The organism is Mesorhizobium sp. GW821-FHT07A06, from assembly GCF_059419085.1.
The window spans coordinates 643,301-754,769 of sequence record NZ_JBWKRC010000001.1; the positions used below are offsets into that span (position 1 = coordinate 643,301).

Sequence of the window (111,469 nt, forward strand, 5' to 3'; positions counted from 1 at the left end):
GAGGCGCGGCTGACCAGCCTGTTCGCAATCGCAAAGGGCGACCTGCCTACCGAGCATTGGTTCCGGCTCGGCCGCCCAATCGTCGAGATCGGCTTCCAGGGCGCGCTGATGTCCTGGTCGGGCTCGATGTTCGAGTATCTGATGCCGCCACTGGTAATGAAGGAGCCGCAAGGCTCGATCCTCAACCAGACCAGCAAGCTGATCATCAAGCGCCAGATGCAGTACGGCCGCCAGAAGAACGTGCCGTGGGGCATTTCGGAAGCGGCCTACAACGCTCGCGACCGGGAACTGACCTATCAGTATACCAATTTCGGTGTGCCCGGGCTTGGGCTGAAGCGCGGCCTTGGCCAGAACACGGTGATCGCGCCCTACGCCACCATCCTGGCGGCGCAGTTCAACCCGCGCGAAGCCGTGCAGAACCTGTCTCGGCTGCGCGAGATCGGTGCGCTTGGTCCTCATGGCTATTACGATGCGGTCGATTTCACGCCGCAACGCGTGCCTGAAGGTACCAACCACGCGGTCGTGCTGAATTACTATGCGCACCATTCGGGCATGTCGATCGCGGCGGTCGCCGACGCGATCTTCGAGGGTCGCCTGCGCGACCGTTTCCACAGCGATCCGGTTATTGAATCGGCTGAACTCCTGCTGCAGGAAAGGGCGCCGCGCGACATCCCGACCGCCACCGTCAGGACCGAAGCGGACGAGCGAGCCAAGGACGAGACCGAGACCGAGAGTCCCGACACCCGCATCGTGCTCGATCCCTTGCGGGCGTTGCGATCGACTAATGTGATGTCGAATGGCCGTTATTCGGTGATGGTGACCGCGACCGGTTCCGGCTACAGCCGCTGGGGCGATCTGTCCGTGACCCGCTGGCAGCCGGATCCGGTCGAGGACCGTCTGGGCTCGTACATCTTCCTGCGTGACGTCAGCACTGGCGACTGGTGGTCGGCAACGGCGGAGCCCAAGCGCGCGGCCGAGGAGAAGGTGCAGACCCTGTTCTCCGACGACAAGGCGAGCTTCGTCAAATCGGTCGGCACGTTGCGCTCCGAGGTCGAATGCATCGTCGTTTCCGAAGGCAATGGCGAAGGCCGTCGCATAACGCTCTACAATGAAAGCACATCCGATCGTCACATCGAGGTGACGTCCTTCGCCGAACTGGTGCTGGGTTCGGAGGCTTCCGACAACGCGCATCCGGCCTTCTCGAAGATGTTCGTGGAGACCGAAATCGCCGCCAACAACGGCGCGATCTTCGCCACGCGCCGCAAGCGCGAAACCAGCGAGCCTGATATCACCCTGGCGCATTTCGTCACCGATCCGTCCGGGCCGGCGCGCGATGCGGAGGCCGAGACCGACAGGCGTGCCTTCATCGGCCGTGGCCGCTCCATCGTCGATGCCGCCGCTTTCGATCCAGGCGCGAGACTTGGCGGCCATTCCGGCTTCACGCTCGATCCCATCGCCTCGCTCCGCCGCCAGGTGCGCGTACCCGCCAACAAGAAGATATCGTTGACCTTCTGGACCGTGGTCGGGGCCAATCGCGCCGAGCTGGACGATGCCATCAATCGGCTCGACCATCAGGAGAGCTTTGCCCGCCAGGCGATGCTTGCCTGGACCCGCAGCCAGGTGCAGACCCGCCACATGGGCCTTAGCCTGACCGATGCCGCCAATGTGCAGAAACTGGCACGCTATCTGATCTATCCCGATGCGTTCCTGCGGCTGCCTGCCGAATCCATCGCTTCGGGCCTGGGCAAGCAGTCGAGCCTGTGGCCGACCAGCATTTCGGGCGATTTTCCGATCTTCCTGGTCAGGATCGGCGACGTCGCCGACCTGGAAATCGTCGCCCAGGCGCTGCGCTTCCAGGAGTATATGCGCACCCGCGGCATGATGATCGACTTCGTCGTCGTCAACGAGCAGGCCTCGTCCTATGTCCAGGACCTGCAGCGGGCGGTCGAGACGCTGTGCGAAAACAGCCGTCTGCGCGGCAAGGAACTCGGACCACGGCAGCATATTTTCGCGGTGCGCCGCGACCTGATGGAAGAGACCACATACAAGACATTGCTCGCCGTCGCCCGGGTGGTGCTGCATACGCGCAACGGCACCATCTTCGATCAGATCGAGCGGGCCGAGGCGGCGGCCCTGCAGGCGCGCGACGCGCTTGTGCCGACCGGGTTGACGACGCCGCGCGAGATTCCGGCGCCGGTGGCGCATGCATTCGCCTCGCAAGCCGTGGCGGATGTCAGCGCCGATGGCACCGGCCTCAACCAATGGAACGGCTTTGGCGGCTTCGACGGCGACGGACGGCACTATGTGGTGCGCCTGGCTGGCCGGCGCAGCACGCCGCAGCCCTGGATCAACGTCGTCTCCAACGCCTCGTTCGGCTTCCACACCTCGGCCGAGGGCGCCGCCTTCACCTGGAGCCGCAACAGCCGCGACTACCAGTTGACGCCGTGGTCGAATGATCCGGTCTCGAACCGGCCGGGCGAGGGCATTTATATCTACGATCAGGCCAGCGGCAGGGCATTCTCGCCGCTCGCGGCCATGGTGCGCGATCCCTCAATGACGTACGAGGCCTGGCACGGGCAGGGCTTCTCGACGTTCCGGTCGAAGCGCGGGCCGTTGTCGATGGACCTGACCCATGTCGTGGACCCCATTGATCCGGTGAAGATCACGCGGCTGCGCATCCAGAATTCCGGCTCGGTACCGGCGCGGCTGCGCGTCTATGCTTATGCCGAATGGGTGCTTGGCGGGCACCGGTCACGCACCGCGGCGACCATCGTTCCGTCCCGCGACAGCGCGACCGGCGCCTTGCTGGCGCAAAACCCCTACGGGCTCGATTTCAGCGAGCGCGTGGCCTTCCTCGCCGCCGACGCGGCTGTTCATTCGGTGACGGCGGACCGTTCCGAGTTCCTCGGCCGGCACGGGTCCAGCGAACTGCCGCAGGCGGTGCTGAGCGGCGCGGCGCTGTCGGGTCGCGTCGAGGCCGGAGACGATCCATGCGCGGCGATCGCCCGCGACATCGAGATCCCGGCCGGCGGCGACGTCACGCTGCTCTGGCTGCTCGGCGACGCCGATTCCGCGGCGCAGGCGAGCGCGCTGGTGCAAAAGCACCGGGGCAAGGATTTCGACCAGCGCCTGGCCGACAACGAGCGCGAGTGGCGCGGCTTCCTCGACACCATCCAGGTCGAGACGCCGGACAAGGGGCTCGATGCCATGGTCAATCACTGGCTGCCCTATCAGAGCCTTGCCTGCCGCATCCGCGCCCGCTCGGCCTTCTATCAGGCGAGCGGCGCCTTCGGCTTCCGCGACCAGTTGCAGGACACGCTGGCACTGCTGGCGCATGATCCGACGCTGGCGCGCGACCAGATACTCAACGCCGCGCGGCGTCAGTTCCCGGAGGGCGACGTGCAGCATTGGTGGCTGCCGCGCACCGGGGCCGGCGTGCGCACGATGATCTCCGACGACGTGGTCTGGCTGGCCCACGCCACGGCGCGCTACCTTTCGGTGACCGGCGACGCCACGATCCTGAAGGAGCAACTGCCCTTCATCGATGGGCAGGCGCTGGGCGAGGGCGAGCACGATGCCTTCTTCACCCCGGAAATCTCTAAGAAGACGGTGTCGCTCTACGATCACTGCGCGCGCGCGCTCGACCTCGCCATCAAGCGCAGCAGTCCTGCCGGCCTGCCGCTGATCCTTGGCGGCGACTGGAACGACGGCATGAACCGTGTCGGCGAACACGGCAAGGGCGAGAGCGTGTGGCTGGGCTGGTTCCTGCTGAAGACGCTGGGCGACTTCGCCACCGTCGCCAAGGCCGAGGGCGACAGCAAGCGCGCGCAGGCCTGGGCAAAGCATGCCGATGCGCTGAAGCGGGCACTTGAGAGCACGGCATGGGACGGCGAATGGTACCGGCGCGGCAGCTTCGATGACGGCACGCCTTTGGGCTCACGCACGTCCGAAGAGTGCAGGATCGACTCCATCGCCCAGTCCTGGAGCGTGCTTTCGGGTGAGGGCGACCCGGCGCGGTCGACGACTGCGATGCGGCAGGCTACCAGCCTGCTGGTGGACGACAAGCTCAAGATCGTCAAACTGTTCACGCCACCCTTCTCGAAGACGCAGAAAGATCCTGGCTACATCAAGAGCTATCCGCCTGGAGTGCGCGAGAATGGCGGCCAGTACACCCACGCCGCGACCTGGTTCGTCATCGCGCTCGCCGAGATGGGACAGACCGACGAAGCCTATCGCTGCTTCTCGATGCTGAACCCGGTCAACCACGCAATCGACGAGGCCTCGACCGAACACTATCGCGTCGAACCCTATGTGGTGGCGGCCGATATCTATGCCGGAGAGGACAAGGGCGGGCGCGGCGGCTGGACCTGGTACACCGGCTCGGCGGGCTGGCTCTACCGGGCGGCGGTCGAGGGCATCCTCGGCATCGAACGGCGCGGGAAGCAGATCACGTTCCGGCCGAAGCTGCCCAGCCATTGGGATGGCTACCACGCCACGCTCAAGATGCTTGGCGCCGAGATCAAGGTTCATGTCATTCGCGACAAAAAGACCAAGACGATCTCGCTGGAAGTTGATGGTTCGAAAACAAAATCCGCTTCTTTCGAACCCAAAGCTGGTACGAAGACCGAGATCGTGGTCAAGATACCGGCGTGAAATCAGTGGCTTAGATCAATGGATCGCGCGTCCTTCGGGACGCGCGGCATGGCCCCTTGTTACTTGCGCGATCCGCGATGACGTTCGCCAGGCGCACCCAGTGCCAATTCCTGCAAACCTGTTGTGATTAAAATTGTGGCAGCGCTCGGCCGTTGCCATGATTTTGCCGCAAGGCTGGCATTTCACCTTTTATCTCAAACCGTTAGGTGATCACGTCAGATTTCGTATCGTCGTCATCTTTTGTTCGCTAAATGGGAACGGAAGCGATAGACGGGCATTGTTTTGCGACGCATCAACCGTTACGTGTCATGGAATGGTGCAGTGCACAATACTGGTATTGGGCACAATACAGAGTTGGCGGAGTAGCTGAAGTGTCACTTCTGCAGATCTATTGGAGAGCGCTGGGCTATCTGGCCGCCGACAAGAAGCGCGTGGCGCTGATCTGTTCGGCCAACGTCGCCCTTGCCGCCATAGCCATTCTTGAGCCGATCATGTTTGGCCGGGTCATCGATGCGATTTCCGCGCGCGGCTCGGTGTTCTCCACGCTTGCCGTATGGGCCAGCCTGGGCGCCTTCAATGTGATCGCTTTCGTCCTGGTGGCACGCGGCGCGGACCGCTTTGCCCACGCAAGGCGTAGCGAAGTGCTGTGCCAGTCCTTCGAACGCGTCATCACCATGCCGCTCGCCTGGCATCATCAGCGCGGCACTTCCAACGCGCTGCACACCTTGTTGCGCGCCGTCGAGACGTTGTTCAGCCTGTGGCTTGAATTCATGCGCCAGCATCTGTCCACCGCCGTTGCACTCGTGCTGCTGGTGCCGACGGCGCTCAGCATGGACGTGCGCATGTCGATGGTGCTGCTCGGGCTCGGTGTGCTCTATGTCTGCATCGGCCGGCTGGTCATGAAGCGCACCAAGGCAGGCCAGGCCGCCGTCGAGCGTCACTACCACAAGGTGTTCGCGCATGTGACGGACTCGGTGAGCAACGTCGCTGTTCTGCAGAGCTACAACCGTCTGGGCCACGAGGCCGAGACGCTGCGCCGCTATGTCAAGAACCTGCTCGACGCGCAAAACCCCGTGCTCGACTGGTGGGCCATCGCCAATGCGCTCAATCGCCTGTCGTCGACGATCTCGATGATGGTGGTGCTTCTGATCGGCGCCTACCTAGTCACGCATGGCCAGTTGCGCGTCGGCGACGTGATCGCCTTCACAGGCTTCGCCACGCTGCTGATCTCGCGGCTCGACCAGATGTCGGCTTTCGCCAATCAGATCTCGGAAGCCCGCGCCAAGCTCGAGGACTTCTACAAGCTCGAGGACTCGGCCGCCGACGCCGCGGAGCCCGATGGCCTGCGCGACCTCACCAATGTCACCGGCCATGTCCGTTTCGAGGATGTCAGCTTCGAATTCGCCAATTCGGGGCAAGGCGTCAGCGACGTCTCCTTCGAGGTCCAGGCCGGCCAGACGGTTGCCATCGTCGGACCGACGGGTGCCGGCAAGACCACGCTGATCAATCTACTGCAGCGCGTCTTCTCGCCGTCCAGCGGCCGCATCCTGATCGATGGCATCGATACCCGCACCGTGACCCGCAAGTCGCTGCGCCATTCGATCGCCACCGTGTTCCAGGACGCCGGGCTTCTCAACCGCTCGATCGAGGACAATATCCGCGTCGGCCGCGCCGATGCGAGCAATGACGAGATCCATGCCGCCGCCGTCGCGGCTGCCGCGCAGGACTTCATCCTGGCCAAGAGCAATGGCTACGACACCGTGGTCGGCGAGCGTGGCGGCCAGCTGTCGGGTGGCGAGCGCCAGCGCATAGCCATTGCCCGAGCCGTGCTGAAGGATGCTCCGATCCTGGTGCTCGACGAGGCCACCAGCGCGCTCGACGTCGAGACCGAGGACCGCGTCAAGGAAGCGATCGACGAGCTGCGGCGCGACCGCACCACCTTCATCATCGCGCACCGCCTGACCACCGTTCGCGACGCCGATCTGGTCGTGTTCATGGACAAGGGCAGGGTTGTCGAAATGGGCGGCTTCGCCGAACTGTCGCTGCGCAACGGCCGCTTTGCCAGCCTGCTGCGCGCCGGCGGCTTGCTCAACGACGAAGAAGTCCGCCGTCTCAGCCGCTCCGTGCAGGGCGAGGCCGCGTAAGAATCGTCCTTTTTACCTCTTCCTTGTGGGGAGGTCGGACCAGATGTGCCGGGGGGCAGCGCCGCCCTTTGGCTCGCAGCGATCGTCCCCGCGAGGGGCAGGGCTGATCCAGCCTGCGACACCGCCGCTCGATTGCCCCGATCGCGCCGGCGGTCTATGTAAAGTCGCATGAGCGACACGACTTCACGCCCGAGCGGCTGGATGGACCTTGCCAACCCGACGCGCTTCGTCGCGCTGGTGGACAGGATCGTGCCGTGGCTGGCGGCGATCGCCGCACTCATCCTTGCGGTGGGCCTCTATATGAGCTTCACCGCGCCCGAGGATTTCCAGCAAGGCATCACCGTCCGCATCATGTACATCCACGTGCCTTTCGCCTGGCTCGCCATGATGTGCTACACGCTGATGGCGGTTTCCGCCCTCGGCACGCTGGTCTGGCGCCATCCGCTGGCCGATGTCGCGCTGAAATCGGCGGCACCCATCGGCGCGGTCTTCACGGCACTTGCGCTGATCACCGGTTCGATCTGGGGCAAGCCGATGTGGGGCACCTGGTGGGTGTGGGATGCCCGCCTGACCTCGGTCTTCGTGCTGTTCCTGATGTATCTCGGCATCATCGCGCTGACCCGCGCACTCGATGATGCCAGCCGCGCAGCCTGGGCCGCCGCCATCATCACGCTGGTCGGCTTCATCAACATCCCGATCATCAAATTCTCGGTCGACTGGTGGAACACGCTGCACCAGCCGGCCTCGGTGTTCCGGATGGACGGCCCGACCATCGATCCCAGCCTGCTCTGGCCACTGCTGGTCATGGCTATCGGCTTTACCGCGCTGTTCTTCGCGCTGCACTTGATGGCAATGCGCACGGAGATACGACACCGCAGGGTCATCGCCATGCGCAGGGTTGCGGCTCGACAGGCGGAACGGCAACCGGGCTAGTTCACCCGTTACCCGCCGAAAGAGCTCACGCCATCAGCCCGCGTGCAGCGACCGGCAGCGTTTCCAGAACTTTCTCGCCGTCGATCAGGTTGACCTGGTTGAAGAGATTGGTGACGACACAGCAATGATCGGGCACCACGCGCACGCGATCGCCGATGCGCAGTTTCGCGTCGCCGGAAAGCGTGACGGTGCCATGCTCTTCGCTAAGCCCGGTCACCCTGGCGTCGGCAGCGCCGAGCAATTCGCCAAAATCCTTTAGCCCGAGCGTGTCGCTGGACAGCGCCTTGCTGCCCGCATCGAGTATGGCACGCGCCGGCGTCGGGTGGCTGACCACGGTCGACAGCACCGTCAGCGCGCAATCGTCCAAGGTACCGACGCCTTTGGCGACCTGATAGCGGTCGAGATAGATGTAGGTTCCTGGCCGATACTCGGTGACGACAGATGTATCGCTGGAGCGCCACATGTCGGGCGTGCCGCCGCTGGAGATGCGTTCGCAGGCGAGACCCGAACCGGTCAGCGCCTGCCTGGCGTCGGCGAGCCACGCTTCGGCCTCCGCCGCGCGGCCGGCCGCCGGATAGGTCATCAGCCCGCCAAAGGCGAGGCCACCGGCCTTGTCGATCGCCCTTGCCAGCGCAACCGCCTCATCGGCCGTCTGGACGCCGCAGCGGCCCATGCCGGTGTCGCATTCGACCAGCACGGGGAGGCGATGGCCGGCATCGGTGAATGTGGCGGCCAGTCCTTCCAGCGTATCCATGCTGTCCGCCGTGACTGACAGGGTCACGCGACCGTGCAGCGCCTTCAGCCGCTCCAGCTTGGCGCGGCCGAGGATGTTGTAGGGAAGAAAAATGTCGGTCAGCCCGGCATCGGCCATCACCTCGGCCTCGCCGATCTTCTGGCAGGTGATGCCGACGGCACCCGCCGCCACCTGCTTCTTCGCCCAGTAAGGCAGCTTGTGCGTCTTGATGTGCGGCCTGAGCTTCAGCCCGTTTCGGTCGGCATGGGCCTGTGCGCGTGCAATGTTGGCTTCGGCGCGCGCGGCGTCGATCAGGATCGACGGCGTGTCGAGGTCGTGGATGGTCGGCATGGGCTATCACTCTGTGAGAATTCGCGGGGGTTATGAGCCTGAAAGCGGTTGATGTCACGCGGCCAGCGGACCGGATCGGTGGGCCATCCGCGCGTGGCGCAGCACCGGGCAGGCGCGAGATGGATCGACACCGCATCGGCGTTCGGCTATGCGATTTGCAATGCATGTCGCCCAAAAGTGCCCAGCGGTTTTGGGATGACGACAAGCAACAACCTAAAGCGTGTCGACACGAGGGGTTACGATCATGAAACGCTCCGCCATCAATGACATCATCCGCGAAGCCGACGCTTTCATCCGCTCGTTCGGCTACATCATGCCGCCTTTCGCCTACTGGTCGCCCGAGGAGATGAAGGCGCGCCAGGTCGACTCCTCCGCAATATTCACCTCGCGGCTCGGCTGGGACATCACCGATTACGGCCAGGAGAAATTCAACGAACTCGGCCTGTTCCTGTTCACCGTGCGCAATGGCCGCTACGAGGACATGAAGAAGGGCATGGGCATGCTCTATGCCGAGAAGATCATGATCTCGCGCAAGGACCAGCTGTCGCCCATGCACCGCCACAACATCAAGGCCGAGGACATCATCAACCGTGGCGGCGGCAAGCTGGTGCTGGAACTGTTCATGCACGATCGAGACGGCGGCATCGACCCCAAGGCGGAGGTTTCCGTGCCGGTCGACGGGACCATCCACAGGCTGCCGGCGGGCGGCCTCCTGAAGCTCGACCCGGGTCAGAGCGTCACACTGCTGCCCGGCGTCTGGCACGCCTTCTGGGCCGAGGGCAAGGACGTGCTGATCGGTGAGGTGTCGACCGTCAACGACGACCTGACCGACAACGTGTTCCGCGAGCCGATCGGCCGCTTTTCCAACATCGACGAGGATGTTGCTCCAGTGCACCTGCTGGTGGCTGACTACGAGAAATGGCTGGGCTGAGGGCAGGGCGGCGGTCGCCTGCCGTCAGCTTTTAATGGTAGCCTGGCGCCGGCTGCGCGCTCGTCCGGCACAGGTATGACATGTCTGATCGTCAGTTGAGCCACGGCGTTCGACAAGCCGAGGCTTGAGGTTTGAAGGATAGCTTTGCCGAGGCCCAGCTTAATTGCGGCAGCCTCATCAAAATGGATGGCGACTCTCGTCCACGCCTGTGGTGGCATCCAGCTCAGGTGGAGAGCGGGGACCGGAGCGACAGGTGGTCCTCCGGCAGGGGGGCCAACTCCCTCATTGAGTGCGCCTCTTTATGCGCTCCGACCGAGGAGAACGGAGAATGCAATATCCTGGCGAGTGGAACAAAAGGCTGCCTCGTACTCAGCCAGAAGATGAGCGTCAGGCGCGGCTCGAGAAAACGGCCAGGCTTAAGCGGCTTCGGTCTTACGCTTCCTGGCTGGCGCCTGACCCACACGCCCAACTTCATGATGAGATAGACTGCTCTGCGCTAATTGAGGAAGGCAGATCAGTGGGGCTGGCCTGATCGGCAGGGTGAAGCTGGGGGCCGCCTGCCGAGCCTCAATGACAGCAGCTGGCCGCCGGTGGCACGCTCGTTCGGCACAGGCATGACGAACTGATCGCAACATCGGCCTTGGCCATCGCCGTGGCGAGTCTTGCCTGCAGGGCCGGCAGCTCTTCGCGTTCGCCGCGGCGCCTCAAGCATTCCACCAGTCCGTGCAGCGCCCAGACATTGTCCGGGTGCTGGGCGCAGCGTTGCACCTTGGCGCTCAGGCCGAGATCGTCGCGATAGACCTGCTCGGCCTCTTGCGCATGGCCCTGGTCGAGAAGCAGCGCCGCCAGCGCATGGCGCGGCGGGTGCATCCACGCCCATGGCTCGGTGTAGGAAAGGTCGTCGTCCAGCTCGACCGCCTGCCGCAAATGGGCGTAGGCCTCCTCGTGCCGGCCCTGATGGTAGGCGAGCTCGCCATCCAGCAAGGCGGCACCGACGGCCAGCGAAGCGCGGGTCGGGTTGCTGAGGAAACGCCGTTCGGCCGGGATGTTCTCCATATGCCTCTGGAACCGCTTGCGCTCGCGCTCGGCCTCCGTGAATTGCCTGAGCGTCGCATGCGCGACACCCTTGGCGTAGTGCTGCATGGCCGCCGTCAGTACATACAGGCCGGGCTCTTCAACCACCGGTTCGTCGATGATCTCCTGCCAGCGGCCGAAGCGCACCTGCACATGCGATTTCATCGCATGATAGCCTTCCACCGTTTGCGTCAGCTTGGGCCGGGCCTGGATGGCGACCACGTCTCGCGTCACCAGGCTGCGCACCTTGTCGGCGGCCCAAAGGGCCGGCCGGTACTGGCCGAGGAACATGCAGGTGAACATCATCAGATGCAGGTCGTGGCAGCAGCCGAGCAGATAATAGGTCGGCTCGTCGGCATAGGCGAGATAGAGGTCGTTGGCGCGGACAGCCTTTTCGCTGGCGATCTTCGCCTTCTCATAATCGCCGCACAGCACATAGATATGCCCCGGCATGTGGTTCATGTGCCCGGCATCGGGGCACATCGCGCCCAGCCGGTCGGCCGAGCGAATGCCGCGTTCCGGCATGGTGGACATTTCCAGCAGATGGATATGCAGGTGCAGGATCGCCGGGTGCTGTGCCGCGCCGGCCTCATCGGCGAGCCGGATCGACCGCTCGCAAACCTCCAGGGCCTCGACGACATCGGAATTCGGCGCCGGTTCACCGGTCTTGAGGTTCCAAAGCCGCCGCACCGTGCGCATCATCAGCGCCTCGACCAGCAGCGCCATCACATCATGGTCGTGGGGAAAGTCCTGGTACACCCGCCGCATCGCGGCGGCGTAGGCATCATCCCATTGTTCGAATTCCTGCGGGCTTACCTTGTGCGGCTTTTGAAAACGGCTGGCCAGCGCCTCGATCAGTCGCCGTTCGACATCGCTGGCGCCAGCGGCATTGGCGCGCGCCAGATGGACATGCTCGAAACAGCGTTTCGTCGCCCTGTTGACCTCGTCTTCGCCATGTTCCTTCCAGGTCAGGTTGTAGAAAGGCCCGGCCGCATAGGCGATGCCCCAATGCACGAAGCCGCAGTCGGGATCCGTCTCCAGCGCCTTCTCAAAGCACTTGATGCCTTCCTCATGATTGAAGCCGTAGCACCAGTTGAGCCCGATATCGAACCAGCGCTGGGTTTCGGTTGAGCGAGTGGAGATGGGGCGGCGATAGGTGCCGAGGTCGAAGCGGTCCATGGGGTCCATGCAATAAGACGGCCAGGCGCGAAGCCAGCGAAGTTTTGTCCGCGGGCAATTTGTAACGAATGTCGTCGCTTGGCAAACGCCGTGGATGGATATCCATGGCGACGCGGGCGGGATCGGATTCAGCGTGTCAAATGCGCTTGTTGGTGCTTATCCGAAATTCACGATCGTTTCACGCCCACCCTGCAAGAAGAGGGTGCCATCCAGGCAAATAATTTTATTGGATATATCTGGAAAGGCGGGAAAAATGACTGCGTTAAAAGCATTGACGAGTGTCACTATCCTTGCATCGGCTTGCATGGGCATTTCCTCTGCCGAAATCGTATACGCGGACGAGCCTGCCCATATTCCTGTGATCTCCGATCATTGGGCTTGCGGAAGCCGGATTGAAGTCAGTCCGGAAATCGTTGCGTCCTTTCACCCGACCTACGTCCATCCCGCGAAGGACAAGCTTCCAGCGTTCGTCGGGGGCTTTGTCAAAGACATGGAAAACGGCGGAGTTTATTCCACGATATTCGTAAAAGAGGCGGACGCGTGGAAGGCCTTTGCCGTGCAGGAGCAGGCCAGTTTTTCGAATATCTATGTGCATGCGGAAACTGGGCGGGCCATATTTTTCTCGATGATCAGTGTCGAGGGGCCAGGCCAATCTTATCAGGTTTTGTCAACGCGAGATGGCTTTGCGACGGTCAAGTGTGGCGAGGTGCCTGCGCCAAAAACCAAACTTGATACGTTGGATTATATGCAGATCAGATCGGTTCTTCTGGATGCCGCAGGCGATGGCAGTCTGGACGGCATCGTCCATTTTTCCGAAGAGCGAAAGCCCGAGTGTTTCACAGCCAGCAGCAAGGATGGTGGGCTGAATTGGTCGGCACCCGCTAAAACGGATCAATGCATCGACAGTGTTGTCGAGGTGTTGGCCCCGTTCGATGAAGGATCCGGCCCGGTACAGGATTTGAGGTCGTTGGCGCGGTAATAGCTGGCCCGCCGAAATAAAGCGAGAAGGCCCTGTGATGGGCGAAATGGGAGAGAAATTATGAGTTTCGATCGTCCCTTCTTCTTTAATAGCATTCGGTCCCTGTTTGGCAGTCTCAGCCAGGCTCAAGTCAGCGGAATGTCGGCGGTGCTGGATCAGTGGGAGATCCGGATGCCCAATGCCGACCAGCGCTGGCTGGGTTACATGTTTGCGACGACTTTTCATGAGACCGCCAGACAGATGGTGCCTGTTCGCGAGGCCTACTGGCTGTCGGAACAGTGGCGAAAGACGCATCTGAGCTACTACCCATATTATGGGCGTGGCTACGTTCAACTGACCCATCAGACCAACTACAAGAAGGCCGGAGACTTTGTCGGGGCGAACCTTGTTCAGTCTCCGGACCTCGCCTTGAGACCTGACTATGCCGCGGCGGCGATGTTTGTCGGCATGGTGCAGGGTTGGTTCCGAGGCGACGCGCACGGCCCGCACACGCTGACGCGCTACTTCAACCCCCATACGAATGACCCGATCGGGGCGCGCAAGATCATCAACGGCTATGAGCCCGGCGTTGCCGAGGCAATAGCAGGATACCACAGCCGCTTCCTCTCGGCGCTGCGGCCGGCGGGTGCGGTTCCACTGGCGGTGACGATGGGGGCAATGTCATTTGATGGTCCTGTTGGCGACGGATTGGCGATGACCGAATCCGTGATGGCGCCGAGCGTCGGGCAGGACATTGGCTTCGACACGATCGCGCAGACGCGGCACGCAGGGATGAGCGAGGCGATTCAGTCTCCCGGGACTGTCTCTCCAGAAAACCCGGCGATGCCCATTCTTTCGATGACCACGGACATCATCACGGCCTATGTGGAATCGAACTCGATCGACGCCGCGCTACTTCCGGAACTGATCGCGGATGTTTACGCCGCGCTTGCAAATGCCGACAGGATCGTGGAGCGCGGCCGTGGGATGCAGGAAGCGGAGCCTGTCGTTGCCGAAAGGGAGCTCTCCGCCGGCCCGAAAAAAAGACCTGGGAAGCCGTCGCCCAAGGTTGTGGAAGCGTCACCGCAATAGGCTGCAAGGCCGGGGGGCTGGTTTCCCAAAAAGGGAAGCCGCGCGGTCTAAGTCAGCCCGATGGCAACGCCGCCAGCACTCGTCAACCCGAGGTAGGTGGTCTTCGGCCGCGCCGTTGTGGCGCCGCTTCGCTCTGCCAGCCAGCCAGCTCGGGCAGGTGGTCAAGCCAACTTTTCTCGGTCATTGAAGCAGCGCCGGTCTGAAGGTCTGCCTCGGTGGCGTTTTGAATGAGCCAATCCATCCACTTGCGATAGGCAGCAGGATCCAGTTGGGGCGGCAGAACCTTGGCCTTGGCCAGCATGCGTTTGCGGAAACTGGTTTGTCTGCGGAGCTTGGTCGTCGTGAATTTGATGACCTTGCCCTGGTGTTCAACCGTCCAGCGGTCATTCCCATGGCTGGTGAGCCTGTCGATGGTAAAACCGGCATCGACCGGCCTATCCCGCCAGGGAAGCTCGATGGCATTCTTTCTCAGATCAAGAGCCCATCGCCTGTAGTCGGCCCCGGCACGCTGCGGCGGCAGCACACCGGCCTGTTCGAGCATCCTTCTGCGGAAGGTAGGCTGCTTCTTCAACTGGCCGGTTGTGAACTCGACGCGATGCCCACGAAACTCGACATGCCAACGGATCCTTCCGTTGCCGACATACTTTACCAGCCTGTCGATGACGAATTCGCGATCGGCAGGCATCACGCAGCCTTGGCGGATGCTCTCGCGAATGAATTCGGTATCAGTGACCACTACGCCGCCTCGTGCAGGAAACTTCTACGCAACCTTAGCCATTGGACCGCGCCAGCAGCCACCGATCTTTTTGCCTTGCAAATCTCGCTGCCTCAAGCCGCTCAAAGTGAAGCGCCGTGCCCGTTCTCGGGGGCGGGAAGCTTGATTCAGGTGCCGCGCATCACCCTGCCGCGCTTGCCGTCGGCTGCCTCGGGGCCTTCCATCCTGACACGAATGTGCGAACCGTCGTGTTAACGTCTGATGGTGTCATGCCATCGATCGGATGGCCATCGGAGCAATGGGAGAGTTCGCCACGTCCAGGATCAACCGCCGCGCCCTGCTTTTCCATTCCGGCAGCGCAGTCGTCGCCTCGACGGTTGCGGCAACCGCACGCGACACGGAGTCGCCGGGCCGAGACCAGGAACCGTCCGATAGACTGGGAGAACTGATTGAGGCGCACAGGACGGCATATGCGGCGTTCGGCAAGGCGCTGCACGACATAGGCGGCGGCGACTCCGGCAGGGCAGGCCGGGAGGAGGAGAGGGCGCTGCTCGCCATCTGCGGCCATGCCGCGGTCGAGGAAGGCGATCGCCTGGCCAAGGCCCGGTATCTTTTGGAGATCGAGGCGCGCGGCGAACTCGACCTCCCGGAGCATATGCAGGCCGTTCTTCGATCGACGATGTGGAAGGGATGAGGCGACCGGCGTGCGACCGCGACAATGGCGTGGCGCTGATATGCGCGGTGGTTGTGGACTGCATGTTCATGTTGCGGCGGCAGCCTCGCCGCGCGACGCGAACCTTTTTGCAGCCTGCCCTACGCCGGCTTGGCGTATTGCTCGGCGCTCATGACCTCGATGCAGACAAAGCGTTCGTTGCCTTCCACCCAGGCGTCGTGACCGGGCGGGATCGTGTAGGACGTACCCTTCGTGAAGGTTTTCTGAGTTCCGTCATTCATCCTGACGGTGATGGTTCCGGAAACGACGTAGCCGACATGCGATACCTGACAGCTATCCGTCTTGACGACCGGCTTCACGCATTCGGACCATTTCCATCCCGGCTCCATATTGAGCCGTCCAAGCGTAAAGCCCGGAAGCCGTACCACCTCGACGCGTGTCTTGGCGGGCGAGCGAACCTCATCCGGGTTGTCGTGAGATTTGGATTCAAGTTTGGTGACATTCATTCCACCATCGGCCATGGCATCCTCCCATACGCGACGCGGACCCAAAAGCGGGCACCTTCAATTATATTAGAAAATGCTTTTATAAGCAAAGGCTCGGCCACAGCCCGCGCTCATCACCTGAATGGGTGACTGCGGACATTAGATTCTGGCGCGTGCCGTCATTGGTCGTGAACATCAGTTAGCGCAAGTCCCTTGGAATTGATCCAGAAGTTCGCCGGAGATTCTCCAACAAACTATGCTCGCGCCCTGCGATAGCTGTAACCCACTGAAGGTTGCGCAGCGAGATTGCCATTAGCGTGCTCCTAGCCGTCTTCGAATCGCTGACCGTTCACAACGCCTCGTCGGGCAAAGTGGACCCGGCCCATCAATGTGAAATAGAGGGCAGACCTCGGTATTGAGCCCGCAATTTCTTGGAAAAGCGAATTGCCTCCGGGATCGACGCCAGGACGACAACGTGCCCGCCAGTATTGGTCTCCGCCAGATCGAGGTCGCGATCGCTTTTTTGCGGACTCGCGTAACCTAAACGGTCCTCCGAGCGAACTTGGATAGAGCGAGCCATCACTGGCCTCGTCTGGCGAAGGCCAGTTTCACTCAGTGGAGAAACAGATGTCCAACCGCATGATCTCAGCCGTCGTTTCCGCAGCGTTCGCAACCGCGGTCGTCTCGCTCGCGCCTGCTTATGCCGCCATGAGCACGAGCAAGGCCGACATGGAAAAGATGATGAAGGAAACCCAGGCCAAGAACCAGGCCAAGATGAAAACCGGCAAGTTCGAGAAATGCTACGGCGTGGCGGTGAAGGGCCACAACGACTGCTACGCCGGCGCCGGCACGACCTGCGCGGGCACCAGCATGATCGACTACCAGGGCAATGCCTGGAAGCTCGTCGCCAAGGGTAGCTGCACCACAATCTCGACCCCGAGCGGCCACGGCAGCCTCAAGCCCCTCAAGGCCTAAACGTCGGTGGTGATGGGCGGTATTCCCGGCTGCCCATCACAAACCTACCGACCTCTCTGGACAGGCGCCACCATGAACATGCACTCTCTTCAAAACTTTCGCGCGGCGACTATCCCCGCCAGAGCGGGCGTCGGGCTCAAGCCTGAGCATTACCGGATCATCCTGGAGTCAGCTCCCGATCTCGGTTTCTTTGAGGTCCATGCGGAGAACTATATGGGTGCGGGTGGCCCGCCGCACCGCTATCTCACTGCCATTCGGGAGCGCTACCCGCTGTCGCTCCATGGCGTCGGCCTGTCGATCGGCGGCGATCGTCCTCTTGATCGTGATCATCTGGTCCGGCTCAAGGCGCTGATCACCCGATATGAACCCGGTCTCTTTTCCGAGCATCTGGCCTGGTCGACTCATGACGCGGGGTTCATGGATGACCTTCTGCCAGTGCCTTATACGAGGGAGACCCTTGCGCGGGTCTGCCAGCATATCGACGAGGTCCAAGAGTTTCTCGGGCGGCAGATGCTGCTTGAGAATCCTTCGACCTACCTGGCCTTTGTCGAAAGCACCTACGACGAGGTCGACTTCATGGCCGAAATTGCGAAACGCACGGACTGCGGACTGCTGCTCGATGTCAACAACGTGCATATCGCCTGCACCAATCAGCAGTGGGATCCTATCGACTACATCGACCGCTTCCCACTTACCCGCGTGCAGGAGATTCACCTGGCGGGTTACACCCAGGAAACCGACGATAGGGATCGCCCACTCCTTATCGATACCCATGACCGCCCCGTCAGTCAGAGAGTTTGGGCGCTGTATTCCAAGTCAGTGACCCGGACAGGGGCTCTCCCGACCCTGATCGAATGGGACGCCAATGTCCCGTCGTGGAGCGAGTTGAAGTCGGAAGCCGATCGTGCCGAGACTATTCTTCGCGACAAGGGCAGCAAGGGACCGCGCCATGCTGTCGCTTGACGAACGGTTGAGGAGCTTTGGCGCTGCTTTGCTCGATCCGGGCCAGTTGGTCCCTCCGGGACTCGTCGGGCCTGACGGCGAGCCCAGCCCTAAGCGCTTTGCGGTCTACCGCAACAATGTGGTCGTCGGACTGACGGAGGCGCTTCGCGCCGCCTACCCTGCGGTCGTTCGGATTGTCGGCGATGAGTTCTTCGATGCCATAGCGGGCATTTTCCTTCGCCGCTCGCCGCCCGCGACCCCGGTCCTCTTGGAATACGGCGCGGGCTTTCCGGAGTTCCTGCGCGGCTTTCCCCCAGCCGCGACTGTGCCTTATCTCAGCGACGTGGCGTGCATCGAACGGTCCTTCACGGAGGCCTTCCACGGGACGGACGCGACCTCGCTCGAGCCGGCGGCTTTCAACGCGATTCCACAGCATGTCGCACCTTTGATGAGCTTTTCGCTCCATCCGACGCTGAGACTGGTGCGCTCGACCTTCCCGGCCTTGACGATCTGGCAGATGAACCAGCCTGGCTGCAGTCCGGCACCGGTGAACCTCGACGTGGCCGAGGATGTCATGCTGGTGAGACCAGACGCCGACGTGGAAATCCGCGCAATGCCGCCCGGTGCATTTGAGTTCGTAAGCGCCCTTGCCGAAGGCCGCTGCCTGGCGGAGGCCGCCAAGACGGGGTTTCGTGCCGATGAGCGGTTCGACCTGGCGGGCAATATTCAAGATTTGATTGCCATCGGTGCGCTCACCGGTTGGCACCTTCCTGAGGGGACAAGCGATGTTGCCAGCTAGAAACGCGAACCCCGGCCTGCTCGACGGCCTGATCGCGGCTGTGCGGGCGGGGCTGAGCGGCTTGGCCGGCATTGCCGCCTTGGTGGCACCGATCGCTCTGCGAATTGCCCTCGCGATGCCGTTCCTGATGTCGGGCATGACCAAGTGGGACGGCTTCCTGCAACTGGCGCCGACCGCTTCGTACCTCTTCGAGGATGAATTCAAGCTGCACATTTTCGGCCAGCTCTACGACATGCCGGCGCCCGACCTGATGGCGCTCCTGGATGGCATCGCAGAGATCGTACTGCCGATTTTGCTCATCGTCGGCCTGGCGACGCGCCTCAGCGCTTTGGCTCTCCTAGTGATGACCGGCGTCATCCAGCTCGTCGTGCCCGAGGGATGGGCCAACTTCCATTTGCCTTGGGCAGCCTTGGCGATCGCAATTGTTGCGGTCGGACCCGGGCCGGCCTCGCTGGACCGCCTGCTCGACGGCCTTGCTGGCCTAGCATCGGATGGAAAGGCGTGAGGAAAGCACCATTCCGATGACACATGCGACGCGCAAAACGCAACCAAAGCTCCGGCTCGTGTCGGACGAAGAGGGCGGTCCAGCCGCCGTTCGTCCGAAGGCGGCGCACATGCGACGGACAATTCCCGACGTCGAATGGTCCATCCTGATGACGCGGGCCCAGGAGGGCGATTCACAGTCCTACGAACGGCTGCTGCGTGAGATCACTCCCTACCTCCGATCCTATGTGGCCCGATGGTACACTCCGCCGTCCGATCGCGAGGACGTCGTGCAGGACATCCTGCTGACGCTCCACTCCATCCGTCACACTTTCGACCCGACGCGCCCGTTCGGGCCGTGGCTTCATGCGATCGCCAATCGACGTGTTGTCGATCGGTCGCGCCGAGGGACGCGCATCCGGACGCGTGAAACGCAGCTTCCGGACGGCTACGAAGAATGGTGGGCAAGCCCCGACACCGCAACGGACAGCGATTCGATAGGCCTGGACCGCGCCGTCACGAACCTTCCGCCCATCCAGCAGACGGCGATCCGGCTTCTGAAGTTGGAAGGCCTATCGCTGAAGGAGGCGGCAGCGGCTACAGGCATTTCAATTGGTTCGCTCAAAGTGGCCACGCACCGCGCCATTGCAAGCCTGCGCAGGGCAATCCTCAAGGGAGACGACAGTCGTGAGAACCGATGATCTCATTGCCGGTTTGGCAAGCGACGTAAAGCCCGTCAAACGGCTTCGGCCGCCGGTAAACCGTGCGGCAATCTGGCTTCTGCTCGCCGCGATGGTCCTGTTTCTGCTGGTCATCAGCCAAGGCATCCGTTTCGACCTGGCACAGTGTCTGCGCGAGCCTTCCTTCGTGATCGGAATGACGGCTTCGCTCGCAACCGGAATCCTCTCGGCGATCGCCGCCTTCGCGCTGAGCTTGCCGGATCGCTCGCGGCTGTGGCTGTTGTTGCCGATTCCGGCCCTCAGCCTTTGGCTGTCGAACATCGGCTATCAATGCCTCACGCAATGGGTGAGCATCGGTCCGCAAGGCGTGACCTTCGGCGAAACCGCCCGGTGTTTCGCCACGATCGTTCTGACGAGCCTGCCGCTGTCTCTCGCTATGCTGGTCATGCTGCGCCATTCGGCGTTGCTGCGACCGCGCATCGTGACGGTCATGGGCAGCCTGTCCATCGCGGCCATCACGGCCACGGCACTGTCCTTGATCCACCCGATCGATGCGACCGTCATGATCCTGATCATGAACGTCGGCATGGCCGCGATGCTCGTCTTTTTGGGCGGTGTCTTTGCGCGCACGATGTTTGGCTGGGTGGCGCCGCGATCCCCGACCCTCAACTGATCCGACTCTTGGAGAATAGCCATGAACTGACGCCAATTTGCCACCTTTGCTGTCGCGACGTCTCTGATAGCCGCAATCTCGGCGCTCCCGGCCGTAGCTGCGAACAGGCAACACTTCTCCGGGGAGGCCTTTTCCGCAGCCCAGAAACGGAACGCGCGCATCCTGGTCGATATCTCGGCGAATTGGTGCCCGACCTGCCGGGCACAAGAAAGAGCCGATCGTCAATGCCTTGATGGATGAAGCCGGAAACCAAAATGTGGTCATCTTCGATGTCGACTTCGATACGCAAAAAGAGGTCGTCCGCTATTTCAACGCGCGCACGCAAAGCACTCTGATCGCCTTCCGCGGGCCGAACGAAACGGGCCGCTCGGTTGGAGATACCGCCCCCCAGTCGATCGCGAGCCTTGTCCAGTCGACTCATTGAGCGCCGTCGTCCCATGTCGTTAACGAGCGTGTTCGTTGGCTTTGTCGCTGGAGTGCTTTCGATCTTGTCGCCATGCGTTCTCCCTCTCTTGCCACTGGTGCTGGGCGCTGCGGTATCGGAACACAGATGGGGTCCAGCGGCGTTGGCTGCGGGCCTGGCTCTTTCCTTCGTCGCGATTGGCCTGTTCGTCGCAACGACTGGATTTGCCCTCGGTCTCGACACCAACGTCTTCCGCGGCGTCGCGGCGGTGCTTCTGGTGGCTACCGGCGTTGTGCTCGTCGTCCCGGCCCTTCAGACCCGGTTCGCCTCTGCCGGCGGGCCGGTGAGCAATTGGGCTGATCGCCGCCTATCCGGCTTCAGCGCCAGCGGGCTCGGGGGCCAGTTCGGCTTGGGCCTATCGCTCGGTGCCATATGGAGCCCGTGCGTAGGGCCGACTTTGGGCGCAGCCTCGGTGCTCGCCTCCCAAGGAAGGGACTTGTTCCAGGTCTCGGCCGACATGGTGGCGTTCGGGCTCGGCGCTGCGCTACCGCTGCTCATGCTCGGGCGGTTCTCGCGCGAATTGCTGGCAAGAAGGCGAGATCAAATGCTGAAGGCTGGAAGAAGCGGCAAGATGGCCCCCGGTGGCCTGGTGCTCATCACCGGACTGTTCGTTCTGACCGGCGCGGACAAGCGGATCGAGACATATTTGGTTGACCGCTCTCCGCAATGGTTGCTTGAGTTGTCCTCGCGAATTTGATGACATGGCCAGCCTGCCAAGCAGCCAAGCCCCCGGCGTCGGCCTGCCATCAAGTCACCACGTCGGCCCTTGGAGGTTAAAGGTCCGCCATCATTTCCCCCCACCGCAAGCGAAGCTACTGCTCGGTCCGCAAAGGGGCCCTAAACGGTTCTACAATTGGGAATTGGCTGGGGAACCTGGATTCGAACCAGGACTAACGGAGTCAGAGTCCGTGGGTCTACCGTTAACCTATTCCCCAGCAGGCGCGGTCACGAACCGCGCGGGCCGAACGGCTGAGCCGCTTGAGCGCTGCCTTGTAGCCGCCGGCGGAAAATAGTCAAGCCTGCTTTGTGGTTCAATCGCCACGTTTTGTCTGCCGGGTGCAGACTCGTTGCCTCGCGGCGCTCCACGCGCGAACATGAAATCCAATCCGCGCCTCAGCTCTCCGTCCGGCTGAACTGCGAACGCTCGAAGAACAGCACGATACCCAAGCCCAGAAACAGCGGGATGATGAGATAAAACAGCCGGAACACCAGCAGCGCCGCCAGCACGCCGACCGGCTCCATGTCCGAAAGCCCGGCCAGGAACACCACCTCGAACACGCCCAGCCCACCCGGCGCGTGCGAGATCTGGGCGACCGAGAAGGAGACCAGGAAGACGCCGAGCACGACGAAATAGCCGGGATTGTGGGCCTCGGGCAGGGCGAAGAAGATGATGGCGGCCGCTGCAAGCAATTCAATCGGGCCGATCAGCAATTGCCTGGCGACGATCGGCAGCGCCGGGTAGTGCAACTGGAAGCTGGCGATCTTAAGCGGGCGCAGATGCAGCCAACTGCCGAAGACGTAGGCGGCGACGACCAGCAGCATGGCGATACCAGCCGCTTCCGACAGGCCGTGATGGGCGATGCCCGAAAAGCGGTCGATGATCTGGGGCTCGAACACCAGCACGAGGCCGGAGGCGAGTATCGTCGACAGCACGAAGGTGATCCAGCAGATCGCCACCAGCACGCCGACATCCTGGCCGGTCAGGCCCCTCGTGCCATAGGCGCGGTAGCGGATGACGGCGCCGGAGAACACCGAGCCGCCGATATTGTGCGACAGCGCGTAGGTGGTGAAGGAGCACAGCGTCACGAACAGCCACGACACCCGCTTGCCGATATGCAGCAGCGCGATGTGGTCATAGCCGGCGAGAGCGGCATAGGCGATGACCGAACTCAACGCTGCCAGGATCCAGCCGCGGGTTGGAATGGCGGCGAGCCCGTCCCAGACATCGTCGAGCGAAATGCCGCGCAGTTCGTGCCAGAGCAGCAGCAGCGAGAAGATCACCGCGGCGATGCCGACGACCGGCCAGAAATAACGTCTCCAGTTCATTGCCTGACTGCCATGCGCTGCGTGTCCGCTTCCTTTTCGCCTGATTGTGGGAAGCCGGTTGCCCGGCGACCTCCGTACATTTCAGAAATGCCTCATTGAAGCCGGCTATTCAACCGCGAACACTTGTCGCGCCGCAGCCGGCAAAGATCCGTCCGCAGGAAAGATGGCGCGAAGGCGCCGGCGTATGGTGATAGCTTTGACAGGAGATTGTCTTCGCCGGCATCGCGTGCCAACCCAGCCTTGCTGGAACATTTCGCGGCGGGGCGAAAGGCGGTTGGCGTCCAGCCGGCAAAATTCGGCGTACGGCTCTTGGTGATCGGGCACGGCGCTGTTAGTCTGGCGGCAACTTGAAACATGCCAAAGCGCCAGCTGCGTCCGTCACCGGTTCGCGCGGCGCCGGAAGGAACGACAGTGGAAGACCGCGACACCGGCGCAGGCGCGTCGGAGGTGGGCGCGTCCAGCGCTTCCCCAGGGCCATCGGGCTCGGGGACAGCCGGTTGGCAGCAACGCCGCCCGACGGAGCCGCGCTCCGCCGACGGGCAGGCGGGCGACGCGACCCATCACCAGAAGGGCAAACCCAAGAAGCGGCGCAAGCGAAGGCGCGGGCGCAAGGTTTTTGCGCGCGACGAAGCGCAGGACAATCGATCGCCGGTGCCAGGCAAGGCGGCTGCTTCGGCCGTTGAGCCGAAGCAGCCGCCGGCCGGCCCGGTGATCTCGCCCGTTCTCCAGATGCCGCGCCACGAGCAGGGCACCCGCCGGCAGCCGGCGCACGAGCTTCCCGTATTCGCCGCCCTCGACCTCGGCACCAACAATTGCCGGCTGCTGGTCGCCGTTCCCACGCGGCATGGCCAGTTTCGCGTCATCGACGCCTTTTCGCGCATCGTCAGGCTGGGTGAGGGGCTCACCGCCAATGGCCGGCTCGGCAAGCCGGCGATGGACCGCGCTGTCGAGGCGCTGAAGGTCTGCGGCGACAAATTGCGCGGCCGCAAGATCAGGAAGGCCAGACTGATCGCCACGGAAGCTTGCCGCTCGGCCGAGAACGGCGTCGAGTTTCTTGAACGCGTCGAGCGCGAGGCCGGGTTGAAGCTCGAGATCATCGACCGCCAGACCGAAGCACGGTTGGCGGTTTCCGGCTGCGGCTCGCTGGTCGAGCGTGACACGCAGGGCGTCGTCCTGTTCGATATCGGCGGCGGCTCCTCCGAAATCGCGCTGATCGACCTCACCGGCCGCCGTTCCCCACGACTCGCCAACCACATCGTCTCGTGGACGTCGCTGCCGGTCGGCGTCGTCTCCTTGGCGGAGCGCTTTGGCGGCCGCACCGTGACGCGTGAAATCTTCACCGCCATGGTCGACGACGTTGCCGGCCGGCTGGCCTCCTTCGATGGCCGCGACCGGCTGAGCCACCTCAAGGCCAGCCCGAACTTCCATTTGCTCGGCACCTCCGGCACGGTCACGACGCTGGCCGGCGTTCACCTCGATCTGGAACGTTACGACCGGCGTCGGGTCGACGGATTGTGGATGGACCGCGACAGCGTCGACCGCATGGTGGAGAGGCTGGTGGGCTGGGATTTCCAGCAACGCTGCGCCAACCCTTGCATCGGTGCGGATCGCGCCGACCTGGTGCTGGCCGGGTGTGCCATCCTGGAAGCGATACGCGCCGTCTGGCCTTCGGAGCGGCTGCGCGTCGCCGACCGTGGCCTGCGCGAAGGTATATTGAGCGAGCTGATGGCCGATGACGGCGTCTGGCGCAACGATGGGCGTGGTGGCCGGCAATGACCAAGAAACCGGAAAACCCAGGGTCCGCCGGCATTCGTGTGCTGAAGACGCGGATCAAGAAAAAGAGCGGCCTGAAGGAATCGTCGCGCCGCTGGCTGCAGCGCCACATCAACGATCCCTATGTCCAGCGGTCGAAGGCCGACGGCTACCGCTCGCGTGCCGCCTACAAGCTGATCGAAATCGACGACAAGCATCATCTCCTGAAGCCCGGCATGAAGGTGATTGATCTCGGCGCTGCCCCCGGCGGCTGGTGCCAGGTGGCGGCCGCGCGCACGAAATCGACGGCGGAAAATCCGCATGTCGTCGGCATCGACTATCTGGAGATGGATGCCGTGCCCGGCGCGCCGGTGCTGTTGATGGATTTTCTCGATCCGGATGCACCGCGCAAGCTGTCCGAGGCACTGGGCGGCGATCCCGATGTCGTGCTGTCCGACATGGCCGCGCCCACCACCGGCCACAAGCGGACCGACCACATCCGCACCATGCATCTGTGCGAGGTGGCAGCCGATTTCGCGCTGTCCGTGCTGAAGCCGGGCGGGCATTTCCTGGCCAAGACCTTCCAGGGCGGCGCCGAAAACGAGCTGCTTTCGATGCTGAAGAAGAACTTCCGCTCCGTCCATCACGTCAAGCCCCCGGCCTCTCGCGATGAATCGGTCGAACTTTATCTGCTGGCCAAGGATTTCAAGGGGCGAGAGTCCGGTCCGCCATCAGGCGGATCGGAACGTCCAGCGGACGTTCCGAAGGGAATGGGCGCCCGGAGCCACAGCGAAGGGCCGGGAGACGCTGAAGCCTAGGCGGCTCACTCCCCCGGCGATCTCGCAGGTTCCAGCGTCTTGGGCGTTGTCAGCCGGCCATGGCCGGAGACGGCGTTGCCCGCATCGGGCGCCAGCCGCATGAACGACAGCGACGCCGCCGCGGATACGGCCGCCACGATGAAGAAGGCGATATGGAAATCGCCCAGCGTCAGCGGGCCGCCATGGATCGAGGTCGAGACCTCCAGGATGCCGCCGGCTAGCGCCACGCCGAGCGCGATCGACAACTGCTGGAACACCGCCGTGATGGGCGTTGCCTTGCTGGTGTCCTCGGCCGACACCTCGGCATAGGAAAGCGCGTTGACGCCGGTGAAGAACATCGAGCGGATGAAGCCGCCGACCAGCAATATGGCCAGCATCAGCACGTAAGGTGTTTCGGGGGTGAAGAGGCCGTAGATGGCGATCGATGCGGCGGCGACCAGCGAGCCGACGATCAGCACGCGCCGGAAGCCGGCAACGCGAAAAATCAGCGCGGTGACGAATTTCATGCCGATGGCGCCGATCGCCGAGACGAAGGTGATCATGCCGGATTGGAACGGCGTCAGCCCGAAGCCGATCTGGAACATCAGCGGCAGCAGGAATGGCACCGCCCCGATGCCGATGCGGAACAGCGAGCCGCCAAGCACCGACGAGCGGAACACCTGGTTGCGGAACAGTTCGAGTGCCAGCAGCGGATTCCTGGCGTGGCGCGCGTGCATCAGGTAAAGCGCGCCCGACAGCAGCCCGACGGCCACGGTGATGAAGCCGGTCGCCGGCGGCAGATAGGGCAGGCTGACCACCGACAGGCCGAACACCACACCGGATGCCGCCACCCCGCTCAGCACGAAGCCGACGAAATCGAGCGGCGGTGTTTCCATCGATTCGGTTTCCGGCAGGAAGCGTGTGGCCAGCCAGATGCCGATCAGGCCGATCGGCACGTTGATCAGGAATATCCAGTGCCAGGTGAAATAGGTGGTGATGAAGCCGCCGATCGGCGGGCCGACCAGCGGTCCGACCAGGGCGGGAACGGTCAGCCAGGACATGGCGGCGACCAGGTCGCTCTTGGGTGTGGCCCGCACCAGCACCAGGCGCCCGACCGGCGTCATCATGGCGCCGCCGATGCCTTGCAGGAACCGCGATACCACGAAGGCCGGTAGAGAACCTGACAGGGCGCAGGCGACCGAACCGACGATAAACACCGCGATCGCGGCGCGAAAAATATTCTTGGCACCGAAACGGTCGGCCATCCAGCCGCTGATCGGAATGAAGATGGCCAGCGACACCAGATAGGCAGTCAATGCCAGCTTGAGCGCGATAGGGCTGGTATGGATGTCTATGGCGATCGCCGGCAGCGATGTCGCGATGACGGTCGAATCCATGTTCTCCATGAAAAGTGCGACCGCCAGGATGAGCGGGATGGTGCGATTCACGAGCGTGACCGTTTCGAACTTTGTTTCCGGCCGGGAGGGAGCCGGTGCAGGGGCGCGGTTATCACGGCTGGACACCAATGTCGTGTTAATTTGCTGTCACTTTTGTGCGACTGCAACCAGCGGTGGCGCCAAATCAAGCGATAACGCCGTTGTGCGATGCAACGATCGGCTTTTCATCCGCGCCGCGACGTGTTACCAGCCAGCGCCAATCCTGAAAGGGAAGAACGAGTCGGCGCTGTCCATCCCGGTCCAGCGCTTTTTCCGCATTCTAAAGGGCTGGCCATGGCAAAAATCATCGAAACGTCCACCGGCGCACTGGCGCTGACCTTTGACGACGTGCTTTTGCAGCCGGGTCATTCCGAGGTCATGCCGGGCGAAACCGATGTCCGGACCCGCATTGCCGGCGACATCGACCTCAACGTGCCGATCCTCTCCGCCGCGATGGATACCGTCACCGAGGCGCGTCTTGCCATCGCCATGGCCCAGGCCGGCGGCATCGGCGTTATCCATCGCAATTTCTCGCCGGCCGAACAGGCCGAACAGGTGCGGCAGGTGAAGAAATTCGAATCCGGCATGGTGGTCAACCCGGTCACCATCGGCCCCGACGCGACGCTGGCCGACGCGCTGTCCCTGATGCGCACCTATTCGATCTCGGGCATTCCGGTGGTCGAGAATGGCGGCACGGGCGGCCACAAGACCGGCCGGCTGGTCGGCATCCTGACCAATCGCGACGTGCGCTTCGCCTCCGATCCAGCGCAGAAGGTCTACGAATTGATGACCCGTGAAAACCTGATCACGGTCAAGGAGAATGTCGACCAGGACGAGGCCAAGCGGCTCCTGCATCAGCACCGGATCGAAAAACTCGTCGTCGTCGACAAGAAGGGCAACTGCGTTGGCCTGATCACCGTCAAGGACATCGAGAAGTCGCAGCTCAACCCGCACGCCACCAAGGATGCGCAGGGGCGCCTGCGTGCGGCCGCCGCCACCAGCGTCGGCGACGACGGCTTCGAGCGTGCCGAGCGCCTGATCGAGGCCGGCGTCGACCTTTTGGTCATCGACACCGCGCATGGCCACTCGCAGCGCGTGCTGGATGCGGTGACGCGTGCCAAGAAGCTTTCCAATTCGGTTCGCATCCTGGCCGGCAACGTCGCGACCGCTGAAGGCACGCAGGCGCTGATCGACGCCGGCGCCGACGCCGTCAAGGTCGGCATCGGCCCGGGCTCCATCTGCACCACCCGCATCGTTGCCGGCGTCGGCGTGCCGCAGCTTTCAGCCATCATGTCAGCCGTCGAGACGGCGCACAAATCAGGTGTGTCGGTGATTGCCGATGGCGGCATCAAATATTCCGGCGACCTTGCCAAGGCGCTCGCCGCGGGCGCCAGCGCCGCCATGATCGGTTCGCTGCTGGCCGGTACGGACGAAAGCCCGGGCGAGGTCTATCTGCACCAGGGCCGCTCCTTCAAGGCCTATCGCGGCATGGGTTCGGTCGGCGCCATGGCGCGCGGCTCGGCAGATCGCTACTTCCAGGCCGAGGTCCGCGACACGCTGAAACTGGTGCCGGAAGGCATTGAAGGTCAGGTCCCTTACAAAGGACCTGTGTCTGGCGTGCTGCACCAGCTTGCAGGCGGGCTAAAAGCCGCTATGGGTTATGTTGGTGGCCGCGACCTTGCCGATTTCCGCGAGCGCGCCACCTTTGTGCGCATATCCAACGCCGGACTTCGTGAAAGCCACGCCCATGACGTCACGATTACCCGCGAAAGCCCGAACTATCCCGGCGGAGCCTGAGCAATACGGGCTCGGGCGAAGCCTGACCGCGACGATCCTGCGGCTGTCTCGCCACGCGGCAGCGCTTTGTTTCCTGTCGGCGTCGGTTTTCATGGCCATGACGCTGCTGGAATTCTTCTATTTCCGTCAATTGAGCGGCGGCCTGCCGTCGCTCGACATGCGCTATTTCGGCTTCACGCCCGACGAAGGCATGGCCTGGCTGACGGCGCTTGGCCGCCGCGGCGGCGAGATCATCCTCGTCTGGCACTACCTCACCTTTGATCTCTTGTTCCCGGCGCTGTTGTCGCTGACCCTGGTGAGCCTGATCCTGGCCTCCGGCCGGCGCCTGAAGAATTTCCGCGTGCTGCCCCCGCAGGCGCAGTCGATCTTCGCGCTGGTGCTGGTGCTGCCCTATACGCTTGCCGACTATGCGCAGAATATCGCCGTGGCGCGCCTTCTGTCCGATTTCCTGTCGGCCAACCCGGATTCGCTGTCTTTCGCCTCGTCGCTGATCGTCGCCAAATTCGCCCTTCTTGCCATCCCGGTGGTCGTCATCGCCGCTTTCTGGCTGATTGGCCAGAGACCCCTGCCTTGATGCTGGACAGGGCAGGGGAAACATCATGAACCAGACCGCGATTTTCTGGCCGGTACTGGCGCAGGTGTTGCTGATCTATATCGTCTACGCCGTGTTGGGTCGTCGCAGATATGGTGCAATCAGGTCAGGCGAGGCCAAGGTTGGTCAATACAAGGTCCGCTCGACCGAGCCGGCCTCCAGCGTCACCGTTGCCGCCAATCTCAGCAACCAGTTCGAACTGCCGGTGCTTTTCTATGTGTTGTGCCTGACGCTGCATGTGACCAATGGCGTCAACTATCTGACCTTGGCACTGATGTGGATTTTTGTCGCCTCGCGCTGCTTCCACGCCTGGGTTCACCTGACCAGCAACAATCTGCTGCTGCGCAGCCGCTCTTTCTCTTTTGGAGCCGTGATCATCCTGTTGGGCTGGATCTGGCTCGCCCTGCATCTGCTGGGCGTGGTTTAGGCCGCGCACCGGCCCTCGGGGTCGAAAAGTCAGGCAGGTGGCTTTCGTGGCCCGCGGCCCGTTCCCACCTTGCGAAGAAGGTCGCACCGCAAAGCGGAGCGGGGCGAGGGCAGGCGCTATAAATCGAACACCGCGATCTTGCGTTTGTCGAACTTGATGCCGATCTCGCCACGCACCAGCTTCAGCGCCTGTTCGCCGAACACGGCACGCCGCCATCCCTGCAGCGCCGGCACATCGGCGTCCTCGCCCTCGGCCGCGATGCGGTCGATGTCGTCGCTGGATGCCAATACTTTCGAGGCCACGCCCTGCTTCTCGGCAACGATCCTGAGCAGTACTTTCAACAGTTCCGCCGCGGCATTTGAGCCTTCCGGCGGCTGAAAATTCTTCGGCAGTTTCGGCATCTGCTCCTTGGGCAAGGCCAGCGCTGCGTTGACCGCCCCAAGCAGGGCCGTCGCCGTCGAGGAGCGCTCCCAGCCCTTGGGTGTTGTGCGCAGCTTGGCAAGCGCCGCCGCGTCACGCGGCGCCTGCTGCGCCACCTCGTAGATCGCGTCGTCCTTGAGCACGCGGCCGCGCGGCACGTCGCGTTCCCTGGCCTCGCGCTCGCGCCATGCCGCCACGGCCTGCACGATCGCCAGTTCCTGCGGCTTGCGCAGCCGCATCTTCAGCCGCTTCCAGGCGTCTTCGGGATGCGGATCGTAGGTCTCGCGCGAGGTCAGCACACCCATTTCTTCGTTCAACCAGTGGGCACGGTTTTCCCGTGCCAATTCGGCGCTCAGGTGCTGGTAGACCTCGATCAGATGGGTGACGTCGGCCAGCGCGTAATCGAGCTGCTTGTCGGACAGCGGCCGGTGGCGCCAGTCGGTGAAGCGCGAAGATTTGTCGAGCCGCGCACCGGTGATGCGCTGCACGAGCTGGTCGTAGGAAACGCTGTCGCCAAAGCCGCAGACCATCGCCGCGATCTGTGTATCGAACACAGGATGCGGCACCAGATCCCCGAGATGGACGATGATTTCGATGTCCTGCCGGGCGGCATGGAAGACCTTGACCACCGCCTCGTTGGCCATCAGCCTGAAGAAGGGTGCCAGGTCGATGTCTGGCGACAGCGGATCGATCAGCGCCGTCACGCCCGGGGCCGCCATCTGGATCAGGCACAGGATTGGCCAGAAGGTCGTTTCGCGGATGAATTCGGTGTCGACGGTGACGAAATCCGACTTTTCGAAAGCGGCGAGAACGGTCTCGAGTTCTTTCTGGGTGGTGATGACGTGCATCAAATCGCTTTTGGCAGGAGTAAGGTCTTCCTAGATTTCAGCCGGAAAGGCTTTCGTCAAGCTTTGGCGCCTCCATCATGAGCCTCCCGGGTCGTCTGAATCACCATTCCGTCTGGCCAGACGCGCGAAAATGGTGGAGGTGCGCAACAGAGCGGTGAATCGGCTGCGTTTGCCCAAAGGCACGCCGGACCGGGCCTGCATGCGGTAGAGGATGACGGCGATGAAGATCGCATAGACGATGGCGCTGAACACGAACAGCGCGCTCGGCCCGAAATACTGCATCGCCGTGGAGGCTGCGTAAGGGCCGCCGATGGCGCCGAAGGAGTAGAACAGCATCAGCGCCGCATTGATCAGCACGAACTCGCCCGTGTCGGCGCGGTCATTGGAATGCGCCGCCGACAGCGAATAGAGCGGCATGGCGAAACAGCCGAAGATGAAGACGATGACGAAGTTGAGCAGCGGATTGCTGCCGGCGATGAACACCAGCGCCAATGCTGAGAGCATCGCGCAGCAGGTCGTTATCAACAGCACCCGGCGCCGGTCCCAGCGGTCGGACAGGTAGCCCAGCGGGTACTGGATGATGGCGCCGCCGAAGATGCCGACGCTGACGAAGGTGACGACATCGGCGACCGACATGCCGATCTGCTCGGCATAGACCGGCGACAAGGTGCGAAAGGCGCTGTTGGTGACGCCGACGGCAATGCAGCCGAAACAGCCCAGCGGCGAAATGCGCCAGACGCGCCCCAGGTCGAGCTTGACCTCCTCCGGCGGCGTCGGGTTGGAGCGGTCGCCGAGCGACACCGGCACCAGCGACAGCGTGATCATGATCGACATGATGGCGAAGATGGTGAAGCCGCCGGCGCCGAAGATCGGAATCAGGAACTGGGCGCCGGTTACGGAACCGGTGTCGACCATCCGGTAGATCGCCAGCACGCGTGCGCGGTCGTGATTGCTGACGCCGGAATTCAGCCAGCTTTCAACGATGGTGAACAAACCGGCGAAACAGAAGCCGCCGGCAAAGCGCACCGCGCACCACATCACCGGATCGAGGACCAGCACCAGCAGCAGTGTGCCGACCGATGCGATCGCGGCCAACGCCGAAAACGCCCTGATATGGCCGACCGCCTTCATGATGCGGGTGATGGCCAGGCAGCCGAGCAGGAAGCCGGCGAAATAGAATGTGCCCATCAGGCCGATGTCGGAAGCGGAAAACCCCTCCTGCGCGCCGCGCAGCGCGATCAGCGTGCTCTGCAGCCCATTGCCGCCAAGCAGGATGCCTGCGGCGAGAAGAAGCGGGATCAGCGGGCGGATGGAGGACATGAAAGGCGATCACGTATCGGTGATCCCTTCTTGAACCATTGCCTCCATCAATGCCAGCGGCAATTCCAGGCCAGCATCGGTAGCCGCCCGCTGCATTCGATGGCGAACCATGGCGAAATCGGCCCAGACTGGGCCTTCATTCAATCCGCTTCAAACCCCGCGTCGCCACTATCTTCCATCTTCGGCGTCCATGCCCGGTTCGACCGAGAACGAGGCCATTGGCTTGTCACCCTGAAGCATCAGTTCCAGCTCACGGCCATTATGTGGCCCTGTGCATCGTGGGAGAGTGTGTTTTGGCACGAGGCGTCTCCGGATCGCTTGATAAGGGCGTCGTCTCAGGAAGGACGTCTGGCGGCAATGCGTGGAGGCCGGCAAAGACTTGAAACCCTGACGGTCGAACCTGGATTCGGCTCAACGTCTCCTCGCCTTGACAAATCCGGCCTCCCATGCGCTTTTCGCGCAAATTTTGGGCCGGGCTTTGATGCTTTGGCCTGCCACCCAGCACCCCGGACTTTACCAATGACCATGCACCGTTACCGCAGCCATACCTGTGCCCAGTTGAGAAAGAGCGATGTCGGCTCATCCGTTCGCCTGTCGGGCTGGGTGCATCGCGTGCGCGATCATGGCGGCCTGCTCTTCATCGACCTGCGTGACCACTACGGCCTGACCCAGATCGTCGCCGATCCCGATTCGCCTGCCTTCAAGGTCGCCGAGACCGTGCGCGGCGAATGGGTCATCCGCGTCGACGGCGAGGTCAAGGCGCGCCTGCCGGAGACGGTCAACGCCAACCTGCCGACCGGCGAGATCGAGATTTTCGCCCGCGAGATCGAGGTGCTGTCGGCGGCCAAGGAATTGCCGCTGCCGGTGTTCGGCGAGCCGGACTATCCCGAGGACATCAGGCTGAAGTACCGCTTCCTCGACCTGCGCCGCGACACGCTGCACAGGAACATCGTGGCGCGCACGAAAATCATCGCCGAGATGCGCAAGCGCATGAACGATGTCGGCTTCACCGAATTCTCGACGCCGATCCTCACCGCCTCCTCGCCTGAAGGCGCCCGCGACTTCCTCGTCCCGTCGCGCATCCATCCCGGCACCTTCTACGCGCTGCCGCAGGCGCCGCAGCAATACAAGCAGCTGATCATGGTGTCGGGCTTCGACCGCTATTTCCAGATCGCGCCTTGCTTCCGCGACGAGGACCCGCGCGCCGACCGTCTGCCTGGCGAATTCTATCAGCTCGACCTTGAAATGAGCTTCGTCGAGCAGGACGACGTGCTGTCGACCATGGAACCGGTGATGCGCGGCGTCTTCGAGGCCTTCGCCAACGGCAAGCCGGTGACGCAGAAATTCCAGCGCATTCCCTATGATGTCGCCATGCGCAAATACGGCTCCGACAAGCCGGACCTGCGCAACCCGATCGAGATGCAGGCCGTCTCCGATCATTTCCGCGATTCCGGCTTCAAGGTGTTCGCCAACATCCTGGCCAACGATGCGAAGGCCGAGGTGTGGGGCATTCCGGCCAAGACAGGCGGCAGCCGCGCCTTCTGCGACCGCATGAACTCCTGGGCGCAAGGCGAGGGCCAGCCGGGGTTGGGTTACATCTTCTGGCGCAAGGAGGGTGACAAGCTCGAAGGCGCCGGCCCGCTCGCCAAGAACATCGGCGAGGAGCGCACCGAGGCGATCCGGCAGCAGCTCGGCCTTGCCGACGGCGACGCCGCCTTCTTCGTCGCCGGCGACCCGAAGAAGTTCGTCTCCTTCGCGGGAGCGGCACGCACCCGCGCCGGCGAGGAACTGAACCTCGTCGACCGCGAGCGCTTCGAATTGTGCTGGATCGTCGACTTTCCGTTCTTCGAATGGAACGAGGAGGAAAAGAAGATCGACTTCGCCCACAACCCGTTCTCGATGCCGCAGGGCGGCATCGACGCGCTGAATGGCGAGGATCTGCTCGGCATCAAGGCGTTCCAGTACGACATGGTCTGCAATGGCTTCGAGATCGCCAGCGGTGGCATCCGCAATCATCTGCCCGAAACCATGGTCAAGGCGTTCGAGACGGTCGGGCTGGACCGCGCCACGGTGGAGGAGCGTTTCGGCGGCCTCTACCGCGCCTTCCAGTACGGCGCGCCGCCGCATGGCGGCATGGCGGCGGGCGTCGACCGCGTCGTCATGTTGCTGGTTGGCGCCAAGAACCTGCGCGAGATCACCATGTTCCCGATGAACCAGCAGGCGTATGATCTGTTGATGAACGCACCGTCGGAAGCCTCGCCGCAGCAGCTTCGCGAACTGGCCCTGCGTGTCGCGCCGACCAAGAAGGACGCCTGATCGCGAGCTTCGGGCAATGCTTTAAGAAGCGGGCGGAACTACCTCTTCGGATTCCATAGTTCACAAAAAAGCCCGGCATCGCTGCCGGGCTTTTTTGTGATCCTGATGGTCGGTCAGTCTTCGTTGGCCTTGACGGCCACGCCGAGCGTCTTCGGCAGATCGAGCGGGTTGGACATGGCGCCCGCCATGATCAGCGCGAACGGCACCGATGCCGGCGGCTCGGCCGAGATTTCGAGGCTCTTCGGGTCGTCTAGATATTTGCTGACCGCTGCCGTCACCTGCGCCGTCAGTTCGGGATTGTTGAGCTGCGCCATGCCGAACGGCACGATCGCCTTGGCTTGGTTGGCGATGTCCTTGGCCGACATGCCTTGCTGCTTGCCGACATATTCCAGCACCTTGCCGGTCAGCGAATCGTCGTCGAAGCGGATCGAGGCGCTGTTGAAGGAAAGCTGCTGCAACAGGCCGAGCATGGCCATGCCTTGCGCCGAATTGTCGGCGCCTTCGGGCTGCGCCGCCATCTTCTTCTGCATCTCCTGCAGCGACTTGATGAAGTCCATCGTGTAGCCGCCGAGATTGAAGGTCATGCCGAGCGTGCCGGCATTTTCGACGGAGATGTCATATTTCGACAGTTCCATCTTGCCGTCCGAGGGCTGCCAGGTGCCGGCCATTGCGAGATTGCCGGAGATGTTCTGGTAGCCGAGCGCGTCGATGACTTCCTTGGACTTGGGATCCTCGACCAGCGACAGATCGGCCGTGAACTTTTCCGTATTGCCGGTGAATTCCATCGCCTTGCCGTCCGCGGGCGGCGTGATCTGGATGGCAAGCCCGTCCATCGAGAAGGCGGTCTTGTCGGCGACCTTGACCGTCATGTTGGAGAGTTCGGCCGACTTGTACATCAGCAGCGAGCCCAACGGGCCGGTGGCGCCTTCGGCCGGAACCGTCATGTCGTGGATGACGAAGGGGCTCAGGTTGAGGGTGACCCCATCCTTGCTGTGTTCGAAGGGGGAGGTCGAGACGGTGCCGATGTCGTAGCCGCCATTGGCCTCGGTCACGCCCTCGAGCTTGACGTCACCGATCGGCAGGGCTTCCTTTTCCGCCGCCGGTTTGATGGACACGCCCTGCAGCACCATGCTGGTGTTGTCACCGGTCACGCCGGTCCAGGAGATGTTTACGCCCTGGGCCGCCAGCGCCGCCTTCAGCCGGTCGGCAACGGCCGCGTCCTGGGCAAGGGCCGCGTTCAGCGGCAGTGTGAACAGGAAGGTCGAAAGAGCGAATTTCCGGAGAGTTGAGCGTTTGATTGTCATCGCAAGGTCCCTGAGAGTGTCCTGAAATTGTTTTTCAATTCTTCGCGCCATCACCATTCCGTGACGAACTGGACGGGAAAAAGGCATGTCCCGGCACAATGGTCAAAAATCGCGGTGAAAGGCAAACCCGATCCGAACGCCATTGGAGAACGCGGTGAATTTGGCATGAAGGTCGGGCCGTCGAGCGTTATCGTGCTTCGCAATAGATGCGGCGTGTAACAGATTGATGTTGGCCGGCAAGCGCGACCTTGCGGTTTCCTGTTGCAGAAAAGCACGCAAGTCGACCGGCCGGGCGCGCGCCTCTTGCCGCGAATCACCCGCTCGGCTAGTCCCAGCCCATGGGAAAAAGGCTTTTGCCGCCTCAAGATGGCGGTGGCGATCACATCGAACCGGTCGATCTGAAGAAGGCGCTGGAAGAGCGCTATCTTGCCTATGCGCTGTCGACCATCATGCACCGGGCGCTGCCCGACGTACGCGACGGACTGAAGCCGGTCCATCGCCGCATCATGCACGCCATGCGCCTGCTGCGTCTCAACCCCGACCAGGGCTTCGCCAAATGCGCGCGTATAGTCGGCGAGGTGATGGGCAAGTTCCACCCGCATGGCGATCAGTCGATCTATGACGCGCTGGTGCGGTTGGCGCAGGATTTTTCGATGCGCTATCCCCTGGTCGACGGCCAGGGTAATTTCGGCAACATCGACGGCGATAACGCCGCCGCCATGCGCTACACCGAAGCGCGCATGACCGACGTGGCGACCGAATTGCTCGCCGGCATCACCGAGGACGCCGTCGATTACCGGCCGACCTACAATGAAGAGGACGAGGAGCCGGTGGTGCTCCCCGGCGCCTTCCCGAACCTTCTGGCCAACGGCTCGTCCGGCATCGCGGTCGGCATGGCGACATCGATCCCTCCGCACAACGCGGCCGAGCTCTGCGACGCGGCATTGCATCTGATCGAGCACCGGGATGCGCCGGTGGCGAAGTTGATGGATTTCGTCCAGGGCCCGGATTTCCCGACGGGCGGCATCATCGTCGACAGCCGCGCCTCCATCCTCGAAGCCTACGAGACCGGCCGTGGCGGTTTTCGCGTGCGTTCGAAATGGAGCCAGGAAGACCAGGGCAGGGGCACCTGGAGCATCGTTGTCACCGAAATCCCTTATGGCGTGCAGAAAGCGCGGCTGATCGAAAAGATCGCCGAGCTTCTGATGGCGCGCAAACTGCCGCTGCTCGAGGACGTCAGGGACGAAAGCGCCGAGGATATCCGCGTCGTGCTGGTGCCCAAGAGCCGTTCTGTCGATCCGGGCATCCTGATGGAATCGCTGTTCAAGCTCACCGAGCTCGAAAGCCGCTTCCCGCTCAACATGAATGTGCTGTCGCGCGGCAAGGTGCCCAATGTCCTGTCTCTGAAGGGCGTGCTGCAGGAATGGCTCGACCACCGCCGCGACGTGCTGATCCGCCGCTCGAAACATCGCCTCGGCGAGATCGAACGGCGGCTGGAAATCCTTGCCGGCTACCTGATCGCCTATCTCAACATCGACGAGGTGATAAAGATCATCCGCGAGGAGGACGAGCCCAAGCAGGTGATGATGGCCCGCTGGTCACTCACCGACACCCAGGCTGAAGCCATCCTCAACATGCGGTTGCGCGCCTTGCGCAAGCTGGAAGAATTCGAGATCCGCAAGGAATTCGATGGCCTGAGCGCGGAGAAGACGCAGATCGAGGCGCTGCTGGCGTCCGATGCCAGGCAATGGTCGACGATCAAGTGGGAAGTCGCCAATCTGCGTGAAAAATTCGGCCCGGAGACGGAAATCGGCAAGCGCCGCACCCAGTTCGCCGATGCGCCCGAGCACGACCTGACCGATATCGCCCACGCCATGATCGAGCGCGAGCCGGTCACCGTGGTGGTTTCGGAGAAGGGTTGGCTCAGGGCCATGAAGGGTCATCTGGCCGACCTTTCGACACTCACCTTCAAGGAAGGTGACAGCCTGAAGCTCGCCTTCCATGCCCAGACCACCGACAAGGTGCTAGTGTTCACCACTGGCGGCAAGTTCTACACCATCGGCGCCGACCGGTTGCCAGGCGGACGCGGCCATGGCGAGCCGATCCGCATCATCGTCGACATGGACAATGACCAGGACATCGTCACCGCCTTCGTCCACGACCCCAAGCGCAAGCTCTTGCTGGCCTCGCATGACGCCAACGGCTTCATCGTGCCGGAGGAGGACGTGGTCGCCAACACTCGCAAGGGCAAGCAGGTGATGAACGTCAAGGCGCCGGACGAAGCCAAGCGCTGCGTGCCGGTCACCGGCGATCATCTCGCCATCGTTGGCGAGAACCGCAAGATGCTGGTGTTCGCGCTCTCCGAAATTCCGGAAATGGGCCGCGGCAAGGGCGTGCGGCTGCAGAAATATAAGGATGGCGGACTGCTCGATCTCAAGCCGTTCACATTGGAGACGGGTCTGTCCTGGCAGGATTCGGCCGACCGCACCTTCACGAGGTCGCGCGAGGAACTGGCCGAATGGATCGGCGCCCGGGCATCGGCGGGACGTATGGTGCCAAAGGGTTTCCCGAGGACCGGCAAATTCGGCTGACGTCGCGGTCTCCCCCCTCGAGGGGGAGATGTCGCCAAAGGCGACAGAGGGGATCGGCACGACCGGACGCAACCCGCTATCGCGACAGACGAGGCTAGCGCTCCGCGCGGCCCCCTCTGGCCTGCGGAAATCGCCTCAACGAGGGGGAGATTGGCGGCGTCACCATCATCATTTGGAGTATCGTCACGATTGCTGCACTATATCAGTGCATAACGGAGAAGGGTGTTTGGGAGACACGGGCGTTTGAAGGAATCCAGGATCCAGAAACCGGAACGGCAGCAGCGCCTGTTCGGCCTGTCGACGCCGTTGCGGTCGGCTGTCATTCCGCCGCTGTCGGCGGCGCGCTGGCTGCTGGTGCTGATCGTCGCCGCGGGCGTCTACTTCTTCCACGGCTTCCTGTTTCCGGTGCTGGCCGCGCTTGTCATCGCTTTCGCCAGCTGGCCGCTCTACCAGCGGCTGCTTGCCGGCGTCGGCGGCAACCGCACCGTCGCCGCCACCTTGGCTATCCTGTTCATCCTTGCCTTCCTGGTGATACCGATCGCGCTTGCCGGCACCTATGCCATCAACGAGGTGCGTGAATGGGTCGCCTGGGCGATCGAGACCAACCGGCATGGTGCTACCACGCCGCACTGGATCGCGACCATGCCTGTCATCGGCGACTGGCTGAACGAGCAGTGGACGACCAATTTCGGACATCCCGGCGGCATTGGCGAGCTGATCCAGTTGGTCAGCGGCGCCAATATCGGCAGCATCTATCGTGGCGCGCTCGCCGCCGGCGGCAGTGCCTTTGGGCTGCTCCTGACGTTGCTGTTCATGATGATCGCCCTGTTCTTCGCTTATCGCGATGGCGAGCATTTTGCCGGCCAGGTCGACCGCCTTGGCGAGCGCATCCTGCCGGCCAGATGGGAGCGGATTTCGCGCGTCGTGCCGGCGACGATCTCCTCGACCGTGACCGGCATGACCGTCATCGCCATCGGCGAGGGGCTGGTGCTGGGCATTGCCTATTGGCTGGCGGGCGTGCCGTCGCCGGTGACGCTCGGTGCCCTGACAGGCGTCATGGCGCTCATCCCCGGCGGCGCACCCTTGTCCTTCACCCTTGTCTCGATCTACCTCGCGGCCAGCGGCTCGCCCATGGCCGGTCTGGCGCTGTTCCTGTGGGGTGCGGTCGAATTGTTCATCGTCGACAAGACGCTGCGCCCGAAGCTTGTCGGCGGACCGATAAAACTGCCTTTCCTGCCAACCTTTTTCGGCCTGATCGGCGGCGTCAAGACCATGGGCTTCCTCGGCCTGTTCATCGGTCCGGTGCTGATGGCGCTGCTGGTCGCTATCTGGCGCGAGTGGCTGCGCGAGGTGGAACTGGTCGACGAGTTGGCCGCCGGCTCGGCGGCCGAGATCGAGGCCAGCCCACAGATCGAGGTCTTGCCGGAGCCTGGCGCGGCAAAGAAGGCCAGCGCCTGATCCCGAAACGCGACTTGCGCCAGGCCCATCAACTACAACTCAGGCTGGGTGGTGCACCGCAAGGTCACCCCGTTGCCTGCGCCCCTCATGCAGTTGCCAGAGCGAATGGGCGACCAGCGTGACGATCAGGATCGCGCCGCCGATCAGGCCGTTGCGGGTCGGTGCCTCGGCGAAGATCATCCACACCCAGACCGGCGCCAGCACCGTTTCGAGCACGTAGAACATCGCCACTTCCGGCCCGGAAATGTATTTCGGCCCGGCGGCAAGACAGAAGAACGAGATCGGCATGATAACGGCGCCGTTGAAGATGATCCACCATGGCGCGTTCACGTGAAAGCCTTCGCCCGACACCATGAAGGCTGCCAGGGCCATAGGCAGAAGGACGCCGACAAGTGAGGTGAAGCCCATGTCCTTGCCGCTGGCGCGCGAGATGGTGATGGCCACCGCGATGAAGAAAGCCGAGCACAGCGCCATGAAATCGCCGAACAGCTTGCCGGTGCCGACCGACCCGCCGACGATGACCAGCACGCCCAGGATCATGATCAGCATCGCCACGATGGTCACCAGCCGTGGCCTCTCCCGCAGGAATATCCAGGACAATAGCCCTGCGAACACGGTGTTGAAGGCCAGGATGAAGACGAGATCGGCCGTCGAGGTGTGATAGACGGCGGTGACGAAAGTGATCCCTGTCAGCCCGTAGCATATCGCGACGATCAGGCCGGACCAGCCGGGAATGAGCGGCGGGGCGTTACGGCTCAAAGCCCGCCAGACCGACCAGATGACCATGGCGGCGACGAATGTGGTGCCGGTGCGAAGCAGCATGATCGTCCATGCGCCGCCGTCGGCGAGGCGGATCAACGGTATGTCGACAGTCAGCATCAGTCCGCCGATGGCGGTGATCAGAAGACCCTTTTGGTGGTTATGGTGGGAAGTCATGCAGGAACTTTCGCAATGAAATGCAGGCCGACGGCTGACCGGTGCAATCGTGCACTCTCTCCAGCCAACCGGCTGAAAGACCAGCATCCCGTGCCTTGAAACAGTTTAAGCTTAAGCGCGGATCGTGGAAAAACTCAGCGTGAAACCGCTTCGTTGGTATAGCGCTCCCAGCCCTTCGGGCCGAGATGCTCCTGCGGCATGAAGCGCATCTTATAATTCATCTTGCGCGAGCCGTTGACCCAGTAACCGAGGTAGACATGGGGCAGGCCCATCGCCCTGGCGCGGGCGATGTGGTCGAGGATCATGAACGTGCCGAGCGAACGCTCCTCGAATTCGGGATTGAAGTAGGAATAGACCATCGACAGGCCGTCGGCCATCTTGTCGGTGAGTGCCACCGCGATAAGCTCACCCTGGCCCTTGCCGGTGATGAAGGTGTCGGGTCCGCGCCGCCGGTATTCGATCACCTTGGTGTCGACATGGGTGTCCTCGACCATCATGGCGTAGTCGAGCACCGTCATGTCGGACATGCCGCCGCGCCGGTGGCGGGCATCGAGATAGCTGCGGAACAGCGAATATTGTTCGGTCGAGGGCTCGGCATTGTGCATGGCGCCGACAAGGTCGGAATTATGCTGCAGAACGCGCTTCATATTGCGGCTGGCGGTGAATTCCTGGGCGAGGATGCGCACGGAAACACAGGCGCGGCACGTCTCGCAGGCCGGCCTGTAGGCAATGTTCTGCGAACGCCTGAAGCCGCCTTGCGTGAGGAGGTCGTTCATCTCCGACGCCTTGTCGCCGACCAGATGCGTGAACACCTTGCGCTCGAACTGGCCGTCGAGATAGGGGCACGGCGACGGCGCGGTCAGGAAGAACTGTGGCGACTGGGTCGGATGCTGCGTCATCTAAGTCTTGGAAACGCTCCTTCGAGTCGCTCTACCTTTGGCGCGGAAAGCGAAAAATTCAACAGGATTGTGAATGCACCTGCAAGCGGATGCCTTCACATTTGCGCCGACAGGGCGTGTAACGCTTTCGGAAAGCGCCTCAGCGGCCGGTGCGGCTGACCACCGTGCCGAGCAGAAGGTCGTGCAGCGTGCGCTTGCGGTCCGAGAACAGGGTCACCAGCAGGACCAGGGGCGACAGAATGACATTGCCCGCCCAGAACAGCACCGAATGGACGACCGCGGTCAGGCCGTCGATCGGCCTGCCGTCGAGGCGGTCGAGGCGGATGCCCATCATCTTCATGCCCGTGGTCGCCTGGTCCGCGCTGCCCAGCGTGTTCCAGATGTAGAGGATGGCGACGGCCGGCACCAGGACGCCGAACAGCATCCAGCCAACGCCGAGCGTCAGAAGCCCGAGGAAAAACACCAGTATGGCGAAGGGAATGGTGAGCAGGGCGACGATGATGTAGTCGAGCACGAAGGCCAGGATGCGCCTTGTGCGCACGCCCTCATAGGCCCTGACGTCGTCAAGCCGGGTGTTGATGATTTCGCCGTCGAGAACGCGCGCGTTCATGTCATTTCCTCGTAACAAGGCCCGACATAGGGTGCGGGCCGCCCGATGATGAAATGGTGAAGGCTTGCGGCGGAATCAAGGTCGAGCGCTTCGAGGGACGCGAAGCCTGAAAGCCGTGCTCCGCGATCTGAATCGGTTGAATTCGCCGCGTGGATGGCTTTAGCTTGTTGCGGCGCAACAAAGCGTTCTGGGGCGGAAGTGAGGGGACGGCACTATGGACTACGATATGCTGGTCATCGGCAGCGGCCCTTCCGGACGCCGCGCCGCGGTGCAGTCGGCCAAACTCGGCAAATCGGTGCTGGTGGTCGATCGCGGCCGGCGTCTCGGCGGCGTCTCGGTGCACACCGGCACCATCCCCTCGAAAACGCTGCGCGAAACGGTGCTCAATCTCTCGGGCTGGCGCGAGCGCGGCTTTTATGGACGCGGCTACAGGGTCAAGCAGGACATTTCGGTCGGCGACCTGATCGAGCGCCTGCACAAGACGCTCGATCACGAGGTCGAGGTGCTGCAACACCAGTTCATGCGCAACACCGTCAAGAGCGCCCGCGCGGCGGTGAAATTTCTCGGCCCCGACAAGGTCAGCCTGACATCGGACAATGGCGATTACAGCGAGGTCGGCTTCGCCAACGCGCTGATCGCGGTCGGCACCAGGCCGCACAGGCCGCGCGACGTGCCTTTCGACAAGACCCGTGTCTTCGACAGCGACGAGATGCTCGAGCTTGACCGCCTGCCGCGCACGCTGACGGTCATCGGTGGTGGCGTTATCGGGGTCGAATACGCCACGATCTTTTCGGCGCTCGATGTGCCGGTGACGCTGGTCGAGCCGCGCAATTCCATCCTCGATTTCGTCGACCGCGAGATCGTCGATGATTTCATCCACCAGATGCGCGATCGCGGCATGACGATAAGGCTGGGCAGCGCGGTGAAGGAAATCCGCTCCAAGCCCGAGGCAGCCGAGGTGGAACTGGCCGATGGCCGCACCATCCGCTCCGAGGTCGTGCTCTACGCCGCCGGTCGCACCGGTAATATCGCCAGCCTGGGCCTCGACATGGTCGGCATCGAGGCCGACTCCCGAGGCCGCATCAAGGTCGATCCACAGACGTTCCAGACCAGCGTGCCCAACATCTACGCCGCCGGCGATGTCATCGGCTTTCCAAGTCTCGCCTCGACCTCGATGGAGCAGGGCAGGGTGGCCGCCTGCCACGCTTTCGGCGTGACGCTGCCGCCGCCACCGGAGACCTTCCCCTATGGCATCTATGCGGTGCCGGAGATCTCGACCGTCGGCCAGTCCGAGGAACAGGTGCGCCAGAGCGGCGGCGCCTATGAGGTCGGTGTCGCGCGTTTCCGCGAAACCTCGCGCGGCCACATCATGGGTGTCGACACCGGCTTCCTGAAACTGTTGTTCTCGATCGAGACGCGGCGACTGCTCGGCGCCCATATTGTCGGCGAGGGCGCCACCGAGCTCATCCATATCGGCCAGGCGGTCATCAACCTCGGCGGTACGGTCGACTTCTTCGTCAACAACACTTTCAACTACCCGACGCTGGCGGAAGCCTACAAGATCGCCGGGCTCGACGCCTGGAACAGGATGGGGCGCTAGGCTTCAGCATCTTCGCTCCTCGCCGGTGCGGAGGCGCGGATCGCGGCCGCGCCCGATCGAGACAGCGGTCGATTCGAAGGGCCGGTCCGCCTACGCCACGTCAGCCGACCCCGCCAGCCATTGCCTGACAATGGCGGCGTCCGGATCGCCGATTTCATGGCCCGAGGGAATGATCCGAGCGTCGATCGCGGCGCCGCGCCGGCTGAGCAGCGTCACCAGTGCCGGCGCAAAGGGCCCGTAGGTCTCGTCGGCGGCGCCAGCGATAATCAGCGTCGGTATTCCAGCGAGGTCCGTCGCGGGCACATGGTCGAGTACAGGCATTGGCCTTAGCAGCACCGCCCTGCGGACGATGCCCGGATGGAGCAGCATCAGGCTGGAAGCCAGATTGGCTCCGTTCGAATAGCCGAGGAACGTCGCGTGATCGAGATCAAGCCCATGGCGCTTGGCGGCCTCGCTTGCGAATGCCGCGAAGGCGGCCGTTTCGGCCACGATGCTCTTCTGTTCGAAGCGCGTCGGGGTTATCCGCTCGAACCAGCGAAAACCGTCCTCCTGGGGGATACGGCCACGCGCCGCGATCAGCATTGCGTCGGGTGCGATGCGTCTTGCCAGCGGCACCAGGGTGGTCTCGTCGACACCCGATCCATGCAGCAGGAAAAGGCATTCGCGGCTGTTCCCGCCGGCGCCCAGGAGGCGATAGGGAAAGGCCAGATCCTTGAGCAGCGGACTGTTTTCGGTGCTGTCGCCGGTCATCCCGCATCCTCTTGATTATATGAGGCTTCGCTCAATTTGCCGGCTTCAAAACGCAATATTTTCATGCTCCGCGAAAGTTGATTGAACCAGGCTCATTCCAGCCCGTTTGTGCGCCGATATACTCCGCTTGGGAGGAATCGAAGCGGTGCGCCGGGGGTCGCATTGCTGGACATGAACAACCAGCTTTGAGGCCTTTTGTCGATGATTACCCCTGTCTCGCCCGAACGCGATACGCGTATCGATGTGCTGCGCGCATTGGCGCTGCTCACCATTTTCATCGACCATGTGCCGGGCACGGCTTTCGAGGTCATGACCTACAAGAATTTCGGTTTCTCGGACGCGGCAGAGGCGTTCGTGCTGATTTCCGGCATCTCGGTGGCGCTGGCCTACGGCACGAAGTTCCGCTCGGGTGGCCGGCTTCTGGCCACATTGAAGATGTGGCGGCGGGCAGGCATGCTCTATATCGCCCATATCGTCACGACCATGGTTGTGATCGCCTTGTTCTGTACCGTGGCCGTGTTCACGAGGCGGCCGGAATTGCTGAAACTGATCAACATCGAGCCCTTGATGAAGAACACGCCGGAAGTGCTGGTCGGCATCGTCACGCTCGGCCATCAGCTTGGCTACAACAATATCCTGCCGGTCTATGCCGCGCTGCTTCTGATGGCCCCGGCCTTCGTCCTGTTCATCAGCTACAGACCCGTCGCGGCGCTGGTCGTGTCCGGCGCGCTGTGGTTGGTCGCCGGCATCTGGCAGATCGCCCCGCCCAACTATCCTGAGCCCGGCTTCTGGTTCCTGAACCCTCTCTCCTGGCAGTTCCTGTTCAACATCGGCCTCGCCGCCATGCTGCATGTCAGGCGCGGCGGTGTCATTCCGATCAACCGCTGGCTGGTCGGCGCGGCCGCGACCTATGTGCTGACGGCGCTGATATGGGTGCACAGTCCGCTCTGGGGCCAGATAACATGGTTCAAGCTTCCGGTGGTCATCGGCGGTTTTGACAAGACCTTCCTGTCGCTGCCAAGGCTGCTGCATATCCTGGCTGTCAGCTATCTGATCGTCGCCTTGCCGGCGCTCTCGAACCTGTTCCGCACCAGCCCTGACCATCCGCTGGCGATACTCGGCAAGCGCTCGCTGCCGGTCTTCATCGCCGGCACGGTGATCGCCATGGTCGCGCAGGTGATGAAACTGATCAATCCGGGCGGGCTTGCCTATGACAGCCTGCTGCTGTCGGCCGGCATCGCCATGCAGTTCGCGCTCGCCTTCTATCTCGAATGGCTGTCGACCATCAGCGCTTCGGCCAAGGTCCGCATGACGCAAAAGGATGTCACGCCGGCGCGTGCGTCTTTCGGCATCTCCGCCATGGCAAGAGCCAATCGCTGAGGGGGCCGTCGTTCAGCCGCGCGGCGGAGCCGACGAGGCCCGCACGACCAGTTTGACCGGCAGCAACTGCCGGCTGACCTTGCCGTCGCTCTCCAGGATGGCCTTGACGGCAAGGCGGCCCATTTCGGCTATCGGCTGGGCGATCGTGGTCAAGGGCGGCTCGGACACGGCGGCCTCCGGAACACCGTCGAACCCGATGACGGAAACATCGTTGGGGACGCTGAGCTTGCGCGCGCTCAACCATTCGAGCGTCACCAGGGCTATTTTGTCCGACATCGCCAGGATGGCCGTGGGCGGCTCCTTGGCCGCGAAGACGGTTTCGAGGGCCGCTCTCGTGCTGGCCGCGTCGTTGGCGGTCTCGTAGACGGGCACTGTGGATGTGTCGACGCCAACCCGTGAAAGCTCCTGGAGATAGCCGGTGAGCCGGTCGCGCGTGCCGGCATAGGTCGCTGAGCGAACCTGCTCGGGCGAAACGAGACCCGTCCTGCCGTCGACGAAAGGCAGTGCCAGAACGGCAAAGCTGCGATGTCCGAGATCCGTGAGATGGCGCGCCGCCAGACTGGCGCCGGCGATGTTGTCGACACCGATCGCCGCGACCGCTCCGTCCTCGGAGTCAAGGTCGAGCGCCACGAAGGGCAGTTTGCGCTCGCGCGCCAGTTCCACCAGCCGCGAACCGCCTTCGATGCAGAAGACGATGAAGCCGTCGACTAGGGCACTCTGGATGTTCCAGGCAAGCTGTTCGTTATTAGCTGCCGATACCAGGGAAATGCCGGCTCCTGTCGCATCGCAGGCCTGCGAGATGCTCGCCATCATGACCCGCGCGAAAGGATCGTCGAAGAAGTAGGAGAGGGGTTCGGCGGTGGCGACGCCGATGGCGTTGACCTTGCCCGCCCGCAACAGGCGGCCCTTGGGATCCGGCCCGCCATAGCCCATCGCCTCGGCCGCGGCCTTCACTCGTTCGCGAACCTCCTCGCGCACGATCTCCGGGCGGCTGAAGACATTGGATGCGGTGCCGTGCGAAACACCGGCGGCCTTGGCGATATCGGCCAGCCGGACGGGTCTTCGATTGCCTGCGGTGAGTGACGCCATTTGTGCGTGCCTCCTGACATGCATTTAGCACGTTCCGGATTTGCATCTAGCACTTTCGTTGGATCGATTCAAATTCTGCTTGACCGGGAACTGTCGGAGACCTAGTATTGAATCGATCCAAGTTGGTTGGTTTGGCCCGTCTGCGTTTTCAGAGGAGGTACGGCATGCATCCCGTCAATTACCTGTTCGAAGACATCTATCGCAACGACTGGAGCATCGGGTCGGCCGCCAACAGCTTCAGGCGGCGGGGCAGGGCAAGCCCATGGATTCGCGACCTTCGCTTCCTGGTGGGGCGTAAGCGAAGCTGATCGCCGTGTTTATTGCCTACGCATTGGATCGATTCAACCCGAAAAGAGAAAAATCATGCATCCCATCAGGCATCTGTTCGAGGACATTTACCGCAACTACTGGGGCATCGCTCCTGCCGCCGAGCGACCGGAAGCGCGACGCCTGACGAAGCGGGCCTCGCGCAATCGCGATCTGTGGATACGCACCGGACGTCCCGGGGATTGATCCCGACCGATTCGGCCCCTAGGAACGCTGACGTACCAGGGCGGATATCGCTATCCCCAGCCAGCCGGCGATGAGCAAGGTGCCTCCAATCGGCGCCGACATAGGGAACGGTCTCGATCCCAGGAAATCGCGGGCAAGAAGATCGCCGGCGAAAAGCAGCAGCCCGGCAAGCAAGGCGACGCTGGCGATCCGCAGAAAGCGACTCGCGCCGGTGAGGCCGACGGCGAGGAAGACAGGCGCGTGCATCAAGAGGAACGACGCGGCCGTGCCGGTGAAGGCGCCGCCGAGATGCGCGGCGGCAGCTGACAGCGCCACGCCTGCCGCGCCGACGAGACCGCCGGCAAACACGAGGGCAGGGCTGGCTGTCGGTTCGGAGGAATTCATGTCGGCTGGTTCCCTCTTTTAACGGCCTGAGCCCTCAGGACTCGCTCGCTTCCAACGCGATATGCCGTGTGCGCCGCGACTGGACAATCCAGTTGTAGACGGCACCGCCGGCCATCAGCACCGATGTCGCGAGAAACACCGAGCGCATTCCGAAGTGACCGCCGACGAAACCACCGGATAGTGGTCCCGCGACCTGCCCGACATACTGCGCCGAGATGGCCAGCCCAAGCACATTGCCGCCGACGCCGTCGGGGATGTTGTGGCGGATGACGCTGGTGATGCAGGGCAGCAGGCCACCCAGCGCCAGTCCCATCAGAAAGCGCAGGCCGATCAGTTGCCAGCCATTGCTGACGAAGGCCTGCGGGATAAGCAGCAGGGCCGATACGGCCAGCGCTCCGACGACGACATTCCAGTGGCCGACACGATCCGCGAGCTTGCCGAGCCAGGATGCCGACAGGATAGTGCCCAGCGCCGTCGCCGACATCACCACGCCCGCGATCATCGTCACCCGGCTCTGGTCCTCTATGAGTTGCTGTACATAGACGGTGATGATCGGCTCGATCGACATTGTGGCGAAGGCGAGCAGCATGCCGGTTGTCAGCATGGCCACGACGGGGCGCTTGTCCGGGATCTGCGACCAGCCGCTTTTCGGCTTTGCCGCCGACGCTGCCGTGGCCGGCCTCGCTCGCTGGGTCTCCTTGATGAGGAACGTGGTCGCCAGGAAGGCAAGGAAGATGACGCCGCCGGACAACAGGAACGTGGCGCGAATGCCGATGATCGGCGGCAGCGCACCGCCGAGCAGGGGACCGACAAGTGAACCCGCCGTGATTCCCGCGGACAGGACGCCGAGCGCCCAGCCGGAACGGTCCTTGGGCGTCTGCATGGCCACCAGTATGGTCGAACCCGATGAATAGCCGCCGGCAAACCCGATCAGCAGGCGCAGCAGCACCAGTTGCCAGACCGTCTCGACCATGCCCGTCAGCGACATGCAGATCGCCATGCCGAAGCTGGCGCGCACCAGCATCACCTTGCGGCCGTAGCGGTCGCCCAGCCGTCCCCACAGCGGCGCGACCAGGGCCGCGGCGAAGAAGGTGGCGCCGTAGGCGATGCCGGACCACTGCACGATCGCCGCATGGCCTTGCGCGCCGAGCTGCTCGACATAGAGCGGCAGAAAAGGCAACAGCAGCGTCATGGCGATGAGTGTGCTGAACGAGCCGGCGAAACAGACGGCGAGATTGCGCCGCCAATGGATGTTGTAGCCGCCCTGTTGCGTATCTTCCTGTGCCATGCCCTGCCTGCTCGATATCAACGCTTGTTGCGGATACCGTTTTGGGATACCAAAATGGCATCCGTCATGAACTTCAACACGGCTGCTGTCAATGCGGCTTCGAAGAGGCCAACACGATGTCGCAGATGCAGAATGTCGAACGACAGTTGCGGGAGATGATCCTGGGGCTCGAGATCGGCCCAGGCGAGAAATTGACCGAGCGTTGGATCGAAGGGCGCTTCGGCGCCTCGCGCACACCGGTCAGGGCGGCACTTCTGCGGCTGGAGACCGAGGGGCTGGTTGGCAGGGATGGCCGTGGCTGGACGGTGTCGCCGATCAACCTTGCCGAGCTCGAGCAGATCGCCGTCTATCGCGAAGCTGTCGAGGTCGCGGCCGTGCGGCTGACATGCATGCACGCCGAAAGCAGCGCCATCGATATCATCGAGGCGATGCTCGATTCCTGCGACGAAAACACGCCGCGCGAGGAATGGCACCGTGTCGGCATGGATTTTCACATCGAGCTGGCGCGCCTGTCGGGCAACGAATTCCTGTTCAGGGCAGTGCGCGATGCCATGACGCGCCTGTCGCGGGCCCGCTGGTTGGAGGTGCGTGACGAGGCGGCTCTGGGACGCGCCTGGGCCGAACACCGTGCCATTCTGGCGGCGGCCCGCCTTGGCGAGGCCGACGAAGCGGCGCGCCGGCTTTCGGCCCATATCGTCGGCAGCCGCGACCGGCTGGTGACGTCGCTCGCCAACGATCGACGCGGTCTTCGCGCCAGGGGATTTGCCGTCGTCGCCGCTTGAAGCAAGTCCGGGAAAAGTGTGAAGCGGTTTTCTCCCCGGAATTGCGTCCAGCATAAAGAGACAGAGGCGGTTCGGCGTTTCCGTGAAGTCGGGACTGTTCCGCACGGGCAGGGCGCTGCCGGGCAAAAGCGGCGTCCGCACGCGAAGCGCACTTTCGGCCTCGCTTCACGGGCGCCGATGGCGTAAGAGCGGCGATGGAAAACAACCGATTTGAAACACCCGTGACCGTCAAGTCCGTCACGGCGGGAAGCACTCAGCTCTTGCGCACGGCCCGCGAGGCTTCCGATTACCTCCTCAACAGCTGGCCCGGCAAGCGCAGTCCAAAGCATCGCGCGGCGCTGCAGGCTTGCCACGATGCGCTGGCCGGCGACAAGCCGGCCATGAATGCCAGGCGCGCCTTTATCGCCGCGGCGCGGGAAGTGGACGTTTTTATCAGCGACAAGGCGCCCGCCTGACACAGGGCGGCGAGCTGGATTGAGGCAAGGCCCGCATATGCGGGCCTTTTGCCGTCATTCCGCTGTTTCGTTTTCGATCTCGGTCTCGGGTTTTGAACGTTCCCGCGCGGCAACCTTGGCCGCCAGCTTTTCGGCCTTCTTCGCCGCCTTCTGCCGGTCACGTTCCTTGCGTTCCTGATCGTAGTTTGGTGCTCGCGCCATATCGGTTCCTTTTGACCTGCCTTGCGGCTCTGACCCTGCCTAGGAGCATTAGCCGTCAAACACAACAGCTGAAGCGGCTCTGCGCGGGCGCGGCGTCGCGGATCCGCAGGGGGGCTTGCCAGACGGGCGCCGTAATGATGTAGAAAACGCGGGGCGCCAGCGTATTGAGAGCTGCTCGTTTGTTTTGATCAAGTGAACCATGGCCACAATTGCGCGGACGTCGGCAAAGGTTTTCTATTATGCGCGAAACGTCGCGCGCGATGTCATTCCACAAGCCTTGTTTCGCCGCAGACTGGCCGTCCGCCTCGAAAAGGCCAGGCTTTCCGACGAGACGGCGCGCCGGCGGGTGAATTACTACAACAAGCTGCAGGATGGCTTCGCCCCAAGCGCCAATGCCATGCGCATCAGCAAACTGCCCTTCACGCCGACCATGTACTATTACGACCTGAAGGAGTTCGCCCGCTACTTCGACCCCGGATTGCTGATCGATCTCGAATTCGGCGACGTCAGGAATGTGCCGAAGGTGCCGACGATCGTGAAGGACCGGCCGATCCGTGATGACGACAAGAACGCGGTCATCATGAAGCTCGACAAGTTTCGTCACTTCCAGATGCCGGCTGACGCCATCTCGTTCGCCGACAAGCTGCCTGTCGTGGTCTGGCGCGGCGATCTCAACAATCCGATCAGGACGAGATTTCTGAAGGCGGTGCGCGACCTGCCGTTCTGCGATGCCGGCTCGCACAAGCCGAACGCTCCGGCCGAATACGCCAAGCCGTTTCTCAGCATCAGCCAGCACCAGCGCTACCGCTACATCGTCTCGCTTGAGGGCAATGATGTCGCGACCAACCTCAAATGGATCTTGAGCTCGAAGTCGCTCTGCCTGATGCCGCCGCCGACATACGAGACATGGTTCGCCGAGCGACAGCTCGAGCCCAATGTCCACTATGTGCCGCTCGAAGCTGATTTCTCGGACCTTGCCGAACATGTGGCCTATTTCGAACGCAACCCGGAGAAGGCGGAGCGTATCACCGCGGCTGCGAACGCCTATTGCCGGACCTTTGGGCACGAACAGACCGAACAGGCGATCTCCCTGCTGGTGCTGTACAAATATTTTGTGCTCAGCGGCCAGATCAAGCCGGATGCCGAGGTCTGGCGCTGCATAACGGGCTAGTTGCCCAGGCCCTTCCATCGAAGCCGGGAGGCACGCGCTGGACGACCGCCGCGCCAGTAAATGCCTGGCACAACGACGCGCGGGCGTGACGCGGGAACAAACTCGGCTGTCGTGTGTTTTGGTCGCGTTTGTCCTGATCAACGTGAACCATGGCCGGCATAAAAAGAACGACGCAGAAGGTTTTCTATTACGCGCGAAACGTCATGCGCGATATCGCGCCACAGGCACTCTTCCGACGACGGCTGGCGGACCGCCTGGAGCAGGCCAGGCTTTCGGACGAGGCCGTGCGCCGGCGGTTGAATGACTACAACAAGCTGCAGGACGCCTTTGTGCCTGGCCCGGATGCGGTGCGCATCGACAAGATGCCGTTCGAGCCGAGCATGTACTATTACGACCTGAAGGAGTTTGCCCGCTATTTCGACCCGTCATTGCTTCTCGACGTGGAGTTCGGCGACGTCATCGGGGTGCCGAAGGTGCCGACGCTCGTCAAGGACCGGCCGATCCATACGGACAATGGCAATGCGGTCATTCTGAAGTTCAACAAGTTCCGCCACTTCTACATGCCCGCCGACGCAGTCGCCTTCGCCGACAAGCTGCCGGTCGTGATCTGGCGCGGCGATCTCAACAATCCGATCAGGACGCGGTTCCTGGACGCGGCGCGTGACCTGCCATTCTGCGACGTAGGTTCACACAAGCGAAGTGCGCCGGCCGAGTACAGCAAGCCCTTTCTCAGCATCCGCCAACACTTGCGCTACCGCTATATCGTCTCGCTCGAGGGCAATGACGTGGCGACCAACCTCAAATGGATCATGAATTCGAACTCGCTGTGCCTGATGCCGCCGCCGACCTACGAGACGTGGTTCGCGGAGAGCCGGCTCGAAGCCAACGTCCACTATGTGCCGCTCGATCCGGATTTCGCCGACCTTGGCGAAAAGGTTCGCTATTTCGAACGGCATCCGGCGCAGGCCGAGCGTATTGTTGCCGCGGCCAATGCCTACTGCCGGACATTCTCCAATGAGCGGGACGAGCAGGCTGTCTCCCTGCTCGTGCTCTATAAATATTTCGTGCTCAGCGGCCAGATCGAGCCCGATCGCCAACTCTGGCACTTCATCGAGGGCTAGCGCGCTTCGGCCGGAGAGTCAGATGACGCTGCGGTCAAGAACCATATCGGCGGGGCCGAAGCGATCCTTTGCCGTCAATTGCTGGTGCCAGTAGGGGTAGAGCAGGGGCGGGCGGCTGACCGCGTCGAGGCGCTGGCGTTCTTCGGCGTTGAGCTCCAGGGCTGCCGCGGCGAGATTGTCCTTGAGTTGGGTATCGTTGCGGGCGCCGATCACCAGCGAGGAGACGGCGGGGCGGCCGAGCAGCCACGCAAGTGCCACCTGCGCCGCCGAGACGCCGCGAGCCTTGCCGATCTCCACCAGCACATCCACGATCCGCCAGAGCCGATCCTCGTCCCGGATCGGCGGCTCGGACCAGCCCGCGAGCTGGCGCGCGGTCGGGCTGTCGCGGCGGTATTTGCCGGACAGCAAGCCGCCGGCGAGCGGGCTCCAGACCAGCACGCCCAGTCCCTGGTCGACCGAGATCGGCAGCAGTTCATATTCGGCCTCGCGTGCTTCCAGCGTATAGTGGATCTGCTGGGTGACGAAGCGTTGCTGGTGACGGCTGTCGCTGATGGAGAGCGCCTTCATCACCTGCCAGCCGGACCAGTTGGAGCAGCCGATATAGCGCACCTTGCCTTGGCCGACCAAGGTGTCGAGCGCGGCCACCGTTTCCTCGACCGGGGTAAGACCATCCCACTGGTGGACGAAATAGATGTCGATGACGTCGGTCTTCAGCCGCTTCAGGCTCTTTTCGCATTCACGGATCAGATGGTGGCGCGACAGGCCTTCGTCGTTCGGACCGCCGCCGATCCGCATGCGCGCCTTGGACGCGATCAGCACGTCGTTCTTGCGCTTGCCGCCGAGTGCCTCGCCGATGATCTCCTCCGACAGCCCGTTTGAATAGACATTGGCGGTGTCGATGAGGTTGATGCCGGCGTCGATGCACATGTCGATCATCCGCTTGGCTTCGGTAAGATCGCTGTTGCCCACCGCGGCGAAGGGCCCGGTGCCGCCGAACGTCATGGTGCCCAAAGTCAATGTCGAAACCTTCAGGCCGGAACGGCCAAGGGTGCGGTATTCCATGTCAGTCCTCGCGATTGTGTTGAATTGGGGTGCCGCGAAGGGCAGCCCGGAATGCGACCGGGGATTTGTAGGACAATTTGCCCGGCTTGTCGTCATGCAAAGATGGTGGATCGATCACGCATGGCGGAGCTTTCAACGGCCGCGGTCGCGCCCCGAACTGCAATAAAACCGTCACCGCCGGCCTATATTGAATTCGGCTAAGGTGTTTCCATTGCAGGCCACGGGCCTGCAGTTTGGGTGCCGGACATGAACCGACAGGGCTTGCTAGCGGAGCGACCGATATGACCGAGCTGAGACAGAATTCTCCCGCCAAGGATTGGCTTGAAGCCGAGCTCGCCGACACGCTCGACGAAGACTATGAGCTTGAAATGTCGGAGCCGGCGCTGTCGATGGAGATCGCCAAGATCTACAAGAACTCGCATCCGCCTTCGATCGATCGCATGCAGTATTTTCGCGACCTGATCACCTTGCAGTCCGAATTGATCAAGCTGCAGTCCTGGGTCGCTTATCACAAGAAGAAGCTGGTGGTGATTTTCGAGGGCCGTGACTCTGCCGGCAAGGGCGGCGTCATCAAGCGCATCACGCAGCGGCTCAATCCGCGCATCTGCCGCGTCGTGGCACTTCCGGCGCCGACCGAACGCGAGAAGTCGCAATGGTATTTCCAGCGCTATGTCCCGCATCTGCCGGCTGGCGGTGAGATCGTGCTGTTCGACCGCTCCTGGTACAATCGCTCCGGCGTCGAACGAGTGATGGGCTTTGCCTCGCAGGAGCAGGTCGAGGAGTTCTTCCACGACGTGCCGGAGTTCGAGCGCATGCTGGTGCGTTCAGGCATCACCGTGGTCAAGTACTGGTTCTCGATCACCGACGAGGAGCAGCAGATGCGCTTCCTGATGCGCATCCACGATCCGATGAAGCAATGGAAGCTGTCGCCGATGGATCTGCAATCGCGCGTACGCTGGGAGCAGTACACCAAGGCCAAGGAGGAAACCTTCGCCCGCACCAACATTCCGGAGGCGCCCTGGTTCATCGTCGAGGGCAACGACAAGAAGCGCGCGCGGCTGAACTGCATCGACCATCTGCTCAAGCAGATGCCTTACGAAGAGGTGCCGCACGAGGAGATCACGCTGCCCGAGCGTGTCTTCAATCCCGAATACGAGCGCCAGACATTGCCGCGCGAACTCTACGTGCCGGAGAAGTATTGAGCACCTTGTCCTTCTCCCCGTTCACGGGGAGAAGGCGCCCGAGGGGCGGATGAGGGGCTGCGCCGGCGTTGGCGATTGAGCCCCAATGCCATTGGTAGCTTGCCGCTAGTCTCCAAATGTCAGCGACGCCCCTCATTTGCCCTGCCGGGCATTTCTCCCCGTATAGTGACGGGGAGAAAGAGCTGTAGTCACGCCCGCCCGATCGTCACGTGCGTGGCAAGTGTCGTCGCAACCTGCTCGGTGCATCGATAGCCTAGCTTCAACATATCCAGGCCGGCAAAGAGGTTCTCGCCCCTGCCAAGCAGCACGGGCGCCACCGCCAGGTGCATCTCGTCGATCAGCTTTTCCTGCAGGTACTGGCGGATGGTATCGACACCGCCGCCCACCCGCACGTCCTTGTCGCCGGCCGCCGACCTTGCCTGCTCGAGCGCCGAATGGATGCCGTCGGTGATGAAGTGGAAGGTCGTGCCGCCTTCCATGGTGATGGGTGCCCGCTTGTGGTGCGTCAGCACGAAAACCGGCACATGGTAGGGCGGGTTGTCGCCCCACCAGCCCTTCCACTTGTCGTCGGGCCATTCTCCGCGGATCGGCCCGAACATGTTGCGGCCGAGGATCCAGGCGCCGACATTTTCGAAACTGCGCGCCGCGAACGTCTCGTTGGTATCGGTGGTCCCGCCATCTTGTCCGAGCACCATCGTGCGGAAGGTGCGGGTGCCGACCATCCATTTGTGCAGGTTCTCGCCTCCCACGCCGAGCGGATGTTCGAGGGTCTGGCCAGGCCCTGCGCCATAACCGTCGAGCGACAGGGTGAAAGCATTGACACGAAGTTTTGACACCATTGCCTCCTGAACCGCATGTAATTTGCAATCAGTGGCCGTTTAACCTAACTGCTTGCAAAAAGCAATTGGTTTCGTGTGAATGCGCAACGGGCTACAGAAGGCTCCTGACAGCCAGCTGGGAAAGATCGTTCAAAACAAAAGATAACGGCGCTGATACGCCACATCGCTGGGCTTCGGCGGCTTTCTCGTTCAGGTTTGGTGCGAGCTACCCCTTAAGCATCTCAGCCACTTCCGGTGCGAAATAGGTGAGGATGCCGTCGCAGCCGGCGCGCTTGAAGGCGAGCAGCGATTCCAGCATCGCCTTCTCGCCGTCTATCCAGCCATTGGCGCCGGCGGCCTTGATCATCGAATATTCGCCCGACACCTGGTAGGCGAAGGTCGGCATCTGGAATTCGTCCTTCAGCCGGCGGATGATGTCGAGATAGGGCAGGCCTGGTTTGACCATCAGCATGTCGGCGCCCTCGGCGATGTCCTGCTCGGCCTCGCGCACCGCCTCGTCGGAATTTGCGTGGTCGATGTAATAGGTCTTCTTGTCGCCCTTGAGCAGCCCGGCGGTGCCGACCGCCTCGCGATAGGGGCCGTAGAAGGCCGAGGCGAACTTCGTCGCGTAGGACATGATCGCCACGTCCTGGAAACCGTTGGCGTCGAGCGCGTCACGGATGGCGCCGATGCGGCCGTCCATCATGTCGGAAGGCGCGATGATGTCCGCGCCGGCGGCCGCCTGGATGACGGCCGCAGCAGCGACCTGCTCGACCGTCTCGTCGTTGACGATGATGCCGTCGCGCAGGATGCCGTCATGGCCATGGCTGGTGAACGGATCGAGCGCGGCGTCGGTGATGATGCCGATTGCTGGCACCGCGTCCTTTATCGCGCGGCTGGCGCGATTGATGATGTTTTCCGGGTCGAGGATGTGCGAGCCGGTCTGGTCGCGCAAGCCGAGCTCGACATTGGGGAACGTGGCGAGAGCCGGAATGCCGAGCTTTGCCGCCCGTTCGGCCTCCTTGACGGCAAGGTCGACCGACAGGCGGAAGACGCCTGGCATGGCCGCGATCGGCTCGCGTACATCCTTGCCCTCGACAACGAAGATCGGCCAGATCAGGTCGTCGACCGTAAGCCGGTTCTCCTGCACCAGGCGGCGCGACCAGTCGGCCTTGCGCATGCGGCGCAGGCGGCGGCTGCCGGTGATGTCATCGACGCTGCGCGCGCCGGCTGGCTTGGTCGGGGTGAATTTGTTCATGGCCAAAACTCTCGTTTCGGCGGCTTTTACCACGAGCCCTTGTCGCTGACCAATGCGACACGATTGTGCCAGGCCGGCAGAAGGGGAGGTACCGTCCCGCCATGCCTATCCGGTCAGGGCTTTCCATTGCCGGAAAGAATCTGCGCGGCACCCCCTATTGCCGCCCGGAACGCCTCGTCGAAGCTGACGCCGCGGACCTGCCAGCGATAGGTCTTGCCGTGACCGGCCAGTCGCCAATCGGCGATCCAGCCGAGCTCCTTGTCGCTCCATACGATGCTGCCGGCGAGCGCTTGCGCGCCACCGGCCTGTTTGGCCAGCAGATCCAGCCTTGCCATGTCGTCGATGCGCAGCCCTTTTCCGTCCAGCTCGGCCAACTGCGCCGCGTTGGGAAATACGACATGCATCAACAACGGATCGGTGGCATTGGCGAAAGATGCGCGCATCGTCTCGCCACGCTCCTCGTCGGCGCCTAGCAAAAAATGCCGAGCGCCCTGTTCGACGGTGAGAAAGACGGTAAGCGTCGGCCGCTCGCCAAGCCAGGGCCTGCTGCCGAGCTGTTCGAGCAGCTTGTCGACCGTGGCGGGCTTGTAGAGACAAATCAGATCATGCGGCCGGTCATGCGTGCCTTGCTCGTCATGTATCGGAATGCCTTCCAGCCGGTCATGGTAGCGGAAGGTGTCGATGAAATCGCCGGCCTTGTCGCGTAGCGCCAGCATTTCCGGCTTTTTCGGCAGCCGTTGGTCGCCTGAAACCCTGACCAGGACCCGGTCCAGGCAGTCCCTGAAGCCTGTCTGGCGGTTCTCTTCGCCCTGGCCGGTGACGATGGTCCGTGACTGGTAGAGATCGTCGATCGTGACGGCGGACGCGGGGCGCGGTGCAAGGCTCGCGATCATAATAAGCCCGATCGTCAACAGCGCTGGACGAAGAAATCCGGACATGGCCAACTGTCCCCGAATCCGCTTGCTCGCGCGGTATCGGCGCGTCGCTTGCAACGGCAGCGATCTTCGTAGCATTGCTCGCCGCCGGCCGCCAAGCCTGTGGTGGAGAGGCCGCCGCCATTGACGCACCCATGCGCCGCCTTTAGCACTTCAGTCCCGCAGGCGCGGGGGAAGGATTCTCTGGCGATGGATTTTGGTGGAGGCGACGAAATTCGCTTCGAACGGTTGGGCAGGGCCGGTGTCGTGACGCTGACGCGACCGCAGGCGCTCAACGCCGTCACCCATCGCATGGTCAAGGCGCTGGGCAAGGCCTTGCATGCCTGGGAGCGCGATGACGGCGTGGACGTCGTCCTCGTCAGGGCCGAGGGCAGGGCGTTTTCGGCAGGTGGCGACATCCTGCATATCTACGAGTCCGGCCGGGCGGGAAATCCGCCGGTCGAGTTCTTCGCCGACGAGTATCGGCTGAACGCCCGCATCAACAGCTTCAAGAAACCCTATGTCGCCCTCATCGACGGCATCGTCATGGGCGGCGGAGTCGGCATCTCCTTTCACGGTTCGCACCGGGTGATGACCGAAAATGCCCAGTTCGCCATGCCGGAGGTCGGCATCGGCTTTTTCCCGGATGTCGGCGCCAGCCATCTTCTGCCCGACCTTGGCGGTTCCTTCGGCATGTATCTGGCCTTGACCGGCAACCGCATCCGCTATGGCGACGCGCTGTGGTCGGGGCTCGCCACCCACACGATCAAGGCCGAAGACCAGGCCAGCATCCTCGATCGGCTGGTGCTGACCGGTGATCCGGAATCGGTGCTGCGCGGTTTCTTTGTCCAGGCAAAGCGGGAGACCGACAGGCCGACGCTCGAAGCGATATCGCGCCATTTCAACCAGCCGTCTCTTCAGGATGTTCTCGACAGCTTGGATCGCGCGTCGGGCACCGATGAATTCGCGGCCAAGACGCTGGCGACGATCCGCATGCGCTCTCCGACCAGCCTTCGCGTCGCCTGGCGGCAGATCAGCGCCGGGCAGACGCTGTCGATGGACGAGTGCATGAAGATGGAATTTCGCATCCTCAACCGCATGCTTGCCGGCCACGATTTCTACGAAGGCATCCGCGCCGCCATCATCGACAAGGGGTCGAAGCCGCAATGGCGGCCGGCAACCCTCGATGCGGTCGGCGAGGCGGATGTCGAGGCCTATTTCGCCCCGCTCGGCGAACGGGAACTCCCGCTATGAGCGAGGTGACGTCGCGACGCGTCGTGCTCCAGCCCTCGACGGTCGAGGTCATCTTCGCCTGGTTCCAGCGCGTCATCGCCGGCTACTGCCTGCTGTTCGGCATCCTGTACTGGATCAAGCTGATCGGCTTTTACCCTGGATCGCTCTGGCGCTTCGACCTGATGCCGGTGCACTGGCAGGTGGCGGCGGTGATGCTCGCCGTGTTCTTCCCCTTCGCCGCGGCGGGGCTTTGGATGCTGGCCTCCTGGGGGCCGGTGATCTGGTTCATCTGCGCCGTCACCGAAACCGTCATGTATGCCGGCTTTCCCGAGCTTTTCGGCCATCGGCTGCTGATCGTCGTCTCGCATGCGGCGGTGGCGCTGCTCTACATCGTCTTTCGCGTCGTCATCTACCTGCAGAAACGCCCCGCGCGGCACTAAGCTCTTGCCGCCGTTGACGACTTCGCGGCCCCCGCGATCCGGCCTCGCGATTATTGCCTAAGCCTTTAGGTTAATTATCCTTGCTCGGGTGACCGTTCGTTAAGCCTCTTTCGAAACCTGTTACCGGTAAGCTCTTGTTAGCCCTAGCGTTTAAGTCGAATTTTATGAGTATTCGATAGTGTCGCGATCAAGGTGAAAAACAAAAAATCACCAGGGCGACAAACGAGAGGCAAAGACAATGATCAATTCGCGTCCGGCGGCGAAGACCGCCAACGTTTCCGACGATCGCCGCGAGGCTATCCGTTCGCTTTACATGGAATCGCTGCAGCTCGTCGAGCGGCTGCACCGCCGTCTGCTTGACGTGATCAAGGACGAATTCGACCGCAACGGCCGTTCTGACATCAATGCCATCCAGGCGCTGCTGCTGTTCAACATCGGCAATTCCGAGCTGACCGCCGGAGAGCTGCGCTCGCGTGGCTACTATCTCGGCTCGAACGTGTCCTACAATCTGAAGAAGCTGGTCGATCTCGGCTTCATCAACCACCAGCGTTCGCGCATCGACCGCCGTTCGGTCCGCGTCTCGCTGACTCCGAAGGGCAACGAGGTGGCTGACGTCGTCGCCGGTCTCTATGAGCGCCATGTCGGCTCGATCGAGCAGGTCGGCGGCATCAACACCGACGAGTTCAAGCAGATGAACCGCGCTTTGCAGCGGCTCGACCGCTTCTGGAACGACACCATCGCCTACCGGATGTAAGGCGCCGCGTCGGATCTGGCCCGCGCCACAGAAGCGCGGCCGAAATAGCGACCTTCAGTCAAGGCCGGTGCCGAAAAGCACCGGTCCCTTTCTTTTCGGAGCGCCGGCCCGGCCGATTTGGGCGCAAGGCCACGTTGCCGCCATATTCCAGTGGAACCGAGGGTGGCAGTGATGCTGTCGTGAAGACCATGCGTCCACCCGCAACCGTATCGCGCCTCGCGCGTTTCTCGCCAACGTGATACGGGCCATGGTTGGCTAATTGTTAAGATTGCCAATTTTAGAGTGCGGGCGAGATCGCCCGATGATCGACGCAGCAAGTGATCGAACCGCTACCTATGTCTGGAACGTCCATGAGAACCAGCCGCCGCTTCTTCCTTTCCGGAGCCTCGTTGCTCGCCGCCGCCATGGTGGCCGGCCGCGCGAGCGCGCAGGATGTGATCGGAGATATCCTGAAATCCTCGGCCCGCGGCAATTGGGACGATCAATTCGACGCCCGTGCCAGCGAAGGCGGCAAGGTGGCGTCGACGCTGCCGATCTTCAGCCCGCAGACGGTTGCGTTCACGGAGCAGGCGGTCGCGCAGTATCAGAACATTGTCGGGCAGGGTGGCTGGGTAGAGGTCCCCGCGACCAAGAAGCTGCAACTCGGCGTCGATGATCCCGATGTCGTGCCGCTGCGCAAGCGGCTCATGGTCGCTGGCGACCTTTCGCAGAGCGCCGGCATCTCGACGGCCTTCGATTCCTATGTCGACTCGGCGGTCAAGCGCTTCCAGCTGCGCCACGGCCTGCCCGCTGACGGCTCGATGGGCAAATACACCTATGCGGCGATGAACGTTTCGGCGCAGGTCCGGCTTGGCCAGCTGCAAACCAATCTGCAGCGGCTGAAGGAGAAGGCCGGCACGCTGGGCAGCCGCTATGTGCTGGTCGACATTCCGGCGGCCCAGGTCGAAGCGGTCGAGAACGACCGCGTCGTGCTTCGCCACACGGCAATCGTCGGCAAGATCGATCGCCAGACGCCGATCGTCAATTCCAAGATCAACGAGATCATCGTCAACCCGTACTGGAACGCGCCGGTCTCGATCGTGCGCAAGGACATCATTCCGCTGATGCGGAAGGATCCCGACTATTTGAAGAACAGCCATATCCGCCTGTTCGCGCCGGACGGCAGCGAAGTCGATCCGATGAACGTCGACTGGTCGACCGATGATGCCGCCAAATACCGGTTCCGCCAGGATCCCGGTTCGGAAAACGCCATGGCTTCGGTCAAGATCAATTTCCCGAGCCCGGACGGCGTCTACATGCACGACACGCCCCAGCAGAGCCTGTTCGGCAAAATGATGCGCTTCGACTCCTCGGGCTGCGTGCGCGTCCAGAACGTGCGCGATCTCGTAACCTGGATCCTGCGCGACACGCCCGGCTGGGACCGTCAGCATTTCGAGGCGGCGATCAAGACCGGCCAGAACACGCCGATCCAGGTCACCAACCCGGTGCCGGTGCACTTCCTCTATCTCTCGGCCTGGTCGACGGGACCTGGCGTGGTCCAGTTCCGCGACGACGTCTACGCGCTGGACGGCGCCAGCGAGCTGCAGATTACATCTTCGCTATAAGGCTTTGATATTCATAACGAAAGGCCGCCATCAGGCGGCCTTTTTTGTTTGGCGGGAACGTCCGCGGGGGGCTGGCGTGCGGCCGGCCAGCTGGTGCCCCTAGGCAACCTCGTTGACGCCAGGTGCCGGCCTTTTTTCGACATTGGCGGCATGCTTGCCCATGCGGTCGGCTCGCCCATGCCATGAACTCAGCCCGGCCGTCGCCGCGCCGGCGCTGTCTGGACGCGGGGTCGACGATTGCGCATGGTTCGCGACACAGCCGGAATCGCACCATGCAAGCCGCCATCCTTGTCCTCGTCGTGCTCGTCTTCGTCGCCGTTTCCGGCGCGCTGGTGCGGCTGCTGCGGGTGCCGCTGCCGATCCTGCAGATTGCGATGGGCGCCGCGCTCGCATGGCCGGTGCGCGGCATCCATATCGAGATCGATCCTGAACTGTTCCTGCTGGTGTTCATTCCACCGCTGCTGTTCAGTGACGCTTTTGGCGCGCCCAAGCGCGAGCTGATGGCATTGCGCGGACCCATCCTCGATCTTGCCATCGGCCTCGTCTTCTTCACCATTGTCGGCTTCGGCTATGCCTTGCACTGGCTGGTGCCGAGCATTCCGCTGGTCGTTGCCTTCGCGCTCGCAGCGGTCCTGTCACCGACCGACGCGGTGGCAGTCTCCTCGATCGTCGACAGAAGCGTGGTCCCGGCGCGGCTGATGCACATTCTGGAAGGCGAGTCGCTGCTCAACGATGCGTCGGGCCTGGTCATGTTCCGCTTTGCCGTCGCGGCGGCATTGACCGGCAGTTTTTCCTTCGCTGACGCCTCGCTGAGTTTCCTCTACGCCGTGGCGGTCGGCATCCTGGCCGGCGTGGCGGCATTGTTCGTCGCCGCCAAGGCGCTGCAACTCCTGAACCGCATCGGCGACGTGCCGCCCGAGGCGCAGGTGCTGATCACCATCCTGCTTCCCTTCGTCGCCTATCTGGCCGCCGAGCACTTCGAGGCTTCGGGTATCCTGGCCGCGGTGACCGCCGGCCTTTTGACCGGGAGCACCGGCATATTCCGCTTTCTTGGCGTTTCGGCGCGCATGCAGACGATCTCGCTCTGGACGACATTTTCCTTCGTCTTCAACGGCGCGCTGTTCATCGTGCTCGGCCTGCAGCTCCCCGAAATCATCCGCAAGGTGCCACCGGAGCTCACCGGCAACTATCCGCTCATTCAGCCGGTGCTGACCGTGATGGCGCTGACCTTGTGCCTGATCGCGCTCCGTTTCGTCTGGATCTGGATCGGCGACATCATGGCGGGGCTTGCGGCCCGGCTTGGCAAACGCAGGGCCGAGCCATTCGGCCTGCGCGTGCGGCTCGCCGGATCGGTGGCCGGCGTGCGTGGCGCCATAACGCTGGCCGGCATATTGTCGCTGCCGCTGGCCCTGCAGAACGGCTCGCCGTTTCCCGCGCGGGACCTTGTCATCTTTCTCGCCGCCGGCGTCATCATCTGCTCCCTGGCGATCGCCAGCCTGGCCTTGCCCGTCATCGCGCGCGGACTGGTCGAACCGGGTGAAGACGCAGGCGCCGCCGAGGAACGCATGGCGCGTGTCGGCGCGGCGAAGGCCGCGATCGCCCACCTTGAAAGCATCGCGCAGACCGACGACGAGGAGGGCGATGTGCCCGGCGTCAGGCTCGCCGCCGCCAATGGGATTGTCGCTGCCTACCGGCGGCGCATCGCGGCGGCCGACGAGGCCGATGAAGCGCGCGCAGAGATGCGCGAGGCGGGGAGGCTGGAGATCGACCTGAGGCTGGCCGGCATCGCCGCCGAGCGTGACGCCTTGCGCGCCATGCTACGCCGCGGCGAGATCAACGACCACACGGCGCGGGCGTTGTTCACCGAGATCACGCTCACCGAAGCTCTTCTGGACGGCAGGCAGGCACGAAAATAAGGCCCGCAATGCCCAAGGGGCATGGATTTGCAACCTCTGCCGCAAACCGGCCAGCAAATTTCGCGCCGCAAACGTGGCGGGTCGAAAACAACTGTGTTAATGGCGCGGCAATGCGTGTCGCCCAAAAGTGCGCAGCGGTTTTGGGGCAACGGTATGCATAAACAAATTGCCCCCGAACCGAGGATTTCAGGCCATGGCAACAGCAGCGGCAGCGTCGAATAAATTCGAATCCTTCTTCGAAACCACGCTGGAAGACGCCGATCCGGAGATTTTCGGCGCCATCCGCAACGAACTCGGTCGCCAGCGCCACGAGATCGAACTGATCGCTTCGGAAAACATCGTCTCGCGCGCGGTGCTCGAGGCGCAAGGGTCGATCATGACCAACAAATATGCCGAAGGCTATCCGGGCAAGCGCTATTACGGCGGCTGCCAGTTCGTCGACGTGGCCGAGGAACTGGCCATCGAGCGGGCGAAGAAGCTGTTCGGATGCAATTTCGCCAACGTCCAGCCGAATTCCGGCAGCCAGATGAACCAGGCGGTATTCCTGGCGCTGCTGCAGCCCGGCGACACCTTCATGGGCCTTGATCTCAATTCCGGTGGCCATCTTACCCATGGCTCGCCTGTGAACATGAGCGGCAAATGGTTCAAGGTCGTCTCCTATGGCGTGCGCAAGGACGACCATCTGCTCGACATGGACGCGATCGAGAAGACCGCGCATGAGACCAAGCCGAAGCTGATCCTGGCCGGCGGCACCGCCTATTCGCGCATCTGGGACTGGAAGCGTTTCCGCGAGATCGCTGACGCGGTTGGCGCTTATCTGATGGTCGACATGGCGCACATTGCCGGCCTCGTCGCCGGCGGCGTGCACCCGTCGCCGCTGCCGCACGCGCATGTGGTGACGACCACCACGCACAAGTCGCTGCGCGGCCCGCGCGGCGGCATGATCCTGTGCAACGACGAGGACATTGCCAAGAAGATGAACTCGGCGGTGTTCCCCGGCCTGCAGGGCGGCCCGCTGATGCATGTCATCGCCGCCAAGGCGGTGGCCTTCGGCGAGGCGCTGAAGCCGAGCTTCAAGGTCTATGCCGAGAGCGTGGCCGCCAATGCCAAGGCGCTGGCTTCGAGCCTCAAGGAGACCGGTCTCGACATCGTTTCCGGTGGTACCGACAACCATCTGATGCTGGTCGATTTGCGCCCCAAGAACGCTACGGGCAAGCGCGCCGAGGCAGCTCTTGGCCGCGCCAACATCACCTGCAACAAGAATGGCATTCCCTTCGATCCGGAAAAGCCCTTCGTCACCTCGGGCGTGCGCCTCGGCACCCCTGCCGGCACGACGCGCGGCTTCGGCCAGGCCGAATTCCGCGAGATCGGCAAGCTGATCGCCGAAGTGCTGGATGGTCTCAAGGTCGCCAATTCCGACGAGGGCAATGCCGCGGTCGAGGCGGCGGTCAAGGCCAAGGTCGTGGCGCTGACCGATCGTTTTCCGCTCTATCCTTATCTCGGTTGATCGTCTGTATCTCGATTGACCCGGCGCGAAGCGTCATCTCTTATTCGCCGGCGGTGCGTCACCCCTGATCGGGTGACGCATGGAACTGGAGACCTGATGATGCGCAATTTTCGTCTCGCCCCGCTCGGTGTTGTCGGCTGGCTGGCCCTTTGCGGATCCGCCCTGGCGCAGGCACAGCCCGCCCCGGAGACGCCGGTTACCAACACCTTCGGCAAATGGACGACCATCGTCGATGTGCTCGACACCGGCCAGGATGCGAGCAAGACCTGTGCGGCTTCGACGGCGTTCTTCGATGCGAACGGCAATTCGGGCACGCTGACCTTGTCGATCTCGACCGGCGATGCGCTGCCGCCCGATGCCTATCCGGCCATCATGCTCACTGTCGACAACAAGCAGCTGCCGACCGGCAAGAAGATCGCGGCGACGTTTGGCGACCCCGGCGTCAAGGTTTCGGCGACGGTCTATTCCAACGATGCCGTCATCGGCCGCCCGAGCTGGACGGTCGACAATCAGGCCAAGACCAGTCTCGCGCTGCTGCGTGCCATGCGCCAGGTTGTCTCGCTCGACGTGACTTTCGGCAAGCAGGCTTTCGCCAGTATCCCGATGGACGGCTTCACCAAGGCCTACCGCAACCTGGGCACGTCCTGCGGCTTCCCGACCAAGGACGTCGCGCCGTGACTGGACGGCCGGGTCCGCAATAGGTCGACTATCGCCTGGCCGTTGCCGGCGGCATCGCCGTCTGGCCGGTTGCCACGCTGGCAATCTTCCTCGCGCCTCGCTATCTCTGAAGAAACGGAACTGCTTCAATCCCGGCCGGAAAGGCTCTAAATCTTTCGCCTCACCAGATTCGCGAACCCAAGGCTTTTCATGCGCTGTCCCTATTGCCAGTCCGAAGATACGCAGGTGAAGGATTCGCGCCCCGCCGAGGATGGCGCGGCGATCCGCAGGCGGCGTGTCTGCCCCGATTGCGGCGGCCGTTTCACCACCTTCGAACGCGTGCAGTTGCGCGATCTGGTCGTGGTCAAGAAGTCGGGCCGGAAAGTACCGTTCGACCGCGACAAGCTGCTGCGCTCGGTTGAGATCGCGGTACGCAAACGCAATGTCGATCCCGAGCGCATCGACCGCGCGGTGACCGGTATCGTACGCCAGCTCGAAAGCTCCGGCGAGACGGAAGTGGCTTCCGGCGAGGTCGGCCGGCTGGTCATGGAGGCGTTGAAATCGCTCGACGACGTCGCCTATGTGCGCTTTGCCTCGGTCTACCGCAATTTCCGCGAGGCCAAGGATTTCCACGAGTTGCTGGGCGAACTGAAGGGCGACGAAGACAAGACCGAAGAGGACGCCGGCTGAGCATGGCAGCACCGCAACCGAGCGAGGCCGGACAAGCGGCCCTTGATCGCCGTTTCATGGCCGCGGCCCTGCGGCTTTCTCGCAAGAATGCGGGCAGGACCTCGACCAATCCTTCGGTCGGAACGATCATCGTGCGCGATGATGGCGAGGGGCCGATGATCGTCGGCACCGGCGTCACCGCCGTCGGTGGCCGTCCGCATGCCGAGACCGAGGCGCTGGCCGAGGCCGGCGAGCTCGCGCGTGGCGCCACGGCTTATGTCACTTTGGAACCCTGTGCCCACCACGGCCGCACGCCGCCTTGCGCCAATGCGCTGGTCAATGCCGGCATCGCGCGCGTCGTCGGGGCTGCCAGCGATCCGGACACGCGCGTCTCCGGCAAGGGCTACGCCATTCTGCGCGCCGCCGGCATCGAGGTGGTCGAGAAGGTGCTGGCCGCGGAAGCCGCCGAGCAGATGGCGGGCTATTTGATTCGATCCCTGCGAAAACGCCCGGAAGTGACGCTGAAGCTTGCGCTTTCGAGCGACGGCAAGATCGGCAGGAAAGGCGCCGGCCAGGTTGCGATCACCGGCGAGGTCGCTCGCCGCGACGTCTATCTGATGCGCGCGGAGTCGGACGCTATCCTGATCGGCGTCGGCACGGCGCTGGAAGACGACCCGGCACTGACCGTGCGCCTGCCTGGACTGGAAAACCGTTCGCCGGCGCGCATCATCCTCGATCGCCAGATACGGCTCCCGGAAGCCTCGAAGCTGGTTTCCGGTGTCGACCGCGTGCCGCTCTATGTCGCTGCCTGTCTTGAGGCTGATCCGCAGCGCCGCGCCGCGCTGGAACGCGCCGGCGTACGCTTCATAGGCACTGAAACGCATGACGGCGTGGTTGCCTTGCCGGAACTGCTCGAAGACCTGGGGGCGCTCGGCATGGCAAGCGTGCTGGTCGAGGGCGGCGCCCAGGTCGCCAAGGCATTCTTGGACGAAGAGCTGGTCGACCGCATCGTCTTGTTCCAGGGGCCGGAGGCGATCGGCGAGGACGGCATTGCATCGCCGGTCGATGCTGACCATATCCCGGCAGGCTTTCGCAAATTGCGCGAGATGCGCTTCGGCGAAGACACCTACGCCGAGTGGATAAGAGACCTCTAGGGATCGGCATTGATGTTTACAGGAATTGTCACCGATATCGGCATCGTTGCGGCCGTCAAGCCGCTCAGCGAAGGCGTCGGCCTGCGCATCGATACCGTCTATGATCCCGAAACCATCGCCATCGGCGCCTCGATCTCCTGCGGCGGCGTCTGCCTGACGGTCACGGCGCTGCCCGAACATGGCTCGAACGCGCGCTGGTTCGAGGTCGAAGCCTGGGAAGAGGCCTTGCGGCTGACCACGGCCTCGAGCTGGAAATCCGGCACCAAGATCAATCTCGAGCGGGCGCTGAAGATCGGCGACGAACTCGGCGGCCACATCGTGTCGGGCCATGTCGACGGCACCGCCGAGATCATCGAGCGCAAGGACGAGGGCGACGCGGTGCGCTTCACGCTGGAGGCGCCGCGCCACCTGGCGAAGTTCATCGCGCCAAAGGGCTCCGTCGCGCTCGACGGCACCTCGCTCACCGTCAACAAAGTGGAGGGCACCCGCTTCGACGTGCTGCTAATCCATCATTCGCTGACCGTCACCACCTGGGGCGAGCGCAGGGTCGGCGACCGCGTCAATCTCGAGATCGACACCATGGCGCGCTACGCGGCGCGACTGGCGGAGGCGGCGAAAGAGGGCTTGTAGCGGTCACTTGGTCGATATTCCGCGAGCCGTCCCGAAGGCAGCAATTGATCGAAGATACTGAAAACCTTGTCTACGAAGCGGTCAGATATCTCGACAGCTCCAAGACCTACAAAGATCTGCTTTCCGGCGATGTCGGGGAGCAAATCCGCGCGATACTCAGCATATCGTGGCACGATGACTGGCGTTTTGCGCAGGATGTCTGCTTCAAATACGCCCGTTCTTCCGATCCGGATGTCCGAAGGATTTCCATCACAGGATTGGGCCATATCGCGCGGTGCGATCGATATGGGTTCTGTTTTGGAACTTGTTGGCGAACTTCGCCAAGCCGAACGCGCTCACGGCTCCTTCGAAGACATGTTTGACGACATCATGGTCTTTGTCGCTCGGCAGGGGCGGCGAGCGGTCTGAACGGCGCCGGTACCTCATGGCGACCTTGAAACTTCCGGCCATTGGCCGTACATTGTCGCCAGGAGAACGACGATGACTGCACACCCACCGCGTGGCCGTGTTCGTGGCGAACGTCTTGAAACTCGCGTCACGGCCGACCAGAAGAACCTTATCGAGCACGCTGCGGCGCTCCAGGGCCGCACGGTAACGGACTTCGTGCTGACGAGCGTTCAGGAGGCTGCCCGCCGGACCATCGAGGAGCATCAGCGCCTGGAGCTATCCGTTCGTGACAGCCAGGCCTTCGTGGATGCCCTCGTCAATCCGAAACCAGTAAACGACCGCCTGCGCGATACGGTGCGTCGGTATCGCCACGCCACTGGCACCTGAGGGTGACGGGCTCGACCGAGGCCTCTTTGCGAGTTGAAGTGCTTGGTCCGCAGCACGACAGAACCTTGTTTGAAAGCGGTGTAGAATCACTCGATCGATACCTTCGGATGCAGGCCGGACAAGAGGCCCGCAAAAACATTGCCGCGCCGTTCGTACTGGTCATGCCGGATGGAGCTATTGGTGGCTTTTACACGCTCTCATCGACTGCGGTGGATGTCGGCGAATGGCCTGTCCAAACTGTCCGTAAGCTGCCGCGTTATCGGCTCATTCCGGCAACGCTTCTCGGACGTCTGGCAGTCGATCGACGGCAACAGGGCAGGGGTTACGGTCGATACCTCCTGGCCGATGCCTTGCTTCGATCGCTCCGCAGCGAGATTGCCTCGTTCGCTGTCATTGTCGACGCAAAGGATGAGAACGCACGCCGCTTTTACGAACGAGAAAGCTTTCTGTCATTTCCCGATCAGCCTAAGAAGCTGTTTCGGCCAATGGCTGATATCGCAGAGCTGTTTAAATGAGGAAGTGACTGTGATGGAAAGCAGGAATTCCAAAGAGCAAGAGCGCCTCACGTGGGAAGCATCGGCCGATGTGGATGCCGGCCGTGTGGTGGATCACGAAGCCGTTGTTGACTGGGCTGAAAGCCTCGGTACGGACTGTCCGATCTCGGCGCCTTCCCCAAAGCGGCGATAAGCCCGACACACCTCCAGCAATCTTCCGCTTGCGATCAATCCGGCTTCGGCCTAAGTCACCGGCAACCCCCCGGAGATTTTTATGGCAGGCACATCCCAACACGGCAAAGCCTTCATTCGCCCGAAGGCGAAGGCGCATCTGCTGATTGTCGAAGCGCGCTTCCACGACGACCTTGCCGACGCGCTGCTCGAAGGCGCGACGAGCGCGCTCGATGAAGCGGGCGCGACCTACGATGTCATCACCGTTCCAGGTTCGCTGGAAATTCCCGCAGTGATTACCTTCGCTCTGGACGGTGCGGCGGAAGGCGGCACGAATTACGACGGTTTCGTTGCGCTCGGCACCGTCATTCGCGGCGACACCTATCATTTCGACATCGTCGCCAACGAATCCAGCCGCGCGCTGATGGACCTGTCCGTGCAGGACTCGGTCTGCATCGGCAACGGCATCCTGACCACCGAGAACGATGCACAGGCATGGACGCGGGCCAAGCGCTCGGAGGGCGACAAGGGCGGCTTTGCCGCGCGTGCGGCGCTGACCATGATCGCCCTCAAGGAACAATTGGGAGCGCGATCGTGAGCGAACCCGCTTCGCCCGGACAGCCCGCGATACGCCACGCCAACAAGCGCGGTGCCGCCCGTCTGGCTGCCGTGCAGGCGCTCTACCAGATGGATGTCGCCGGCAGCGGCGTCTTCGAGATCACCGCCGAATACGAGGCGTTCCGGCTTGGCAAGGAAGTCGACGGCGCGCTTTATCGCGAGGCGGATGCGCAATGGTTCCGCGCCATCCTGACCGGCGTCGTCGAGAACCAGAAGACCATCGATCCAATCATCCGCCAGGCGCTGACCGATGATTGGCCGCTGTCTCGGCTCGATTCGACGCTGCGCGCCATCATGCGCGCCGGCGTCTATGAATTGATGAAGCGCGAAGACGTGCCGGTGGCGGTCATCGTTTCGGAATATGTCGACATCGCCAAGGCTTTTTACGAGGAAGACGAACCGAAGCTGGTCAATGCCGTGCTCGACCGCGTGTCACGCCGGGTGCGCGGCGAGGGGCGCGGCAAGGACGCATCGTGACAGCCACCACTGTCGAGGTGGGCAGGGACGCGCGGCACACCGCTTTGATCCTCGCTGCCTCGCAGGCGATTATCGGTTCGGCGGCACCCATAGCCATCTCCATGGGTGCACTGGCAGGGCAATACCTGCTCGGCGCCGACAAGTCGTTGGCGACGGCGCCGATCACCGGCTTCAACCTTGGCGTGGCGCTTGGCGCTTTGCCGGCCGCGGCCATTATCCGCCGGCTGGGCCAGCGCGGCGGCTTCATGACCGGAACCGTCGTCACCGCGCTTGGCGGCCTGATCGCCACCCTGGCGCTTTTCCACGGCAGTTTCTGGCTGTTCGCGTTCGCGCTGCTCGTGATCGGCATCGGTGGTGCCTTCGTCCAGCAGTTCCGCTTCGCCGCCGCCGACAACGCGCCGCCGGAGTTCAAGTCGCGCGCCATCTCCTTCGTGCTGGCCGGCGGCATCGTCACCGCCATCCTTGGGCCGCAGATCGTCATCTTCACCCGTGAACTGTTCGCGCCGGTGATGTTTGCCGGGTCATTCGCCGCTATCCTGCCGCTTGCCGCGGTTGGAGCCGTTGTCCTGTCGTTTCTGCGCCTGCCGGCAAAGGCCGCCAGCAAGGTTGATGTTGCCGGCGGCGATGCCAGACCCCTGGCCGAAATCGTCACCAGGCCGCGCTTCGTCGCCGCACTGTTCTGCGCCGTCGGCTGCTATGCGCTGATGAGCTTCGTCATGACCGGCGCGCCACTGGCCATGGTTGGCTGTGGCCTGTCGGAGAATGATGCGACGCTGGGCATTTCCTGGCACGTCATGGCGATGTTCGCGCCGAGCTTCTTCACCGGCTCGCTGATCCATCGGTTTGGCGCCGAGCGCATCGTCGCCATTGGCCTGCTGCTGCTGATCGGCTGCGCTGCGGTAGCCTTGTCGGGCCTGGCGCTGTGGCAATTCTGGACATCGCTGGTCCTGCTCGGTCTCGGCTGGAATTTCGGCTTCATCGGCGCCACCGCCATGGTCGCTGCCAGCTACCGGCCGTCGGAAAAGGGCAAGGTGCAGGGTTTTCACGACTTCGCCCTGTTCGGCTCCGTCGCCTGCGCGTCGCTGCTGTCGGGCATGGTCTACAACGCCTGGGGCTGGGAGATGCTCAACTGGATGATCTTTCCGGTCACCGTTCTGTGCTTTTTGGCACTTGGCACGTTGAAACTGACGGGCCCGCGCAAATCCGACGCCTGAGCCTCGACTTGAGGTGACATGATGCTGTCAGGATGGCTTCGGTCGAAGTCGCCGCTTCAGAACAAAATTATTGCGCTGATACCTGCTCTTATGAAACCGTATGCCCCGACGCCGCGTTTGGGCCATGCTCATATGCGGCGACCCGATTCCGGTTCATAGCAAGGGATTTTCACAATGTTTTCAATCAAGGCTCTGGCTGGCGCGGCGCTCGCGCTCGGCATCACGGCGGCTTCCGCCAGTGCCCAGGTGGTCGTGTCCTCGAAGATCGACACCGAGGGCGGCGTACTCGGCAACATCATCCAGCTCGTGCTCAACGCCAACAACATCAAGACAACGGACCGCATCCAGCTCGGCGGCACGCCGGTGGTGCGCAAGGCGATCACCGCCGGCGAGATCGACATCTATCCCGAATACACCGGAAATGCCGCCTTCTTCTTCGAAAAGGCCGATGACCCGGTCTGGAAGGATGCCGCCAAGGCTTATGAGGCGGCCAAGAAGCTCGACTATGATGCCAACAAGATCGTCTGGCTGTCGCCGGCGCCGGCCAACAACACCTGGGCGATCGCGCTGCGCAAGGAAGTGACGGACGAAAACAAGCTCGTCACCCTGTCGGACTTCGGCAAATACGTCGCCGGCGGCGGCAAGGTGGTGCTGGCGGCGTCCTCCGAGTTCGTCAATTCGGCGGCAGCCCTTCCGGCCTTCCAGACCACCTACAGCTTCACCCTGAAGCCGGACCAGTTGATCACGCTCTCGGGCGGCGACACGGCGGCGACTATCGCCGCGGCGGCCAACCAGACCAGTGGCGCCAACGCTGCCATGGTCTATGGCACCGACGGCGGCATCGCGCCGTCCGGCCTGGTCGTGCTTGAGGACGACAAGGGCGTGCAGCCGGTCTACCAACCCGCCCCGATCATCCGCGAATCCGTGCTCAAGGAACATCCCGAGATCGAGACGCTGCTGAAGCCGGTCTTCGCCAAGCTCGACCTCGTCACGCTGCAGGAGCTGAACGGCCGCGTGCAGGTCGGCGGTGAGCCGGTCAAGGGCGTCGCCGAGGACTTCCTGAAGAAGAACGGCTTTCTGAAGTAGGCGATTCCGGCGCGCCGCATGCGTGGCGCGCCGGAACGACCGACGGGGGAGGGCGTGTCAATCCGTTTCGACAAGCTCGGCGTGGTCATCGCCGCGATCGCCGCCTATGCAGCGTTCCTCGCCCCCTTCGCCACGCTCCGCGCCAACCGGATCGTTCCCGGCCAGGCGCGTTCGATTCTCGAGGCGCTGCCGGCAACCGCCGGGGCATTGCTTTTGGCTATCGTGGTCGTGGCGGCGCTCATAGCACTTTTCAGGACACCGCTTGGGCTGCGCCTTGCCGCCGGTGTGGTCGCGCTTGCCGCGCTCGCGCTGCTTGTCGGCGTCGCCGGCACGTTCTTGACGCCGGCCGGCAACACCTTTGCCAGAGTATCTCCGGCCTCCGGTTTCTGGATTCTCATCTTTGCGTTCACGCTCTTGCTGGCCGACGTGCTGACGCGCCTGAATTTGTCGCCATCGGCGCGTGTCGGTGTGCTGGCCGCCGCCGCGGTGGCGGTCGGCCTGCTTCTGGTGTCGGGGGCCTGGAACGACCTTTCCATCCTCAAGGAATACGCCAACCGTGCCGACAGTTTCTGGGCCGAGGGCTCCAAGCACGTGACGCTGGCACTTGGCTCGCTGGCCGCGGCAGTGATCGTCGGCCTGCCGCTCGGCATCCTCTGCCACCGCGTCGAAAAGCTGCGCGCCGGCGTGCTCAACGTGCTCAACATCATCCAGACCATTCCTTCGATCGCGTTGTTTGGCCTGCTGATCGCTCCGCTCGGCTGGGTCGCCGCGCATGTGCCCGGAGCTGCCGCGCTCGGCATTCGCGGCATAGGCACCGCACCTGCCTTCGTCGCCCTGTTTCTCTATTCGCTGCTGCCGGTGGTGGCCAACACGGTTGTCGGTCTCGCCGGCGTGCCGCGTGCCGCCAACGACGCCGCGCGCGGCATGGGCATGACGGACCGCCAGCGCCTGTTCGGCGTCGAATTTCCGCTGGCCTTTCCGGTGATCCTCACTGGCATCCGCATCGTGCTGGTGCAGAATATCGGCCTCGCCACCATCGCCGCGCTTATCGGTGGCGGCGGCTTCGGCGTTTTCGTCTTCCAGGGCGTTGGTCAGACGGCGATGGACTTGGTGCTGCTTGGCGCGGTGCCGACGGTCGCGCTCGCCTTCGCCGCCGCCATCATCCTCGATGCGGTGATCGAAATGACCGCCACCAGGCGCAGGGTTGAAACGGCATGATCGAGATCGAAGGCATTACCAAGCGCTATGATGCGACCACCGTTGTCGACGACGTGTCGATGGTCATCGAGCCACGCACGGTTTGTGTCATTGTCGGCACCTCCGGCTCCGGCAAGACGACGTTGCTGCGCATGATCAACCGGCTGGTCGAGCCAACCGCCGGCATCATCAAGCTCGACGGCGCCGACAATCGTTCGGTGCCCGGCTACGAACTGCGACGCAGCATCGGCTACGCCATCCAGGGCCATGGCCTGTTTCCGCATCGCACCGTGGCGCAGAACATCGCCACCGTGCCGGTGCTGCTCGGCTGGGACAAGGCCCGTATCAAGGCCCGCGTCGACGAACTGATGACGCTCTACCAGCTTGATCCCGAGGCATTCGGGCCGCGCTACCCGCACGAATTGTCCGGCGGCCAGCAGCAGCGTGTCGGGGTGGCCCGGGCGCTCGCCGCCGAGCCCAACGTGCTTCTGATGGACGAACCGTTTGGCGCACTCGACCCGATCATTCGCACCAAGGCGCAGGAAGACCTGCTGGCGATCCAGAAGCGCTTCGGCACCACCATCATTCTCGTCACTCACGACATGGAAGAGGCCGTGCATCTGGGCGACAAGATCGCTGTCATGGATGCCGGCAAGCTCGTGCAATACGCCAAGCCCGCCGAGATCCTGGCAAAGCCGGCCAGCAGCTTTGTCGAGACCCTGGTTGGCGCCAGCGAGAGACCGTTCAGGCTGTTGTCGCTCGGGCGGGTGCGTGACGCGGTGGAAAAGGGCACCGCCGATGGCGAGGCGATCCCTGGCGATGCAAGCCAGCGCGATGCGCTGGCCGAACTCCTGTGGTCGGGCCGGCCGGCGCTGCCGGTGAAAGGCGCCGACGGCAAACCGCTCGGCCGCGTCACGGTGGACGGGCTGGTCAAGCGCGCGGCGAGGCCGGCATGAAAGCCTGGCTGCCTCTGCTGCTGAGGCTTGCCCTGGTGGTGTTGCTCGTGGCCTTTGTCACCAGTCCAGGCTGGTTCGAGCCACTGCTCAAGCCGCTGACCGAAAACAATGCTCCCGCGATCTACAATCAAGGCAGCCTGCTGACGTTGACGCTGCTGCATCTGCGCACCGTGCTGATCGCCACCGTCGCCGCGACCATCGTTGCCGTGGCCCTGGCCATCCTCGTTACCAGGCCAGCCGGCGCCGAATTCCTGCCGCTGTCGCGCAGCCTGGTCAACATCGGCCAGACCTTTCCGCCGGTGGCGGTGCTGGCGCTTGCCGTGCCGGCTGTCGGCTTTGGCGAGAAGCCGACGCTGATCGCGCTGTTTCTCTATGGCCTGCTGCCGATCTTCGAGAATGCGCTGACCGGACTGACGACGCTGCCGGCCAACGTCATGGAGGCGGCGCGTGGCGCCGGCATGACCGGCTGGCAAAGGCTCACCAAGGTCGAGCTGCCGCTGAGCGCGCCGATCATCCTGGGCGGCATCAGGCTGTCGGTGGTGATCAGCCTGGCCACGGCCACCATCGGCTCGACCGTGGCCGCCAAGACGCTGGGCGAGGTGATCATCGCCGGGTTGTTGTCCAACAACCTTGCCTTCATCCTGCAGGGTGGCCTGATCGTGGCGGCCCTTGCCGTGCTGATCTACGACGGTCTGTCGGCGGTCGAACGCTACACCGCACGCCGAATGGGCCGCGAGGCGGAATAATCCTTGGGAGTTGGCCGTCCTGTCGCAATGGTTCCCGTGCGTCATTTCAATCGATCTAAATGAAAGGCCCATGTGGGCACTGTGGTCGCGGCTTTGTCTTTTGGGCGAAAGCCGGGCAAAAACTGAACAATATCTTGACGTTCCGAGCCCTGTTTCGCATACACCGATGCGAAGAGGTGGATTCCGTGCGCGGATTCCGGTCTTTGTCTCAACGGCCCAGGGAGGGGTTCATTTGGGCCAACAATCGAGGAAAATTTGGCAATGACCATACTTTACGCCGTCATCGCCTGCGGTCTGCTTTCTGTCCTTTACGCTATCTGGGCGACACGATCGGTTCTCGCGTCCGATCAGGGCAATGCACGCATGCAGGAAATCTCCGCCGCCATCCGCGAAGGCGCGCAAGCCTATCTGGCGCGCCAGTACACCACCATCGCCATCGTCGGCGTGGTCGTGCTTTTGCTCGCCTGGTGGCTGCTTTCTATCACCGCCGCGATCGGCTTCCTGATCGGCGCCGTCCTGTCGGGCGCCGCCGGCTTCATCGGCATGCATGTTTCGGTGCGTGCCAATGTGCGCACCGCGCAGGCGGCGTCCAACAGCCTCGCCGCCGGTCTCGACATCGCCTTCAAGTCGGGCGCCATCACCGGCATGCTGGTGGCGGGCCTGGCATTGCTTGGCGTCTCGATCTACTACCTGATCCTGACCGGCCCCATGGGCCTCCAGCCCAATGACCGCATCGTCATCGACTCGCTGGTCTCGCTCGGCTTCGGCGCCTCGCTGATCTCGATCTTTGCCCGCCTCGGCGGCGGCATCTTCACCAAGGGTGCCGACGTGGGCGGCGATCTGGTCGGCAAGGTCGAAGCCGGCATCCCGGAAGATGATCCGCGCAACCCGGCCACCATCGCCGACAATGTCGGCGACAATGTCGGTGACTGCGCCGGCATGGCGGCCGACCTGTTCGAGACCTATGCGGTGACGGTCGTCGCCACCATGGTTCTCGGCGCCATCTTCTTTGGCGGTACCGCCGTTCTCCAGACTGCGATGCTGTATCCGCTCGCCATCTGCGGCGCCTGCATCCTGACCTCGATCGTCGGCACCTTCTTCGTCAAGCTCGGCTCCAATGGCTCGATCATGGGCGCCCTCTACAAGGGGCTCATTGTCACCGGCCTGCTGTCGATAGTCGGCCTCGCCATCGCCACTTCGGCAACGCTCGGCTGGGGCGAGGTCGGCACTGTCGCCGGCATCGTCATTACCGGCAAGAACCTGTTCATCTGCGGCCTCATCGGCCTCGTGGTGACGGGTTTGATCGTGGTGATCACCGAGTACTACACCGGCACCAACAAGCGCCCGGTCAACTCGATCGCCCAGGCTTCGGTCACCGGCCACGGCACCAACGTCATCCAGGGCCTCGCGGTTTCGCTGGAATCGACGGCGTTGCCGGCCATCGTCATCGTCGGCGGCATCATCTCGACCTACCAGCTCGCCGGCCTCTACGGCACGGCGATCGCGGTCACCACCATGCTCGGCCTTGCCGGCATGATCGTGGCGCTCGACGCCTTCGGCCCGGTCACCGACAATGCCGGCGGCATCGCCGAAATGGCGGGCCTGCCCAAGGAAGTGCGCCACTCCACCGACGCGCTCGACGCGGTCGGCAACACCACCAAGGCCGTGACCAAGGGTTATGCCATCGGCTCGGCCGGCCTCGGCGCATTGGTGCTCTTTGCGGCCTATTCGAACGACCTTAAGTTCTTTGCCGCCAATGGCGACAAATATCCCTACTTCCAGGGCATGGGCGAAATCTCCTTCGATCTCTCCAACCCTTACGTTGTCGCCGGCCTGATCTTCGGCGGGCTGATCCCGTATCTGTTCGGTGGTATCGCCATGACGGCCGTTGGCCGCGCGGCGGGCGCCATCGTCGAGGAGGTTCGCAAGCAGTTCCGCGAAGATCCGGGCATCATGGCAGGCACGTCCAAGCCGAACTATGCGCGTGCGGTCGATCTTCTGACCAAGGCGGCGATCCGGGAGATGATCATCCCGTCGCTGCTGCCGGTGCTGGCGCCGCTCGTCGTCTATTTCGGCGTGCTGCTGATCTCCGGTTCGAAAGCATCGGCCTTCGCGGCCCTCGGTGCCTCGCTGCTCGGCGTTATCGTCAATGGCCTGTTCGTCGCCATCTCGATGACCTCGGGCGGCGGCGCCTGGGACAATGCGAAGAAGTCGTTCGAGGATGGGTTCACCGACAAGGACGGCGTCAAGCACCTCAAGGGCTCCGAGGCGCACAAGGCTTCGGTGACCGGCGACACGGTCGGCGATCCCTACAAGGACACCGCGGGCCCCGCGGTCAATCCGGCGATCAAGATCACCAACATCGTGGCCCTCCTGCTGCTGGCCGTGCTCGCGCACGGCTAACGGCCGGGTCGGTGGTCCAAAAAGCCCGCGGGGAGCGATCCCCGCGGGCTTTTCATTTTGATGCGTCAGCTTCGACGGGATCTCAGCCGCCGCTGGCTTCCGTGTCCGGGCGGTTGCCGTAGAGCTCCGACAGTTCCTGCACACCCGGCTCGCGCTCGGGCATTGGCGGGAGGCCGCGAATCTCGCGCAGCAGCGCGACGAATGCGCCGCGTTTGTGTCGATGACGGAAGGAACGCGCCCTGGGGTGGATGCCGCAAGCCGCGAGCAATCTGCGCCTGAGATAGGTGGCTCTTGTCGAGCGAGGCGGTCCGTCGGCACCGGCAAGAACTCTCACCCGCAAGGTGTTGGGCATCGCCATTGCCGCGACGAGCTCTTCCTGTTCCGTCGCAAGGTCTTTGACATAGCTGCCCTTGCGATTGCCGGAATGCAGCTTGAGCACGGTCAGATGCGGCATCGTCGCGATGACCGCGCCCTTTCGCCAGGCCCGGAAGAGCCAGTCCTGCGAGGCCTCGCAAAAGCACTGGCTGGCGGGGCGCCAGGGGCCGAGCCAGTCCAGCGATATCAGCCGGACTACCTGCGCCGAGCCAAACCCTACCGTGTCAACGGGATCGTAGAATCCATCCTTGCCGACGCCAAAGATCGAGTTCTTGACAGGCTTGCCATCGACCAGCGGTGGTTCGACAACGACGCCCCTTGCGATCACCACGTCGGCGCCGGTCGCATCGATCCATCCCGTGGTTGCCGCGAGATGGTCCGGAAACCAAAGGTCGTCATGGTTGAGCAAGGCGACGAACCGGCCGCGGGCCCTGGCAAAGCCGATGTTGTTGGGGCCGGACTGCTCGCCGAAATTGGCCGGCAGGTTGATATAGACGATGCGCGGATCGGCGAATTCGGCGATGACCGCCGCCGTGTCGGGCCGACAGGCGTCGCCTATCACCAGAATTTCAAAGTCCTGCAGGGTCTGACCCAGGACGCTGCGCAATGCCTGCCGCAAGGCGGCCGGGCGGTCGTGGGTTGCGATCACCACCGAGACGAGCGGCGGCTTCTGCCCGGCTGCATCGGACTGGCCGGGGCGCGCCACGCTACACCAGCTTGTAGGGGATGTGATCGGTGTCCGGCGGCAGGCGCCAATGGTCAGGCGCGTCATATGCATAGGCCTTGTCGACGAGATTGAGCAGCAGGGCGATCTCCGGCCCGAGCGCCGTCACACCGTGCCACACGCCGGGCGGGATGATGACGATCGCCGGTCGTAGCGCGCCGACGATCTTGTGCCAGACAGTGCCGAAGCTGGGCGAGGCCTTTCGGCCGTCATAGAGCGATATGCGCACGCTCCCGACGCAACAGAACAGCCGATCCAGCGTCACCTCATGCGCATGCCAGCCGGTTACCGCGCCTGGATACATCGTGCGCTGGAAGACCTGGCCGACTGGCGACCGGTCGAGATCCCACTCATCGCGGAATACCTCGGTGAGATAGCCGTTGGACGTCGCGACGGGCCTGATTTCCTTGACCCTGACGCCGTCGATTGCCGGAGGATCGACGGCAAGCCAGTCCGAGGTCACGGTTTGCCTGTCAGGCGTGCCGGTGGCCATCCAGCCGTCCGGCGCTATGCGTTCGCCACTGCTCATTTTCAAAAAACCAAAGCCCGGGGGATTTGATAAGGGCTTGCCCCGTTGCTGGCAAGCTGGCCTTGCCTTGGCGAAACAAAAACCCGTGAGATCGCTCCCACGGGTTTTCGGTCGCCTGAGATGTTGCCGCTTTCCCAAGGGAAAGCGGGTTCTGATGATCAGGGAGTTCCACCGCCCGGAATGCCGGGCGCCAGCTTGCTCGCGCCGTTGATGATCTGGCTGAGGAAGTTCTGGTCCTTGCCGCCAGTCGGCGTGGTGCGCGAAATGAAGTCGAAAATCTTGCCGTCCTTCAAGCCGTAATTGGCGATCTGGCTGACGCGGCCGTCGGCCCCGAAATAGACCGCGAGCACTTTCTGGTCGACGAGCCTGGGCTTGTCGAAGGCGACATAGCGTTTGCGGGTTTGCGAAATGTAATAGAACGCCTCGTTGTCGAACGTCGCTGTCGTCGATGGCGTGCCAAGCGCCAGAAGCACCTGCTCGCGGCTGGAACCGACAGGCACCGAATCGACCGCCTGCTGGTCATAGACGTACCCTTGCGTAAACGTCTCGCTTGGATTGAGGTCGCCGATCATCTTGTTGGTATGACATGCCGAGAGCGCCGATACGACGAGCAGCAGTGAGATCGCGCCAGCAGGCCTGGACGAGAAGGTCGACTTGAAATTCAGCGCGCGCAACAACAATTCTCCATTATATCGCCGCAACTTGCGCTGGGCCGCAAAACCGGTAAACCAGCTTGCCTGCCGATGCAACAAGGCCAATTCAACAAACGGTCCCCGGAGACCATCCCCATGTTCCAGCGCCTTTTTGGTCGCGAACGCCATGCCAACCGCGCCATCACCGACGCGCTCTACGCACAAATCGTGGCAGCGGCGCGGCAGACTGTATTTTATTCCCACTGGAATGTACCGGACACGCCGCTAGGCCGTTTCGAGATGCTTTCGCTGCATATGTTCCTGTTCCAGCATCGCTTGCGCGGTGAAGACGGCGTGACGCAGGAAATCGCCCAGGTGCTGATCGACGAGTTCTTCCTCGACGTCGATCATTCGCTGCGGGAGTTGGGCATTGGCGATGTTGGCGTGCCCAAACGCATGAAGAAGCTGGCGAAGATGTTTTATGGTCGTACCGCCGCCTATGATGATGCGCTGGAAAGAAACGACCATGACGGGCTGACCGCGGCCCTTGCCCGCAATGTCCGGCCCGACGCCGGCGCGTGGCCCGAGGCGTCGCAATTGGCCGACTATGTTGTCGATGCTTGCCGGCAACTGGCCGCGCAGCCGTCCGAATCAATCGTTTCCGGTACGGCGACGTTTCCGCTCGCCAAGGGAGGAGCTTGATGAAACACGCTGATACGCGAAGCCCGGTATCGTTTTTCGCCAACGTCGCCCGGCTGCCGCAGAAGGGCCTGCCCGTGGTGATCGAGGCCGATGCCGCCCAGCGCGCGGCGCTCGCCGGGGAGCATGGGCTGCTTTCGGTGGAAGCCTATCGTGCGGAACTCCTGGTGGCGTCCTGGAAGCGCAATGGCGTGAAGGTCAGCGGCCGTGTCGAGGCCGACATCACCCAGGCCTGCATCGTCACGCTCGATCCGGTCCAGGCGCATATCGACGAGCCGGTCGAGGCGCTGCTGTTGCCCGAGGACTCCAAGCTCGGACGGCAGGGATTCGAAGGCGGCGGTGAGATACTTCTCGATGCGGACGGGCCCGACGGTCCCGAAACATTTTCCGGCGACACCATCGATGTCGGGGCACTCGCCGAACAGTTCTTCGGATTGGCGATCGACCCTTATCCGCGCAAGCCGGGCGCTTCGTTGGACGCCGGCGGTAGGACCGAAGCGGCTGAGAACGAATTCCAGCAAAAACTGCGATCCTTGCTGGGAAAATCCTGAAAACCTCGCCCGCGATGGAAAAGTCGGTTGTGTGAAAACCCAAAACCGCTATTTTCGCCGAACCTTCGCGATCACTAAAGCGACCTGCCGCATAACCGTGAGATAAATACCGCGTGATCAGGATTTCCATCGATGCCATGGGCGGCGATCACGGACCAGCCGTGGTCATTCCGGCGCTCATGACGGTCGCGACCCGCCGTCCCGACATCCGCTTCGTCATCTACGGGCGTGAGGAACTGGTGCGCCCCGAACTGGCCAAGTTCCCCAAACTGGCCGAGGTGAGCGAATTCTTCCACTGCGAGATCGCGGTCAGGATGGACGACAAGCCCAGCCAGGCGCTGCGCCATGGCCGCTGGAAGTCTTCGATGTGGAAGGCGGTCGAAGCGGTCAAGTCGGGTGCGGCGGACGCCTGCATCTCCGCCGGCAACACAGGCGCGTTGATGGCGATGTCGAAATTCTGCCTGCGCACCATGGCGACCATCGATCGCCCGGCGATCGCGGCATTGTGGCCGACATTGCGCGGCGAAAGCGTGGTTCTGGACGTCGGCGCCACCATCGGCGCCGATGCGCAACAGCTCATCGATTTTGCCATTCTCGGCACCGGCATGGCGCGCGCCGTGTTCGGCATCGCCCGACCGACGGTTGGCCTGCTCAATGTCGGCGTGGAAGAGATCAAGGGCCAGGAAGAGGTCAAGGAAGCAGGACGCATGCTGCGCGAGGCCAACATGGCCTCGATGAACTATCATGGCTTTGTCGAAGGCGACGATATCGGCAAGGGCACGGTCGATGTGGTGGTGACCGAAGGCTTCGCCGGCAATATCGCGCTGAAGACGGCGGAAGGCACCGCGCGCCAGATAGCAGGGTATCTGCGCGCCGCCATGAGCCGCACGCTGATGGCCAAGATCGGCTATGTCTTCGCCAAGGGTGCCTTCGATCGCCTGCGCGAAAAGATGGATGTCGGCCGCTCCAATGGCGGCGTTTTCCTGGGGCTGAGCGGCATCGTCGTCAAAAGCCATGGCGGCGCCGATTCGGACGGGTTCGCCGCCGCGATCGAACTCGGCTACGACATGGTTCGCAACAATCTGCTTGACCGGATCGAGGCCGACCTGGACCTGTTTCACGCACGCAACCCGCGTGCCCTGTCATCTAGGAAATCCGACGTCGTTACCGACGCGAAGGAATAGGAAAGAACTTTGATCAGATCAGTCGTGCGCGGCACGGGCGCCGCGCTGCCCCGCCGCATCATGAAGAATGCCGATTTCGAGGGCATGGTCGAAACCTCGGACGAGTGGATTGCCCAGCGCACCGGCATCCGCCAGCGTCATATCGCGGCCGACGACGAGACGACGGCTTCCCTGGGCGAGGCCGCGGCCCGCGCCGCCCTTGCAAATGCCGGGCTGACGCCGGACGACATCGACCTGATCGTGCTGGCGACATCGACGCCCAACAACACATTCCCGGCTACTGCAGTCGAGATCCAGAACAGGCTCGGCATGCATCACGGCTTCGCTTTCGACATGCAGGCAGTGTGCTCGGGCTTCGTCTATGCGGTGACGACAGCCGATCTCTATATCCGTGGCGGCCTCGCCAAGCGTGTACTGGTCATCGGCTCGGAAACATTCTCGCGCATCCTCGACTGGAATGACCGCTCGACCTGCGTCTTGTTCGGCGACGGCGCCGGCGCGCTGGTCCTTGAAGCGGGCGAGGGGGCCGGCACGATTGCCGACCATGGCGTTCTGGCGGCCAGCCTGCGCTCCGACGGCGCGCACAAGGACAAGCTTTTCGTCGATGGCGGACCGTCGACGACGGGAACGGTCGGCCATCTCAGGATGGAAGGCCGCGAGGTCTTCAAGCACGCGGTCGGCATGATCACCGACGTTATCGAGGCGACCTTCTCGGCCGCGGGCATCACCGCTGACGATCTCGACTGGTTCGTGCCGCACCAGGCCAATAAACGAATTATTGACGCTTCCGCCAAGAAGCTCGGGATAGCCGAGCAAAAGGTGGTGGTTACGGTCGATTTGCACGGTAACACCTCGGCGGCTTCCGTGCCGCTGGCATTGTCGGTGGCCGTTGCCGATGGTCGCATCAAGAAGGGAGACCTGGTCCTCCTGGAAGCGATGGGCGGCGGCTTCACCTGGGGTGCTGTTCTGGTTCGCTGGTAAGTGCCGAACGGGTCGGTTTCGGTCCTTGACCTTGCCGGATCAATTACTTAGGCTCAGCCGTTGTTGTGCCGATTTTTATGTTTGAGCTGATGGGACGGTCGCATGGGGGGAAAGACACTTACGCGTGCCGACCTTGCGGAGGCCGTCTATCGAAAGGTCGGTCTGTCGCGCACTGAATCCGCCGAACTCGTCGAAGCTGTGCTGGACGAAATCTGCGAAGCCATCGTGCGTGGCGAGACTGTCAAGCTGTCGTCCTTCGCGACGTTTCATGTCCGCTCCAAGAACGAGCGCATCGGACGCAATCCCAAGACCGGTGAAGAGGTGCCGATCCTGCCGCGTCGGGTGATGACCTTCAAATCGTCCAACGTGCTGAAGAACCGCATCCTGCGCTCGCATCAGAACAGCAAGGCCAAGGGCGGCAAATAGCCTCCATTGGCGGTTGAAAACCGGCGCCGCCATGACGCGGGGCTTGAATATTGCTTCACAAACCGCTGAAATAAGGTCCGATTCGGCAGCATGGCCGGATTGGTGTTCCGCGAATGGTCCATTCCGCGCGACTGGAATGAGCTTTTCTCTTTGGTGAGCCTGATCTCGCTGAATGCCGTTCCGGGTCACGCTCCAGCGTGAGGATTTCGCCCATGGACAAGAGCCCTGACGCCTTCCGCACCATCAGCGAGGTCGCTGAAGATCTTGACCTGCCGCAGCATGTGCTGCGCTTCTGGGAGACGCGCTTCAACCAGATCAAGCCGATGAAGCGCGGCGGCGGCCGTCGCTACTACCGGCCGCAGGATGTCGAACTGATCAAGGGCATCCGCCACATGCTCTACGACCAGGGCTACACGATCAAGGGCGTGCAGAAGCTGCTGCGCGAAAACGGCAATCATTTCCTAGTCGCCATCGGTAATGGTGACATGGCGGCCGTCGAGGCGATCTCGCAACGGAAGCAGGCCGACCAAGTGCCGCTGACCTCGGCGGCGCAGCCGCGCGGTGGAGATGATGAGCTGGTTGGCCAGCCAAGGGTCAAGCCCAGTCGCCGCTTTTTTGGCCTGGGCAAGAGCGACGAGGAAGGTCCGGTTCAGCCGGACGCGTCGAAACTCTCGCGCGACAACCGCGCGCTGCTGCAGGAGGCGCTGTTCGATCTGCTGGAATGCAAGCGTCTGCTTGACCAGGTGCGCTGACCGCCGCACGACGCGTTTTGAAGCCTTTGGGCCGGAACTCGCCTTCGGGTGAGGCGTTACGTTTCCTTCTGCAAGACGTCGTTCAGCAAGACAAGGAAACGCATGATGGCATCATTCTCGACCCTTTCGGACATCGACCTCGAAAAGCAGGTCGCGGCCCTCTCAAGGGAACTCGCGGCGTTGCGCAGGGCAACGTTAAAACGGGGTGGCGCGTACTATGAAGACGGTCGCGATGCCGCTCTTGATACATACTCGGATCTTGCTGGACGGCTGCGGGATGCCATGCCGGCAATCCGCAAACAGGGCAGGGTGATCGAAAAATCGGCCCGCGACCACCCGGCGGCCACCGCCGCGGTCGGCCTTGTGGTACTCGGCCTGGTCGCCAGCCTGCTTTTCAGCCGGCGCTGAGGATCCCTCCGGTCATAAGACAAGGGATTCAACCAAGAAAGATGGCGGCCGACCCGAAGGGCGAGCCGCCATTCTTATTGCCGTCCGGTGGTTACTTGGCGAGCTTGATCTTGGTCTGGGGCGAAACCTGCGCGGTCTGGCTGCATTGGCCATAGACCGTGCCGTCCCTGTCGGTGGCGTCCTTATAGGCGCCATTGCACCCGAGAGTACGAGACAGTGGCCTGCGCCCTCGAAAACAGCGCCGCCTTCGACATCGAGCCGATCGCCGAGGGTGGCGAAGTGTGAGGCCCGGTTCATGTCGGGCCTGGCGGTGCGACCAAGAGAAGACCGGCCCTTGAACAAGAAGCCAAGGCCGGTCTTCTCGTTGGCAGTGTGGTGTCAGGCCTTCTTCATCGTCTTCATGTGGTGGTGATGATGGTGGTGATGGTGATGGCGGTGATGATGACGATGGTGGTGATGATGACGATGATGCTTCGCCATCGGGGCCGCATCCGCGCTCGTCACGCCGATAGCCGGCACCGTGAAAGCAACTGCAACTGCAAGCCCGAGAGCCGAGAGGAGGGACTTCTTCATGGATCGTTTCCTTTTTTCGCGGGCAGATATACATCGGGTCGATATCCCGACCGCCGCGCATGGGATTACGCTCCCGAATTTTTTCGTCAGTATTTCCCGATTGTAGAATTTTATTTCTGGACTGTTTCTGAAGAAGCTGGCTTGCCGGCCATCACCACCAGGCCCGAAAAGCCGCGCTCCTTCCGGCTGTTTGGCTACATCGGCGGGACCACGCCCTTGTTTCCCACCACGACACGGCTGGAACTCAGCGTCCCGTCAGCCTCACGCTGGGCCGTCACGAAGACCGTTGCGCCTGGCTTGAGATCGGTCGGCGTGGCTGGGGCAAAGGTCACGACAGGCGTGCTGTCGGGGATCGAAATCTTCTTGGTTTGCCCATTGTCGTAGGTCAGCGTCACGGCTCGCCCGCTTATGTCGGTGACGTCCGCTACCGTGCCGTTGGTCATGCGGCTGTTCGGTTGCAGGTCCCATGGGCGGTCACCCTCGCCGGTGCCTTTCAAGGCAGCGGGGAAAATCACGACTTCCAGCGCCCCGCTGCCGCCATCCGCCTTTGAAACGGAAGCGATGCCGAGGAAATCGCCTTGCTTGATGTCCTTTTCGGAGGCGCTGGCGACGCCAGAGATCTTCCAGCCGGTATTGAGCTTGATCGCGGAGGTGTTGCCCTGGCGGGTTTTGACGGTGAGCAGTGAGGGCTCGAAGCTGATCACAGTACCACGAACGCGCAACGCGTCCGCCGCTTGAGCGCTCGCCGCACCGGCGATGAAAAGACTGGAGATCGTGCCGAGCACGAGGAGGGATGCCTTGACGTTCATTGCAGATATCCTTCTGGGGAATGGCCTGGCTGGAACCGGATGGTTTTCACGCCAGTGCATCAGAACAACGAACAGGTGGGCCTAAACCTTCGAGCAAAAAGGTGCCGGGTGTTCAAAAGAACTTGATGGTGCCGATGTGCGTAAGCCGGTGCGAAGGCTTCCGGTTCACGATAGCGTGACGGTCCGTTTGGCTCTTGGCAAATCACTGGCGAGCGGGCATCTTCCTGCTCGTCTCGGGCAACACTCCATTTTGATCAAATTCTTTCAGCCACCGGAGTTGCCAATGCCCCAAAACGCAAAAATCAATGCCCTCTCCGAACCGCTAGTCAGCGAGATCGGGTCAGATTCCAGTAGCCTCAGAGCACTGCGGGAAACCCGCGGATACAGCTTGGAAGAGCTTTCCCTGACCTGCGGACTCGCGGTCGGCGAAATTGAGGACATCGAGAACGGCAGGGCTGCCGATCCGGCGAAGCTGCGTCGTATCGCGGCCGCGCTTCGGCTACCCCAGGATGCTCTCATTGCTTTCGCTGCACCGACACCGGCCGCACAAGGTCGACCCCTGGCATAGAACCGGCGACAGCCATGCCGCGGAACCCGCCAAGGCCCGCTTGGCGGGTTTCTTGTTGATGCATCGACGTTCCTCGGTGGCCGGGCTTGCCGATTCATGAATCGCGCGTGTTTATACGTGCCGCACCCAGATTTGCGCCAATCGCCTGGTGTATGGGAGCCCAGTGTGTCGGGCGAATAGTGTGTCGGGCGGCTTGTGCGTCGGATTTGAACCGTGAGTTTTCGATATGAGCCTGGAATCCGTTCGTGCGTTCTTTGCCGTCCATGCGCCTGATGTCGAAGTCATCGTCACGCAAGCGAGTTCGGCAACGGTGATGCTGGCGGCGGAAGCGCATGGCGTCCTTCCGGCGCAGATCGCCAAGACGATCTGCCTGCGCGTCGGCGACCGGACCATGCTGGTCGTGACCAGCGGCATCGCCAGACTGGACAACCGCAAGTTCAAGGACCGGTTCGGCGGCAAGCCGCGCATGCTGGACGCGAAGGAAGTTGTGGCTGCCACGAGCCATCCGGTTGGCGGTGTTTGTCCGTTCGGCCTGCCGGCACCTCTGCAGGTCTGCTGCGACGTGTCCCTGCGCGAATTTGAAGAGGTCGTGCCGGCCGCCGGCGCCACCAACGCCGCGGTACGGATCGCCCCGCAGCGCATGGTCGATCTTATCGGTGCGGAATGGGTCGATGTGTGCCAGGCTTAAGGTAAGATACTGACGCACTGGGCCGCCATTGTCTCACAAATCTACCTGCAAGATAGTCGCGGAATTCGGTTGACCCGAGCAGGGTTATCACGATACATCGCGACCGGTCCGGAGTGTAGCGCAGCCCGGTAGCGCACTTGACTGGGGGTCAAGGGGTCGTCGGTTCGAATCCGGCCACTCCGACCATTAGTTCCTTGAAATCCCTGGTTTTTACCGAAGGCGCCTTGGGCGCCTTTCTCGTTTTTGAAACGAAAGGCGCTCCAGTTGTCCGTTTCGGAACACGAAGTTCCGAAAAAGTCCCTCACAAACAGCGAATGTTCCTGGTTCGGCGATTCCGGAATTCGCCGTGCAAATTTCCCCGAACGTGCAGCGCCGCGGGCGAGAGAGGTTGCTCCTTACGAATCCGTAAGTCGCGCCGTTGAGCCGAAATCTCATATGTTGACCGCGAACAGCGAACCGATTCAGCCCTTCGCTGTTCCTTGGGTGTCCACACCCGCAGCCCGCTGCACCCCCAAAGAAGTCCCAGCAGCGGGCTGGTCCCCACTGCGAGCCAACATTTGTATTTTCAGGATGCTGGTTGAGCCGAATTCATTTGGCGTGCGACCGTGTAGGCGAATACTTCCCCGCGAGCCTCATCGGTGACGCGAATCCAATCCTTCGCCCATCTTTGAGAGGCCGCCTCGCAGGCATTCATTTCCGATGCAGCCACGGCAGGACTAGTCGCTTCGACTGCCTTGCACCTGATTACCCGATCGTAGCGCATTTCTGCGACATCGTAGACTGGCATACTACTCCCCTGCAACCCTTTACCCCAAGAGGTAGTATTGCGCAGCGCAAGCTCGACCGCAAGTGGCAGCATGGAACGAAGCCGGCTCAGGACATCTCGTCGACGCTTGGGTCGAGACAAAAATCCCGGGATTACCGAAGCTCAAGGCGGCCCGGTGCCTGCGTTGGGATGAATTGGGACACCGGGCCTGACCGGCGGACTGTTTAGGGACCGAACCGCCGGCTGGCAAATCTATGCACTGATACTAATATGGCCGAAGCATGCAAATGAAGGAGCCGCGCGATGAACGGAAAGCCGGTAACGACCTTCGTCGTTTCGTTTTTGAGAAGCCACATTGGCGCATGGTGTCGGCGACGAGATGGGACTTTTCCACGGTTCGTCTTGGCTGAACCCTGGACAGATCACGCCTTCAGCTTCTTGCTTGAGCCAGAGCCGGCCGCAACAGTCGCTGATGGCGGTATTCCAGGGCGATGGCGCCCCAGATCAGGCCGAGCAGCAGGTAGACGTGGCGCCAGTGATCGATATCGATGAAGGTGCCGAGTCCGATATTGCCGATGAAGGCGACATAGGCGCACAAGAGGTAAGGCTGCCATGGCCGATCGCGTAGCAGGATGCGGAACCCGGAGGCTATGGTCCACAGCACAAGCGTCAGGAACGACACGAAGCCGAGCCAGCCATAATCCATGAGCATTTTCAGCCAGATGTCGTGCGTGTCCTCGCCGAACATCTTGCCGAAGACCAGCGGCCCGATGCCGAACGGATGCTCCATCGCCATCTGGAATCCGATTCCGTAGCGAGCGAAGCGGCCGAGGCGCGCGGTGTCGTAGCTCTGTTCGAGATGCGCGCGCTGGGTGAACATGTCCGCAACCCCGGGCAATTGCAGGATGACGATGATGGCGATCGCCAGCAACGACAGCGCGGCGATGGTCATGATCACCACGCGCAGCCGGAACTTGCCGCTGTTGCTCTGCAGGAACAGGCAGCCGGTTAGCAGGACCGCCGATACGACGAACATGCCCCAGGCGCCGCGCGAGAAGGAGAAGAAGATGCCCGATACGATGATCAGCAGCGGCACCGCCAGCAGCGGCATGCGCGAGACCGGACCGGTCAGGAGCAGATGGAGCAGATAGATGCCGGGCAGCACCAGGAAGGGTCCGAAGACGTTCGGATCCTGGAAGGCGCCGGCGGCGCGGTCGTATTTGGTGAAGATCTCGGCGCCGGGAAAGGCATGGAAATAGCCTGCTATGCCGAGCAGCGACGTCGCCACGGCCGAAACGACATAGGCATTGAAGATCAGCCGGTAGAGACCTGGTTGCGTGGCGGTGACCGAGGCGAAGAACACCGCGCTGAAGGCCAGGAACAGCGACACGGAGAGATAGAGGGGTGTGAAGGCGAGGTCCGCCATCTGCGTCATCGAGATCATGCCGCCGATGTTCATTGTCACCAGCAGCACCAGCAGCGGCATGGCCGCGCGGGAAATCCGCAAGCCGAAGAGCGCCCAGATGGCGATCAGCCCGGCCATGTAGATTTCATAAGGCGCCGGCTCGTTGATGACGAAGCCGGACAGAAGAATGCCGAACACCACCGCACTGGAAGAAATCAGCGCGATCAGCTTGGCGTTGACCGCGGCCGGCGGCAGCTCATGGGAAATCGCGCTCAATAGGCGTTTTCCGTGTTGAGCAGCCGGATCGGTGTCAGGAACAGGATCCGCAGATCGAACAGCAGCGACCAGTTCTCGATGTAGTAGAGGTCGTATTCCGTGCGCATGCGGATCTTCTCGTTGGTGTCCATCTCGCCGCGCCAGCCGTTGATCTGCGCCCAGCCGGTCACGCCCGGCTTGACCTTGTGGCGGGCGAAATAACCGTCGACCACCTCGTTGTAGAGAAGGTTGTGCGACTGCGCCGCGATGGCATGCGGGCGCGGACCGATCAGCGACAGTGATCCCAGCAGCGAATTGACGAACTGCGGCAGTTCGTCGATCGACGTCTTGCGGATGAAGCGGCCGACGCGCGTGACGCGCGGATCGTTCTTGGTCACTGTCTGCTTGGCGGTCGGATCCGACCTGTCGGTGTACATCGAGCGGAACTTGTAGACCTCGATGATCTCATTGTTGAAGCCGTGTCGCTTTTGCTTGAACAGCACCGGTCCCTTGCTGTCGAGTTTGATGGCGATCGCGGTCGCCAGCATCACCGGCGAGAAGACGATGATGCCGATCAGCGAGAAAATGATGTCGAAGGCGCGCTTGGCGACCGAATCCCAGTCGTTGATCGGCTTGTCGAAGATGTCGAGCATCGGCACCGAGCCGATGAAGGAATAGGCGCGAGGGCGGAACTGCAGCGCGTTCGAATGCGCCGAAAGCCGAATGTCCACCGGCAGCACCCACAGTTTCTTCAACAGCTGCAGCACACGCGTTTCGGCGGTCAGCGGCAGCGACACGATCAGCATGTCGATGCGGGCGATGCGAGCGAACTCGATCAGTTCCGAAATGGTGCCGAGCTTGGGATAGCCGGCAACGATGGGCGGCGAGCGCTTGTCGCTGCGGTCATCGAATATGCCGCAGATGCGGATGTCGTTGTAAGGCTGTTTTTCGACCGAACGGATCAGGACTTCCGCCGCCTTGCCGCCGCCGACGATGACGGCACGCCGCTCCATGCGGCCATCGCGAGCCCAGCGCCGGATCAGCTTCGACAACACCAGCCTGAGGCCAAAGAGGAGGACGAAGCCGACCACGAACCAGGTGCCGAACAGCAGCCGCGAATAGTCTTCCGACATCTTCATGGTGAAAGCCGTCAACGCCATCAGCGCGAAGGTGCCGGCCCAGACCAGCAGGATGCGGCTGAAATTGGCGATCGGCCGCATCAGCGAAACGACCTGGTAGCAGTCGGTGACATCGAGCAGAACCACGGCGAGGAACGACGCGGCGGCGATCGTCACCGGATACTGCCAGGCGAAATAGTTGAAGAACCCGACAAAGTAGAAATAGACGCAGAGCCCCGAAAAGAACAGGATCGCGAACTCGACCATGCGCAGGACACCGCTGACCATGATCGGCGACATCGTATCGCGCCGGTATTGCGACGCCACCTGTCGGGCAACATCGTTCATACCCCCGGGCGCATCGCCATCGGCCGGGCCGTCGAATTTACGCACCGCTTCTGCTGAAAAGCGGCGCGCGGGGTCGATCTCGTTCATGGAACAGTCCGCAAGCTTCCCCTGGGTGATTAGCAAAAGAGAGCTAAGAAACCCTTGAAACAACACGTGGCTTTGGAAAGGCTTGGGGCGTCACCTGCCGAGCGCGGCGAAATAGGCCTTCTCGATTTCGGCGGCCATGACGTCGGCGCCGAAGCGTGCCTTGAGGTTGGCGCCGTCGGGCATCAGCTTGCCGTAGGCTGCGAGATCGGCCAGCGCCTCACTCATCTTGTCAGTGAGTTCGATGGGATCGGGCCTGATCAGGGCAGGGGAGCCGGCAGCGAAAATCTCCGGTATGCCGCCGACCGAGGTCGCGATCATGGGCCTTGCCGCGGCGAGTGTCTCCAGCACGATATAGGGCATGGCTTCGGCGCGCGAGGGAACGACGACGAGCGCCGCCAGCGCGAAGGCCTCCCTGGCCGGCATCGGCGGCAGGAAGCGGACATGGTCCTGAAGCCCAAGGCGCTTCACTTGCGCGTGATAACGCGGCAGGTCGTCGCCGTCGCCGACCATCACCGCGCGCAGCGCACGGCCAAGCCGGGGACCGGCGGCCGCCAGTGCATCGATGAAGATGTCGGGGCCCTTCAGGTCCCGCATCATGCCGATGTAGAGCAGATCCGCCGCATCGGGTTCGATCGCCACCGGTTCGAATTCCGCGGCGCGCAGTCCGTTGTAGACCAGTGTGTTCGGGATCGGCGGCTCGCCCACCTTCCTGCGATAGGTTCGCCGCTCATAATCCGAGACGAAGAGCAGGCAATCGGTAAAGCGCGCCATGGAGCGCTCCAGTGCGAAGAATAGCCTCCCCGTGGCCGTTGTTTCGTCATAGTGGAGGGAGCCGCCATGCGGCGAATAAAGGCGGGCTACGCGAGACCTTGATACCCGCAACAATGAGCCGAACAGACGGGCATAGGCGCCACCCTTGGCACCGTGCCCGTGCAGGACGTCCGGCTGCAATTCCTTGATGATCCTGTAGGTGCGCCGGGCCGAGGCGAGATCGCCCGGGCCGACATGGCGCTGCATTGGCGTGCGATGGATACCGAGCGCCAGCGTGCCCTTCATCTGCTCGAACAGGCGTTCCTCGAATTCGCCGCCGGTGGTCGAATCGCAGACGATCCCGACCACATGACCGGCCGCGACCTGAGCTTCCGTCAGGTCGCGCACATGCCGGAAAATTCCTCCGACGGGTGAACGAAAGCAGTGGACGATCCTGAGCTTGTCCGCCACGTGATATCTGTCAGAACAGGCGTTCGCGGACGAAGACGGTATCCCCGGGCAGCAGCGGGTCGGAGGTGACCACGCGCCCGGTCATCACCTTGCCGTTGATGTCGCGGGTGATGTCGACGCTTTCCTGGTTGGCGCGTGGCGTGAAGCCTCCGGCGATGGCGATGGCCTTCTGCACCGTCAGGCCGGGCACGTAGGAATACTGGCCGGCAGCACCCACCTCGCCCATGACGAAGATCGGCCGGTAGCGGTCGATCTCGACCGAAACGTCGGGGTCGCGCAGATAGCCTTGCCGCAATTTGTCGGCGATCTCCTTTTCCATCTGCTGTGCTGTGTGACCACGCGCGGGCACGGCGCCGACAAGCGGGAAGGAGAGATAGCCGGACTGGTCGACACTGTAGGTGTTGGTCAGGCCGTCCTGTTCGAACACGGTGACGCGCACGCGGTCGCCGGCGCCGAGGCGATAAGGCTGGTCGAGGACTTCGTGGAAGGCGGCCGGCGGCGGGCGGTAGCTGGAGCAGCCGGCGAGCATCGATACGGCAAGCAGCGCGCGAACGAGGGAAGCAGTGCTTTTCATGACCGGATACGTACCTTCGACTGGCCGCTGCGGCGTCGCAGCAAACATCTGGGATCGGGTTCGTTATCATCCTGTTAGGGTTAATGGCCGGTAAAGGCGCCGGCCGATAGAGCTCGCGCCGGCAGGGATTTCGCCATTTTGTCGTTTTTTCTAGCCGCTCGCCAATGATCCCTAATGGAGTATTACCGCGATCTTAACTGCTGAGTTACCATAGTTGTTTACGGTGCATCCTGACCCAGTTTCGGAGTAGGGATGCATGTCCGTTCAGTCCGCGGCCGCAGATGTCGATGTCGACCTCAGGCAGCTTTTCGCCAGCCTGGCGAGGAACTGGCTGCGCATATTGCTCTTTGTTCTGGCGGTGACAGGCCTGGCGTTTGCTTTCGCGTCGTTGGCGACACGGCACTACAAGGCGCAGACGCAGGTGGAAATCGCCCCGCGCGAATCCGTTTATACCCGCCCGGCCGGCAGCAACAATGACGGCGACAAGCCGATCCTCGACGAGCAAGGCGTCGCCACCCAGGTCCAGATCATTTCGTCCAACGAAATCCTCAAGCAGGTGGCGCGGAAACTCGGTCTGGCGCGGCTGCCCGAATTCGACGAAACGATCAACATGTCGTCCCTCAGCCGCGTGCTGATCCTGCTTGGGCTGAAGAACGATCCGATGGATATTCCGGCCGACGAACGCGTGTTGAAGAAGATGCGCGAGAAGCTCAACGTCTTTGGCGTTGAAAAGACACGCATCATTGCCATCGAGTTCTCATCCGAGGATCCCAAGCTCGCCGCGGCAATCCCTGACGCCATTGCCGCTGCCTATATTGCGGGGCAGGGCGCGGCCAAGAGCGAGTCGAACACCGCCGCCGCGGATTTCCTGGCGCCTGAGATCGCCGACCTGTCGAAGCAGGTCAGGGATGCCGAGGCCAAGGTCGCGGCGTACCGCGGCCAGTCGGACCTCCTGATGGGCGGTAACAATTCCACCCTGGCCACACAGCAACTGGCCGAGCTGTCGACCGAATTGTCGCGGGTGCGGGCCAACCGCGCCGCGGCCGAAGGCACCGCCGACAGCGTACGCAAGGCGCTGCAGAATGGCGGCTCGCTGGATTCGCTGCCGGAAGTGCTGTCGTCCGACCTGATCCAGCGTTTGCGGGAGCGCCAGGTCGAGCTGCGCGCCAATATCGCCGATCTGTCGACGACGATGCTCGACAATCATCCGCGCGTTCGCGCGGCGAAATCACAACTGGCCGATCTCGATGCGCAGATCCGCGGCGAAGCACAGAAGGTCATGAAGGGCCTGGTCATGCAGGCCGATGCCGCCAAGGCGCGCGAAAACCAGCTCGTCGCCGACGTCAACACGCTGAAGGCGGCCTCGGCGCAGGCTGGCGAACAGCAGGTCGGGCTCGACGCGCTGCAGCGCGATGCGGCGGCCAAGCGCCAACAGCTAGAACTCTATCTGACCAACTACCGCGAGGCGGCTTCGCGCCAGGACCGCAACTATGTGCCGGTCGACGCTCGTGTCTCCTCGCCGGCTTCGGTGCCCTCCGAGCCATACTTCCCCAAGGTCGGGCCGATCGTTGGTGCCGCCGCCGCCGCTTCGCTTCTGCTGGCGGCGGTCTTTACGCTGCTGCGGGAACTCTTCTCGGGCCGTGCGATGCGCCCGGCCACGGGCGCCCGTTTTGAGCCGATCGACGAAGTGGCGATGCCGACAACCGCCCGCCAGGAGCCGGCCGCTCCCCTGGAGCCAACTGCCCGACTGGAGCCTGCTGTCGTCGGTGAGTTCGCCAATCGTGGTGCTGAGGTGCCATGGGCCGAAACGGTCGCGGATTCCGAGATGACGGTGCGAGCCCAGCCCATTGCCGAGCCTGCGCCTGCTACCGAGCCTGAGCCAGCCGCCGGGGCAGAGCCTGTCGCCAAGGCCGTATCAGCTGTCGAGCCGGAACCCGTCGCGGAGGTCCAGAGGCCGCGCTCGGTGCTCGGTGAAATCGACATCGAGAAGGCCGCGGAAAAGCTGATCGCCAGCGGTGCCGCACGCGCCATATTCGTTTCGCCCGAAGGCGACGAGGCAGCAGCATCGGCAGTTCTGGTGGCGCGCGAGGTGTCCGACGCCGGCCTGCGCGTCCTGCTGCTCGATCTTACCGCCTCGGGTGCTGCTTCGCGGCCAATGCTGGACAGCGGGCTTTTCCCGGGCATCACCGATCTGCTCGCGTCGCAGGCGCAGTTCAGCGACGTCATCCATGCAGATCTCTATTCCGATTGCCACGTCATTCCGGTCGGCACCGCTGATCCGGTCCGCGCCATGCGCGCCGCCGACAGGTTGCCGATCATCATGCAGTCGCTGACCACGGCCTATGATCTGGTGGTGGTCGAGTGCGGGCCGGCCGATGCGCAAGGCATCAGCCGTCTGGGCGGCGACACGACCGAAGTGTTCCTGTCCATGCTGGAGCCGGACGACGAGGTGACGCAGGCAGCGGTCAAGCTGATCGAGAGCGGCTACCCCGACCTGACGCTGGTGACGCCGCTTGGCCACGAACCACCGGGAACTCCGGGCCGGCGTTCGGCGGCCTGAACAGCCGCTGTTCGCAGGCACGCCTGGCCTATCCCAGTTCCAGCGTCGTCACGCCGAATACCCTGCTGGCATCAAGCTTCGGGGGCGGGCCTTGATACATGCGGGTGGTGGTGAAGGTCGGTGAGAAGCCGGCGGCCTCGAGCGCCGCGATGAAATCGACTTGGGTGGCCGGGACGTCGATGTTCAGTTCGCCGCCTTCGCACGCACTTGCCAGCTCTGCGAGCAATTCGAGCGCCGTCTGCGTGTCGTCGGCGAAGAGCGGGCCGACCTTGAAGCCGCTGCGGCAGGAACGGGCCACCGCATAGCCGGCCATTCCCCACGATTGGATCGCGGCCAGGGCGTGGTGAGGCGGCTGCAGCCATTGCTGCAGGAAAGAGTGCCGGGGCGCGGGAAAGCAAAGCGCATCATATCCGATGATGTCGGACACCGGTTGCGCACTCACCATGCGCGGCCGCCCGGCGCCGACGGGCGAGCCCGCAAGGCGCCCGCTGTAGCGGATCGTCTCGTAGACCGGCTTGAACCCTTTGCTCTGGTAGTTGGCCCGCTGCTCTTCGACGCCATCCAGTCCGATGGTGCGCCCGGCCAACCTGGCCATGCCGGCGGCCCACACCGCCTTGCCGTAGCCCTTGCCGCGCATGTCCGGACGGCTGATGTAGAGGCCGATGAAACCAAAATCGCGCCCATAGGCCACTGCCGAGATAGCGGCGACCATCTCGTCGCCGACAAAAGCGCCGATGAATCCCTCCGGTTCCGCGGCCTGGAACATCGCCGCGTCTTCAAGGCCCGGGTTCCAGCCCTCGGCGGCTGCCCAGTCGATCAGCTCAGTCAGTTCCCGGAGGGATAGCGTGCGGATGGTCGGCTTCATGGCGCTCATTTCCAAGCGAGCTTAACCGTCGTCCTCGACAGCCGCGGGCGCTGGCTGTCCTGCTGCCTTGCGGCGCAGCATCTTGGTCAGTTTCCAGATCGCCGGGCTGTTCTTGACGAAGGCCTTCAGCCGCACGCCCTGGCGAAGCGTCCGCGCCAGGGCGCGGCCCTTCAGTGTCAGCGGGACCAGCACTTCGAAATGCCGCGTTTCGATATCGCACCACTGCCGTTTGTAGGCCTCGTCTCCGACGGAGAAATCATAGACGGCAAAACCGGTATCGCAGGCTTCCTGTATGTTGTCGAAGAACAGGAAATCGCCGGGACTGCTGTGCGCGAGATCGTCCTCCGCGATCGCGCCGAATTCGCAGATCAGGCGCTTGCCCGAACGGCTCGACCCGGTGACGGCGCGCAGCTTGCCGGCGACCTCCAAGCCATGCAGCACGAAGGACGGCCTGTCCTCGGCCAGGGCTTGTGTGAACAGCCCCCGGAAGAAGGCGCGTGTCCGGGCGTCGCCGAAGACGTTGGCAATGCCCATCTTGCGGAAGCGATGTTCCTTCATCTCGAAGAAGGCGTCGAGCAGCCTGTCCACTTCATCCGAAGTTCGCGCCTCGATGCGCCGGTGGCTGCCGACGGCCTCGAATTTGCGCGTCTGCGAACGATGCTTCTTGCGTTTGCGCTTGCCGCTGGCGCGCAGCAGCAACGCATCGAAGCCACCGGCAAGGTTGACGGCCAGTGAAAGATTGGGGCTGGCAAAATGGTCGAGCGACGCGAGCGGATTGGCGATGCCGTCGAGATCGGGCAGCAACCTTTCCAGCGCGATGAGATCGATGTCGGGACGAGCCTTGGCGATGGCTGCGAACATCGAGCGGACGGTCGCGCGATCCGCCCTTTTCAGCCATTGGGTGTCGGCTGCCGCGAAATTTCCATTGGCGTGGCGGTCGCCCATGAAACGGGCGACCCGGAAAGGGCCGCGGCTGACAATCTCCAGCGCCAACGCGAAGACCGGCTTGCCTTCGAGAGTGAGCGTCGCCATGAGCAGATCCGGCTTGACCTGAGCGGCCCAGTTCAGGATCCATGTCGCGCCCTGCGCCGGCGCGCTAAGCGCCGACCGGCAAAACTCCGCATAGGCCGCTAGCCCGTCCGCACCCACGACGGAAACCGACAGCCCCTCGGCATCCTTCGGCAGGGCGCGTGGCGACGCCTCGGTCGCCGCGAGCCGATTGCCGTCAAATGACGCCATTGCGTCAACCATACCTCAATCCTTAAGGCGTATTGATCCCTATTTGGGGGGGGGCGCTCAGGCGTATTCCGTGCTTGGATCAAGCCTAGGCGCAAAAGGTGAATGAATGATCGACGGCGGGGAGGCAATCCGGAAACTGGCGCTCAACGTCGCCCGTTATACCGGCCTTGCACCGTTGGCCAGGCCATTTGTCGGCGGCATCGGCGCCATCCTGATGCTGCACCGCGTGACGGCAACACCGGAAAAACCAGACAGTGTCAACCGGCATCTCAACATCGCGCCCAGCTTCCTTGACGCGGTGATCGCCGACATGAAGGCGGACGGCTATGCCTTCGTCCCGATGGACGAAGCCGTGGAGCGCATCAAGGCAGGCGGCAAAGGCGGCCGGTTCGCCACCATCACCGCCGACGATGCGTATCGCGACAACATGATCGAGGCCCTGCCGGTGCTGGAAAAGCACGGCGCGCCGATCACCATCTACGTCGCGCCCGGCCTGATCGACGGCACCGCCGATCTCTGGTGGGATGTGGCCGAGGACATCGTCAATGCGTGCGATCGCCTGACGCTCGCGACCCCAAACGGTCCGGCGGTGGTCGATTGCGCGACCCCCGCCAGGAAAACCCAGGCGATAGCCCGGCTGCATGCCTATCTCGCCACCGAGGTTCGCGAGGAGGATTTGCGGACCGTGCTACGCGATCTGGCCAAATCAAATGGCGTCGACGCGGACGCTCCGCGCCTGCGGACACTGATGAACTGGGATGAGATTCGCACTGTCGCGGCGCATCCATTGGTGACGATTGGCGCCCATACGATCAACCACAGCAATCTGAAGCGGCTTTCCGAAGCCGATGCGCGGCATGAGATCGGTGCTGTAAGGGACAAGTTGCGCGCCGAACTCGGCAGGGAGCCCCGCCATTTCGCCTATCCGTATGGCTATGCGAGCGCCGTCGGCTGCCGCGAAGTGGGCTTTGCCCGTGACGCCGGCTATGTCTCCGCCGTGACGACCCGCCATGGCGTGCTGCGCGCCGAACATGCCGGCTTCCTGCATGCCTTGCCGCGCATTTCGATCAATGGCCGCTACCAGAGCCTGGCCCACATCCGCACCATGCTGTCGGGCGTGACCACGCCGCTCGCCAATGCCGGCAAGATGGTCGTCACCGTCTGACCGACGGGCTGGCGCAGCGTCAGCGTTTCACCCGCGGTTCCAGCATCAGCCACTTGATGATGCCCATCGCCGGCAGCACCCACAGCAGTCCGCTGAGCAGGAAGAACAGGAATTGCACCAAAGCGCCCGATTCCGACAAACGGGCGACCGCGAAGATCGATGCGACGAGCGCATAGATGATCACCAGCGCCACCAGCAGGAACATTCCGATCAGCTTCTTCAGGCGAATGGGCATGGCTTGGCCTCGTTGATCGCTATCGCTTAAGCCGAACGCAAGATGCGCGCAACCCGCCGCGGGCGGCGCGACGGCGTGCCGCGCCGGATGGCCTTGCCAGCAGGGGTGCGATGGTTCACCTATCCGCGACTTCAACCTGCCGGGACAAGATCATGGCTGCCATATCAGCCGCCGCTGCGCCATACGCTGCCCGAGACCGCGACCTGCACAACCGGGCGCTGGTTCGGGGCTGGCTTTATGTCGTGCTTCTGGTGCTGTTTGCACTGGTGCTGGTCGGCGGCGCCACGCGGCTTACCGAGTCGGGCCTGTCGATCACCGAATGGCGGCCGATCCATGGCGTCATCCCGCCGCTCAATGACGCCGAGTGGCAAGAGGAATTCCAGCGCTACCAGCAGATCCCGCAATACACCGAGCTCAACAAGGGGATGAGCATCGAGGCGTTCAAGTCGATCTTCTGGTGGGAGTGGGCGCACCGTCTGTTGGCGCGCAGCGTCGGCCTGGTCTTTGCCTTGCCGCTGCTGGTGTTCTGGGTGACACGCCGCATCGAGCGCGGCTTGGGACCAAAGCTGGTCGGCATTCTTCTCCTCGGCGGCCTGCAGGGCGCCATCGGCTGGTGGATGGTGGCCTCCGGCTTGGTCGATCGTGTGTCGGTGAGCCAGTACAGGCTGGCGACGCATCTGACACTGGCTGCGCTGATCTTCACCGCCACCATGGTCGTGGCGCGCGGGCTGGCGCCGCATTCCGAACCCGCGGCCGATCGCTCGACGCAGCGCCTGGCCGGCTTCATCGTGCTTCTGGCGTTGATCCAGATTTATCTCGGCGGCCTTGTCGCAGGTCTCAATGCCGGTTTGAGCTACAACACCTGGCCGCTGATGGACGGCAAGATCATCCCCGGCGATCTGCTGATCCTCGAGCCGGCATGGCGCAACTTCTTCGAAAGCCCGAAGACGGTGCAGTTCGTCCATCGGTTCGGTGCCTATACGGTCTTCGCCGTCGCGCTCTGGCACATGATCGCGACACGGATCCGCTTGCCCGGCTCAACCCACGCCCGTCGCGCGACGCTATTGTTCGTGCTGGTGCTGGTGCAGGCGTCGATCGGCATCGGTACGCTGCTGATGCAGGTGCCGCTGCATATGGCGCTCACCCATCAGGGTTTCGCACTGATCGTTCTGGGCTTTGCCGCCGCTCATTGGCGCGGCACCAAGGGAGCCTACCCCTTGCCGCAAGAGGTCGCGCTCAGGAATTGAACCCGAGCCGATCAGCTCGTCACATCCAGAATTCGTCGGACTGCGTGGTTTCTCGCCGTCGAGCCGTTCCCCGGTCAGAAATGCGTCCGCACGGCCCGAATCGTCTTGGCGATCGACAGCTCGCGGTTCTCCTCGGCCGCATTGTCGTCCTCGTGGTGCCATGCCGCGGACAGGCAGCCATAGGCGATGGCATGATCCAGTATCGCGGCCGGAGACTGCCCCAGCGTCCTGGCAAAGACTTCGCCCATGTGCGCGATCCGTAGAGGATCGAGGCAGAGCGCGTCGCGGTCGAGCGGATTGTAGAACATGTTGGCGGCGTCGAAGCCGGGATCGCCAAGCACGCCCTTCGGGTCGATCGCCAGCCAGCCGCGCGGCCCGTGCAAGATGTTTTCGTGATGCAGGTCGCCATGCAGCGGCCTGACGTCATGCGGGTCATCCAGCAGCCGATCGGCGATGGCGGCGGCCTCGACATAGAGGCTGTCGCGGCGGGCGCCGCGGTCTGTTGCTGCTTTCTTGAACAGGCTGGCGAACCGTTCCCTGAGCGGCTGAAGCTCGGGCGGGAAGGGGTGCTTCGATGGCGAAAACAATTTCGCCATCAGATCCGCCGCTATCTCTGTTGCGGCGTCGTCGCCCTGTTCATCGAGAACCCGTGAGAGCAGCGTATCGCCGGCATATTCGAGCAGCATGCTATGGCCGGAGCGGGCAAGCAGGCGCACCGCGCCTTCGCCCCGCCGCCAGGCAAGGAAATGCTCGCCGCGCAACTCGTCGGCGACATCGTCGAAAGGCTTGAGCGCCTTGACGACGGCCGGCGAGCCGTCCTCGCGGACAACCTTCCAGATGCGGCTCGAAAAGGTCTCGGCAATGAGTTCGGGCGCGCTGACCTTCCAGCGCGCCGGGAAGCCCGGTGCGTCCATCAAAGGCCGAGCATCAGGTCCATGTTCTGGACGGCCGCCCCCGAGGCACCCTTGCCGAGATTGTCATAGACCGCCAGCAGCAGTGCCTGCGCGCGTTTGTCGTTGGCAAAGACGTAGACCTTCATGCGGTTGGTGCCGTTGTAGATCTCGGGATCGATCTCCGGCACACGCTCCAGATGGGCGTAAGGCGCCACTTCCACCACGCCGCCCTTGATCGCGGCGAAATGGTCGGCAATGGCCGCATGGAGCTCCGCGCCCGTCGGCACATGGTCCAGGCCGCCAAGCTGCAGCGGCACCACGGTGATCATGCCCTGTGCGAAATTGCCCACCGCCGGCTGCATGATCGGATCATGCGACAGCTTCGCATAGGCCCTCAGTTCCGGTACGTGCTTGTGCTGCAGGGTCAGGCCGTAGGGCAGGAACTCCGAGGCGTCCTCGCCCTTGGCGACATAGTCCTCGATCATCGGCCGCCCCCCGCCCGAATAGCCCGAAATGCCGTTGACGGTGATGGGGAAATCGGTTGGCAGCAGGCCGGCGGCAACCAATGGCCGCAGTGTCGCGATCGGTCCCTGCGGCCAGCAGCCGGGATTGGCGACGCGCTTGGCCGTGGCGATCGTCTTGGCCTGATCCTTGTCCATCTCGGCGAAGCCATATGCCCAGCCTTCGGCGACGCGATGCGCGGTCGACGCATCGATGACCTTGGTGGTGTCGTTGGCGATCAGCGAGACGCTCTCCTTCGCCGCGTCGTCCGGCAGGCACAGGATCGCGATGTCGGCGGCATTGAGGAATTCGGCGCGCGCCGCCGTCTCCTTGCGGCGCTCGGTGGGAATGGAAATGATCTCCAGGTCGCCACGCTCGGCAAGCAGTGCCCGGATCTGGAGGCCGGTGGTGCCGTGCTCGCCGTCGATGAAGATTTTCGGTTTCATGACCTGATCAAATTCCCTGATATTTCAAAACTATATGCCGTGACCCTGATTCACCGCGGCACCGTTATGATTGCCGTTGTTCATTTCTAACTGTCGTGCCTTTCGTTCGGCCAGCAGGCCGAGATACTGCATGGCGACCATCGAGCCGGCGATCGCCGTTATATCGGCGTGATCGTAGGCCGGCGCAACCTCCACCACGTCGGCACCGACAATATCGACCTGGTTGAGCTGACGCAGCGTCGACAGGATCTTCGCCGACGAAGGCCCGCCGGCCACCGGCGTGCCTGTGCCGGGCGCATAGGCCGGGTCAAGGCAGTCGATGTCGAAGGTCAGATAAGTCTTCTTGCCGCCCGTGCGGTCGACGATGGCATAGGCGATGTCGGATGCACGCATCTCCTCGATCTCATGGCCGTAGAGGATCTTGATGCCGAACGTGTCGGGCGCGTGCGTTCGGATGCCGATCTGGATCGACCGGTCGGGGTCGATGATGCCTTCCTTGACCGCACGGCCGACGAAGGATCCGTGGTCGATGCGCTTGCCGTCGTCTTCCCACGTATCCTGGTGCGCGTCGAACTGCACCAAGGCGAGCGGTCCGTGGATCGCGGCATGCGCCTTGAGCAGCGGCCAAGTGACGAAATGGTCACCGCCAAGCGTCAGCAGGAAGGCGCCCGACTTCAGGATTTTCGCTGCTTCGCGCTCGATCGTGCCGGGCGTCTTCTGGTGGTTGCCGGAGTCGAGCAGGCAGTCGCCATAGTCGACCACGGCCAGATGCTCGAACAGATCGCGCGAGAACGGGTATTGCGGGTCATTGTCGAGGATCGCGGAGGCACGGCGAATCGCCTGCGGCCCGAAGCGGGCGCCGGGCCGGTTGGTGACGGCGGCGTCGAAGGGAATGCCCCACACCACCGCGTCCGCGCCCTTCACGTCCTTGGTGTATTTGCGCCGCATGAACGACAGCGCGCCGGAATAGGTCGGCTCAAGGGCGCCGCCGGTTTTGGAGCGGGCGGTGAAGGCATGGTCGATGTTCTTGGTCGCCATTACTGGTCCTCGTTTTCATCGGGGTGCAACAACTACAGAACCGGCACGGAAGATGCCAGTCACAGCTTGGGGAGACGAAACGGTGCCGCCCGGGTGCCACGGCAAGACAGGATTTGTATCATCATGACGCAGACCGCGTTTCTTAATCCGTCCCATGCCGTGGTGTCGACCCATGCCGGTACGGTAGCGGGAGAGCGCTTCCAGGTTCTCGATTCGTGGCGCGGCATCTGCGCGCTTCTGGTGGCGCTGTTTCACTTCCCGACCGCCTCGTCTATCTCGCAAAGCGCCTTTGTGGGTTCGTCCTACCTTTTCGTCGACTTCTTCTTCGTTCTTTCCGGTTTCGTCATCGCCAGCAGCTACGCCAATCGGCTGAGCCGGCCGGAAGAGGTCGCCCGCTTCGCGCTGGTGCGTTTCGGCCGCATATACCCGCTGCATCTGCTGATGCTTGCGGCCTTTGCGGGATTCGAGTTGCTGCGGCTGATGCTGCCGCAACTGCATGGCACCGGCGCAGCTCCTTTCACCAGCGGTTTCGACCCTGGGAGTCTGCTTGCCAATCTGCTTCTGCTGCAGGGAATGGGCTTTGAGGATCAATTGACCTGGAATGCGCCAAGCTGGAGCATTTCGGCCGAGTTCTTCGCCTATCTCTTGTTCGCGGGCGTGGTCTTCGTCGCCGGCGCGCGTGCCTGGATATGGTTTGTCGCCGCCGCCGTCACCGCGCCGCTGTTCCTGCTCGGCTTCTCCACGCATCATATGGACGTGTCCTACGATTTCGGCTTCATCCGCTGTCTCTACGGCTTCTCGCTCGGTGCCCTGCTGGCCTGGTTTCAGCATGATTCCATTGCAGGGGCGCGACAGCTTCTTGCCAGGAGCGGCCCGCGCATGGACTGGACGCTTGCCGAAATCGTCATGGTGGCGGTCATCGTCCTTTTCGTCTCGCTGGCGGGCAGCAATGATTTCGGCATCGCCGCGCCTGTGGTGTTCGTACTGGCGCTGTTTCTCTTCGCCCATGAAGGCGGATGGATCTCCGCCTTGCTGAGGACGCCGTTCATGCTCACGCTCGGCGCGCTGTCCTATTCGATCTACATGGTCCACATCTTCGTCCAGGCGCGTCTGATCAATTTTGCCGGGCTCGTCGAGCGCAGGCTCGGCCTTGGCCTGATCGGCGACTTCGTGCTGCGCGGACAGCCCGCGACCGGCTTCGGCGCCGGCTGGGCCGGGACCGGGGCAATCGTCATCATGCTCGTCGCCACCATCGCCGCCTCCTGGATTACGTGGCGCCTGGTCGAGATGCCGGCCATGGCATGGTTCCGCCGGCTATCCAGGCGCATCTGACGCACTATCACTAGCCGGCTTCGTTCACCTCCCTGTCACGGGGACCGCCTATCCGGGTTTCGATCCTGCAAGGAGCGATTCTCGATGCGGACAATCTGGCTGAGCCTTCTGATTTCCACGGTACTTGCGGCTGCCTGCGGCCAGGCCTCGGCGGGCGAAAGCCGCGCCAGGCAGATTCTCGACCGCTTCGGGCATGCCAACCAGTGGCGCGACCATGTCATGGTGGCCGCGCACCGGGCCGGCGGCATGCAGGCCGGCAAGACGCTCTATGCGGAAAACTCGATTGCCGCGGTTGAGGGTTCAATCACCATGGGTGCCGAAATCGTCGAGGTCGACATCAGGCGCTCGAAGGACGGCGCGTTCGTCGTCATGCATGACAGTTGGCTCGATCGCACCACGACCTGCAAGGGCGAGGTGGTGAACTATACGCTGGACGAACTCAGGGCATGTCGGCTGGTGGTCGAGGGCACCGGCTCTGTCACCAACGAGAGGGTCTCGACGCTGCGCGAGATGCTGCTGGCGACCAGGGACCGGATCCTCATCAACCTCGACAACAAGCTCGACGTCGGCGACCTCCCGGGCATGATCGCGGTGGCGCGCGATCTCGGCATGTCCGATCAAGTCATCGTCAAGGAGAACCTCTGGAACCAGAACAGGATCGCCACGGTCAAGGCCGCGATGGCCGCCATCGGCGGCGGTTTCCAGTTCATGCCGATCATCGCCGATGACGCGGTACACGATGCCGGTTTCGCCGAGACGGTCGACCACGCTTTCTCGCCGCATGCGATCGAGCTGATCACCTGGCGGGCGGGTGCCGAGACGCTGACCGAGACCGGTGGCCCCCTGTTCAGCACGCGCATGCGGGCCGCCGCGGTGCGGGGTAACTGGCACATCTGGGCCGACACCTACGCCATCGTCAACAAGCCGGGCGGCTTCCTGGCCGGCGGCCGTGGCGACGAACTGGCGGTCAAGGCCAGCCTGCCGCGCGAAGCCTGGGGTTTCTGGGCCGATCGTGGCGCCACCATCATCCAGACCGACGAGCCGAAGGCGGCAATCGACTGGCTGGCGGCGAACGGTTTTCGCGTGCCCTACGCCGGGACGGGCGAACGCATCGAGCCTGCCGCGACCGCCAGCATCAATTGAGCCAGAGCTACGAGCGCATCGCGTTGCTGTTCAACGGCGACGATCCGGACGGACTTGCACCGAAGCCGGCCAAGCCGAAGGCGAAGAAGAAAGCGGCGACGTAAGGCGTCGCATGCATTAAGCGGCCTTTCGCCCCTTGATCGCCGTCGACCATGCGTGAACCGTGATCGCTCCCGTGGCGCTTGCCGGCAGTCTGTCCTTTAGTCGGCGTTTAAGCTCCGCGCTCTCCGCATCCGACAGCTTCCCGACGATTCCGCTCGGGCTGCTCACGACCATGGATAGCCAATAATCGTCGAAGTCGGCGAAGGTGCGTTCGACGACAAGCTCGCGCGTCTCGACATCGCGGATGCCGAGCTCCGCCCAAAGCGCCTTCAGCGCCGCGAAACGCGAGACCTCCGCGCTCGGCGGACGTGCGGCCGGTTTGCCCATCGCGTCCATCTCCTCCCACAAATGCTGCGTAGGGGTGCCGCCGCGCATGACGTCCCAGGTGTAGGACGCGACAATGCCGCCGGGCTTGGTGACGCGGAGCATTTCCGAGGCGCCCTTGCGCGGGTCGGGGACGAAGAACAGCACCAGCGCCATCACCGCGACGTCGAAGCGGTTGGCGTCGTAAGGAAGGGCCATCGCATCGCCAATCGACAGCTCGACCTGCTTTGCCGAGATTTTCTGCCGAGCAGTCGCAATCTGCGCGTCGGAGGGATCGATCGCGCAAACGGACGAAGGGGCGCACTTCGCTAGAATGAGCTCAGTGAACGCGCCGTTGCCGGCACCGACATCAACCCAGGCCCGTCCGGGGTCCGGCGCCAGCCAGTCGATGAACAAAGCCCCGGCGGATCGGCTCCAGGGAGCCATGAAGCGCTCGTAAGCCGCGCCGTCGGTGAATTTGATCGGTTCGGGTGACGACATCCGAGATCTCCCCCTAAGAACTACCTATCCAGATATACTTTGGATCGAAAAGGCCGGTCCCTGTCTCGTAGCATGGTGCCGCGCCGCGCGCGACGGACCGCAGGAAATTTGCCTGGCCTGACATTTGCCGGATGTACAACACGGCTTGCATCGAATGCCGCGCCCGTGGCGTTCTCGGCGGTCTGCGCATTCCTGTTCATCCGCGACGCGGCCATTCCGCCGGATAGGGGATGCGCAATGCAAAAAGGCCGCCCGGAGGCGGCCTTTTCGATTGTCCAAAACCGCGGAGCGCTTAGCGCTTCGAGAACTGGAAGCTGCGGCGGGCTTTCGCCTTGCCGTACTTCTTGCGCTCGACGACGCGGCTGTCGCGGGTCAGGAAGCCGCCCTTCTTGAGCACGGCGCGCAGCGCCGGCTCGTAGTAGGTCAGCGCCTTGGAGATGCCGTGACGAACCGCACCGGCCTGGCCGGAGAGACCGCCGCCGACGACGGTGGCGACGATGTCGTACTGGCCCGCGCGGTTGGAGGCGATGATCGGCTGGTTGAGGATCATCTGCAGGACCGGACGCGCGAAATAGGTCGCGAATTCCTTGTCGTTGACGACGATCTTGCCGGAGCCCGGCTTCACCCAGACGCGCGCAATGGCGTTCTTGCGCTTGCCGGTGGCATAGGCGCGGCCCGACTTGTCGAGCTTCTGGACGTGGACCGGGGCCGCGGCCTGCGTGTTGGTGTTGCCGGTGGCGGCGCCCAGTTCTGCGAGCGAGGAAAGCTCAGCCATCTTATGCGACCTTCTTGTTCTTGGAATTCAGCTTGGCCACGTCGAGGACTTCTGGCTGCTGGGCAACATGCGGATGCTCTGCGCCTGCATAGACGCGCAGGTTCTTCATCTGGCGACGGCCAAGCGGACCACGCGGCACCATGCGCTCAACGGCCTTTTCGACGACACGCTCGGGGAAACGGCCCTCGAGCAGCTGGCGCGCGGTGCGCTCCTTGATGCCGCCGGGGTGGCCGGTGTGCCAGTAATAGACCTTGTCGGTGAACTTCTTGCCGGTGAACACCACCTTGTCGGCATTGATGACGATGACATTGTCGCCGTCGTCGACATGCGGGGTGAAGGTCGGCTTGTGCTTGCCGCGAAGATGATTGGCGATGACAGTGGCCAGACGACCAACGACGAGACCCTCGGCGTCGATCAGGATCCACTTCTTCACCACATCCGCAGGCTTCTGCGAAAAGGTTGTCATGTTTTCTGCTCTCGGTTCTGACCTTCACGGGGAAGGCGTTTCTTGTTGCTTGGATTGACGATGAGCGCCTGCCCGCCGCCAATAACAAAACGGCGGCCTTTGCGGGCCGCTGCTTCGTGAGGGCTTATAGGCGAGGGGGAATTGCGCGTCAAGCCGATCAAAAGGCTCTCAAATGGAGAAATGATAACAAAAACAATGGTCTAGGAAAAAGGTATTATTTTACCACATCGCCAATGCGCTTCGGCGGGATCGAATAGGTGCCCGTGGCGTGCGCGATCGTGTGTCCTTCCGGGCCGGCGACGATGTCGATGTCGAACACCATCAAGCTCTTTCCCAGCTTCAGGATGCGGCAATGGCCGTCGATCGGTCCGGCCTCGGCCTTGCGCACGAAGTTGATGTTGAGGTTGGTGGTGACCGAGAGCGCATCCGGCCCGGCATGGCTGAGCACGCAGACATAACCGCCAATATCGGCCAGCGTGAACAGGGCCGGGCCGGACACCGTGCCGCCGGGACGCAGATGCCGCTCGCCAGCATTGAGTCGCACGATGCAGCCGCCGGGGAACACGTCGATCGCCTCATAGGCGGCGGAATTCTCGTTGAGTTGCGGGAAGACGGTCTCCATCAGCGTATTGATCTGCGCTGCGGTCAGCACCGGTTTGAGATTGGTCTGGGCGGGCATGTCGGTCTCTCGTTCTGCGCAGGCCTGTATGGGCGCAGCTGGGCATTCCTGGCAACATCTTCAGTCTTCTGGCGCAAGCGATGGGTGTTGGATGAAACCCGATCCGATATTAGATACTCTGCCAGCCCGTTCGGAATCGCGGAGATCTCAGCCATGGCCGAAATCCTTGCCATCAAGCCTGTCGCTGTCGAAGGGCCGGTCACGACCAGGCTGGACAAGGGTGTGCTGCGCCTGACGCTCTCCAATCCTCCTGCCAACGCCCTGTCGCTTGGGGTAATGGCGGCACTGACCGCCGAACTCGACCGCGCCAAGCACGACAAGGCCGTTCGCGTCATCGTGCTGTCGGCAGCCGGAAAAGTATTCTGCGCCGGCCATGATCTCAAGGAAATGACGGCGCGCCGCGCCGACGCCGATCGCGGCAAGGCCTTTTTCGAAGAGACGTTCGCCGCCTGTGCGACGCTGATGCAGGCGATTGTGCGCCATCCCTTGCCTGTCATCGCCGAAGTCGACGGCCTGGCGACCGCCGCCGGCCTGCAGCTTGTCGCCAGCTGCGACCTGGCGATCGCCTCCCATGAGGCGACGTTCTGCACGCCGGGCGTCAACATCGGGCTGTTCTGTTCCACGCCGATGGTGGCGCTGTCGCGCAACGTCTCGCGCAAACAGGCGATGGAGATGCTCCTGACCGGCGAGACGATCGACGCGGCCACCGCCAAGGAATTCGGCCTGGTAAACCGCGTCGTGCCGCGCGAATACCTGAATCAGATCGTCACCAAATACGCGCAAACCATTGCTTCCAAATCATCTTTGGTGGTGAAGATCGGCAAGGAGGCCTTTTACGCGCAGGCCGAGATGGGGCTGGCGGATGCCTATGCCTATACCGGCCGCGTCATGGTCGAGAACATGCTGGCGCGCGACGCGGAGGAGGGCATCGGCGCCTTCATCGGCAAGCGCAAGCCGGAATGGACGGACGAGTAACCGTGGAACCGCGCATCTCCATCGTCACCATCGCCACGGACGATCTCGATCGCGCCGTGCGGTTCTACGAGGCGATGGGCCTGAGGCGGCATGCCGGCATCACCGACGGCGTCGCCTTCTTCCAGATGGGCGGCGCCATTCTCGGCCTGTTTCCGCGT

The 111,469-nt window shown here is 63.0% G+C and carries 110 protein-coding genes and 2 tRNA genes (2 of these 112 cut by a window edge); 72 read left to right on the forward strand and 40 right to left on the reverse strand.

Annotation, left to right across the window (positions count from 1 at the left end; translation table 11 throughout):
* The 3 genes from AC07SZ_RS03150 to AC07SZ_RS03160 all read left to right on the forward strand — a co-directional run.
* Positions 1-4,653 carry the 3' portion of a glycoside hydrolase family 94 protein gene (locus AC07SZ_RS03150; protein ID WP_494913191.1) on the forward strand. The gene continues 3,927 nt to the left of window position 1, outside the view, so the window shows 4,653 of its 8,580 coding nt (coding positions 3,928-8,580); its start codon lies beyond the left edge, outside the window; it ends in the stop codon at positions 4,651-4,653.
* A 371-nt stretch (positions 4,654-5,024) separates the two neighbouring features.
* Positions 5,025-6,797, forward strand: coding sequence for a glucan ABC transporter ATP-binding protein/ permease (locus AC07SZ_RS03155; protein ID WP_494913192.1), 1,773 nt, complete (start codon positions 5,025-5,027; stop codon positions 6,795-6,797).
* A 168-nt stretch (positions 6,798-6,965) separates the two neighbouring features.
* Positions 6,966-7,730 carry a heme ABC transporter permease gene (locus AC07SZ_RS03160; RefSeq protein WP_494913193.1) on the forward strand — a complete coding sequence of 255 codons (765 nt, stop codon included), beginning with the start codon at positions 6,966-6,968 and terminating at the stop codon, positions 7,728-7,730.
* 25 nt (positions 7,731-7,755) lie between these two features.
* On the opposite strand, the gene AC07SZ_RS03165 is transcribed toward AC07SZ_RS03160, so the two are convergent.
* Positions 7,756-8,814, reverse strand: a complete 1,059-nt coding sequence (locus AC07SZ_RS03165; RefSeq protein ID WP_494913194.1) for a D-TA family PLP-dependent enzyme — start codon at positions 8,812-8,814, stop codon at positions 7,756-7,758.
* A gap of 244 nt (positions 8,815-9,058) precedes the next feature.
* Here AC07SZ_RS03165 and AC07SZ_RS03170 point away from each other — a divergent pair, with 244 nt between their 5' ends.
* Entirely contained in the window at positions 9,059-9,745 is a 687-nt protein-coding gene (locus tag AC07SZ_RS03170) for a D-lyxose/D-mannose family sugar isomerase (protein ID WP_044550185.1), read from the forward strand.
* Between the two features lie 567 nt (positions 9,746-10,312).
* Here the strand turns inward: AC07SZ_RS03170 and AC07SZ_RS03175 are convergent.
* A complete protein-coding gene (locus AC07SZ_RS03175) occupies positions 10,313-11,998 on the reverse strand; it encodes a hypothetical protein (protein ID WP_494913195.1) in 1,686 nt (561 codons plus the stop codon).
* Between the two features lie 94 nt (positions 11,999-12,092).
* Here AC07SZ_RS03175 and AC07SZ_RS03180 point away from each other — a divergent pair, with 94 nt between their 5' ends.
* Together AC07SZ_RS03180 and AC07SZ_RS03185 are read left to right on the forward strand one after the other, a co-directional pair.
* Positions 12,093-12,977, forward strand: a complete 885-nt coding sequence (locus AC07SZ_RS03180; protein WP_494913197.1) for a hypothetical protein — start codon at positions 12,093-12,095, stop codon at positions 12,975-12,977.
* Positions 12,978-13,037: 60 nt separating this feature from the next.
* Positions 13,038-14,048, forward strand: a complete 1,011-nt coding sequence (locus AC07SZ_RS03185; protein WP_494913199.1) for a glycoside hydrolase family 19 protein — start codon at positions 13,038-13,040, stop codon at positions 14,046-14,048.
* Positions 14,049-14,130: 82 nt separating this feature from the next.
* Here AC07SZ_RS03185 and AC07SZ_RS03190 read toward each other — a convergent pair whose 3' ends face one another.
* Positions 14,131-14,784: a hypothetical protein gene (locus AC07SZ_RS03190; RefSeq protein WP_494913201.1), complete on the reverse strand. Its 654-nt coding sequence runs from the start codon at positions 14,782-14,784 to the stop codon at positions 14,131-14,133.
* A gap of 262 nt (positions 14,785-15,046) precedes the next feature.
* On the opposite strand from AC07SZ_RS03190, the gene AC07SZ_RS03195 reads away from it, so the two are divergent.
* Positions 15,047-15,457 carry a hypothetical protein gene (locus AC07SZ_RS03195; protein WP_494913203.1) on the forward strand — a complete coding sequence of 137 codons (411 nt, stop codon included), beginning with the start codon at positions 15,047-15,049 and terminating at the stop codon, positions 15,455-15,457.
* A 119-nt stretch (positions 15,458-15,576) separates the two neighbouring features.
* Here AC07SZ_RS03195 and AC07SZ_RS03200 read toward each other — a convergent pair whose 3' ends face one another.
* Positions 15,577-15,957 carry a cupin domain-containing protein gene (locus AC07SZ_RS03200; RefSeq protein ID WP_056562697.1) on the reverse strand — a complete coding sequence of 127 codons (381 nt, stop codon included), beginning with the start codon at positions 15,955-15,957 and terminating at the stop codon, positions 15,577-15,579.
* Between the two features lie 591 nt (positions 15,958-16,548).
* On the opposite strand from AC07SZ_RS03200, the gene AC07SZ_RS03205 reads away from it, so the two are divergent.
* The 9 genes from AC07SZ_RS03205 to AC07SZ_RS03245 all read left to right on the forward strand — a co-directional run bounded on the left by AC07SZ_RS03205 (position 16,549) and on the right by AC07SZ_RS03245 (position 21,633).
* Positions 16,549-16,896, forward strand: a complete 348-nt coding sequence (locus AC07SZ_RS03205; RefSeq protein ID WP_056565450.1) for a BufA1 family periplasmic bufferin-type metallophore — start codon at positions 16,549-16,551, stop codon at positions 16,894-16,896.
* A gap of 78 nt (positions 16,897-16,974) precedes the next feature.
* On the forward strand, positions 16,975-17,859 hold the full coding sequence (gene bufB / locus AC07SZ_RS03210) for an MNIO family bufferin maturase (protein WP_171883363.1): 885 nt from the start codon (positions 16,975-16,977) through the stop codon (positions 17,857-17,859).
* On the forward strand, positions 17,846-18,637 hold the full coding sequence (locus AC07SZ_RS03215; RefSeq protein WP_056562691.1) for an HvfC/BufC N-terminal domain-containing protein: 792 nt from the start codon (positions 17,846-17,848) through the stop codon (positions 18,635-18,637). Before bufB ends, AC07SZ_RS03215 begins: the two co-directional genes overlap by 14 nt.
* The gene (locus AC07SZ_RS03220) at positions 18,624-19,142 is read left to right on the forward strand and encodes a DoxX family protein (RefSeq protein ID WP_494913204.1); all 519 of its coding nucleotides are present in this window, start codon (positions 18,624-18,626) and stop codon (positions 19,140-19,142) included. The genes AC07SZ_RS03215 and AC07SZ_RS03220 overlap by 14 nt, the downstream gene beginning before the upstream one ends.
* Positions 19,143-19,158: 16 nt before the next feature.
* Positions 19,159-19,821, forward strand: a complete 663-nt coding sequence (locus tag AC07SZ_RS03225) for a sigma-70 family RNA polymerase sigma factor (RefSeq protein ID WP_494913206.1) — start codon at positions 19,159-19,161, stop codon at positions 19,819-19,821.
* Positions 19,808-20,473: an NrsF family protein gene (locus AC07SZ_RS03230; protein ID WP_196772374.1), complete on the forward strand. Its 666-nt coding sequence runs from the start codon at positions 19,808-19,810 to the stop codon at positions 20,471-20,473. Before AC07SZ_RS03225 ends, AC07SZ_RS03230 begins: the two co-directional genes overlap by 14 nt.
* 162 nt (positions 20,474-20,635) lie before the next feature.
* Positions 20,636-20,713 (forward strand): hypothetical protein, encoded by a 78-nt coding sequence (locus AC07SZ_RS03235; protein WP_494913630.1) that lies wholly within the window; start codon positions 20,636-20,638, stop codon positions 20,711-20,713.
* Entirely contained in the window at positions 20,706-20,897 is a 192-nt protein-coding gene (locus tag AC07SZ_RS03240; protein ID WP_494913208.1) for a thioredoxin domain-containing protein, read from the forward strand. Before AC07SZ_RS03235 ends, AC07SZ_RS03240 begins: the two co-directional genes overlap by 8 nt.
* Positions 20,898-20,910: 13 nt before the next feature.
* Positions 20,911-21,633, forward strand: a complete 723-nt coding sequence (locus AC07SZ_RS03245; RefSeq protein WP_494913209.1) for a cytochrome c biogenesis CcdA family protein — start codon at positions 20,911-20,913, stop codon at positions 21,631-21,633.
* Between the two features lie 164 nt (positions 21,634-21,797).
* Here the strand turns inward: AC07SZ_RS03245 and AC07SZ_RS03250 are convergent.
* Both AC07SZ_RS03250 and AC07SZ_RS03255 read right to left on the reverse strand, forming a co-directional pair.
* Positions 21,798-21,871 (reverse strand) — tRNA-Gln (locus AC07SZ_RS03250).
* A gap of 178 nt (positions 21,872-22,049) precedes the next feature.
* A complete protein-coding gene (locus tag AC07SZ_RS03255) occupies positions 22,050-22,982 on the reverse strand; it encodes a lysylphosphatidylglycerol synthase domain-containing protein (RefSeq protein WP_056562614.1) in 933 nt (310 codons plus the stop codon).
* Positions 22,983-23,336: 354 nt separating this feature from the next.
* Between AC07SZ_RS03255 and AC07SZ_RS03260 the strand changes: the two genes are divergently transcribed.
* Positions 23,337-24,758 carry a Ppx/GppA phosphatase family protein gene (locus AC07SZ_RS03260; RefSeq protein WP_244493879.1) on the forward strand — a complete coding sequence of 474 codons (1,422 nt, stop codon included), beginning with the start codon at positions 23,337-23,339 and terminating at the stop codon, positions 24,756-24,758.
* Positions 24,755-25,552 (forward strand): RlmE family RNA methyltransferase, encoded by a 798-nt coding sequence (locus tag AC07SZ_RS03265; protein ID WP_172374028.1) that lies wholly within the window; start codon positions 24,755-24,757, stop codon positions 25,550-25,552. The genes AC07SZ_RS03260 and AC07SZ_RS03265 overlap by 4 nt, the downstream gene beginning before the upstream one ends.
* Positions 25,553-25,557: 5 nt before the next feature.
* On the opposite strand, the gene AC07SZ_RS03270 is transcribed toward AC07SZ_RS03265, so the two are convergent.
* Positions 25,558-26,979, reverse strand: a complete 1,422-nt coding sequence (locus tag AC07SZ_RS03270; protein WP_172374027.1) for an MFS transporter — start codon at positions 26,977-26,979, stop codon at positions 25,558-25,560.
* Between AC07SZ_RS03270 and AC07SZ_RS03275 the strand changes: the two genes are divergently transcribed.
* From AC07SZ_RS03275 to AC07SZ_RS03290, 4 genes are read left to right on the forward strand one after another with little or no spacing between them, the layout of a single operon-like run.
* Complete coding sequence (locus AC07SZ_RS03275) at positions 26,912-27,304, forward strand: hypothetical protein (RefSeq protein WP_494913648.1); 393 nt, start codon at positions 26,912-26,914, stop codon at positions 27,302-27,304. The two genes, AC07SZ_RS03270 and AC07SZ_RS03275, sit on opposite strands and share 68 nt — an antisense overlap.
* Positions 27,262-28,764, forward strand: a complete 1,503-nt coding sequence (gene guaB / locus AC07SZ_RS03280; protein WP_056562604.1) for an IMP dehydrogenase — start codon at positions 27,262-27,264, stop codon at positions 28,762-28,764. Before AC07SZ_RS03275 ends, guaB begins: the two co-directional genes overlap by 43 nt.
* Positions 28,715-29,338, forward strand: a complete 624-nt coding sequence (locus AC07SZ_RS03285; protein ID WP_056562601.1) for a hypothetical protein — start codon at positions 28,715-28,717, stop codon at positions 29,336-29,338. The genes guaB and AC07SZ_RS03285 overlap by 50 nt, the downstream gene beginning before the upstream one ends.
* 25 nt (positions 29,339-29,363) lie before the next feature.
* Positions 29,364-29,783: an MAPEG family protein gene (locus AC07SZ_RS03290; protein WP_056562596.1), complete on the forward strand. Its 420-nt coding sequence runs from the start codon at positions 29,364-29,366 to the stop codon at positions 29,781-29,783.
* A 116-nt stretch (positions 29,784-29,899) separates the two neighbouring features.
* Here AC07SZ_RS03290 and rnd read toward each other — a convergent pair whose 3' ends face one another.
* Both rnd and AC07SZ_RS03300 read right to left on the reverse strand, forming a co-directional pair.
* Positions 29,900-31,051 carry a ribonuclease D gene (gene rnd, locus AC07SZ_RS03295; RefSeq protein ID WP_494913213.1) on the reverse strand — a complete coding sequence of 384 codons (1,152 nt, stop codon included), beginning with the start codon at positions 31,049-31,051 and terminating at the stop codon, positions 29,900-29,902.
* 75 nt (positions 31,052-31,126) lie between these two features.
* A complete protein-coding gene (locus tag AC07SZ_RS03300; protein WP_056562590.1) occupies positions 31,127-32,371 on the reverse strand; it encodes an MFS transporter in 1,245 nt (414 codons plus the stop codon).
* 525 nt (positions 32,372-32,896) lie between these two features.
* Here AC07SZ_RS03300 and aspS point away from each other — a divergent pair.
* On the forward strand, positions 32,897-34,687 hold the full coding sequence (gene aspS, locus AC07SZ_RS03305; protein WP_494913631.1) for an aspartate--tRNA ligase: 1,791 nt from the start codon (positions 32,897-32,899) through the stop codon (positions 34,685-34,687).
* A 113-nt stretch (positions 34,688-34,800) separates the two neighbouring features.
* On the opposite strand, the gene AC07SZ_RS03310 is transcribed toward aspS, so the two are convergent.
* A complete protein-coding gene (locus AC07SZ_RS03310; protein ID WP_056562586.1) occupies positions 34,801-35,991 on the reverse strand; it encodes an aq_1923 C-terminal domain in 1,191 nt (396 codons plus the stop codon).
* Between the two features lie 338 nt (positions 35,992-36,329).
* Between AC07SZ_RS03310 and parC the strand changes: the two genes are divergently transcribed.
* Together parC and AC07SZ_RS03320 are read left to right on the forward strand one after the other, a co-directional pair.
* A complete protein-coding gene (parC, locus tag AC07SZ_RS03315; protein WP_172374023.1) occupies positions 36,330-38,582 on the forward strand; it encodes a DNA topoisomerase IV subunit A in 2,253 nt (750 codons plus the stop codon).
* 243 nt (positions 38,583-38,825) lie between these two features.
* Positions 38,826-40,040 carry an AI-2E family transporter gene (locus tag AC07SZ_RS03320; protein ID WP_494913214.1) on the forward strand — a complete coding sequence of 405 codons (1,215 nt, stop codon included), beginning with the start codon at positions 38,826-38,828 and terminating at the stop codon, positions 40,038-40,040.
* A 39-nt stretch (positions 40,041-40,079) separates the two neighbouring features.
* Here AC07SZ_RS03320 and AC07SZ_RS03325 read toward each other — a convergent pair whose 3' ends face one another.
* The 3 genes from AC07SZ_RS03325 to AC07SZ_RS03335 all read right to left on the reverse strand — a co-directional run bounded on the left by AC07SZ_RS03325 (position 40,080) and on the right by AC07SZ_RS03335 (position 42,485).
* Positions 40,080-40,976: a DMT family transporter gene (locus AC07SZ_RS03325; protein ID WP_494913216.1), complete on the reverse strand. Its 897-nt coding sequence runs from the start codon at positions 40,974-40,976 to the stop codon at positions 40,080-40,082.
* Between the two features lie 134 nt (positions 40,977-41,110).
* Positions 41,111-41,875, reverse strand: coding sequence for an arginyltransferase (locus AC07SZ_RS03330; protein ID WP_010915563.1), 765 nt, complete (start codon positions 41,873-41,875; stop codon positions 41,111-41,113).
* 139 nt (positions 41,876-42,014) lie between these two features.
* Positions 42,015-42,485, reverse strand: a complete 471-nt coding sequence (locus AC07SZ_RS03335; RefSeq protein WP_056562574.1) for an RDD family protein — start codon at positions 42,483-42,485, stop codon at positions 42,015-42,017.
* A 214-nt stretch (positions 42,486-42,699) separates the two neighbouring features.
* Between AC07SZ_RS03335 and sthA the strand changes: the two genes are divergently transcribed.
* Positions 42,700-44,085, forward strand: coding sequence for a Si-specific NAD(P)(+) transhydrogenase (gene sthA / locus AC07SZ_RS03340; RefSeq protein ID WP_056562571.1), 1,386 nt, complete (start codon positions 42,700-42,702; stop codon positions 44,083-44,085).
* Positions 44,086-44,175: 90 nt separating this feature from the next.
* Here sthA and AC07SZ_RS03345 read toward each other — a convergent pair whose 3' ends face one another.
* Positions 44,176-44,835, reverse strand: a complete 660-nt coding sequence (locus AC07SZ_RS03345; protein WP_056562568.1) for an alpha/beta hydrolase — start codon at positions 44,833-44,835, stop codon at positions 44,176-44,178.
* Positions 44,836-45,036: 201 nt separating this feature from the next.
* Between AC07SZ_RS03345 and AC07SZ_RS03350 the strand changes: the two genes are divergently transcribed.
* The gene (locus AC07SZ_RS03350; RefSeq protein ID WP_056562565.1) at positions 45,037-46,215 is read left to right on the forward strand and encodes an OpgC family protein; all 1,179 of its coding nucleotides are present in this window, start codon (positions 45,037-45,039) and stop codon (positions 46,213-46,215) included.
* A 12-nt stretch (positions 46,216-46,227) separates the two neighbouring features.
* Here AC07SZ_RS03350 and AC07SZ_RS03355 read toward each other — a convergent pair whose 3' ends face one another.
* Complete coding sequence (locus AC07SZ_RS03355; RefSeq protein WP_494913218.1) at positions 46,228-47,304, reverse strand: LacI family DNA-binding transcriptional regulator; 1,077 nt, start codon at positions 47,302-47,304, stop codon at positions 46,228-46,230.
* Positions 47,305-47,468: 164 nt separating this feature from the next.
* On the opposite strand from AC07SZ_RS03355, the gene AC07SZ_RS03360 reads away from it, so the two are divergent.
* Complete coding sequence (locus tag AC07SZ_RS03360) at positions 47,469-47,612, forward strand: hypothetical protein (RefSeq protein ID WP_494913219.1); 144 nt, start codon at positions 47,469-47,471, stop codon at positions 47,610-47,612.
* A 55-nt stretch (positions 47,613-47,667) separates the two neighbouring features.
* A complete protein-coding gene (locus AC07SZ_RS03365) occupies positions 47,668-47,817 on the forward strand; it encodes a hypothetical protein (RefSeq protein ID WP_172374018.1) in 150 nt (49 codons plus the stop codon).
* 18 nt (positions 47,818-47,835) lie between these two features.
* Here AC07SZ_RS03365 and AC07SZ_RS03370 read toward each other — a convergent pair whose 3' ends face one another.
* On the reverse strand, positions 47,836-48,201 hold the full coding sequence (locus AC07SZ_RS03370; protein ID WP_494913221.1) for a DUF423 domain-containing protein: 366 nt from the start codon (positions 48,199-48,201) through the stop codon (positions 47,836-47,838).
* A 34-nt stretch (positions 48,202-48,235) separates the two neighbouring features.
* A complete protein-coding gene (locus AC07SZ_RS03375) occupies positions 48,236-49,489 on the reverse strand; it encodes a multidrug efflux MFS transporter (RefSeq protein WP_494913222.1) in 1,254 nt (417 codons plus the stop codon).
* Positions 49,490-49,605: 116 nt separating this feature from the next.
* Between AC07SZ_RS03375 and AC07SZ_RS03380 the strand changes: the two genes are divergently transcribed.
* Positions 49,606-50,271, forward strand: coding sequence for a GntR family transcriptional regulator (locus tag AC07SZ_RS03380; RefSeq protein ID WP_494913224.1), 666 nt, complete (start codon positions 49,606-49,608; stop codon positions 50,269-50,271).
* A 221-nt stretch (positions 50,272-50,492) separates the two neighbouring features.
* Entirely contained in the window at positions 50,493-50,726 is a 234-nt protein-coding gene (locus tag AC07SZ_RS03385) for a DUF982 domain-containing protein (protein WP_494913226.1), read from the forward strand.
* Positions 50,727-50,780: 54 nt separating this feature from the next.
* On the opposite strand, the gene AC07SZ_RS03390 is transcribed toward AC07SZ_RS03385, so the two are convergent.
* A complete protein-coding gene (locus AC07SZ_RS03390; RefSeq protein WP_081294707.1) occupies positions 50,781-50,927 on the reverse strand; it encodes a hypothetical protein in 147 nt (48 codons plus the stop codon).
* A 199-nt stretch (positions 50,928-51,126) separates the two neighbouring features.
* Between AC07SZ_RS03390 and AC07SZ_RS03395 the strand changes: the two genes are divergently transcribed.
* Complete coding sequence (locus AC07SZ_RS03395; protein ID WP_056562550.1) at positions 51,127-52,098, forward strand: glycosyl transferase family 90; 972 nt, start codon at positions 51,127-51,129, stop codon at positions 52,096-52,098.
* A gap of 149 nt (positions 52,099-52,247) precedes the next feature.
* Positions 52,248-53,219 carry a glycosyl transferase family 90 gene (locus tag AC07SZ_RS03400; protein WP_056562545.1) on the forward strand — a complete coding sequence of 324 codons (972 nt, stop codon included), beginning with the start codon at positions 52,248-52,250 and terminating at the stop codon, positions 53,217-53,219.
* An 18-nt stretch (positions 53,220-53,237) separates the two neighbouring features.
* Here AC07SZ_RS03400 and AC07SZ_RS03405 read toward each other — a convergent pair whose 3' ends face one another.
* On the reverse strand, positions 53,238-54,281 hold the full coding sequence (locus AC07SZ_RS03405; RefSeq protein WP_056562542.1) for an aldo/keto reductase: 1,044 nt from the start codon (positions 54,279-54,281) through the stop codon (positions 53,238-53,240).
* A gap of 281 nt (positions 54,282-54,562) precedes the next feature.
* Here AC07SZ_RS03405 and ppk2 point away from each other — a divergent pair, with 281 nt between their 5' ends.
* Entirely contained in the window at positions 54,563-55,483 is a 921-nt protein-coding gene (gene ppk2, locus AC07SZ_RS03410) for a polyphosphate kinase 2 (RefSeq protein ID WP_056562540.1), read from the forward strand.
* Between the two features lie 188 nt (positions 55,484-55,671).
* On the opposite strand, the gene AC07SZ_RS03415 is transcribed toward ppk2, so the two are convergent.
* The 3 genes from AC07SZ_RS03415 to AC07SZ_RS03425 all read right to left on the reverse strand — a co-directional run bounded on the left by AC07SZ_RS03415 (position 55,672) and on the right by AC07SZ_RS03425 (position 58,497).
* Entirely contained in the window at positions 55,672-56,319 is a 648-nt protein-coding gene (locus tag AC07SZ_RS03415) for a dihydrofolate reductase family protein (protein ID WP_494913228.1), read from the reverse strand.
* A gap of 208 nt (positions 56,320-56,527) precedes the next feature.
* Positions 56,528-57,559 (reverse strand): porphobilinogen synthase, encoded by a 1,032-nt coding sequence (hemB, locus tag AC07SZ_RS03420; RefSeq protein WP_056562537.1) that lies wholly within the window; start codon positions 57,557-57,559, stop codon positions 56,528-56,530.
* A gap of 113 nt (positions 57,560-57,672) precedes the next feature.
* On the reverse strand, positions 57,673-58,497 hold the full coding sequence (locus tag AC07SZ_RS03425) for a DUF8605 domain-containing protein (RefSeq protein ID WP_494913230.1): 825 nt from the start codon (positions 58,495-58,497) through the stop codon (positions 57,673-57,675).
* Between the two features lie 186 nt (positions 58,498-58,683).
* On the opposite strand from AC07SZ_RS03425, the gene AC07SZ_RS03430 reads away from it, so the two are divergent.
* From AC07SZ_RS03430 to AC07SZ_RS03530, 21 genes are all read left to right on the forward strand, one after another.
* Entirely contained in the window at positions 58,684-59,727 is a 1,044-nt protein-coding gene (locus tag AC07SZ_RS03430; protein WP_056562531.1) for an enoyl-CoA hydratase/isomerase family protein, read from the forward strand.
* Complete coding sequence (locus tag AC07SZ_RS03435; RefSeq protein ID WP_056562528.1) at positions 59,724-60,146, forward strand: DUF6163 family protein; 423 nt, start codon at positions 59,724-59,726, stop codon at positions 60,144-60,146. Before AC07SZ_RS03430 ends, AC07SZ_RS03435 begins: the two co-directional genes overlap by 4 nt.
* 238 nt (positions 60,147-60,384) lie before the next feature.
* Positions 60,385-60,900, forward strand: a complete 516-nt coding sequence (ldtR, locus tag AC07SZ_RS03440) for a transcriptional regulator LdtR (protein WP_013896002.1) — start codon at positions 60,385-60,387, stop codon at positions 60,898-60,900.
* A 350-nt stretch (positions 60,901-61,250) separates the two neighbouring features.
* Entirely contained in the window at positions 61,251-62,504 is a 1,254-nt protein-coding gene (locus AC07SZ_RS03445; protein ID WP_056562524.1) for a L,D-transpeptidase family protein, read from the forward strand.
* A gap of 272 nt (positions 62,505-62,776) precedes the next feature.
* A complete protein-coding gene (locus tag AC07SZ_RS03450) occupies positions 62,777-64,420 on the forward strand; it encodes a Na+/H+ antiporter (protein WP_494913233.1) in 1,644 nt (547 codons plus the stop codon).
* Between the two features lie 193 nt (positions 64,421-64,613).
* Complete coding sequence (glyA, locus tag AC07SZ_RS03455) at positions 64,614-65,927, forward strand: serine hydroxymethyltransferase (protein ID WP_015318249.1); 1,314 nt, start codon at positions 64,614-64,616, stop codon at positions 65,925-65,927.
* A gap of 99 nt (positions 65,928-66,026) precedes the next feature.
* Positions 66,027-66,605 carry an invasion associated locus B family protein gene (locus tag AC07SZ_RS03460; RefSeq protein WP_494913235.1) on the forward strand — a complete coding sequence of 193 codons (579 nt, stop codon included), beginning with the start codon at positions 66,027-66,029 and terminating at the stop codon, positions 66,603-66,605.
* A gap of 189 nt (positions 66,606-66,794) precedes the next feature.
* Positions 66,795-67,274 (forward strand): transcriptional regulator NrdR, encoded by a 480-nt coding sequence (nrdR, locus tag AC07SZ_RS03465; RefSeq protein WP_056562515.1) that lies wholly within the window; start codon positions 66,795-66,797, stop codon positions 67,272-67,274.
* Positions 67,275-67,276: 2 nt separating this feature from the next.
* Positions 67,277-68,407 (forward strand): bifunctional diaminohydroxyphosphoribosylaminopyrimidine deaminase/5-amino-6-(5-phosphoribosylamino)uracil reductase RibD, encoded by a 1,131-nt coding sequence (gene ribD / locus AC07SZ_RS03470; protein WP_494913237.1) that lies wholly within the window; start codon positions 67,277-67,279, stop codon positions 68,405-68,407.
* Positions 68,408-68,419: 12 nt separating this feature from the next.
* The gene (locus tag AC07SZ_RS03475) at positions 68,420-69,037 is read left to right on the forward strand and encodes a riboflavin synthase (protein ID WP_494913239.1); all 618 of its coding nucleotides are present in this window, start codon (positions 68,420-68,422) and stop codon (positions 69,035-69,037) included.
* 480 nt (positions 69,038-69,517) lie between these two features.
* Entirely contained in the window at positions 69,518-69,811 is a 294-nt protein-coding gene (locus AC07SZ_RS03480) for a type II toxin-antitoxin system TacA family antitoxin (protein WP_056562503.1), read from the forward strand.
* A gap of 2 nt (positions 69,812-69,813) precedes the next feature.
* A complete protein-coding gene (locus AC07SZ_RS03485; protein WP_056562499.1) occupies positions 69,814-70,326 on the forward strand; it encodes a GNAT family N-acetyltransferase in 513 nt (170 codons plus the stop codon).
* 13 nt (positions 70,327-70,339) lie between these two features.
* A complete protein-coding gene (locus AC07SZ_RS03490; RefSeq protein WP_494913242.1) occupies positions 70,340-70,498 on the forward strand; it encodes a hypothetical protein in 159 nt (52 codons plus the stop codon).
* 81 nt (positions 70,499-70,579) lie between these two features.
* Positions 70,580-71,074 (forward strand): 6,7-dimethyl-8-ribityllumazine synthase, encoded by a 495-nt coding sequence (gene ribH, locus AC07SZ_RS03495; protein WP_056562495.1) that lies wholly within the window; start codon positions 70,580-70,582, stop codon positions 71,072-71,074.
* Positions 71,071-71,571 (forward strand): transcription antitermination factor NusB, encoded by a 501-nt coding sequence (gene nusB, locus AC07SZ_RS03500; protein WP_056562492.1) that lies wholly within the window; start codon positions 71,071-71,073, stop codon positions 71,569-71,571. Before ribH ends, nusB begins: the two co-directional genes overlap by 4 nt.
* Complete coding sequence (locus AC07SZ_RS03505) at positions 71,568-72,785, forward strand: MFS transporter (protein WP_494913243.1); 1,218 nt, start codon at positions 71,568-71,570, stop codon at positions 72,783-72,785. The genes nusB and AC07SZ_RS03505 overlap by 4 nt, the downstream gene beginning before the upstream one ends.
* A gap of 174 nt (positions 72,786-72,959) precedes the next feature.
* Positions 72,960-73,871 (forward strand): glycine betaine ABC transporter substrate-binding protein OsmF, encoded by a 912-nt coding sequence (gene osmF / locus AC07SZ_RS03510; protein ID WP_056562487.1) that lies wholly within the window; start codon positions 72,960-72,962, stop codon positions 73,869-73,871.
* Between the two features lie 18 nt (positions 73,872-73,889).
* A complete protein-coding gene (locus AC07SZ_RS03515) occupies positions 73,890-75,089 on the forward strand; it encodes an ABC transporter permease (RefSeq protein WP_171883319.1) in 1,200 nt (399 codons plus the stop codon).
* On the forward strand, positions 75,086-76,024 hold the full coding sequence (locus tag AC07SZ_RS03520; protein ID WP_056562484.1) for an ABC transporter ATP-binding protein: 939 nt from the start codon (positions 75,086-75,088) through the stop codon (positions 76,022-76,024). The genes AC07SZ_RS03515 and AC07SZ_RS03520 overlap by 4 nt, the downstream gene beginning before the upstream one ends.
* Entirely contained in the window at positions 76,021-76,770 is a 750-nt protein-coding gene (locus AC07SZ_RS03525; protein WP_056562481.1) for an ABC transporter permease, read from the forward strand. The genes AC07SZ_RS03520 and AC07SZ_RS03525 overlap by 4 nt, the downstream gene beginning before the upstream one ends.
* 261 nt (positions 76,771-77,031) lie before the next feature.
* Positions 77,032-79,173 (forward strand): sodium-translocating pyrophosphatase, encoded by a 2,142-nt coding sequence (locus AC07SZ_RS03530; protein WP_056562478.1) that lies wholly within the window; start codon positions 77,032-77,034, stop codon positions 79,171-79,173.
* An 82-nt stretch (positions 79,174-79,255) separates the two neighbouring features.
* Here the strand turns inward: AC07SZ_RS03530 and AC07SZ_RS03535 are convergent, their stop codons facing one another.
* The 3 genes from AC07SZ_RS03535 to AC07SZ_RS03545 all read right to left on the reverse strand — a co-directional run bounded on the left by AC07SZ_RS03535 (position 79,256) and on the right by AC07SZ_RS03545 (position 81,475).
* On the reverse strand, positions 79,256-80,320 hold the full coding sequence (locus AC07SZ_RS03535; RefSeq protein ID WP_494913244.1) for a glycosyltransferase family 2 protein: 1,065 nt from the start codon (positions 80,318-80,320) through the stop codon (positions 79,256-79,258).
* Positions 80,256-80,801 (reverse strand): dTDP-4-dehydrorhamnose 3,5-epimerase family protein, encoded by a 546-nt coding sequence (locus tag AC07SZ_RS03540; protein WP_056562471.1) that lies wholly within the window; start codon positions 80,799-80,801, stop codon positions 80,256-80,258. Before AC07SZ_RS03540 ends, AC07SZ_RS03535 begins: the two co-directional genes overlap by 65 nt.
* Before the next feature lie 158 nt (positions 80,802-80,959).
* Positions 80,960-81,475: an outer membrane protein assembly factor BamE gene (locus AC07SZ_RS03545; RefSeq protein ID WP_056562468.1), complete on the reverse strand. Its 516-nt coding sequence runs from the start codon at positions 81,473-81,475 to the stop codon at positions 80,960-80,962.
* 114 nt (positions 81,476-81,589) lie between these two features.
* Between AC07SZ_RS03545 and AC07SZ_RS03550 the strand changes: the two genes are divergently transcribed.
* From AC07SZ_RS03550 to AC07SZ_RS03580, 7 genes are all read left to right on the forward strand, one after another.
* Complete coding sequence (locus AC07SZ_RS03550; RefSeq protein WP_056562464.1) at positions 81,590-82,135, forward strand: ubiquinol-cytochrome C chaperone family protein; 546 nt, start codon at positions 81,590-81,592, stop codon at positions 82,133-82,135.
* On the forward strand, positions 82,135-82,683 hold the full coding sequence (locus AC07SZ_RS03555) for a YceD family protein (protein ID WP_056562462.1): 549 nt from the start codon (positions 82,135-82,137) through the stop codon (positions 82,681-82,683). Before AC07SZ_RS03550 ends, AC07SZ_RS03555 begins: the two co-directional genes overlap by 1 nt.
* Positions 82,684-82,796: 113 nt before the next feature.
* Positions 82,797-83,867: a phosphate acyltransferase PlsX gene (plsX, locus tag AC07SZ_RS03560; protein WP_019857626.1), complete on the forward strand. Its 1,071-nt coding sequence runs from the start codon at positions 82,797-82,799 to the stop codon at positions 83,865-83,867.
* Positions 83,868-83,876: 9 nt separating this feature from the next.
* Positions 83,877-84,848 carry a beta-ketoacyl-ACP synthase III gene (locus AC07SZ_RS03565; protein ID WP_056562459.1) on the forward strand — a complete coding sequence of 324 codons (972 nt, stop codon included), beginning with the start codon at positions 83,877-83,879 and terminating at the stop codon, positions 84,846-84,848.
* A gap of 102 nt (positions 84,849-84,950) precedes the next feature.
* Positions 84,951-85,274, forward strand: coding sequence for an integration host factor subunit alpha (locus AC07SZ_RS03570; protein ID WP_010915609.1), 324 nt, complete (start codon positions 84,951-84,953; stop codon positions 85,272-85,274).
* 212 nt (positions 85,275-85,486) lie between these two features.
* Positions 85,487-86,026: a MerR family transcriptional regulator gene (locus AC07SZ_RS03575; RefSeq protein ID WP_056562455.1), complete on the forward strand. Its 540-nt coding sequence runs from the start codon at positions 85,487-85,489 to the stop codon at positions 86,024-86,026.
* 105 nt (positions 86,027-86,131) lie between these two features.
* Positions 86,132-86,434, forward strand: coding sequence for a hypothetical protein (locus tag AC07SZ_RS03580; protein ID WP_056565430.1), 303 nt, complete (start codon positions 86,132-86,134; stop codon positions 86,432-86,434).
* Between the two features lie 767 nt (positions 86,435-87,201).
* On the opposite strand, the gene AC07SZ_RS03585 is transcribed toward AC07SZ_RS03580, so the two are convergent.
* Positions 87,202-87,816, reverse strand: a complete 615-nt coding sequence (locus AC07SZ_RS03585; protein ID WP_494913248.1) for a hypothetical protein — start codon at positions 87,814-87,816, stop codon at positions 87,202-87,204.
* A gap of 283 nt (positions 87,817-88,099) precedes the next feature.
* Here AC07SZ_RS03585 and AC07SZ_RS03590 point away from each other — a divergent pair, with 283 nt between their 5' ends.
* The 3 genes from AC07SZ_RS03590 (at position 88,100) to AC07SZ_RS03600 (ending at position 89,258) form a co-directional block, all read left to right on the forward strand.
* The gene (locus AC07SZ_RS03590) at positions 88,100-88,384 is read left to right on the forward strand and encodes a helix-turn-helix domain-containing protein (RefSeq protein WP_056562449.1); all 285 of its coding nucleotides are present in this window, start codon (positions 88,100-88,102) and stop codon (positions 88,382-88,384) included.
* Positions 88,385-88,610: 226 nt separating this feature from the next.
* On the forward strand, positions 88,611-89,072 hold the full coding sequence (locus AC07SZ_RS03595) for a YbaK/EbsC family protein (protein WP_172374009.1): 462 nt from the start codon (positions 88,611-88,613) through the stop codon (positions 89,070-89,072).
* Positions 89,073-89,181: 109 nt separating this feature from the next.
* Positions 89,182-89,258 (forward strand) — tRNA-Pro (locus tag AC07SZ_RS03600).
* Between the two features lie 1,010 nt (positions 89,259-90,268).
* Here AC07SZ_RS03600 and AC07SZ_RS03605 read toward each other — a convergent pair.
* The 4 genes from AC07SZ_RS03605 to AC07SZ_RS03620 form a co-directional block, all read right to left on the reverse strand.
* On the reverse strand, positions 90,269-91,519 hold the full coding sequence (locus AC07SZ_RS03605; protein WP_056562443.1) for an O-antigen ligase family protein: 1,251 nt from the start codon (positions 91,517-91,519) through the stop codon (positions 90,269-90,271).
* Positions 91,516-93,051, reverse strand: coding sequence for an undecaprenyl-phosphate glucose phosphotransferase (locus AC07SZ_RS03610; protein WP_172374007.1), 1,536 nt, complete (start codon positions 93,049-93,051; stop codon positions 91,516-91,518). Before AC07SZ_RS03610 ends, AC07SZ_RS03605 begins: the two co-directional genes overlap by 4 nt.
* 90 nt (positions 93,052-93,141) lie before the next feature.
* Complete coding sequence (locus AC07SZ_RS03615; protein ID WP_056562437.1) at positions 93,142-94,272, reverse strand: glycosyltransferase family 4 protein; 1,131 nt, start codon at positions 94,270-94,272, stop codon at positions 93,142-93,144.
* Between the two features lie 10 nt (positions 94,273-94,282).
* Entirely contained in the window at positions 94,283-94,846 is a 564-nt protein-coding gene (locus tag AC07SZ_RS03620; protein WP_056565427.1) for a polysaccharide biosynthesis/export family protein, read from the reverse strand.
* Positions 94,847-95,102: 256 nt separating this feature from the next.
* On the opposite strand from AC07SZ_RS03620, the gene AC07SZ_RS03625 reads away from it, so the two are divergent.
* Positions 95,103-97,406, forward strand: a complete 2,304-nt coding sequence (locus AC07SZ_RS03625; protein ID WP_494913251.1) for a GumC family protein — start codon at positions 95,103-95,105, stop codon at positions 97,404-97,406.
* 28 nt (positions 97,407-97,434) lie between these two features.
* Here AC07SZ_RS03625 and AC07SZ_RS03630 read toward each other — a convergent pair whose 3' ends face one another.
* Together AC07SZ_RS03630 and AC07SZ_RS03635 are read right to left on the reverse strand one after the other, a co-directional pair.
* Entirely contained in the window at positions 97,435-98,271 is an 837-nt protein-coding gene (locus AC07SZ_RS03630) for a GNAT family N-acetyltransferase (RefSeq protein ID WP_494913252.1), read from the reverse strand.
* Positions 98,272-98,292: 21 nt separating this feature from the next.
* Positions 98,293-99,522 (reverse strand): GNAT family N-acetyltransferase, encoded by a 1,230-nt coding sequence (locus AC07SZ_RS03635; protein ID WP_494913253.1) that lies wholly within the window; start codon positions 99,520-99,522, stop codon positions 98,293-98,295.
* A 94-nt stretch (positions 99,523-99,616) separates the two neighbouring features.
* On the opposite strand from AC07SZ_RS03635, the gene AC07SZ_RS03640 reads away from it, so the two are divergent.
* The gene (locus AC07SZ_RS03640) at positions 99,617-100,675 is read left to right on the forward strand and encodes a polysaccharide deacetylase family protein (RefSeq protein ID WP_494913255.1); all 1,059 of its coding nucleotides are present in this window, start codon (positions 99,617-99,619) and stop codon (positions 100,673-100,675) included.
* A 19-nt stretch (positions 100,676-100,694) separates the two neighbouring features.
* Here AC07SZ_RS03640 and AC07SZ_RS03645 read toward each other — a convergent pair whose 3' ends face one another.
* Complete coding sequence (locus AC07SZ_RS03645) at positions 100,695-100,910, reverse strand: DUF2842 domain-containing protein (protein WP_056562423.1); 216 nt, start codon at positions 100,908-100,910, stop codon at positions 100,695-100,697.
* Between the two features lie 152 nt (positions 100,911-101,062).
* Between AC07SZ_RS03645 and AC07SZ_RS03650 the strand changes: the two genes are divergently transcribed.
* Positions 101,063-102,157 carry a COX15/CtaA family protein gene (locus AC07SZ_RS03650; protein WP_081294710.1) on the forward strand — a complete coding sequence of 365 codons (1,095 nt, stop codon included), beginning with the start codon at positions 101,063-101,065 and terminating at the stop codon, positions 102,155-102,157.
* A gap of 74 nt (positions 102,158-102,231) precedes the next feature.
* On the opposite strand, the gene AC07SZ_RS03655 is transcribed toward AC07SZ_RS03650, so the two are convergent.
* From AC07SZ_RS03655 to speB, 3 genes are read right to left on the reverse strand one after another with little or no spacing between them, the layout of a single operon-like run.
* The gene (locus AC07SZ_RS03655) at positions 102,232-103,074 is read right to left on the reverse strand and encodes an aminoglycoside phosphotransferase family protein (protein ID WP_196772371.1); all 843 of its coding nucleotides are present in this window, start codon (positions 103,072-103,074) and stop codon (positions 102,232-102,234) included.
* Complete coding sequence (argC, locus tag AC07SZ_RS03660) at positions 103,071-103,997, reverse strand: N-acetyl-gamma-glutamyl-phosphate reductase (protein ID WP_056562414.1); 927 nt, start codon at positions 103,995-103,997, stop codon at positions 103,071-103,073. The genes AC07SZ_RS03655 and argC overlap by 4 nt, the downstream gene beginning before the upstream one ends.
* Positions 103,998-104,027: 30 nt before the next feature.
* Positions 104,028-105,035 carry an agmatinase gene (gene speB / locus AC07SZ_RS03665; RefSeq protein WP_494913256.1) on the reverse strand — a complete coding sequence of 336 codons (1,008 nt, stop codon included), beginning with the start codon at positions 105,033-105,035 and terminating at the stop codon, positions 104,028-104,030.
* A gap of 123 nt (positions 105,036-105,158) precedes the next feature.
* Here speB and AC07SZ_RS03670 point away from each other — a divergent pair, with 123 nt between their 5' ends.
* Together AC07SZ_RS03670 and AC07SZ_RS03675 are read left to right on the forward strand one after the other, a co-directional pair.
* A complete protein-coding gene (locus tag AC07SZ_RS03670) occupies positions 105,159-106,367 on the forward strand; it encodes an acyltransferase family protein (RefSeq protein WP_494913257.1) in 1,209 nt (402 codons plus the stop codon).
* Between the two features lie 84 nt (positions 106,368-106,451).
* Positions 106,452-107,510 carry a glycerophosphodiester phosphodiesterase family protein gene (locus AC07SZ_RS03675; RefSeq protein WP_494913259.1) on the forward strand — a complete coding sequence of 353 codons (1,059 nt, stop codon included), beginning with the start codon at positions 106,452-106,454 and terminating at the stop codon, positions 107,508-107,510.
* Between the two features lie 117 nt (positions 107,511-107,627).
* Here the strand turns inward: AC07SZ_RS03675 and AC07SZ_RS03680 are convergent, their stop codons facing one another.
* From AC07SZ_RS03680 to AC07SZ_RS03695, 4 genes are all read right to left on the reverse strand, one after another.
* The gene (locus tag AC07SZ_RS03680; protein WP_172374000.1) at positions 107,628-108,416 is read right to left on the reverse strand and encodes a class I SAM-dependent methyltransferase; all 789 of its coding nucleotides are present in this window, start codon (positions 108,414-108,416) and stop codon (positions 107,628-107,630) included.
* A 292-nt stretch (positions 108,417-108,708) separates the two neighbouring features.
* Positions 108,709-109,191: a 30S ribosomal protein S9 gene (gene rpsI, locus AC07SZ_RS03685; RefSeq protein ID WP_013895952.1), complete on the reverse strand. Its 483-nt coding sequence runs from the start codon at positions 109,189-109,191 to the stop codon at positions 108,709-108,711.
* 1 nt (position 109,192) lies between these two features.
* Positions 109,193-109,657 (reverse strand): 50S ribosomal protein L13, encoded by a 465-nt coding sequence (rplM, locus tag AC07SZ_RS03690; RefSeq protein WP_010915638.1) that lies wholly within the window; start codon positions 109,655-109,657, stop codon positions 109,193-109,195.
* A gap of 214 nt (positions 109,658-109,871) precedes the next feature.
* On the reverse strand, positions 109,872-110,336 hold the full coding sequence (locus AC07SZ_RS03695) for a PaaI family thioesterase (protein WP_056562399.1): 465 nt from the start codon (positions 110,334-110,336) through the stop codon (positions 109,872-109,874).
* A gap of 153 nt (positions 110,337-110,489) precedes the next feature.
* On the opposite strand from AC07SZ_RS03695, the gene AC07SZ_RS03700 reads away from it, so the two are divergent.
* Together AC07SZ_RS03700 and AC07SZ_RS03705 are read left to right on the forward strand one after the other, a co-directional pair.
* Positions 110,490-111,311 (forward strand): enoyl-CoA hydratase, encoded by an 822-nt coding sequence (locus AC07SZ_RS03700; RefSeq protein ID WP_056562397.1) that lies wholly within the window; start codon positions 110,490-110,492, stop codon positions 111,309-111,311.
* Positions 111,312-111,313: 2 nt separating this feature from the next.
* Positions 111,314-111,469 carry the start of a VOC family protein gene (locus AC07SZ_RS03705; RefSeq protein WP_056562394.1) on the forward strand. Its footprint extends 267 nt past the window's final position, so only the first 156 of its 423 coding nucleotides appear in the window; its start codon is at positions 111,314-111,316; its stop codon lies off the right edge, out of view.

Excerpts from the sequence above, each read along its gene's own strand:
- AC07SZ_RS03160 (WP_494913193.1), top strand. The coding sequence starts at position 6,966 with ATGAGCGACACGACTTCACGCCCGAGCGGCTGGATGGACCTTGCCAAC.
- AC07SZ_RS03165 (WP_494913194.1), bottom strand. The coding sequence starts at position 8,814 with ATGCCGACCATCCACGACCTCGACACGCCGTCGATCCTGATCGACGCC.
- AC07SZ_RS03170 (WP_044550185.1), top strand. The coding sequence starts at position 9,059 with ATGAAACGCTCCGCCATCAATGACATCATCCGCGAAGCCGACGCTTTC.
- AC07SZ_RS03175 (WP_494913195.1), bottom strand. The coding sequence starts at position 11,998 with ATGGACCGCTTCGACCTCGGCACCTATCGCCGCCCCATCTCCACTCGC.
- AC07SZ_RS03180 (WP_494913197.1), top strand. The coding sequence starts at position 12,093 with ATGGATATCCATGGCGACGCGGGCGGGATCGGATTCAGCGTGTCAAAT.
- AC07SZ_RS03185 (WP_494913199.1), top strand. The coding sequence starts at position 13,038 with ATGAGTTTCGATCGTCCCTTCTTCTTTAATAGCATTCGGTCCCTGTTT.
- AC07SZ_RS03195 (WP_494913203.1), top strand. The coding sequence starts at position 15,047 with ATGGCCATCGGAGCAATGGGAGAGTTCGCCACGTCCAGGATCAACCGC.
- AC07SZ_RS03200 (WP_056562697.1), bottom strand. The coding sequence starts at position 15,957 with ATGGCCGATGGTGGAATGAATGTCACCAAACTTGAATCCAAATCTCAC.
- AC07SZ_RS03205 (WP_056565450.1), top strand. The coding sequence starts at position 16,549 with ATGTCCAACCGCATGATCTCAGCCGTCGTTTCCGCAGCGTTCGCAACC.
- bufB (WP_171883363.1), top strand. The coding sequence starts at position 16,975 with ATGCACTCTCTTCAAAACTTTCGCGCGGCGACTATCCCCGCCAGAGCG.
- AC07SZ_RS03215 (WP_056562691.1), top strand. The coding sequence starts at position 17,846 with ATGCTGTCGCTTGACGAACGGTTGAGGAGCTTTGGCGCTGCTTTGCTC.
- AC07SZ_RS03220 (WP_494913204.1), top strand. The coding sequence starts at position 18,624 with ATGTTGCCAGCTAGAAACGCGAACCCCGGCCTGCTCGACGGCCTGATC.
- AC07SZ_RS03225 (WP_494913206.1), top strand. The coding sequence starts at position 19,159 with ATGACACATGCGACGCGCAAAACGCAACCAAAGCTCCGGCTCGTGTCG.
- AC07SZ_RS03240 (WP_494913208.1), top strand. The coding sequence starts at position 20,706 with ATGGATGAAGCCGGAAACCAAAATGTGGTCATCTTCGATGTCGACTTC.
- AC07SZ_RS03245 (WP_494913209.1), top strand. The coding sequence starts at position 20,911 with ATGTCGTTAACGAGCGTGTTCGTTGGCTTTGTCGCTGGAGTGCTTTCG.
- AC07SZ_RS03255 (WP_056562614.1), bottom strand. The coding sequence starts at position 22,982 with ATGAACTGGAGACGTTATTTCTGGCCGGTCGTCGGCATCGCCGCGGTG.
- AC07SZ_RS03260 (WP_244493879.1), top strand. The coding sequence starts at position 23,337 with ATGCCAAAGCGCCAGCTGCGTCCGTCACCGGTTCGCGCGGCGCCGGAA.
- AC07SZ_RS03265 (WP_172374028.1), top strand. The coding sequence starts at position 24,755 with ATGACCAAGAAACCGGAAAACCCAGGGTCCGCCGGCATTCGTGTGCTG.
- AC07SZ_RS03275 (WP_494913648.1), top strand. The coding sequence starts at position 26,912 with ATGACGGTCGAATCCATGTTCTCCATGAAAAGTGCGACCGCCAGGATG.
- guaB (WP_056562604.1), top strand. The coding sequence starts at position 27,262 with ATGGCAAAAATCATCGAAACGTCCACCGGCGCACTGGCGCTGACCTTT.
- AC07SZ_RS03285 (WP_056562601.1), top strand. The coding sequence starts at position 28,715 with ATGACGTCACGATTACCCGCGAAAGCCCGAACTATCCCGGCGGAGCCT.
- AC07SZ_RS03290 (WP_056562596.1), top strand. The coding sequence starts at position 29,364 with ATGAACCAGACCGCGATTTTCTGGCCGGTACTGGCGCAGGTGTTGCTG.
- rnd (WP_494913213.1), bottom strand. The coding sequence starts at position 31,051 with ATGCACGTCATCACCACCCAGAAAGAACTCGAGACCGTTCTCGCCGCT.
- AC07SZ_RS03300 (WP_056562590.1), bottom strand. The coding sequence starts at position 32,371 with ATGTCCTCCATCCGCCCGCTGATCCCGCTTCTTCTCGCCGCAGGCATC.
- aspS (WP_494913631.1), top strand. The coding sequence starts at position 32,897 with ATGCACCGTTACCGCAGCCATACCTGTGCCCAGTTGAGAAAGAGCGAT.
- AC07SZ_RS03310 (WP_056562586.1), bottom strand. The coding sequence starts at position 35,991 with ATGACAATCAAACGCTCAACTCTCCGGAAATTCGCTCTTTCGACCTTC.
- parC (WP_172374023.1), top strand. The coding sequence starts at position 36,330 with ATGGGAAAAAGGCTTTTGCCGCCTCAAGATGGCGGTGGCGATCACATC.
- AC07SZ_RS03325 (WP_494913216.1), bottom strand. The coding sequence starts at position 40,976 with ATGACTTCCCACCATAACCACCAAAAGGGTCTTCTGATCACCGCCATC.
- AC07SZ_RS03330 (WP_010915563.1), bottom strand. The coding sequence starts at position 41,875 with ATGACGCAGCATCCGACCCAGTCGCCACAGTTCTTCCTGACCGCGCCG.
- AC07SZ_RS03335 (WP_056562574.1), bottom strand. The coding sequence starts at position 42,485 with ATGAACGCGCGCGTTCTCGACGGCGAAATCATCAACACCCGGCTTGAC.
- sthA (WP_056562571.1), top strand. The coding sequence starts at position 42,700 with ATGGACTACGATATGCTGGTCATCGGCAGCGGCCCTTCCGGACGCCGC.
- AC07SZ_RS03345 (WP_056562568.1), bottom strand. The coding sequence starts at position 44,835 with ATGACCGGCGACAGCACCGAAAACAGTCCGCTGCTCAAGGATCTGGCC.
- AC07SZ_RS03350 (WP_056562565.1), top strand. The coding sequence starts at position 45,037 with ATGATTACCCCTGTCTCGCCCGAACGCGATACGCGTATCGATGTGCTG.
- AC07SZ_RS03355 (WP_494913218.1), bottom strand. The coding sequence starts at position 47,304 with ATGGCGTCACTCACCGCAGGCAATCGAAGACCCGTCCGGCTGGCCGAT.
- AC07SZ_RS03360 (WP_494913219.1), top strand. The coding sequence starts at position 47,469 with ATGCATCCCGTCAATTACCTGTTCGAAGACATCTATCGCAACGACTGG.
- AC07SZ_RS03365 (WP_172374018.1), top strand. The coding sequence starts at position 47,668 with ATGCATCCCATCAGGCATCTGTTCGAGGACATTTACCGCAACTACTGG.
- AC07SZ_RS03370 (WP_494913221.1), bottom strand. The coding sequence starts at position 48,201 with ATGAATTCCTCCGAACCGACAGCCAGCCCTGCCCTCGTGTTTGCCGGC.
- AC07SZ_RS03375 (WP_494913222.1), bottom strand. The coding sequence starts at position 49,489 with ATGGCACAGGAAGATACGCAACAGGGCGGCTACAACATCCATTGGCGG.
- AC07SZ_RS03380 (WP_494913224.1), top strand. The coding sequence starts at position 49,606 with ATGTCGCAGATGCAGAATGTCGAACGACAGTTGCGGGAGATGATCCTG.
- AC07SZ_RS03390 (WP_081294707.1), bottom strand. The coding sequence starts at position 50,927 with ATGGCGCGAGCACCAAACTACGATCAGGAACGCAAGGAACGTGACCGG.
- AC07SZ_RS03395 (WP_056562550.1), top strand. The coding sequence starts at position 51,127 with ATGGCCACAATTGCGCGGACGTCGGCAAAGGTTTTCTATTATGCGCGA.
- AC07SZ_RS03400 (WP_056562545.1), top strand. The coding sequence starts at position 52,248 with ATGGCCGGCATAAAAAGAACGACGCAGAAGGTTTTCTATTACGCGCGA.
- AC07SZ_RS03405 (WP_056562542.1), bottom strand. The coding sequence starts at position 54,281 with ATGGAATACCGCACCCTTGGCCGTTCCGGCCTGAAGGTTTCGACATTG.
- ppk2 (WP_056562540.1), top strand. The coding sequence starts at position 54,563 with ATGACCGAGCTGAGACAGAATTCTCCCGCCAAGGATTGGCTTGAAGCC.
- hemB (WP_056562537.1), bottom strand. The coding sequence starts at position 57,559 with ATGAACAAATTCACCCCGACCAAGCCAGCCGGCGCGCGCAGCGTCGAT.
- AC07SZ_RS03425 (WP_494913230.1), bottom strand. The coding sequence starts at position 58,497 with ATGTCCGGATTTCTTCGTCCAGCGCTGTTGACGATCGGGCTTATTATG.
- AC07SZ_RS03430 (WP_056562531.1), top strand. The coding sequence starts at position 58,684 with ATGGATTTTGGTGGAGGCGACGAAATTCGCTTCGAACGGTTGGGCAGG.
- AC07SZ_RS03435 (WP_056562528.1), top strand. The coding sequence starts at position 59,724 with ATGAGCGAGGTGACGTCGCGACGCGTCGTGCTCCAGCCCTCGACGGTC.
- ldtR (WP_013896002.1), top strand. The coding sequence starts at position 60,385 with ATGATCAATTCGCGTCCGGCGGCGAAGACCGCCAACGTTTCCGACGAT.
- AC07SZ_RS03445 (WP_056562524.1), top strand. The coding sequence starts at position 61,251 with ATGAGAACCAGCCGCCGCTTCTTCCTTTCCGGAGCCTCGTTGCTCGCC.
- AC07SZ_RS03450 (WP_494913233.1), top strand. The coding sequence starts at position 62,777 with ATGCAAGCCGCCATCCTTGTCCTCGTCGTGCTCGTCTTCGTCGCCGTT.
- glyA (WP_015318249.1), top strand. The coding sequence starts at position 64,614 with ATGGCAACAGCAGCGGCAGCGTCGAATAAATTCGAATCCTTCTTCGAA.
- AC07SZ_RS03460 (WP_494913235.1), top strand. The coding sequence starts at position 66,027 with ATGCGCAATTTTCGTCTCGCCCCGCTCGGTGTTGTCGGCTGGCTGGCC.
- nrdR (WP_056562515.1), top strand. The coding sequence starts at position 66,795 with ATGCGCTGTCCCTATTGCCAGTCCGAAGATACGCAGGTGAAGGATTCG.
- ribD (WP_494913237.1), top strand. The coding sequence starts at position 67,277 with ATGGCAGCACCGCAACCGAGCGAGGCCGGACAAGCGGCCCTTGATCGC.
- AC07SZ_RS03475 (WP_494913239.1), top strand. The coding sequence starts at position 68,420 with ATGTTTACAGGAATTGTCACCGATATCGGCATCGTTGCGGCCGTCAAG.
- AC07SZ_RS03480 (WP_056562503.1), top strand. The coding sequence starts at position 69,518 with ATGACTGCACACCCACCGCGTGGCCGTGTTCGTGGCGAACGTCTTGAA.
- AC07SZ_RS03490 (WP_494913242.1), top strand. The coding sequence starts at position 70,340 with ATGGAAAGCAGGAATTCCAAAGAGCAAGAGCGCCTCACGTGGGAAGCA.
- ribH (WP_056562495.1), top strand. The coding sequence starts at position 70,580 with ATGGCAGGCACATCCCAACACGGCAAAGCCTTCATTCGCCCGAAGGCG.
- osmF (WP_056562487.1), top strand. The coding sequence starts at position 72,960 with ATGTTTTCAATCAAGGCTCTGGCTGGCGCGGCGCTCGCGCTCGGCATC.
- AC07SZ_RS03515 (WP_171883319.1), top strand. The coding sequence starts at position 73,890 with ATGCGTGGCGCGCCGGAACGACCGACGGGGGAGGGCGTGTCAATCCGT.
- AC07SZ_RS03520 (WP_056562484.1), top strand. The coding sequence starts at position 75,086 with ATGATCGAGATCGAAGGCATTACCAAGCGCTATGATGCGACCACCGTT.
- AC07SZ_RS03525 (WP_056562481.1), top strand. The coding sequence starts at position 76,021 with ATGAAAGCCTGGCTGCCTCTGCTGCTGAGGCTTGCCCTGGTGGTGTTG.
- AC07SZ_RS03530 (WP_056562478.1), top strand. The coding sequence starts at position 77,032 with ATGACCATACTTTACGCCGTCATCGCCTGCGGTCTGCTTTCTGTCCTT.
- AC07SZ_RS03535 (WP_494913244.1), bottom strand. The coding sequence starts at position 80,320 with ATGACGCGCCTGACCATTGGCGCCTGCCGCCGGACACCGATCACATCC.
- AC07SZ_RS03540 (WP_056562471.1), bottom strand. The coding sequence starts at position 80,801 with ATGAGCAGTGGCGAACGCATAGCGCCGGACGGCTGGATGGCCACCGGC.
- AC07SZ_RS03550 (WP_056562464.1), top strand. The coding sequence starts at position 81,590 with ATGTTCCAGCGCCTTTTTGGTCGCGAACGCCATGCCAACCGCGCCATC.
- AC07SZ_RS03555 (WP_056562462.1), top strand. The coding sequence starts at position 82,135 with ATGAAACACGCTGATACGCGAAGCCCGGTATCGTTTTTCGCCAACGTC.
- AC07SZ_RS03570 (WP_010915609.1), top strand. The coding sequence starts at position 84,951 with ATGGGGGGAAAGACACTTACGCGTGCCGACCTTGCGGAGGCCGTCTAT.
- AC07SZ_RS03575 (WP_056562455.1), top strand. The coding sequence starts at position 85,487 with ATGGACAAGAGCCCTGACGCCTTCCGCACCATCAGCGAGGTCGCTGAA.
- AC07SZ_RS03580 (WP_056565430.1), top strand. The coding sequence starts at position 86,132 with ATGGCATCATTCTCGACCCTTTCGGACATCGACCTCGAAAAGCAGGTC.
- AC07SZ_RS03585 (WP_494913248.1), bottom strand. The coding sequence starts at position 87,816 with ATGAACGTCAAGGCATCCCTCCTCGTGCTCGGCACGATCTCCAGTCTT.
- AC07SZ_RS03590 (WP_056562449.1), top strand. The coding sequence starts at position 88,100 with ATGCCCCAAAACGCAAAAATCAATGCCCTCTCCGAACCGCTAGTCAGC.
- AC07SZ_RS03595 (WP_172374009.1), top strand. The coding sequence starts at position 88,611 with ATGAGCCTGGAATCCGTTCGTGCGTTCTTTGCCGTCCATGCGCCTGAT.
- AC07SZ_RS03610 (WP_172374007.1), bottom strand. The coding sequence starts at position 93,051 with ATGAACGAGATCGACCCCGCGCGCCGCTTTTCAGCAGAAGCGGTGCGT.
- AC07SZ_RS03620 (WP_056565427.1), bottom strand. The coding sequence starts at position 94,846 with ATGAAAAGCACTGCTTCCCTCGTTCGCGCGCTGCTTGCCGTATCGATG.
- AC07SZ_RS03625 (WP_494913251.1), top strand. The coding sequence starts at position 95,103 with ATGTCCGTTCAGTCCGCGGCCGCAGATGTCGATGTCGACCTCAGGCAG.
- AC07SZ_RS03630 (WP_494913252.1), bottom strand. The coding sequence starts at position 98,271 with ATGAAGCCGACCATCCGCACGCTATCCCTCCGGGAACTGACTGAGCTG.
- AC07SZ_RS03635 (WP_494913253.1), bottom strand. The coding sequence starts at position 99,522 with ATGGTTGACGCAATGGCGTCATTTGACGGCAATCGGCTCGCGGCGACC.
- AC07SZ_RS03640 (WP_494913255.1), top strand. The coding sequence starts at position 99,617 with ATGATCGACGGCGGGGAGGCAATCCGGAAACTGGCGCTCAACGTCGCC.
- AC07SZ_RS03645 (WP_056562423.1), bottom strand. The coding sequence starts at position 100,910 with ATGCCCATTCGCCTGAAGAAGCTGATCGGAATGTTCCTGCTGGTGGCG.
- AC07SZ_RS03650 (WP_081294710.1), top strand. The coding sequence starts at position 101,063 with ATGGCTGCCATATCAGCCGCCGCTGCGCCATACGCTGCCCGAGACCGC.
- argC (WP_056562414.1), bottom strand. The coding sequence starts at position 103,997 with ATGAAACCGAAAATCTTCATCGACGGCGAGCACGGCACCACCGGCCTC.
- speB (WP_494913256.1), bottom strand. The coding sequence starts at position 105,035 with ATGGCGACCAAGAACATCGACCATGCCTTCACCGCCCGCTCCAAAACC.
- AC07SZ_RS03670 (WP_494913257.1), top strand. The coding sequence starts at position 105,159 with ATGACGCAGACCGCGTTTCTTAATCCGTCCCATGCCGTGGTGTCGACC.
- AC07SZ_RS03675 (WP_494913259.1), top strand. The coding sequence starts at position 106,452 with ATGCGGACAATCTGGCTGAGCCTTCTGATTTCCACGGTACTTGCGGCT.
- AC07SZ_RS03680 (WP_172374000.1), bottom strand. The coding sequence starts at position 108,416 with ATGTCGTCACCCGAACCGATCAAATTCACCGACGGCGCGGCTTACGAG.
- rpsI (WP_013895952.1), bottom strand. The coding sequence starts at position 109,191 with ATGGCTGAGCTTTCCTCGCTCGCAGAACTGGGCGCCGCCACCGGCAAC.
- rplM (WP_010915638.1), bottom strand. The coding sequence starts at position 109,657 with ATGACAACCTTTTCGCAGAAGCCTGCGGATGTGGTGAAGAAGTGGATC.
- AC07SZ_RS03695 (WP_056562399.1), bottom strand. The coding sequence starts at position 110,336 with ATGCCCGCCCAGACCAATCTCAAACCGGTGCTGACCGCAGCGCAGATC.
- AC07SZ_RS03700 (WP_056562397.1), top strand. The coding sequence starts at position 110,490 with ATGGCCGAAATCCTTGCCATCAAGCCTGTCGCTGTCGAAGGGCCGGTC.